102 protein-coding genes, 1 other RNA gene, 2 pseudogenes and 1 other annotated feature (1 of these 106 only partly in view) are annotated in these 115,343 nt (G+C 56.9%); of the genes and pseudogenes, 45 read left to right on the forward strand and 60 right to left on the reverse strand.

Annotated features, from left to right (window positions below):
* Positions 1–206: 206 nt before the first annotated feature.
* Positions 207–1,868 carry a bifunctional UDP-sugar hydrolase/5'-nucleotidase UshA gene (gene ushA / locus RTX96_RS12275; RefSeq protein WP_312671154.1) on the reverse strand — a complete coding sequence of 554 codons (1,662 nt, stop codon included), beginning with the start codon at positions 1,866–1,868 and terminating at the stop codon, positions 207–209.
* A 176-nt stretch (positions 1,869–2,044) separates the two neighbouring features.
* On the opposite strand from ushA, the gene RTX96_RS12280 reads away from it, so the two are divergent.
* From RTX96_RS12280 to mmuM, 4 genes are all read left to right on the forward strand, one after another.
* Entirely contained in the window at positions 2,045–3,265 is a 1,221-nt protein-coding gene (locus tag RTX96_RS12280; protein WP_312671156.1) for an MFS transporter, read from the forward strand.
* A gap of 231 nt (positions 3,266–3,496) precedes the next feature.
* A complete protein-coding gene (ybaL, locus tag RTX96_RS12285; protein WP_103821496.1) occupies positions 3,497–5,173 on the forward strand; it encodes a YbaL family putative K(+) efflux transporter in 1,677 nt (558 codons plus the stop codon).
* 106 nt (positions 5,174–5,279) lie between these two features.
* Complete coding sequence (gene mmuP, locus RTX96_RS12290; protein WP_312671161.1) at positions 5,280–6,680, forward strand: S-methylmethionine permease; 1,401 nt, start codon at positions 5,280–5,282, stop codon at positions 6,678–6,680.
* Entirely contained in the window at positions 6,667–7,623 is a 957-nt protein-coding gene (gene mmuM, locus RTX96_RS12295; protein ID WP_312671163.1) for a homocysteine S-methyltransferase, read from the forward strand. Before mmuP ends, mmuM begins: the two co-directional genes overlap by 14 nt.
* A 55-nt stretch (positions 7,624–7,678) precedes the next feature.
* On the opposite strand, the gene RTX96_RS12300 is transcribed toward mmuM, so the two are convergent.
* Both RTX96_RS12300 and RTX96_RS12305 read right to left on the reverse strand, forming a co-directional pair.
* Positions 7,679–8,536, reverse strand: coding sequence for a manganese catalase family protein (locus RTX96_RS12300; RefSeq protein ID WP_103821499.1), 858 nt, complete (start codon positions 8,534–8,536; stop codon positions 7,679–7,681).
* A gap of 205 nt (positions 8,537–8,741) precedes the next feature.
* Entirely contained in the window at positions 8,742–9,215 is a 474-nt protein-coding gene (locus RTX96_RS12305) for a winged helix-turn-helix transcriptional regulator (protein ID WP_103821500.1), read from the reverse strand.
* Positions 9,216–9,345: 130 nt separating this feature from the next.
* Here RTX96_RS12305 and RTX96_RS12310 point away from each other — a divergent pair, with 130 nt between their 5' ends.
* On the forward strand, positions 9,346–10,581 hold the full coding sequence (locus RTX96_RS12310; RefSeq protein ID WP_312671167.1) for an MFS transporter: 1,236 nt from the start codon (positions 9,346–9,348) through the stop codon (positions 10,579–10,581).
* Positions 10,582–10,833: 252 nt separating this feature from the next.
* On the forward strand, positions 10,834–12,051 hold the full coding sequence (locus RTX96_RS12315; RefSeq protein WP_103821502.1) for a hypothetical protein: 1,218 nt from the start codon (positions 10,834–10,836) through the stop codon (positions 12,049–12,051).
* 50 nt (positions 12,052–12,101) lie between these two features.
* Here RTX96_RS12315 and RTX96_RS12320 read toward each other — a convergent pair whose 3' ends face one another.
* The gene (locus tag RTX96_RS12320; RefSeq protein ID WP_103821503.1) at positions 12,102–13,001 is read right to left on the reverse strand and encodes an alpha/beta fold hydrolase; all 900 of its coding nucleotides are present in this window, start codon (positions 12,999–13,001) and stop codon (positions 12,102–12,104) included.
* A 389-nt stretch (positions 13,002–13,390) separates the two neighbouring features.
* Here RTX96_RS12320 and RTX96_RS12325 point away from each other — a divergent pair, with 389 nt between their 5' ends.
* Positions 13,391–13,672 (forward strand): biofilm development regulator YmgB/AriR family protein, encoded by a 282-nt coding sequence (locus RTX96_RS12325; protein WP_103821504.1) that lies wholly within the window; start codon positions 13,391–13,393, stop codon positions 13,670–13,672.
* 42 nt (positions 13,673–13,714) lie between these two features.
* Here RTX96_RS12325 and RTX96_RS12330 read toward each other — a convergent pair whose 3' ends face one another.
* The 15 genes and pseudogenes from RTX96_RS12330 to RTX96_RS12400 all read right to left on the reverse strand — a co-directional run bounded on the left by RTX96_RS12330 (position 13,715) and on the right by RTX96_RS12400 (position 27,348).
* On the reverse strand, positions 13,715–14,746 hold the full coding sequence (locus tag RTX96_RS12330; RefSeq protein ID WP_103821505.1) for a methionine synthase: 1,032 nt from the start codon (positions 14,744–14,746) through the stop codon (positions 13,715–13,717).
* Positions 14,747–14,773: 27 nt separating this feature from the next.
* A complete protein-coding gene (locus RTX96_RS12335; protein ID WP_312671170.1) occupies positions 14,774–15,757 on the reverse strand; it encodes a DUF1852 domain-containing protein in 984 nt (327 codons plus the stop codon).
* 129 nt (positions 15,758–15,886) lie between these two features.
* Positions 15,887–16,216: pseudogene (mdtI, locus tag RTX96_RS12340) on the reverse strand (multidrug/spermidine efflux SMR transporter subunit MdtI).
* On the reverse strand, positions 16,203–16,553 hold the full coding sequence (gene mdtJ / locus RTX96_RS12345; RefSeq protein WP_103821507.1) for a multidrug/spermidine efflux SMR transporter subunit MdtJ: 351 nt from the start codon (positions 16,551–16,553) through the stop codon (positions 16,203–16,205). The pseudogene mdtI and the gene mdtJ overlap by 14 nt, the downstream one beginning before the upstream one ends.
* A gap of 391 nt (positions 16,554–16,944) precedes the next feature.
* A complete protein-coding gene (locus tag RTX96_RS12350) occupies positions 16,945–18,249 on the reverse strand; it encodes an inosine/guanosine kinase (protein ID WP_312671172.1) in 1,305 nt (434 codons plus the stop codon).
* A 64-nt stretch (positions 18,250–18,313) separates the two neighbouring features.
* Complete coding sequence (gene hemH / locus RTX96_RS12355) at positions 18,314–19,276, reverse strand: ferrochelatase (protein WP_103821509.1); 963 nt, start codon at positions 19,274–19,276, stop codon at positions 18,314–18,316.
* 178 nt (positions 19,277–19,454) lie between these two features.
* On the reverse strand, positions 19,455–20,099 hold the full coding sequence (adk, locus tag RTX96_RS12360; RefSeq protein WP_103821510.1) for an adenylate kinase: 645 nt from the start codon (positions 20,097–20,099) through the stop codon (positions 19,455–19,457).
* Between the two features lie 201 nt (positions 20,100–20,300).
* Positions 20,301–22,175: a molecular chaperone HtpG gene (gene htpG, locus RTX96_RS12365; RefSeq protein ID WP_312671178.1), complete on the reverse strand. Its 1,875-nt coding sequence runs from the start codon at positions 22,173–22,175 to the stop codon at positions 20,301–20,303.
* Between the two features lie 98 nt (positions 22,176–22,273).
* Positions 22,274–22,882, reverse strand: a complete 609-nt coding sequence (recR, locus tag RTX96_RS12370) for a recombination mediator RecR (RefSeq protein ID WP_144814305.1) — start codon at positions 22,880–22,882, stop codon at positions 22,274–22,276.
* A 101-nt stretch (positions 22,883–22,983) separates the two neighbouring features.
* On the reverse strand, positions 22,984–23,343 hold the full coding sequence (locus RTX96_RS12375; RefSeq protein ID WP_312671180.1) for a transcriptional regulator: 360 nt from the start codon (positions 23,341–23,343) through the stop codon (positions 22,984–22,986).
* A gap of 5 nt (positions 23,344–23,348) precedes the next feature.
* On the reverse strand, positions 23,349–23,651 hold the full coding sequence (locus tag RTX96_RS12380) for a type II toxin-antitoxin system HigB family toxin (protein ID WP_312671182.1): 303 nt from the start codon (positions 23,649–23,651) through the stop codon (positions 23,349–23,351).
* Positions 23,652–23,860: 209 nt separating this feature from the next.
* Positions 23,861–24,193 (reverse strand): YbaB/EbfC family nucleoid-associated protein, encoded by a 333-nt coding sequence (locus tag RTX96_RS12385; RefSeq protein ID WP_042391656.1) that lies wholly within the window; start codon positions 24,191–24,193, stop codon positions 23,861–23,863.
* Positions 24,194–24,246: 53 nt separating this feature from the next.
* Positions 24,247–26,175, reverse strand: a complete 1,929-nt coding sequence (dnaX, locus tag RTX96_RS12390) for a DNA polymerase III subunit gamma/tau (RefSeq protein ID WP_312671184.1) — start codon at positions 26,173–26,175, stop codon at positions 24,247–24,249.
* Positions 24,850–24,914 (reverse strand) — a sequence feature (DnaX frameshifting element). It overlaps the preceding gene by 65 nt.
* 94 nt (positions 26,176–26,269) lie before the next feature.
* Positions 26,270–26,821, reverse strand: a complete 552-nt coding sequence (gene apt / locus RTX96_RS12395; RefSeq protein WP_103821514.1) for an adenine phosphoribosyltransferase — start codon at positions 26,819–26,821, stop codon at positions 26,270–26,272.
* A 149-nt stretch (positions 26,822–26,970) separates the two neighbouring features.
* Positions 26,971–27,348, reverse strand: a complete 378-nt coding sequence (locus RTX96_RS12400; RefSeq protein WP_103821515.1) for a DUF454 family protein — start codon at positions 27,346–27,348, stop codon at positions 26,971–26,973.
* A 67-nt stretch (positions 27,349–27,415) separates the two neighbouring features.
* On the opposite strand from RTX96_RS12400, the gene priC reads away from it, so the two are divergent.
* Both priC and rsmS read left to right on the forward strand, forming a co-directional pair.
* Positions 27,416–27,943 (forward strand): primosomal replication protein N'', encoded by a 528-nt coding sequence (gene priC / locus RTX96_RS12405; protein WP_103821516.1) that lies wholly within the window; start codon positions 27,416–27,418, stop codon positions 27,941–27,943.
* A 19-nt stretch (positions 27,944–27,962) separates the two neighbouring features.
* Positions 27,963–28,121, forward strand: a complete 159-nt coding sequence (rsmS, locus tag RTX96_RS12410) for a pleiotropic regulatory protein RsmS (protein ID WP_312671187.1) — start codon at positions 27,963–27,965, stop codon at positions 28,119–28,121.
* Between the two features lie 6 nt (positions 28,122–28,127).
* Here rsmS and mscK read toward each other — a convergent pair whose 3' ends face one another.
* The gene (mscK, locus tag RTX96_RS12415; protein ID WP_312671189.1) at positions 28,128–31,478 is read right to left on the reverse strand and encodes a mechanosensitive channel MscK; all 3,351 of its coding nucleotides are present in this window, start codon (positions 31,476–31,478) and stop codon (positions 28,128–28,130) included.
* A 133-nt stretch (positions 31,479–31,611) separates the two neighbouring features.
* Positions 31,612–32,265, reverse strand: coding sequence for a multidrug efflux transporter transcriptional repressor AcrR (gene acrR / locus RTX96_RS12420; RefSeq protein WP_103821518.1), 654 nt, complete (start codon positions 32,263–32,265; stop codon positions 31,612–31,614).
* Between the two features lie 142 nt (positions 32,266–32,407).
* On the opposite strand from acrR, the gene acrA reads away from it, so the two are divergent.
* The 11 genes and pseudogenes from acrA to RTX96_RS12475 all read left to right on the forward strand — a co-directional run bounded on the left by acrA (position 32,408) and on the right by RTX96_RS12475 (position 44,856).
* Complete coding sequence (gene acrA, locus RTX96_RS12425; RefSeq protein ID WP_103821519.1) at positions 32,408–33,613, forward strand: multidrug efflux RND transporter periplasmic adaptor subunit AcrA; 1,206 nt, start codon at positions 32,408–32,410, stop codon at positions 33,611–33,613.
* Positions 33,614–33,635: 22 nt separating this feature from the next.
* Positions 33,636–36,785: a multidrug efflux RND transporter permease subunit AcrB gene (acrB, locus tag RTX96_RS12430; RefSeq protein ID WP_312671191.1), complete on the forward strand. Its 3,150-nt coding sequence runs from the start codon at positions 33,636–33,638 to the stop codon at positions 36,783–36,785.
* Between the two features lie 435 nt (positions 36,786–37,220).
* Positions 37,221–37,587, forward strand: a pseudogene (gene tomB / locus RTX96_RS12435) (Hha toxicity modulator TomB).
* Between the two features lie 27 nt (positions 37,588–37,614).
* Complete coding sequence (locus RTX96_RS12440; protein WP_042391642.1) at positions 37,615–37,833, forward strand: HHA domain-containing protein; 219 nt, start codon at positions 37,615–37,617, stop codon at positions 37,831–37,833.
* 180 nt (positions 37,834–38,013) lie between these two features.
* Positions 38,014–38,580, forward strand: a complete 567-nt coding sequence (gene maa, locus RTX96_RS12445; protein ID WP_103821521.1) for a maltose O-acetyltransferase — start codon at positions 38,014–38,016, stop codon at positions 38,578–38,580.
* 103 nt (positions 38,581–38,683) lie between these two features.
* A complete protein-coding gene (locus RTX96_RS12450; protein ID WP_103821522.1) occupies positions 38,684–39,178 on the forward strand; it encodes a YlaC family protein in 495 nt (164 codons plus the stop codon).
* A gap of 636 nt (positions 39,179–39,814) precedes the next feature.
* The gene (locus tag RTX96_RS12455; protein WP_312671195.1) at positions 39,815–40,843 is read left to right on the forward strand and encodes an isopenicillin N synthase family oxygenase; all 1,029 of its coding nucleotides are present in this window, start codon (positions 39,815–39,817) and stop codon (positions 40,841–40,843) included.
* 36 nt (positions 40,844–40,879) lie between these two features.
* Entirely contained in the window at positions 40,880–41,686 is an 807-nt protein-coding gene (locus RTX96_RS12460) for a MetQ/NlpA family ABC transporter substrate-binding protein (RefSeq protein WP_312268747.1), read from the forward strand.
* Positions 41,683–42,471, forward strand: coding sequence for an ATP-binding cassette domain-containing protein (locus RTX96_RS12465; RefSeq protein WP_312671197.1), 789 nt, complete (start codon positions 41,683–41,685; stop codon positions 42,469–42,471). Before RTX96_RS12460 ends, RTX96_RS12465 begins: the two co-directional genes overlap by 4 nt.
* Positions 42,468–43,127, forward strand: coding sequence for a methionine ABC transporter permease (locus tag RTX96_RS12470; protein ID WP_312671315.1), 660 nt, complete (start codon positions 42,468–42,470; stop codon positions 43,125–43,127). The genes RTX96_RS12465 and RTX96_RS12470 overlap by 4 nt, the downstream gene beginning before the upstream one ends.
* 148 nt (positions 43,128–43,275) lie before the next feature.
* A complete protein-coding gene (locus RTX96_RS12475; protein WP_312671316.1) occupies positions 43,276–44,856 on the forward strand; it encodes an EAL domain-containing protein in 1,581 nt (526 codons plus the stop codon).
* Here the strand turns inward: RTX96_RS12475 and RTX96_RS12480 are convergent.
* The 3 genes from RTX96_RS12480 to RTX96_RS12490 all read right to left on the reverse strand — a co-directional run bounded on the left by RTX96_RS12480 (position 44,837) and on the right by RTX96_RS12490 (position 49,705).
* Positions 44,837–47,911, reverse strand: a complete 3,075-nt coding sequence (locus tag RTX96_RS12480) for a beta-galactosidase (RefSeq protein ID WP_312671199.1) — start codon at positions 47,909–47,911, stop codon at positions 44,837–44,839. The two genes, RTX96_RS12475 and RTX96_RS12480, sit on opposite strands and share 20 nt — an antisense overlap.
* Before the next feature lie 118 nt (positions 47,912–48,029).
* Positions 48,030–49,016 carry a LacI family DNA-binding transcriptional regulator gene (locus RTX96_RS12485; RefSeq protein ID WP_312671201.1) on the reverse strand — a complete coding sequence of 329 codons (987 nt, stop codon included), beginning with the start codon at positions 49,014–49,016 and terminating at the stop codon, positions 48,030–48,032.
* Positions 49,017–49,090: 74 nt separating this feature from the next.
* Positions 49,091–49,705, reverse strand: coding sequence for a YczE/YyaS/YitT family protein (locus tag RTX96_RS12490; RefSeq protein ID WP_103821528.1), 615 nt, complete (start codon positions 49,703–49,705; stop codon positions 49,091–49,093).
* An 87-nt stretch (positions 49,706–49,792) separates the two neighbouring features.
* Between RTX96_RS12490 and RTX96_RS12495 the strand changes: the two genes are divergently transcribed.
* The gene (locus RTX96_RS12495) at positions 49,793–51,220 is read left to right on the forward strand and encodes a PLP-dependent aminotransferase family protein (protein ID WP_312671203.1); all 1,428 of its coding nucleotides are present in this window, start codon (positions 49,793–49,795) and stop codon (positions 51,218–51,220) included.
* A 34-nt stretch (positions 51,221–51,254) separates the two neighbouring features.
* Here RTX96_RS12495 and RTX96_RS12500 read toward each other — a convergent pair whose 3' ends face one another.
* From RTX96_RS12500 to ffs, 3 genes are all read right to left on the reverse strand, one after another.
* Positions 51,255–51,467: a hypothetical protein gene (locus RTX96_RS12500; protein ID WP_042391626.1), complete on the reverse strand. Its 213-nt coding sequence runs from the start codon at positions 51,465–51,467 to the stop codon at positions 51,255–51,257.
* On the reverse strand, positions 51,464–51,712 hold the full coding sequence (locus tag RTX96_RS12505; protein WP_103821530.1) for a hypothetical protein: 249 nt from the start codon (positions 51,710–51,712) through the stop codon (positions 51,464–51,466). The genes RTX96_RS12500 and RTX96_RS12505 overlap by 4 nt, the downstream gene beginning before the upstream one ends.
* 277 nt (positions 51,713–51,989) lie before the next feature.
* Positions 51,990–52,086, reverse strand: an RNA gene (gene ffs / locus RTX96_RS12510) — signal recognition particle sRNA small type.
* Positions 52,087–52,251: 165 nt separating this feature from the next.
* Between ffs and RTX96_RS12515 the strand changes: the two genes are divergently transcribed.
* Positions 52,252–52,563: an MGMT family protein gene (locus RTX96_RS12515; protein WP_103821531.1), complete on the forward strand. Its 312-nt coding sequence runs from the start codon at positions 52,252–52,254 to the stop codon at positions 52,561–52,563.
* A gap of 100 nt (positions 52,564–52,663) precedes the next feature.
* Here the strand turns inward: RTX96_RS12515 and RTX96_RS12520 are convergent, their stop codons facing one another.
* Positions 52,664–53,233 carry a YbaY family lipoprotein gene (locus RTX96_RS12520; protein WP_103821532.1) on the reverse strand — a complete coding sequence of 190 codons (570 nt, stop codon included), beginning with the start codon at positions 53,231–53,233 and terminating at the stop codon, positions 52,664–52,666.
* 222 nt (positions 53,234–53,455) lie between these two features.
* On the opposite strand from RTX96_RS12520, the gene tesB reads away from it, so the two are divergent.
* Positions 53,456–54,319, forward strand: coding sequence for an acyl-CoA thioesterase II (gene tesB, locus RTX96_RS12525; protein WP_103821533.1), 864 nt, complete (start codon positions 53,456–53,458; stop codon positions 54,317–54,319).
* A 49-nt stretch (positions 54,320–54,368) separates the two neighbouring features.
* Here tesB and amtB read toward each other — a convergent pair whose 3' ends face one another.
* From amtB to RTX96_RS12550, 5 genes are all read right to left on the reverse strand, one after another.
* A complete protein-coding gene (gene amtB, locus RTX96_RS12530; RefSeq protein ID WP_312671207.1) occupies positions 54,369–55,655 on the reverse strand; it encodes an ammonium transporter AmtB in 1,287 nt (428 codons plus the stop codon).
* A gap of 31 nt (positions 55,656–55,686) precedes the next feature.
* Positions 55,687–56,025 (reverse strand): P-II family nitrogen regulator, encoded by a 339-nt coding sequence (glnK, locus tag RTX96_RS12535; protein ID WP_002891893.1) that lies wholly within the window; start codon positions 56,023–56,025, stop codon positions 55,687–55,689.
* 254 nt (positions 56,026–56,279) lie between these two features.
* Positions 56,280–58,058, reverse strand: a complete 1,779-nt coding sequence (locus RTX96_RS12540; protein ID WP_312671214.1) for a SmdB family multidrug efflux ABC transporter permease/ATP-binding protein — start codon at positions 58,056–58,058, stop codon at positions 56,280–56,282.
* Entirely contained in the window at positions 58,051–59,814 is a 1,764-nt protein-coding gene (locus RTX96_RS12545; protein ID WP_312671216.1) for a SmdA family multidrug ABC transporter permease/ATP-binding protein, read from the reverse strand. The genes RTX96_RS12540 and RTX96_RS12545 overlap by 8 nt, the downstream gene beginning before the upstream one ends.
* A gap of 53 nt (positions 59,815–59,867) precedes the next feature.
* Positions 59,868–60,326 (reverse strand): Lrp/AsnC family transcriptional regulator, encoded by a 459-nt coding sequence (locus RTX96_RS12550; RefSeq protein WP_103821537.1) that lies wholly within the window; start codon positions 60,324–60,326, stop codon positions 59,868–59,870.
* Between the two features lie 118 nt (positions 60,327–60,444).
* On the opposite strand from RTX96_RS12550, the gene RTX96_RS12555 reads away from it, so the two are divergent.
* Both RTX96_RS12555 and queC read left to right on the forward strand, forming a co-directional pair.
* Entirely contained in the window at positions 60,445–61,491 is a 1,047-nt protein-coding gene (locus RTX96_RS12555; protein WP_312671218.1) for a PLP-dependent cysteine synthase family protein, read from the forward strand.
* 77 nt (positions 61,492–61,568) lie between these two features.
* Positions 61,569–62,264: a 7-cyano-7-deazaguanine synthase QueC gene (gene queC / locus RTX96_RS12560; protein WP_312671220.1), complete on the forward strand. Its 696-nt coding sequence runs from the start codon at positions 61,569–61,571 to the stop codon at positions 62,262–62,264.
* A 99-nt stretch (positions 62,265–62,363) separates the two neighbouring features.
* Here the strand turns inward: queC and RTX96_RS12565 are convergent, their stop codons facing one another.
* The 9 genes from RTX96_RS12565 to bolA form a co-directional block, all read right to left on the reverse strand.
* The gene (locus tag RTX96_RS12565) at positions 62,364–62,762 is read right to left on the reverse strand and encodes a YbgC/FadM family acyl-CoA thioesterase (protein WP_312671222.1); all 399 of its coding nucleotides are present in this window, start codon (positions 62,760–62,762) and stop codon (positions 62,364–62,366) included.
* A 98-nt stretch (positions 62,763–62,860) separates the two neighbouring features.
* Positions 62,861–63,244, reverse strand: coding sequence for a helix-hairpin-helix domain-containing protein (locus tag RTX96_RS12570; RefSeq protein WP_312671224.1), 384 nt, complete (start codon positions 63,242–63,244; stop codon positions 62,861–62,863).
* A gap of 150 nt (positions 63,245–63,394) precedes the next feature.
* Positions 63,395–65,269 carry a peptidylprolyl isomerase gene (gene ppiD / locus RTX96_RS12575; RefSeq protein WP_103821542.1) on the reverse strand — a complete coding sequence of 625 codons (1,875 nt, stop codon included), beginning with the start codon at positions 65,267–65,269 and terminating at the stop codon, positions 63,395–63,397.
* Positions 65,270–65,472: 203 nt separating this feature from the next.
* A complete protein-coding gene (hupB, locus tag RTX96_RS12580; RefSeq protein ID WP_042391603.1) occupies positions 65,473–65,745 on the reverse strand; it encodes a nucleoid-associated protein HU-beta in 273 nt (90 codons plus the stop codon).
* Positions 65,746–65,955: 210 nt separating this feature from the next.
* The gene (gene lon, locus RTX96_RS12585) at positions 65,956–68,310 is read right to left on the reverse strand and encodes an endopeptidase La (RefSeq protein ID WP_103821543.1); all 2,355 of its coding nucleotides are present in this window, start codon (positions 68,308–68,310) and stop codon (positions 65,956–65,958) included.
* Positions 68,311–68,495: 185 nt separating this feature from the next.
* Entirely contained in the window at positions 68,496–69,770 is a 1,275-nt protein-coding gene (gene clpX, locus RTX96_RS12590; RefSeq protein WP_042391601.1) for an ATP-dependent protease ATP-binding subunit ClpX, read from the reverse strand.
* 125 nt (positions 69,771–69,895) lie between these two features.
* On the reverse strand, positions 69,896–70,519 hold the full coding sequence (gene clpP, locus RTX96_RS12595; protein WP_042391600.1) for an ATP-dependent Clp endopeptidase proteolytic subunit ClpP: 624 nt from the start codon (positions 70,517–70,519) through the stop codon (positions 69,896–69,898).
* Positions 70,520–70,804: 285 nt separating this feature from the next.
* Positions 70,805–72,103, reverse strand: coding sequence for a trigger factor (tig, locus tag RTX96_RS12600; protein WP_103821544.1), 1,299 nt, complete (start codon positions 72,101–72,103; stop codon positions 70,805–70,807).
* A gap of 349 nt (positions 72,104–72,452) precedes the next feature.
* Positions 72,453–72,770 carry a transcriptional regulator BolA gene (gene bolA, locus RTX96_RS12605; protein WP_042391598.1) on the reverse strand — a complete coding sequence of 106 codons (318 nt, stop codon included), beginning with the start codon at positions 72,768–72,770 and terminating at the stop codon, positions 72,453–72,455.
* A gap of 304 nt (positions 72,771–73,074) precedes the next feature.
* On the opposite strand from bolA, the gene RTX96_RS12610 reads away from it, so the two are divergent.
* From RTX96_RS12610 to RTX96_RS12645, 8 genes are all read left to right on the forward strand, one after another.
* Positions 73,075–73,653: a lipoprotein gene (locus RTX96_RS12610; protein ID WP_103821545.1), complete on the forward strand. Its 579-nt coding sequence runs from the start codon at positions 73,075–73,077 to the stop codon at positions 73,651–73,653.
* Between the two features lie 43 nt (positions 73,654–73,696).
* Positions 73,697–75,175 (forward strand): muropeptide MFS transporter AmpG, encoded by a 1,479-nt coding sequence (gene ampG / locus RTX96_RS12615; RefSeq protein WP_312671228.1) that lies wholly within the window; start codon positions 73,697–73,699, stop codon positions 75,173–75,175.
* 458 nt (positions 75,176–75,633) lie between these two features.
* The gene (cyoA, locus tag RTX96_RS12620; RefSeq protein WP_103821547.1) at positions 75,634–76,581 is read left to right on the forward strand and encodes a cytochrome o ubiquinol oxidase subunit II; all 948 of its coding nucleotides are present in this window, start codon (positions 75,634–75,636) and stop codon (positions 76,579–76,581) included.
* Between the two features lie 19 nt (positions 76,582–76,600).
* A complete protein-coding gene (gene cyoB, locus RTX96_RS12625) occupies positions 76,601–78,592 on the forward strand; it encodes a cytochrome o ubiquinol oxidase subunit I (protein ID WP_103821548.1) in 1,992 nt (663 codons plus the stop codon).
* Positions 78,582–79,196 (forward strand): cytochrome o ubiquinol oxidase subunit III, encoded by a 615-nt coding sequence (locus tag RTX96_RS12630; protein ID WP_103821549.1) that lies wholly within the window; start codon positions 78,582–78,584, stop codon positions 79,194–79,196. Before cyoB ends, RTX96_RS12630 begins: the two co-directional genes overlap by 11 nt.
* Entirely contained in the window at positions 79,196–79,525 is a 330-nt protein-coding gene (locus RTX96_RS12635; protein ID WP_103821550.1) for a cytochrome o ubiquinol oxidase subunit IV, read from the forward strand. The genes RTX96_RS12630 and RTX96_RS12635 overlap by 1 nt, the downstream gene beginning before the upstream one ends.
* A gap of 11 nt (positions 79,526–79,536) precedes the next feature.
* Positions 79,537–80,427 carry a heme o synthase gene (gene cyoE / locus RTX96_RS12640; RefSeq protein WP_103821551.1) on the forward strand — a complete coding sequence of 297 codons (891 nt, stop codon included), beginning with the start codon at positions 79,537–79,539 and terminating at the stop codon, positions 80,425–80,427.
* Positions 80,428–80,587: 160 nt separating this feature from the next.
* Complete coding sequence (locus RTX96_RS12645; protein WP_312671231.1) at positions 80,588–81,949, forward strand: MFS transporter; 1,362 nt, start codon at positions 80,588–80,590, stop codon at positions 81,947–81,949.
* An 872-nt stretch (positions 81,950–82,821) separates the two neighbouring features.
* On the opposite strand, the gene RTX96_RS12650 is transcribed toward RTX96_RS12645, so the two are convergent.
* A complete protein-coding gene (locus RTX96_RS12650; protein WP_103821639.1) occupies positions 82,822–83,313 on the reverse strand; it encodes a YajQ family cyclic di-GMP-binding protein in 492 nt (163 codons plus the stop codon).
* A gap of 125 nt (positions 83,314–83,438) precedes the next feature.
* On the opposite strand from RTX96_RS12650, the gene panE reads away from it, so the two are divergent.
* Both panE and yajL read left to right on the forward strand, forming a co-directional pair.
* Positions 83,439–84,350: a 2-dehydropantoate 2-reductase gene (panE, locus tag RTX96_RS12655; protein WP_312671234.1), complete on the forward strand. Its 912-nt coding sequence runs from the start codon at positions 83,439–83,441 to the stop codon at positions 84,348–84,350.
* A complete protein-coding gene (yajL, locus tag RTX96_RS12660) occupies positions 84,313–84,906 on the forward strand; it encodes a protein deglycase YajL (protein WP_103821637.1) in 594 nt (197 codons plus the stop codon). The genes panE and yajL overlap by 38 nt, the downstream gene beginning before the upstream one ends.
* A gap of 89 nt (positions 84,907–84,995) precedes the next feature.
* On the opposite strand, the gene thiI is transcribed toward yajL, so the two are convergent.
* The gene (thiI, locus tag RTX96_RS12665; RefSeq protein WP_312671237.1) at positions 84,996–86,444 is read right to left on the reverse strand and encodes a tRNA uracil 4-sulfurtransferase ThiI; all 1,449 of its coding nucleotides are present in this window, start codon (positions 86,442–86,444) and stop codon (positions 84,996–84,998) included.
* A gap of 204 nt (positions 86,445–86,648) precedes the next feature.
* Between thiI and xseB the strand changes: the two genes are divergently transcribed.
* The 4 genes from xseB to RTX96_RS12685 all read left to right on the forward strand — a co-directional run bounded on the left by xseB (position 86,649) and on the right by RTX96_RS12685 (position 90,708).
* On the forward strand, positions 86,649–86,891 hold the full coding sequence (gene xseB / locus RTX96_RS12670; RefSeq protein WP_103821635.1) for an exodeoxyribonuclease VII small subunit: 243 nt from the start codon (positions 86,649–86,651) through the stop codon (positions 86,889–86,891).
* A gap of 1 nt (position 86,892) precedes the next feature.
* Positions 86,893–87,792 (forward strand): (2E,6E)-farnesyl diphosphate synthase, encoded by a 900-nt coding sequence (gene ispA, locus RTX96_RS12675; RefSeq protein WP_312671239.1) that lies wholly within the window; start codon positions 86,893–86,895, stop codon positions 87,790–87,792.
* A gap of 17 nt (positions 87,793–87,809) precedes the next feature.
* Positions 87,810–89,672, forward strand: a complete 1,863-nt coding sequence (dxs, locus tag RTX96_RS12680; RefSeq protein ID WP_103821633.1) for a 1-deoxy-D-xylulose-5-phosphate synthase — start codon at positions 87,810–87,812, stop codon at positions 89,670–89,672.
* Positions 89,673–89,733: 61 nt separating this feature from the next.
* Positions 89,734–90,708 (forward strand): aldo/keto reductase, encoded by a 975-nt coding sequence (locus tag RTX96_RS12685; RefSeq protein ID WP_312268727.1) that lies wholly within the window; start codon positions 89,734–89,736, stop codon positions 90,706–90,708.
* Between the two features lie 66 nt (positions 90,709–90,774).
* Here the strand turns inward: RTX96_RS12685 and pgpA are convergent, their stop codons facing one another.
* The 6 genes from pgpA to nrdR all read right to left on the reverse strand — a co-directional run bounded on the left by pgpA (position 90,775) and on the right by nrdR (position 94,901).
* A complete protein-coding gene (gene pgpA, locus RTX96_RS12690) occupies positions 90,775–91,290 on the reverse strand; it encodes a phosphatidylglycerophosphatase A (RefSeq protein ID WP_042391580.1) in 516 nt (171 codons plus the stop codon).
* Positions 91,268–92,245, reverse strand: coding sequence for a thiamine-phosphate kinase (gene thiL / locus RTX96_RS12695; RefSeq protein WP_312671242.1), 978 nt, complete (start codon positions 92,243–92,245; stop codon positions 91,268–91,270). Before thiL ends, pgpA begins: the two co-directional genes overlap by 23 nt.
* Before the next feature lie 76 nt (positions 92,246–92,321).
* Positions 92,322–92,741, reverse strand: a complete 420-nt coding sequence (nusB, locus tag RTX96_RS12700; protein ID WP_042391578.1) for a transcription antitermination factor NusB — start codon at positions 92,739–92,741, stop codon at positions 92,322–92,324.
* Between the two features lie 19 nt (positions 92,742–92,760).
* Positions 92,761–93,231 (reverse strand): 6,7-dimethyl-8-ribityllumazine synthase, encoded by a 471-nt coding sequence (gene ribE, locus RTX96_RS12705; protein WP_042391577.1) that lies wholly within the window; start codon positions 93,229–93,231, stop codon positions 92,761–92,763.
* An 88-nt stretch (positions 93,232–93,319) separates the two neighbouring features.
* Positions 93,320–94,447, reverse strand: a complete 1,128-nt coding sequence (gene ribD, locus RTX96_RS12710) for a bifunctional diaminohydroxyphosphoribosylaminopyrimidine deaminase/5-amino-6-(5-phosphoribosylamino)uracil reductase RibD (RefSeq protein WP_103821629.1) — start codon at positions 94,445–94,447, stop codon at positions 93,320–93,322.
* A gap of 4 nt (positions 94,448–94,451) precedes the next feature.
* Positions 94,452–94,901 carry a transcriptional regulator NrdR gene (gene nrdR / locus RTX96_RS12715; protein WP_103821628.1) on the reverse strand — a complete coding sequence of 150 codons (450 nt, stop codon included), beginning with the start codon at positions 94,899–94,901 and terminating at the stop codon, positions 94,452–94,454.
* A gap of 154 nt (positions 94,902–95,055) precedes the next feature.
* Here nrdR and RTX96_RS12720 point away from each other — a divergent pair, with 154 nt between their 5' ends.
* Entirely contained in the window at positions 95,056–95,598 is a 543-nt protein-coding gene (locus RTX96_RS12720) for a DUF3251 domain-containing protein (RefSeq protein ID WP_312671245.1), read from the forward strand.
* 299 nt (positions 95,599–95,897) lie between these two features.
* Positions 95,898–96,782 (forward strand): nucleoside-specific channel-forming protein Tsx, encoded by an 885-nt coding sequence (locus RTX96_RS12725; protein WP_042391574.1) that lies wholly within the window; start codon positions 95,898–95,900, stop codon positions 96,780–96,782.
* Between the two features lie 114 nt (positions 96,783–96,896).
* Here the strand turns inward: RTX96_RS12725 and secF are convergent, their stop codons facing one another.
* From secF to queA, 5 genes are read right to left on the reverse strand one after another with little or no spacing between them, the layout of a single operon-like run.
* The gene (secF, locus tag RTX96_RS12730; RefSeq protein WP_103821625.1) at positions 96,897–97,868 is read right to left on the reverse strand and encodes a protein translocase subunit SecF; all 972 of its coding nucleotides are present in this window, start codon (positions 97,866–97,868) and stop codon (positions 96,897–96,899) included.
* Positions 97,869–97,878: 10 nt separating this feature from the next.
* A complete protein-coding gene (gene secD / locus RTX96_RS12735) occupies positions 97,879–99,726 on the reverse strand; it encodes a protein translocase subunit SecD (protein WP_312671251.1) in 1,848 nt (615 codons plus the stop codon).
* Between the two features lie 27 nt (positions 99,727–99,753).
* A complete protein-coding gene (gene yajC / locus RTX96_RS12740; RefSeq protein ID WP_103821623.1) occupies positions 99,754–100,095 on the reverse strand; it encodes a preprotein translocase subunit YajC in 342 nt (113 codons plus the stop codon).
* A gap of 21 nt (positions 100,096–100,116) precedes the next feature.
* Positions 100,117–101,244 carry a tRNA guanosine(34) transglycosylase Tgt gene (gene tgt / locus RTX96_RS12745; protein ID WP_103821622.1) on the reverse strand — a complete coding sequence of 376 codons (1,128 nt, stop codon included), beginning with the start codon at positions 101,242–101,244 and terminating at the stop codon, positions 100,117–100,119.
* Positions 101,245–101,297: 53 nt separating this feature from the next.
* Positions 101,298–102,368, reverse strand: coding sequence for a tRNA preQ1(34) S-adenosylmethionine ribosyltransferase-isomerase QueA (queA, locus tag RTX96_RS12750; protein WP_312671254.1), 1,071 nt, complete (start codon positions 102,366–102,368; stop codon positions 101,298–101,300).
* A gap of 93 nt (positions 102,369–102,461) precedes the next feature.
* Here queA and acpH point away from each other — a divergent pair, with 93 nt between their 5' ends.
* Together acpH and RTX96_RS12760 are read left to right on the forward strand one after the other, a co-directional pair.
* Positions 102,462–103,043 carry an ACP phosphodiesterase gene (gene acpH, locus RTX96_RS12755; RefSeq protein WP_312268723.1) on the forward strand — a complete coding sequence of 194 codons (582 nt, stop codon included), beginning with the start codon at positions 102,462–102,464 and terminating at the stop codon, positions 103,041–103,043.
* A 76-nt stretch (positions 103,044–103,119) separates the two neighbouring features.
* A complete protein-coding gene (locus tag RTX96_RS12760; protein ID WP_103821619.1) occupies positions 103,120–103,722 on the forward strand; it encodes a peroxiredoxin C in 603 nt (200 codons plus the stop codon).
* A gap of 195 nt (positions 103,723–103,917) precedes the next feature.
* On the opposite strand, the gene malZ is transcribed toward RTX96_RS12760, so the two are convergent.
* From malZ to phoB, 5 genes are all read right to left on the reverse strand, one after another.
* Positions 103,918–105,735, reverse strand: a complete 1,818-nt coding sequence (gene malZ, locus RTX96_RS12765) for a maltodextrin glucosidase (protein ID WP_312671256.1) — start codon at positions 105,733–105,735, stop codon at positions 103,918–103,920.
* Between the two features lie 55 nt (positions 105,736–105,790).
* Positions 105,791–107,149 carry a proline-specific permease ProY gene (gene proY / locus RTX96_RS12770; RefSeq protein WP_103821617.1) on the reverse strand — a complete coding sequence of 453 codons (1,359 nt, stop codon included), beginning with the start codon at positions 107,147–107,149 and terminating at the stop codon, positions 105,791–105,793.
* 72 nt (positions 107,150–107,221) lie between these two features.
* Entirely contained in the window at positions 107,222–108,541 is a 1,320-nt protein-coding gene (gene brnQ / locus RTX96_RS12775; protein WP_103821616.1) for a branched-chain amino acid transporter carrier protein BrnQ, read from the reverse strand.
* Positions 108,542–108,948: 407 nt separating this feature from the next.
* Complete coding sequence (phoR, locus tag RTX96_RS12780; protein ID WP_312671259.1) at positions 108,949–110,244, reverse strand: phosphate regulon sensor histidine kinase PhoR; 1,296 nt, start codon at positions 110,242–110,244, stop codon at positions 108,949–108,951.
* Between the two features lie 21 nt (positions 110,245–110,265).
* Entirely contained in the window at positions 110,266–110,955 is a 690-nt protein-coding gene (gene phoB, locus RTX96_RS12785) for a phosphate response regulator transcription factor PhoB (RefSeq protein WP_042391560.1), read from the reverse strand.
* A 190-nt stretch (positions 110,956–111,145) separates the two neighbouring features.
* Here phoB and sbcD point away from each other — a divergent pair, with 190 nt between their 5' ends.
* Both sbcD and sbcC read left to right on the forward strand, forming a co-directional pair.
* Entirely contained in the window at positions 111,146–112,348 is a 1,203-nt protein-coding gene (gene sbcD / locus RTX96_RS12790; protein ID WP_312671261.1) for an exonuclease subunit SbcD, read from the forward strand.
* Positions 112,345–115,343, forward strand: partial view of an exonuclease subunit SbcC gene (gene sbcC / locus RTX96_RS12795; protein WP_312671263.1) — the 5' portion only. 139 nt of this gene lie beyond the right edge of the window; the window shows 2,999 of its 3,138 coding nt (coding positions 1–2,999); its start codon is at positions 112,345–112,347; its stop codon lies beyond the right edge, outside the window. Before sbcD ends, sbcC begins: the two co-directional genes overlap by 4 nt.

A 115,343-nucleotide genomic window follows, 5' to 3' on the forward strand; every position in this document is an offset into this window, starting at 1 on the left:
GGCGTTCAACATCTTACAAACGCCTGATGGCGGCTAACGCCTTATCAGGCCTACAAAGTGCACACCCAGATATTTGTGCCGTAATTAACGTTACTGCCAGTCGTTGTAGGCCGGATAAGGCGCGCTAGCGTCGCCATCCGGCGTTCAACATCTTACAAACGCCTGATGGCGGCTAACGCCTTATCAGGCCTACAGAGAGCACAGCGTTACTGCCAGCTCACCTCGCCCTGCGGCTCAAGGGTTGCGGCATCCAGCGGTGAATTCTGCTGGATGTACTGCTTCAGCACCTCGGCATCGATAAAGCCGGTATTAACGTAGCCCGGCTTATCGTCGAGACGCGGGTAGCCATCACCGCCGGTGGCGTTAAAGCTGAGCGTCGCCATACGGTAGGTTTTAGCGGGATCCACCGGTTCGCCGCCGATCTTCAGATCGTTAAGCTTGCCGTTCGCCATCGTAAAGCTGACGTGGCTAAACTGCGGATAGGCCCCGGAGTTAGGCTTCATCTGTGCCACGGCGGTCAGGTAGTCCACCACCTCTTTCCCGGTCATGTCGGCATAGACCACGACGTTGCCGAACGGCTGCACCTTCAGCACGTCTTTGTAGGTAATATCCCCCGCAGGAATACTGTCGCGGATCCCGCCTCCGCTCATCACCGCAAAGTTAGCCCCGGTACGCGCCATCTGGGCGGCGAGGATCAGATGTCCGAGATTGGTCTGAACAAAGCGCACCTTACTACGATCGCCCTCAAGAGGCGCATTGACCGAGCCAATTTTCACCGTCAGCTGGGCTTTACCCTTGTTCTGGAATGGCGTCAACAGAGAGAGCATCTGGGCGTTTTCTGGAATTTCCGGCGCATAGAGCACACGCTCGCTCTCCCCATTGTCGTAGACAATCTTTTTCTTCAGGTTGACAGGGATAAGCTGATAGTGCACCAGCTTCATCTCGCCGTTACGGAACTCAAAGTCAGCGCGGCCAACGTACTTACCCCACTCGTGAGCCTGCACGATCCAGATACCGTTCTGCCGGTCCGGCGCACAGGGGGTGCCCGGCACGTAATTCACCTGTTTTTTATTCTCCGAGGCCATGCAGACCGGATCCTGCGAGTGACCGCCCACGATCATCGCCAGCGACCCCGCAGGCAGGCTGCGTGCCATTTCGACATCGCCCGGCGCGTTAGAGCCGTGCTCGCCGTTGTCGTAGTGGCCCATATGGGTGGTGGCGATCAGGAAGTCCGGGCGCTCTTTTTCGTCGAGGTTATTCAGCTCCTGAATGACTAGCTTCGCCTCGTCGGCGGGCTTGCGGAACTCAATGTCGGTGAAGAACTCCGGATTACCAATTTTGGCGGTATCGTCGGTCGTCAGGCCGATCACGCCGATTTTCAGATCCTGACGCTTGAAGATAGCCCAGGGTTTAAAGAGGCGCTCGCCGGTGCTCTTCTGGTAGATATTGGCCGACAGGAAGGGAAACTTAGCCCACTTCTCCTGCTGGCGCAGCACCGCCATCGGATTATCAAACTCGTGGTTGCCTACCGCCATCGCGTCATAGCCGATCAGGTTCATGCCGCGGAAGTCCGGCTCGGCGTCCAGCAGATCGGACTCCGGCACGCCGGTGTTGATATCGCCGCCGGAGAGCACCAGCACGCTGCCTCCTTCGGCTGCTACCTCTTTGCGAACGTTATCCACCAGCGTCTTCTGCGCCGCCAGACCGTACTCCCGGTCGTCGCTGCGCCAGAAGTGGCCGTGGTGATCGTTGGTATGCAGGATGGTAATTTTATAGGTTTTATCTTTTTCGTAGGCCTGGGCAGGCAGGCTGGTGAGCCCCCACGCGGCGAGAAGCGCCAGCGCAACGCCCTGCTTTAACATCTTCATTTCTCTCTCCCTGATGACATAACACACGCAAAAGTAGCGCGGGGACAGAGAATAAACAAATAGGATTTTATGTCTGCGACTTCCCTCAAAGAGTCGTCACGGGTATCTTAGGCTGCTAATAATCAGGAAACATTAAGAACTCCTGCACTCCAATTAAAGACAAAAAGTGACATTTTATGGCAATCAATCAACCCGCCGACGCGCTTTCGGGCGCTAACGCGTCGCCGGCGCAGGGGCGCACGGCATTTGGCATTCTGGGGGCTATCAGCCTCTCGCATCTGCTTAACGACATGCTGCAGTCGCTGATCCTCGCGCTCTATCCCCTGCTGCAGGCCGACTTCTCGCTGAGCTTTGTGCAGATCGGCATGATCACGCTTACCTTCCAGCTGGCCTCCTCCGTGTTCCAGCCGGTAGTGGGCTACTATACGGATAAGCATCCAATGCCGTGGTCGCTGCCCATCGGCATGTGCTTTACCCTCTGCGGCCTGGTGCTATTAGCGCTAGCAGGCAGCTTCCACATGGTGCTGCTGGCGGCCGCGCTGGTGGGAACCGGCTCCTCTGTGTTCCACCCGGAGTCCTCCCGTGTGGCACGCATGGCTTCCGGCGGTCGTCATGGCCTGGCTCAGTCTATCTTCCAGGTGGGTGGCAACTTCGGTAGCGCTCTCGGGCCGCTGCTGGCGGCGCTGATCATCGCCCCGTATGGCAAAGGAAACGTGGGCTGGTTTGTGCTGGCCGCGCTGCTGGCTATTGTGGTGCTGGCGCAGGTTAGCCGCTGGTACGCCGCCCAGCATCGGGTCAATAAAGGACGCAAAGCCGTTCCCGAGCGCAGCCCGCTGCCGCGAAACAAAGTGATCCTGGCAGTGAGTATCCTGTTAATGCTGATTTTCTCGAAATATTTCTATATGGCGAGTATTAGCAGCTATTACACATTTTATTTAATGGAAAAATTCCATTTATCGGTACAAAACGCTCAGTTTCATCTGTTTGCGTTTCTGCTGGCCGTTGCGGCAGGTACCGTGATTGGCGGGCCGGTTGGGGATAAAATTGGGCGTAAATATGTTATTTGGGGCTCTATCCTCGGCGTTGCTCCCTTTACGCTAGTTTTACCTTACGCTTCTCTCTACTGGACCGGGGTTTTAACCGCGATCATTGGTTTTATTCTGGCCTCGGCCTTTTCCGCCATTCTGGTCTATGCCCAGGAGCTGCTGCCGGGGCGTATTGGCATGGTTTCAGGCCTCTTTTTCGGCTTCGCGTTTGGCATGGGCGGGCTTGGCGCAGCCGTGCTGGGGCTGGTTGCCGACCATACTAATATATTCGTAGTCTATAAAATCTGTGCTTTTCTGCCGCTTTTAGGGATGTTAACTATATTCCTGCCCGATAATCGTCATAAAGCCTGATTCCAGGGCGGCCAAAGGCAAACTTTGGCCGCCTCCATAGCCCATGCCATAACACTTATAAGACATTCACTGCGCTAATCCCCTCTCAACCGCTTTTTTTGTTCCAGAGCGTGCTTTTCTTCAATATTCAACAATTATTCATCAACATAATGATTAAAATTGTCATAGACTGTAACTCGGGCTTCTGGTTTTTTAGCCAGAAATGGATCCACTACCGCGAAAGGAGACGGAATGCATCACGCCACACCGCTTATCACCACCATTGTGGGCGGCCTTGTGCTCGCCTTTATCCTCGGCATGATTGCCAATAAGCTGCGTATTTCTCCCCTGGTGGGTTACCTGTTAGCGGGCGTGCTCTCCGGTCCTTTTACTCCCGGCTTCGTGGCCGACACCAAGCTGGCTCCCGAGCTGGCGGAGCTGGGAGTGATCCTGCTGATGTTTGGCGTAGGTCTCCACTTTTCACTGAAGGATTTGATGGCGGTAAAGTCCATCGCCATTCCCGGCGCTATCGCACAGATTGCTGTTGCGACGCTGCTGGGTATGGCGCTCTCCGCCATGATGGACTGGTCACTGATGACCGGTCTGGTCTTTGGCCTCTGTCTCTCCACTGCCAGTACCGTGGTGCTGCTGCGCGCGCTTGAGGAGCGGCAGCTTATTGACAGCCAGCGCGGGCAGATTGCTATTGGCTGGCTGATTGTAGAAGATCTGGTCATGGTGTTAACGCTGGTCCTGCTGCCCGCCGTTGCCGGCATGATTGAAAAGGGCAACGTTGGACTGGCGACGCTGTCGCTGGATATGGGCATCACCATCGGCAAGGTGGTGGCCTTTATCGCCATCATGATGCTGGTCGGTCGCCGTCTCGTCCCCTGGATCATGGCCCGCAGCGCGGCCACCGGTTCGCGGGAGCTGTTTACCCTCTCGGTGCTGGCTCTGGCGCTGGGCATCGCTTTTGGTGCGGTCGAGCTGTTTGATGTCTCCTTTGCTCTCGGTGCCTTCTTTGCCGGTATGGTGCTGAACGAGTCCGAATTGAGCCATCGCGCCGCGCACGATACCCTGCCCCTGCGCGACGCCTTTGCGGTCCTCTTCTTTGTCTCCGTTGGAATGCTGTTCGATCCGAAAATCCTGATCGATGAGCCGCTGGCCGTTGCCGGTACGCTGGCGATCATTATCTTTGGTAAATCTATTGCTGCCTTCTTCCTGGTGCGCATGTTTGGCCATTCGCCGCGTACGGCGTTAACCATTGCCGCCAGCCTGGCACAGATTGGTGAGTTTGCCTTTATCCTGGCGGGCCTCGGTATGGCGCTGGATCTCCTGCCGCAGACCGGGCAGAACCTGGTTCTTGCGGGCGCGATCCTCTCGATTATGCTCAACCCGATCCTCTTTACCCTGCTGGAGAAGTACCTCGACAAGACCGAAACCCTCGAGGAGCAGACGCTGGAAGAGGCGACCGAAGAGGAGAAGCAGATCCCGGTGGATATCTGCAACCACGCCCTGCTGGTGGGTTTTGGCCGCGTAGGCAGCCTGCTGGGTGAGAAGCTGATGGCGCAGGGCATTCCGCTGGTGGTGATCGAAACCTCACGTACCCGGGTGGATGAGCTCCGCGAGCGCGGTATTCGTGCGGTGCTGGGCAACGCGGCCAACGAAGAGATCATGAACCTGGCGCACCTCGACTGCGCCCGCTGGCTGCTGCTGACCATTCCTAACGGCTACGAGGCCGGTGAAGTGGTGGCGACCGCCCGGCAGAAGTGCCCGAACATTGAGATTATCGCCCGGGCGCACTATGACGACGAGGTAGACTACATCACCGAGCGTGGCGCGAATCAGGTGGTGATGGGTGAACGTGAGATAGCCAACACCATGCTGACGCTGATTGAGAAGCGCCCGGTTGAAGAGGCGGTCACTGGATAAACCGTCGCCCCGGCGGGTCATGCACTGCTGCTGGCATTTTGTTAACAATCAGGATATAAAGACCCTTCAAACGGACATTTAGACATCCATACGTTTAGAAGGTGATATGCACACGCAGCAAGAGAACGGGCAGCTTAAGCGCACCATGAAAACCCGCCATTTGATTATGCTTTCATTGGGTGGCGTAATTGGCACAGGGTTATTTTTTAATACGGGATACATCATCTCTACGACAGGCGCAGCGGGAACGCTGCTGGCTTATCTGATTGGGGCGCTGGTTGTCTGGCTGGTGATGCAGTGTCTTGGCGAGCTTTCCGTGGCGATGCCGGTAACCGGTGCTTTTCATGTCTACGCGGCGCGCTATATTGGTCCGGCAACAGGATATACCGTGGCATGGCTCTACTGGCTCACCTGGACAGTCGCGTTGGGGTCAAGTTTTACCGCCGCCGGGTTCTGTATGCAGTACTGGTTCCCGCATATTCCCGTCTGGATATGGAGTGCCCTGTTTTGCATAGTGATTTTTTCCCTTAACGCAATTTCAACGCGCTTTTTTGCCGAAGGTGAGTTCTGGTTTTCACTTATAAAAGTCGCGACCATTATCGTTTTCATTATCTTAGGCTGCGGGGCGATTTTCGGTTTTATCCCTATGGAGGATGGCTCACCTGCACCGGGGCTGACCAACCTCACCAGTGGGGGCTGGTTCCCACACGGCGGCTTGCCCATTCTGATGACGATGGTCGCGGTTAATTTTGCCTTCTCTGGTACTGAGCTTATCGGTATCGCGGCAGGCGAAACGGAAAATCCACACCACGCCATTCCAATAGCAATCCGCGCCACTATCGCCCGGCTGATCATCTTTTTTATCGGGACCGTTTTTGTTCTGGCGGCGCTTATTCCGATGCAGGTGGCCGGCGTCGAGAAGAGCCCATTTGTGCTGGTCTTTGAAAAAATGGGTATTCCCTATGCGGCGGATATTTTTAACTTCGTTATCCTTACCGCTATTCTCTCAGCGGCGAATTCCGGACTCTATGCATCGGGCCGCATGCTGTGGTCGCTGTCTAATGAAAAAACCTTGCCGGGCTGTTTTGCCCGCGTCAATAAGAATGGCGTGCCGCTGGTCGCGCTGACTGTCTCTATGCTGGGTGGCCTGCTGGCGCTGCTGTCCAGCGTGATCGCACCTGACACCGTATTCGTTGCCCTCAGCGCCATCTCTGGTTTTGCCGTCGTGGCCGTATGGCTCAGTATCTGCGCGGCACACTTTATCTTTCGTCGTCGGCATCTGCAGGCGGGTAAGCCGCTGCACGATCTCAAATACAGGGCACCCTGGTATCCGCTGGTGCCCGTGCTGGGATTCGTGCTGTGTCTGCTGGCCTGCGTCGGCCTTGCGTTCGACCCGGATCAGCGCATTGCGCTTTACTGTGGTCTGCCTTTTGTTGCCTTTTGCTATGGCACCTATTTTCTCACTCATAAAACAAACTCGACGGAGGCTGACTATGCCGCAGATTAATCCCCTTACCGCGCTGCTTAAAAGCCACGCCTTTATTGTCCTCGATGGCGCTCTGGCCACCGAGCTGGAAGCGCGCGGATGCAACCTTGCCGATAATCTCTGGTCCGCCAAAGTACTCATGGAAAATCCACAGCTCATTCGGGATGTGCATCTGGACTACTTCCGCGCGGGCGCACAGGTAACGATTACCGCCAGTTACCAGGCCACGCCTGCTGGCTTCGCGGCTCGCGGGCTGACCGAGTCGCAATCGAGATCGCTTATTGCGCACAGCGTGGCGCTGGCGCAGGAGGCGCGTGAAATTTACCATGCAGAAAACACCAGCGTGGGTTCGCTGCTTGTGGCTGGCTCTGTCGGGCCTTACGGTGCGTATCTGGCCGATGGCGCTGAGTATCGCGGTGACTACGTGCGCAGCGCCGAAGAGTTTCAGGCGTTTCATCGTCCGCGGATTGAAGCGTTGCTGAATGCAGGCGCTGATCTGCTGGCCTGTGAAACCCTTCCCTCGTTTGCAGAGATAGAGGCACTGGCAGACCTGCTGTTGGATTATCCGCAGGCGCAGGCGTGGTTCTCATTTACCTTACGTGACGAGAGCCACTTGAGTGACGGCACGCCTCTCGCTCAGGTCGTGGAGACGCTGGCAAACTACTCGCAGATCGTTGCGCTGGGGATTAACTGTATTGCGCTGGAGAAAACGACCGCAGCGCTAAAACATCTGCATAGCCTGACTGCGCTACCGCTGGTTGTCTATCCTAACTCCGGTGAAACCTACGACGCGACCACAAAAGAGTGGCATGCGCACGGCGACTCATGCGCATCCTTGGTGGGATATTTGCCGCAGTGGTTAGAGGCCGGCGCGAGACTCATTGGCGGATGCTGCCGGACTAGCCCAAAGGATATCGCAGCGCTGAGTGAGAAGCGCCCGGTAGAAAAGGCGATCGCGGGATAAGCCGTCGCCCCGGTAGGTCATGCACCGCCGGGGCGTTTTTTTGCAGGAGTAGCATCTAGAACGTGCCACTCACCGGTGGGACCGTGCCGTCGATCTGCTCTTTCTGCGCACCGGATCCGGGACGGGCAGCACCCAGAACAGGCTCTTCACCTAGAATGTCCGGCTGCTCTTTCGCCGTAAACTGTCCGCGTCCATCATAAGCCGGGCCTTCGCTCCAGCGCCCTTTCGGCAGTGGTTTATCGAGAGAGGTATTCAGGCAGTAATACGCGTGCTCATGTGCCTCATTTTCCTGAGGGAAGCTGTTGGGAATAGGCAGCGACGCACTGAGTCCCCCCATATCTTCAATGACTGCCATCCACTGCTGCTGGTGCATGGTATCGCGAGCAATAAGGAACGAAAGAAAATCTTTCATTCCCCTATCTTCAGTAAGATTGTACAGACGGGTGGCCAGCACGCGGCCGGTTGCCTCTGCGGCAACGTTCGATATCATGTCGGCTGCAGCGTTACCGGATGCATAGACGTGGCTCATATCAAAGGGTACGCCGTTAGCATTGACCGGCAGCGCGGCCAGCCCGGAAGAGAGAATATGACGTGGGTTCATGCCCCCCAGAATAGCGTTAACCACCGGATCTTTGGCTGACGCCTCCTGATAGGAGAGCGGTGCGCCTTCAAGGTTCAGGGCAACGGCATACCCTAGCATTTCAATATGGCCCAGCTCTTCTGTGGCGGTTGAAATGAGCAGATCCCTAATTCGCGCATCGCCCCGAGCGCCCATTGCCTGGAAGAAGTATTGCATTGCCACGCGGATCTCTCCCTCCACGCCACCAATCGCCTGTTGGAGCAGCATGGCAAATTCCGGGTCTGGTTTTTCTACGCGTACGGGGAACTGCATTTTGGATGAGTGATGAAACATGACTTTCTCCTCTGGATGTAGACATCTTCTGGAGTAAAAAGCCTGGTTGAAGAAGCCAGATAAAGAAAGCGAAACGAGAAGCATTTACATTGAAATGGCGTGTTTGTGAAACGCTCTTAGATGCGCAGCCAGGGCAGAGATCGCCTAAGCAATGGCGATGGCAACGCCACCCGTTACCTGCGTGATAAGTTTCGGTTCAGTCCCTTTAAAACGCCTCAGGGATCTTACCGCCTGCTATCACGCGCTGACGATGGCAGTCGGCTGGCTGCAGTTTTTTCCCTTCGGATGAATACACCTCCAGCGGCTGAATGGGCTGGCCATTGGCGTTATCCAGCAAGAGAGAGTGCGCCTCACCTTCGTCAAACATATAGCGTTCCCCCCACTGCCGCATCGCCACCACAATAGGAAAAATAGAGCGTCCCTTTTCGGTAAGAACATACTCCCTGTATGCGCTGCCGTCTGAGGCCGGGCAGATCTCGAACACGCCAAGATCAACCAGCTGTTTCAGGCGGGACGCGAGAATATTTTTGGCAAGTCCCAGGTTCTTTTGAAACTCGCTGAACCTGCGTACGTCGTCAAATGCTTCCCTGATGATCATCAGACACCAGCGTTCCCCAATCGACTCTAACGTTCTGGCGACCGGACATTCGCTGGTTCGAAGGGATTCCTGTTTTGCCATCTCTGTTCTCTCAGCTTGCCTGTTAACAGATGCCAGTATAAGGGCGGCTTAAAGCGGTTGCAAAAAAAAACCACCGATGCTATTTCTATTTGCATGAGGTTTTAAAAAGAAACCAGATTGCGAGGATGAAATGACCTGTAAGGCAGAGTTGAATTCTGATGCTGCGCTGGCGGCACCTGCTGTTGATGCCCCGGCGCTCAAACCCTGGATAACATTTTTATTCTCCCTGACCTGTGGGCTGGCGGTGGCGAATGTCTATTCAGCCCAGCCGTTGCTTGAATCCATCTCCCTCAGCCTAAAGGTTCCTGCTGGTATGATCGGCAGCGTGGTTACTGCAACTCAGGTTGGTTATGCCAGCGGGTTGATTTTCCTCGTTCCACTGGGCGATCGCGTTAACCGAAAAACGCTGGTCGTCACGCTGCTATTACTTTCAATGCTGGCTTTGATCGTGGCAGGGTTATCACCCAATTTTGTCACCCTGCTGTGCGCAATGCTTTTTATTGGTTTGATGGCGGTTGTGGTGCAACTTGTGGTTGCCTGGGCCGCAATATTGGCGGCGCCCCAGCGACGTGGAAAGGTTGTAGGCACGGTGACAAGCGGCATCGTTTTGGGGATCCTGCTGGCCCGCTTTATCTCTGGCAGCATCGCCGATATTGCTGGCTGGCGGGCCGTTTACCTTACCGCTGCCTTTTTGATGTTGCTCATCGCCTGCATCGTAGCGAAAGGCGTGCCCGCTACTCTACCCCAGGCACGACAGCCCACCTATTTCTCTCTACTTACATCAGCTTTTCGCCTGTTTATCACTGAACCGCCACTGCGAAAAGGGGGTATTTTTGCACTTCTTATTTTTACAGCCTTCAGCATGTTGTGGACCACCGTAGTTATGCCGCTCAGTAGCCTGTCGCTATCACATACTCAGATAGGCATGTTTGGTTTGGCAGGTATTGCCGGCGCGCTGGCGGCAGCGAAAGCAGGTTCATGGGCGGATCGGGGCTGGGGAGACCGCGCGACCGGGCTAGCTCTTGCGTTGCTAACGTTCTCATGGCTTCCCATCGCTCATACCGAAACATCACTGGTGTGGCTCGTTGTCGGTATCATCATGCTGGACTTTGCCGTGCAAACCGTTCACGTAATAAGCCAGAGCACCCTCATCGCGGCCAGACCAGAGGCCGCAAGCCGGTTGGTTGGCGTGTATATGTGTTTTTACTCAATAGGCAGTGCAATAGGGGCGATTGTTGCCACTCAGCTTTACGCTCGCTTTGGATGGCAGACAGTCTGCCTGGCTGGCGCAGCCGTCAGCGTCTGTGCTTTTCTCATCTGGTTAGGATTAATCACAGCACGAAACGAAGCAGTGGAAGCAGGATAGTGCCTGTGTACGATATACAGAAAAGAGGCCTCACGGCATCGGCATAATAAATCCTTGCTATCACCGCTGCCATTATAATCGGTGGAGCTGGCATTTACCTACCATTTCTCATAGTTAATACAAATAATACAATGATTATAATTTTATCATAGCGTATAGTCGGGAAAATTTTTTTAATTTGCTTCTGCATTTAATCGCGCCATATATAAAATGTTTCTGTTCATTCATGGGCAGAATTTAAGGAAAGGGATAATGAAATTTAAGCTAGCGTTACTGTGTGCTGCAACAATGGCACTCTCAGGCTGCAATAAAAACGATATCGATTGCGGTGATACATCAGTCCAGAACGATCTTAATAACAGACTGCTCGCCGCCATCGCCTTAGAGAGTGGTATTGGGGAAAGCAACGCGCAATTGCAGAAACACCTAAGAATTTCGCTTAAGGACTTCGCACAGGACGACGAAAAAGCCACGAAAACGGCAGCGCAGTGTACCGCAAATTTAACAATTACCGATGTATATGAGTCGGGTAAAGCGATGACGGGCCCAGTGCATTATGAGCTGTTTAAAAACGCTGATAATAAAATAGAGCTTGATGCGGACTCGGTACGCAGTGGACTTGATTTATCAAAGCTGAAGGTTATTAAGATCGACGAGACGGACGAACAGAAACAGTGGCGGCAAACGCAAGAAAAAGAAAAAGCGGAGCAAGCTCGCCAGCAAGAAGAGAAAAAAGCGGCTGAAGAAGCTCAAAAAGCAGAGTTAGAAAAGCAAGTTATGGCCGCTAAGGCAGCTGCTGATAGCGATTTCAAACCTGTGACAAACGATCAGCTGATGCTTATTTTTTTAGCAAACTCCGGGCGTAACGTTACGGATGATGAGAAATTAGGTCTACTCAGCGATCGTTGGAATGCTGAAAATGATCCGTTTAAACGCAATGATATGAAGCAAGAAGAATTAGCACAGGCAAACGAGAAACTAGCATCATTTAAAGATATTAAATTTATCAAAGTCAGTAAGATGCTGTCCCGCCTTAATAATCGACAGGAAGCGGTAAAAAAAGAGATCGTTACGGGTGCCTATCTTGGAATTCGCAAACCTGAAGCGTATGATTTTGCCAAGAAAAACTTTCCGATCGATGTTACTGGCTGCGGTGATTCGCTCAAGTATGGTCCAAAAGAGATCTACAGCACTCGTCAAAATGTGAAAGTCATGCTTGAGAAAAGCGCTATTCAGTGCAATATCACGCCAGCGAATGAAGATGAGGCCAGAAGCATGTCCAGCATCCTCTCTAACATTCCGGATAATGTGTTTAGTGCCGAGGGCACCGCATATTTAATGATTAACGGCTATAACCCAGACGCGGTTACGATCAATACCACATTAATTCGGGAAGATGTCGCAATTTACCGTTATCAGGTCGATGCGCTGAACGACAAAGCACCTGTATTGAAAGCGACCTTAAAATAACCAGCACACTCTATTAGCGCCTGCAGATGGCTATGCAGGCGCTAATATAATTAATCGGTTCTATCTATCTGATCCAACCTGCCGGTTGATGTACTCAACCACAAGAACTGCTGGAGTTCAGCTGTCACCTCTTCTGGCGCCTCTTCAGCCATATGGTGGCCGCTGCCTATCGCTTTGCCGCGGACATCCGGTGCCCAGCCTCTCCAGATACCGACTATGTCGCCATATATATCTTCCAGATCGTCATATTTCGACCATAAGCAGAGAGTCGGACACCTAATCCTCCGTCCTAGCTGGCGGTCCTGAAGCTCATGCGCTTTATCTATTGATAAACCAGCCCGGTAGTCTTCGATCATCCCATGTACCGTTTGCGGATCGTGTATGGCTCGCCTGAATTCAATATACTCTTCATCGCCCATTGTTTCCGGCTGTCCCCCATACCATTTGTCGGGATCGGCCAGAATTGCGCGCTCGGGTTTTTCTGGTTGCGCAAAGAAGAACCAGTGATACCACTGTCTGGCAAATTTCTCGTTACAGCGGTTGAGTGCTTCAAGTATTGGGATGCAATCCAGTACGGCGAGATGGGTGATCCGCTGTGGGTAGTCAAGGGCAGCCCGGTAGGCGGTGTAACTTCCTCTGTCGTGTCCAACCACGGCGAACTGGTCGAAACCCAGCTGACTCATCAATTCAATACAATCTTTTGCCTTCGCTCTTTTAGAAGAGCCAGCATGATTGGGCTGGTCGGCAGGTTTAGATGAGCGGCCAAAACCACGCAAATCAGGACATACCACGGTAAATGATTTGGCAAGTGCGGGCGCCACTTTTGACCAGGTTGCGTGGGTTCGAGGATGTCCGTGCAACAGCAAAACAGGAGGCCCGCTTCCGCCGTAGCGTACGTTCAGCTCTGCTTCTGAAACGCATACTGTTGTGTGCGTGAATCCCTCAAACATAGCTTTTCCCCACCTGTTGTTTAGTAAAACTATAGCGGCGGTGCATCAGATCGATGTTCACTCTGCATCGATAGCATAGATTTTAAACAAAATGTAAAGAGTTCACGGCCAGCCAGCAAAGGTGTTAAGATGGTGATGTCTGGTGATCGTCCAGGCCACATCCTCTAGCAGTTTTGCTGCCCTCGAATCGATGCGGGGTGCACCTCATCTCCAATGAGCTGATTAAGCAGCTCCCACATGTTTCCATCTCGTCTAATGCGGCGCGCTCGATAGCGCTTGTGTGCGATAGTTCGCAAGGATTTATCACGGCATTGGCCCCACAGATATCAAATTTGAGCAGCCCTATTCGAGGACGAATGGCCCGCTTGCCAATGCAGTAAAGGCACATCATGAATAAAATAACCTCTGAAAACGTCGAGGGTACAACTATTTCTCACATCGTTGTCGAAGCGGCTCACAGCGACTCAGCGATTGTTTTGCAGCCAGTATATGCCAGCCCGGAAGAAGCTATCGGCGCAATATCAACAGAGTTGTTGAAGTCGGGTAAGAGACTGACATTCAAAGAGATCCAGCTGGTACTGGTGGTAAGAATGAAGCTGGCGTCTGGCGAAGTTCAGCAGAGGATTTTGCGCGAGGCGCTGATGCTGGTCACGAACAGGACACTATTTTAACCCTGGTCGCTCTGACCAGGGCATCTTCTCGTAGCGGCGACGTTATTTACCCAGCAGCTCTCTGCGAACAATCTCAGCCCCAGCGCTTAGCGCATTGAGCTTGCCTCTGGCCACCCGGCGTGACAGCGGGGTCATGCCGCAGTTGGTGCAGGGATAGAGCTTGTCGGCATCGACAAACTGCAGCGCTTTGCGCAGCGTATCGGCAACCTCTTCCGGTGTCTCAATGGCATTGGTTGCCACATCAATGGCCCCAAGCATCACTTTTTTGCCGCGAATAAGCTCAATGAGCTCCATTGGCACGTGAGAGTGTTGACACTCCAGAGAGATAATATCGATGTTAGATTTTTGCAGCTTGGGGAAGATCTCTTCATATTGACGCCACTCGGACCCCAGCGTCTTTTTCCAGTCGGTATTGGCTTTGATACCGTAGCCATAGCAGATATGCACGGCCGTTTCACACTGCAGCCCTTCAATCGCTCTTTCTAACGTCGCAATCCCCCAGTCGTTTACCTCATCAAAAAAGACGTTAAACGCGGGCTCATCAAACTGAATAATATCGACCCCGGCAGCCTCCAGCTCTTTCGCTTCCTGATTAAGAATTTTGGCAAATTCCCAGGCCAGCTTTTCGCGGCTCTTATAGTGACCATCGTAGAGGGTGTCGATCATCGTCATCGGCCCCGGTAAGGCCCATTTGATTGGCCGATCGGTTTGCTGACGTAAGAATTTGGCATCCTCAACGAACACCGGCTTTTGACGACTCACCTCCCCCACGACGGACGGTACGCTGGCGTCATAGCGGTCGCGAATTTTAACGATCTCACGCTTCTCAAAATCAACGCCGCTAAGGTGCTCAATAAACGTTGTGACAAAGTGCTGTCGGGTTTGCTCGCCGTCGCTGACGATATCAATCCCCGCCTGCTCTTGCTCTTGCAGCCCCAACCGTAGCGCATCCTGTTTGCCCTCAATCAGCTCATCACCCTGCAATTTCCAGGGCGACCACAGGGTCTCAGGTTGTGCAAGCCAGGCCGGTTTGGGTAAGCTGCCCGCGGTGGACGTCGGTAATAATTTTTTCATAGCAGGTGACCTTATTTTTTTAGTTAATCAAAGAACGGAATGAGCAGACCATTGTTCAAGAAGGGTTTGATAAGGTTTGATAAAATGTTCTTCGGTAAACCTTCCCTGCTCAATAGCCAACCTGCTGCGTTCTTCTCGATCATAAACAATTTGCGTTAACGAATAGTCCTGGTAATTGAGGCTGGGCTGATAGATTTTTCCTGCGGCAGAATTAGCATTGTAAATTTCAGGCCGGTAGATCTTCTGGAATGTCTCCATCGTGCTGATGGTGCTGATAAGTTCAAGATCGCTGTAGTCGCGCAGTAGATCGCCAGCAAAATAGAATGCCAGCGGTGCAACGCTACCCAGCGGCATGAAATAGCGCACCCGCAGTCCCATTTTGGCAAAATAGCGATCCGTCAGGGACGCGTTATCCTGCTGATATTCGATACCCAATACGGGATGCTGATTACCCGTCCGGTGATAGACATTTTTACTAGATACACTCAGACAGATTACAGGGGCTTTGCTGAACTTCTCTTTATAGCTGTCTGAGGCAACGAAACGCTTAAATATGTTGCCGTGCAGATTGCCAAAGTTATCCGGCGTGCCAAATTGAGGTTGGTTTTTATTATACTCTGACAACAATACGCTAAAGTCATAGTCCCGAACGTAAGAGGAGAAGTTATTGCCAACAATACCCTCAATGCGCTCGTTAGTTTTACGATCGACAATATTGGTTTTCAACACCTCAATCACTGGAAACGCATCGCTCTTGCCTTCGGCAGCAATATTCATCTCGACGGAGATGATTTCCAGCTCAACCGCGTAGCGATCGCCTTTAGGGTTATCCCAATGCGCCAGCGAATTGAACCGATTGTCAATCATCGTTAAGGCATTGCGCAAGTTCTGCTGACGTTTCTCACCTCTCGCTAAATTAGCAAAGTTGGTGGTGATACGCGTGCTCTGCGAGGGATTATAATTCTCGTCGAAGCAGAGGCTCTTCACGTTAAATGTAATCGCTTTATTCATCGTAATCTGTATGATCAAGTGTTAATAACATGATCACTTTATGCCTGAGTCACTGCGTGAGTAAAAGTGATTTAATTTCATTCAACATGAAGAACCTTCATGATCGTGCTGCAAGCCTGATCATTTTCCTCACGCAAGCTTGATAAGCACCACGCCTGTTGTCAGCAGGGCCACGCCCAGCCAGCCAGTTCTGTTCAGACGCTGACCAAATAGCACCCAACCTGCAGCAACGGTGGCGATCAGGCCAAAGCTACCCCACAGCGTTTAGGCTACTGACAGATCGATACCCTTTACCGCCTGGGACAGGGCACTAAATGCCGCCAGCACGGCGACAAGAGATAGCACGCCATGTATCGGCCGACGAAAGCCGTTGGAATATTTAAGGAAAATATTGGCAACAATCTCCAGACCAATAGCGAGGAATAACCAGGCAATATGCACTGCATTAAACGTAGTCATGCTGCTGCTCCTTACGCGCTATCGTGCCAGATTTGATCAGCGCCACGCCTGTGACCAGAGTGAGTAAGCCCGCAATTTTCATCGCCGATAGGGTTTCATCGAACAGCATTACGCTGAACAGAGTAATAAACAGAATACCAAGGCCTTCCCAGAGGGCATAGGCGACGCCCAGAGCGATCCGTTTTACGGCAAATGATAAAAAAATATACGACAGCGCGATCATCGCCAGCATAAAAATGAAACCCGCCTTGTCATCATTGACGCTGGCCCATTTCATCGACAGCGTGCCGGTTATTTCAGCCGCGATAGCCAGAACTAATAAGATCCAATAGCGCATAATCTCTCTCCTAATGAGAAATAGGTATCCGCCACGCAAAAATAAGCGTGCTAGCAGAGTTAAATGAAATTGTGAGTAAAGGAGAGAGCGGAACTATAGCGCAGAGCGCCAGTGCTGGTCGCAGATCGAACAGTGGGATAGTGGGTAAAGACAGGAGCGAATAATCATTGCGAGTGCGAACATCTTGTTCATAATTTTACAACTTATCCACGTTGTTGCTTTTCCTCAGTGTGGATGAAAAATTGTCCTCGGTAGTTAAACAGGTCCCTATTCTGGCATAATCCCATTTTATTTATCGGGTTTTTTTCATTTCTTTACGTTGGCTCAAAATAGGACGTGCGGATGGTATTGCTGAATTTTAGCCCGCCGCTGGCGGGCTAGTAATTAACGATTAACGCTCCCAGTAGGCCTCTTCCAGGCTATCTTCCCGCTCCGGCAGGCCGCGCGTCAGGCGCGGCGAGTGCTGGTTCAGTACCTGGTAGCTGACGCGGTTAGCATATTTACACACCTGAGCCAGCGACGAGTAGGTCAGCCAGGTGTAGTTATGCTTGCTGGAGTTGGGCACGTTAGTGCGGTGGAAATTATTGGCCGTAATATCATGCAGCAGTGCGGCCAGCGCACCATCGCCCGCGCCGTTGGTGTTCATGATCTTCTCCGGCCCGCCCATGTACGGCGCAATGTGGGAGAAGATGCGCAGCGGCTGCTGGCAATCCTGATGACGCATCGCCCGGCTAAACTCATACTGGTTAAACTCGGCGATGGCTCCCGGCAGCAGCGGATGCTGGGTTTTACGCTTCGCCGACTCCTCGGTAAAGCCTGCCATGTACAGCCCCACCGGACCGGCGGTGCAGAGCACCAGGTCAACCCAGTCCAGCGCCTTATCGCAGGCCAGCAGCGGATCGCTCAGCCCGGTCAGCGCCTCGGCCTCCTCCTCGTTCATCGCCAGGATAGAGACGTTCTCTTTGAGGAAGTCGCGCCACCACGCCGGGTTATCGGCAATCACATATTTGGTACCGAGGGTTAGCACTACCGGCACATTGTGCTTTTTGGCGTACTCTACCGCCTTCATGGTCGCCTCACGCATCGGCTCGCCCGGCTTGCAGCGTACCAGATAGGAGGAGAGCACCAGCGCGGAGGCCCCGGCAATGACCGCCTCGGGAATGCTCTCCGGACGCAGCTGGTTCATATAGCCAGGGCTTATAGCAAAGGTGCGCTCACCCGCCTCGCCGATCAGCGTAAAGCAGCGGCCAATCGGGCCATCAACGCCCTGCAGATAGTTAAGATCGGTACGGCTGGAGGTGTTGCACAGGTAGCGGTAGGCGTAGCTGCCGATCTCTACGTTGCTGCACATGACGCCCAGCAGCACCGAGCGGTCATCTGCCAGAACGGAGTAGTTGTGCATGGTGTTGCCGATGGTGCCGCCGGCAAACTGATGGGTGATAAGGTTATCGCGGACCAGCTCTTTGTAGAGCGCATCGGCGGCCTCGTCGCTGATAATTAGCGAGTGCCCGGCGCTGAGGGCATAGCGCTCGATAAACGCATCGTCCACCTTCGCTTCAATATCCACCAGCGTCTGATCGATGCCGACCACCCATGAGGCGCTGGCATCGCTCTCCGGCTGGATCTGCTGCAACAGCGGATCGCGGGCGTTAACGGGGAAATAGTGTTTGGATTTGCGTTTACCGGGAAATTTCATTCGCGTTTATTATGAATAACCAATTGGGCCGGGAATGGTAGCACACTCCCGGCACCGGGCGCGATTAGCGGTAGGGGGCCGTCAGGTCCAGCATCATGTCGATATGATCGGCGGAATCATTAAGCGCAGGAATATATTCATATTTCTCGCCGCCCGCTTCAAGGAAAAATTCCCGGTTCTGGACCGCGATCTCCTCCAGGGTCTCCAGGCAGTCGGCGGAAAAGCCCGGACAGATCACCTGAATGTGCTTCACGCCCTTCTCGCCGAGCATCTTCAGCGTCTCGTCGGTGTAAGGCGTCAGCCACGGCTCGCGACCAAAGCGTGACTGGAAGGTCATCATTACCTTCTCCGGCGGCACGCCGAGGGCGGAGACCAGCTCGCGGGTAGTGTCGCGGCAGCGCTGGGGATAGACGTCACCCTCTTCCGCATAGCGCTGGGGAATGCCGTGATAGGAGAGCAGGAGCAGGTCCGGCTCGCCGTGACGGGCAAAGGAGGCGCGCACGCTGTTCGCCAGCGCGTCGATGTACGACGGGTTGTCGGCATAGTCACGGATCAATGAGATACCGGGAATGCTGCGCTTACGTTGCAGAATGCGTCCCAGCTCGTCCCAGACGGCAGCCACGGTCGAGCAGGAGTACTGCGGGTAGAGCGGCAGAACCACAATGTGCTCTACGTCCTGGGAGATCAGCTCATCTACCGCGCTCTCCAGCGAGGGCGAGCCGTAGCTCATCCCCAGTGCCACCGGCACGTCAGCCAGCCGGGCCGCCAGCGCCCGCTGCTGGCGGCGGCTGTAGACCATCAGCGGCGAGCCCTCCTCCATCCACACGGAGTGATAGAGCTTGGCCACACGCGGAGAACGAATCGGCAGGATCACGCCGCGCAGCAGTGGCCACCACAGCAGACGCGGGGTATCCACTACGCGCCGATCGCTTAAAAACTGGCGGAGATAGCGTTTTACCGCTGCGGGTGTGGGGGCATCGGGGGTGCCCAGATTCGCCAGCAGGATGCCGGTTTTAGCCTGACTCATTCGTGCCTCGTCTTCATTTAAGTCTGAGAAATGTATCTGTGAGAATTGTAACTGAAACGGGCGTAAACGAAACCCATTGCTGCGAAAGGGAAAAGCTTGGGGAGAGAGGGAAGATGAACATCCCCGGCGCAGGCACCGGGGAGAGCAGGCTTAGCTGAGAGGCCTTAACCGAGAGACCTTAACCAAGAATGGTTTCCAGCTCGGCGCGAACGGCGCTGACGGCCTGGGTGCCATCAACCTTCGCGTATTTGGTGTTACCAGCTTCAGCTTCTTTCTGATAGTAGCCGATCAGCGGCGCAGTCAGCTGATGGTACTCCACCAGGCGCTTACGCACGGTCTCTTCCTGATCGTCTTTACGGGTGCTCAGCGCTTCGCCGGTCACGTCGTCTTTACCTTCCACCTTCGGCGGATTGTACTTAATGTGGTAGACGCGGCCAGAGGCGGCGTGCACGCGACGGCCCACGATGCGATCGACGATCAGATCGTCCGGCACATCGAACTCCAGCACGTAATCAACGTTGATACCGGCTTCCTTCATTGCGTCAGCCTGAGGGATCGTGCGCGGGAAACCGTCCAGCAGGAAGCCGTTACGGCAATCTTCCTGGGCGATACGCTCTTTTACCAGCGCGATAACCAGCTCGTCAGTCACCAGCTTGCCAGCATCCATGATGTCTTTAGCTTGTTTGCCCAGCTCGCTGCCGGATTTAACCGCGGCGCGCAGCATGTCACCGGTGGAGATCTGCGGAATACCGTATTTCTCCATGATGAACTGAGCCTGAGTGCCTTTACCTGCGCCCGGAGCGCCGAGCAAAATGATACGCATTGCGTAATTCCTCTACGTTTTGAATTTTTATACCCAGATAAGTGATGACAGGTATACAACGTTGTTTGAAGCGAAAACCATACCACTAAAGTCAGTATCACCACAAGGAAGCGAGGCTTATGCAGGCGGGTTCGGCGGGAAGTTGAGCAGCTGAATCGTTCCCTCCTACCAGGGGGTAAGAGGGAACGGTGCGAAGAGAGGTTAAGAAACCAGCAGCTGGTTCATGCGGCGGATGAACTGGTTAGGATCTTCCAGCGTGCCGCGCTCGGCAAACAGGGCCTGATCCAGCAGCAGTTCGATCCACGCGTTGAACTGCGCTTCGTCCTGAATATCGGCGGTGCGCTTCACCAGAACGTGGTCCGGGTTAAGTTCGAAGATGTACTTCACGTCTGGCACGGCCTGGCCCGCAGCGGCAAACAGCTTCGCCATCTGGGTGCTCATCTCGTCGTTGTCGGTGGTGACAATCGCCGGCGTATCGGTCAGGCGGTGGGTAAAGCGCACCTCTTTCACGCGGTCACCCAGCAGGGTTTTCACGCGCTCAACGAACGGCTCCAGGGCCTTCTCGGCCTCTTTCGCGCTCTCGTCTACCTCGTCGTTCAGCTTCTCCAGCGACTCATCGGCTTTTGCCACCGACTGGAAGGATTTGCCGTCGAACTCGGTGAGATAGCTCATCATCCACTCATCGATGCGATCGGAGAGCAGCAGCACTTCGATACCTTTCTTACGCAGCAGCTCCAGGTGCGGGCTGCTCTTCGCAGCGGCGTAGCTGTCGGCGGTGATGTAGTAGATCTTCTCCTGGCCCTCTTTCATGCGCGAGACATAGTCCGCCAGCGCTACCGTCTGCTCGGCAGAGTCGGTATGGGTCGAGGCAAAGCGCAGCAGTTTGGCAATCGCCTCCAGGTTCGCGCTATCTTCCGCCGGACCCTCTTTCAGCACCAGGCCGAACTGTTTCCAGAAGCCCTGGTACTTCTCGGCATCATCTTTTGCCAGCTTCTCAAGCATCTGCAGCGCACGTTTGGTCAGGGCGCTACGCAGGTTGCGAGTGACGGAGCTGTCCTGCAGAATTTCACGGGAGACGTTCAGCGGCAGATCGTTGGAATCAATCAGGCCACGTACAAAACGCAGGTAGTTCGGCATGAACTGCTCGGCCTCGTCCATGATGAATACGCGCTGAACGTAGAGCTTCAGGCCGTGCTTGTGGTCGCGGTTCCACATATCCCACGGCGCCTGGGCCGGGATGTAGAGCAGGCTGGTATACTCCTGCTTACCCTCTACGCGATTGTGGCTCCAGGCCAGCGGATCGGTGAAGTCGTGGGCGATATGCTTGTAGAACTCTTTATATTCGTCGTCGCTGATTTCGGACTTGCTGCGCGTCCAGAGCGCCTGGGCCTTGTTGATCTTCTCCCAGCTGATGACGGTTTCGCCATCCTGCTCGTCGTGCTTCTCGATCTCTACCGGCAGTGCGATATGGTCGGAGTATTTGCTGATGATCGAGCGCACGCGCCAGTCGTTGAGGAAGTCATCTTCGCCTTCGCGCAGGTGCAGGGTGATTTCGGTCCCGCGATCCTCTTTGGTGATATCGGCAACGGTGTAGTCGCCCTCGCCTGCGGATTCCCAGAACACGCCGTTCTCTGCGCTGTCGCCCGCCGCACGGGTGCGCACGGTGACCTTATCGGCAACGATAAACGCCGAGTAGAAGCCGACGCCGAACTGGCCGATCAGCTGGCTATCTTTTGCCTGGTCGGAGCCCATCGACTGGAGAAAGGCTTTGGTACCGGATTTAGCAATGGTACCCAGATGGTCAATGACCTCGTCACGGTTCATACCAATACCGTTGTCGGCAATGGTCAGGGTACGCTTCTCTTTATCAAAGGAGACGCGCACGCGTAGCTCACCGTCACCCTCGTACAGCTCGGGTTTTGACAACGCACGGAAACGCAGCTTGTCTGCCGCATCCGAGGCGTTAGAGATAAGCTCACGCAGGAAAATCTCTTTGTTGGAGTAGAGAGAATGGATCATCAGATGCAGAAGCTGTTTTACTTCTGACTGGAAGCCGCGTGTTTCTTGTCCTTTCATCGAAAAAATACCTCAACAATGCCATTTGGTGTTGAGGGGAAAATGGGGCCAGGACTACAGGATTTCAAGCGGGGGCAGAAAAAATGCCCCCGTTTTTTTCACGAAATGCGGATCTTATGGCGTCCGGCCAGCGAGTGGGAGAGCGTAGTGCCATCGACCATCTCCAGCTCGCCGCCAACCGGCACACCGTGGGCGATGCGGCTGGCGTCTACGCCATACTGACCGCACAGCTCGGCGATATAGTTGGCGGTCGCCTCCCCTTCCACCGTGGGGTTGGTGGCGAGGATAACCTCTTTCAACTTCTCACGCTCCAGGCGCTGCTCCAGCCGATCGAGGCCGATATCGTTCGGGCCGATACCATCGAGCGGCGACAGGTGCCCCATCAGCACGAAGTAGCGGCCAGAGAACTGCCCGGTCTGCTCAATGGCGTAGATGTCCGCAGGACTCTCTACCACGCAGATCTGACCGTTTTCCTGGCGACGCGGGTTCGAGCAGATGTTACACACCTCCTGCTCGGTGAAGGTACGGCAGTCGGCACAGTGGCCAATCTCCGACATCGCCCGCGTCAGGGCCTGGGCAAGGCGCATCCCGCCGCTGCGATCGCGCTGCAGAAGCGTAAAGGCCATGCGCTGCGCCGATTTCGGGCCAACGCCCGGCAGGCAGCGCAGGGCTTCCATAAGCTGCGTCAGCAGCGGACTGGTCTGCATCAGAACGGCCCTTTACAGTTTTTAAATTTATACATATCAACCACTTAATTTAATTCATTCAACATCGGATTTAATGGGAGCCTAACTAGTAATATCGAAGCTTACTGACCCACAAGGCTTTCGAGAGGAATACCAAATTGAGCATGAAGCTTTCTAATCATAGGCAACGTTAGATTACGTTTACGATTAAGAATTTCATAAACGCGATTAGATTTACCTATTGCAGACTCCAGATCGCCAACGCTTAACCCCTGCTGTTCCATTCTGAATTTAATCGCTTCAACAGGATCAGGCGGATCGATAGGGTAATGTTTCTTCTCATACTCTTCTATAAGAAGGCACATAACTTCAAAAAAATCCCCTTCTGGTGTATTCATCAAGGGTTCGTCATCAAACATGGGTGCGACAGCTTTTAAAGCAGCTTCGTAATCCTGTTCGTTTTTGATGAGTTTAATTTGCATCTTACTTACCCCCGTTCAACGCTTTCAGCATCAATGGCATCGTACTCTTTATGCGTTCCGATAAACTTTACATATACCCACCCACGCAGATAGGCAATGGAAACGATTAAACGATAATCGTTTCCTTTAATGTTAAAAACTACCCGCCTATTTTTAAGAATACTTGCGTTTCTGTACTGAGCCTTGATATCAGCTGGCGTTTTCCATTCAGCCTGCAAAACTTCATCATGCCACGCTTTGAGCGACTGCTCTGAATCAGGATGTTCCGTCCAAAATTCCTTTAGCGTTTTAACGGATATGATTTTCATAGCACCACTTTAGTCCCATCATGGGACCTTAGCAAATATTATCCCATCATGGGACTAAGGAAACAACAGAAATGAGTGGAGGTAGGGTAGTTAAAACTGACTGATTTTGATTCACTTATGATACGCTACGCTCACCCTTAAGACCTGCCTTGCTGGCGAGAACTTTCAGAGTTCACGTAGCGCTAATATGAGCTAGCTGCGCGTCTGCATCAGAACGGCATCTTAAAGCCCGGCGGCAGCTGCATACCGGAGGAGACGCCTGCCATCTTCTCTTTCTGAGTCTCTTCGATACGGCGCGCCGCATCGTTGAAGGCCGCTGCAACGAGATCTTCCAGCATATCTTTGTCGTCTTCCAACAGGCTTGGGTCGATCTCCACGCGACGGCAGTTATGCGCGCCGTTGATGGTGACCTTCACCAGACCGGCACCGGATTCACCGGTCACTTCCAGCTTCGCAATCTCTTCCTGCATCTGCTGCATCTTTTCTTGCATCTGCTGGGCCTGTTTCATCAGGTTACCCAGACCGCCTTTACCACCAAACATAGGCTTCTCTCTTCATTCACGTTAAAAATGACAACCGTAAGTCAAACTTACGATCAAATAGGGCGAATGCTCTCTTCGTCCAGATCCGCATCGAAAAAGCGTTGCAGGGTCTGGATGTTGCTATCCGCAATAATCGACTCGCGCGCCTGCGCAAGCATCTCTTCGTAAATCGCCTGACGCCACTCCAGCGGAGTGCGCATCGCGGGATTATCATCTTCAATGATAGACACTTCAACCGCCGAACCGTGCAGCGTGTTAAGTGCCTCACCTAAAACTTTTAGCGTCCCAGCCGAATTAAGGTGCCGCTGGGTGGTGCGCAGGTGCAGGCAGATACGGCTCCCCTCCTGCTCTTTCCATGCGTTAAGCGCCACCTGTTCAACCAGTTTAGGCAGGCTGAGCCGACTCACCTCTGCCGCCCACGGATCGCGGGCTATAGCCTCTTCGGCCAGCTTTTGCGCCAGCTCCGGCGTGCGCTCATGCTCAAGGGCTTTTTTCAGCGCCTTCGGCGTGGCGACCACTTCCTTCACCTCTTCGGTGACCAGGGTGGTCTTCCAGCGGTAGGCCTCTTTCTTTACCGGCGCTTGCTCCTGGACAGCGGCGGCCGGGCGCGTCTGGATGCGTTCGGTGACCGATGCCAGCCGCTCAAGCGCAGCGTTATTCACCGGCCGCGTGCGGGTTGCCGCTGCCGGTTCACTCTTTTTTGCTTTGGTCGCTCCCTGGGCACGCTGCAGCTGACTGCGGGCGGCCAGCACCTGGCTGGTGGTGTCCGGCAGCGGCGCATCGCTACGCGGCGGCGCAGCGGGGGGCGATGGCGGTACCTGCTCCGGCGTCAGCACTGCCGTCGGGGCAACAGGAGAGAAGTCCTGGGCCGGCACGCTCGGCTCCGGCAGCGGCAGACGCGGATGGAACGCCAGCGCTCGCAGCAGCGTCATCTCGATGCCCATCCGCCTGTCCGGCGCAAACGGCAGCTCTTTGCGGCCAATCAGCATCGTCTGGTAGTAGAGCTGGACGTCGCCCGGCGGCACGGTGCGCGCCAGCTCGCGCAGGCGCTGCTCAATAGCGGCCATATCGCTGCCAAGCGCGGAGGGCGAAAGCTGTACCATCGCGATGCGGTGCAGCAGGGTCTGCATCTCAACCAGCAGCGCCTCCCACTCCACGCCGCGGGCGGCCGCTTCGTTGACCAGCGACATGACGCGTTCGCCGTTGGCCTCCACCAGCGCCTCAATCAGCGACAGCGCCTGGTCGTCATCCAGCGTGCCGAGCATCTGGCTTACCGCCTGGGCAGTGAGCTGCCCGTCGCCGCTGGCAATCGCCTGATCGGTCAGGCTGAGGGCGTCGCGCAGGCTGCCGTCGGCGGCGCGGGCCAGCAGCTGCAGGGCGCGCGGCTCGTGGTGGATCTTCTCTTCGTCGAGAATATGCTCAAGCTGCTGGCGGATCTGATCCACGTCCAGCGCCTTGAGATGAAACTGCAGGCAGCGGGAGAGGATCGTCACCGGCAGCTTCTGCGGATCGGTAGTCGCCAGCAGGAACTTGACGTGCGCCGGTGGCTCTTCAAGGGTCTTCAGCAGGGCGTTAAAGCTGTGGCGCGACAGCATATGCACTTCGTCTATCAGGTAGACTTTGAAGCGGCCACGGGCCGGCGCGTACTGGACGTTATCCAGCAGGTCGCGGGTATCTTCAACCTTGGTACGCGAGGCGGCGTCAATCTCAATCAGATCGACAAAGCGCCCCTGCTCGATTTCGCGGCAGTTGTCGCACACGCCGCACGGCGTCGCAGTGATGCCGGTCTCGCAGTTCAGCCCCTTCGCCAGCAAACGGGCAATAGAGGTCTTTCCGACGCCGCGGGTGCCGGAAAAGAGATACGCATGGTGAATGCGTCCTAACGATAAGCCGTTCGCCAGTGCAGTCAGCACATGCTCCTGACCGACGACGTCAGCAAAAGTTTGTGGTCGCCACTTACGGGCTAAGACCTGATAACTCATGGGCAGGCTCTGGAACGCTGGAAGGTGGATATACGAGGGGCAATGCTACCACAGCCTCGCCCTAACAGCGAGACTGTGTACTGACGGATGGCGATCAGTGGCCCGGGAACGGGACCAGGCTGTAACAGGTGATACCCTGCTTCGCGAGACGCTCTTCGCCGCCGATATCAAACAGATTGATAATAAAGGCAGCGTCAGTCACTTCCCCACCCAGGCGGCGGATCAGCTTAACGGTGGCTTCGATGGTGCCGCCGGTGGCCAGCAGATCGTCTACCACCAGCACTTTATCACCCGGCTTGATGGCATCAACGTGGATCTCTAGCTGGTCGGTGCCGTACTCCAGCTCATAGCTCTCGGCGATGGTTTCGCGCGGCAGCTTACGCGGCTTACGCACCGGCACAAAGCCAACGCCCAGCGCCAGGGCTACCGGTGCGCCAAACAGGAAGCCACGGGCTTCAGTACCCACTACTTTGGTAATGCCTGCGTCTTTGAAACGCGCGACCAGCAGTTCAATGCTAAGAGCATACGCTTTCGGATCTTCCAGCAAACTGGTGACATCCCGGAACAGGATCCCCGGTTTCGGATAGTCCTGAATGCTTTTAATGCTGTCTTTTAAATACTCAAGCTGCTGCGCAGTTGCTGTCATGGATTTTTGCCTGCTAGAAACGGTCATACTCACTGCACGCCTTGCGGGTTAATGTAACTATTGTTTAACATTTAACCAAACGTGCCCGTGCTCGAAAACGGTCGAATGTACTGGCAGAACGGGACAAATGCAATAAGCTTGAGTGCGCTTCACTGCTTTTGTTGCTTTTCAGCCACCACCGGGATGCGCCACATAAATATCAGCAGGCAGGCGAGGATGGCCAGCAGCAGAAAACGTACCCACATCAGCTTAACCAACCAGAGTGAAATCGCGAACGTCACCAGGATAACCGCGATGGCCCGGGGCTTAGCGCCGGGAGGCATCGCACGGTACTGCTGCCAGTGACGAAGGTAGCCGCCAAACCAGGAGCGATAGAGCAGCCAGGCGTGAAACCGCGGCGAGGAGCGGGCAAAGCACCAGGCGGCTAACAGAATAAAGGGGGTTGTGGGCAGTACCGGCAGCACCACGCCGAGCGTGCCGAGCGCAACCGCCAGCCAGCCGATGATAATTAACAGAGTACGTTGCATAATAGGATCGTTATCGGGCTTTTTGGCTAATGTAGCATAGGCCCGATGAATAATAGGGGAGAGATTGTTGAAAACGGCTTGGCTTTTAGATTCACTGGAGAAACAGCTCGCCTCCCTGCGCGAGCGCGCCGCGCCGCTGGCGCACCACGCTACGGTCAGCGCACGCTTTGATCGCCACCTGTTTCAGACCCGCAGCACATTAATGCGCGCCTGCCTGGATGAGGCTGACCACAATCTCGCCGCGCTGCGCCACGCGGTGGAGGCCGGACGGCTGCCGCAGGTGGCCTGGCTGGCAGAACACCTCTCGTCACAGCTTGCGGCTATTACCCGGGAAACGGCCACCTGGTCACTACGGGAGTGGGACAGTGCCTCGCCGGGGGTGACTAAGTGGCAGCGCAAGCGGCTACAGCATCAGCAGTACGAGCGTCGCCTGCAGGAGATGAAACGGGCGCGCGAGCTGCTGCTCGCCAGAGCCACCGGTTTTGAAGAGCAGCAAAATCTACAGCGTGAGGTCGTGGCGCTTGAAGGGAGGCTGGCACGCTGTCGTAATGCGCTATCACGGATTGAGAACGTACTGGCCCGGTTAACCCGCTAGTGAATAAACAGGAGTGAATATGTCGCTGGAAAATGCGCCGGAAGAGGTCAAGCTGGCGGTAGATCTGATTATGCTGCTGGAGGAGCACGCTATTGCGCCGGAGACGGTGCTGAAGGCGCTGGAGATAGTAAAGCGGGACTTTGAGAAAAAAGTCCCGCTGAAGGATACGCGCTCTTAAACCCTGTCAGGCGATAGCAGGCGCGCTATTGTCGTCGTTCAGGTCGCGTTTTACCTCGGTCAGCTCCTCACCTTTGGCATTGCGCAGGTGCACTTCCAGCTGATTGAACGCAATGTCGATACCGTTCTCGCGGCACAGCCGGTCGATAGTGCGGTTCAGCTCATCCACGGTGTAGCTGCGATCCCGCAGCTCGCGTACGTAGAGGCGCAGCTCGTGATCCAGCGTGCTCGGGCCAAAGGTCGTAAAGAAAACCGCCGGTTCCGGATCGTGCATGACCTTCGGATGATCCATCGCCGCCTTCAACAGTACCGCTTTTACCTTATCGAGATCCGAACCATAGGCTACCCCAAGACGCACCACCACGCGGGTAATGGTATCGGAGAGCGACCAGTTGATCAGCCGCTCGGTCACAAAGGCCTTATTTGGGATGATCACCTCTTTACGGTCAAAGTCGGTAATGGTCGTGGCACGAATGCGGATCTTGTTAACCGTACCGGAGAAGGTGCCGATGGTCACCGTATCGCCGATACGCACCGGGCGCTCAAACAGGATGATAATACCGGCGACGAAGTTACCGAAAATCTCCTGTAGGCCAAAACCGAGACCAACCGACAGCGCGGCCGCCAGCCACTGCAGCTTGTCCCACGATACGCCCAGCGAACCGAATACCGTCATCGCCCCGGCGGCGATAATCACATAGTTGAGAATGGTGGTAATGGCGTAGGAAGCCCCCTGGCGCATCTTCAGGCGCGAGAGCACCAGCACCTCCAGCAGCCCCGGCAGGTTGCGGATCAGCGCCCAGGCTACCGTCGCCGCGATGAGCGCAAACAGCAGGCTGCCCATCGTGACGCTTTTCACTACGCTGGCGCCCGCCTCCATGCCGTTGTAGTGCCAGAGCGTAATGCTGTCGAGATAGGCGAATACGGTAATTAGATCGGACCAGATGGCCCAGAACACCACACCAAACAGCGCCACCATCACCAGCATAGTAATACGCAGCGTCTGCTGGTTGACCTGCTCAAGGGCGATGGTCGGCTCCTCCTGCGGCTCTGCACCCTCTGCCCCCTCCTTCACCAGGTTCTGCCGACGGGCCAGCGCACGACGGTAGGCGATACGCCGCGCCGCCACGCTCAGGCCGCGCAGGACTGTCTGGTAGAGCAGGTTCCAGATAATCACCAGGTAGACGGTCTCAATCCAGCGACCGGAGAGGCGCAGCGTGGTGTAGAAGTAGCCGGTGGCGGTCAGGACCATCAGCGCCAGCGGCACGATGGAGAGAACGGTCACGGTCAGCAGCCGCAGGGCATGGGACTCCTTATCGCGCCAGCTGTCGCGGCACATCGGCCACACCAGCGCACTAATCACCATCAGGTTCAGGAAGATCACAATCTGCCCGGTGACGTCGTCCATCAGATGCAGCGGCGACAGCTCGGAGACCACCGACCAGAAGTGCAGCGGCAGCAGCGCCAGGCTGACGCGGACAATCTGTCGACGCCAGTGGCTGGTGAGCTGCGGCGGCATCGAGAAGTGAGTCACCGCGACGCCGTCTTTCTCCAGTACCTTCCAGCACAGGCCGAATACCAGCCAGAAGAGCGCCAGCTTTTTACTGAACGCCCACAGCAGCTCGCTAATGTTAAGCTGCATGGTGAGCAGGATCAGACCCGCGGCCAGGATCAGCAGGCAGACCGGCAGAGCGCGGATCAGGTCGATGAGGATCGCCTTCGGCGTATGCCCCTGGCTATCGTTACGCAGTTGCCCCACCTCATCCGCCAATCTGGCCTGGTACCGTTTCAGCCAGCCCAGACGCCAGCGGATCAGGCCCGCGATCAGCAGCAGCGGCAGCCCGGCCAGAAACGCAATGGCCACCGCAGGCCAGGCTTTCTCCCAGTTAACGGTGATCTTCGTCGTGCGGAACTGCTCTTTGACCGCCTGCGGGAAGGCTTTAATCCACTCCCAGTCCATCGGCTTGTTGCTGTTTACCCAGAAAATCTGCTGGGTCAACACCTCTTGTAAGCTGGTAGAGACGCTCATCAACTGCTGCTGGTTAACCTGCAGGTTAATCGCCATCATCAGCTGGTTGCCAAGCTGTTTATTGAGCTGGTCGAGCAGCTCACGGCGCATATCGACGACCTGCAGCAGCGCGTCATGCACCTCGTCGTTCACCTCGCTCTTATGCTCCTCCTCCAGCTTGCCGACGAAGGCGTCGCTCTGGAACAGGGCATCGCGCTGCTGGTTAATCTCAAACTGCTCAAGACGCAGATCGGCGATGCGGTTGGTCATATCCTCCAGCTCATCGGCGGAGGGCAGCGTCTGCTGCTGTTGGTAGAGGATGCGCGACAGCAGCAGGCTCCCCTTGAGTACCGAGATCTGCTCTTTGATATTGCGCTCGGACTGCAGGGCGCGATCGAGCCAGTTCTTAACTTTGATATTCTGCTGAACCAGCGCGTTGCCTTTTTCCGTGGCGTCGATCAGCCGCTGGCTGAGCTGGTGGTTGAGATCCAGCTCCTGTTTCACCAGCGGATTAGCCTGGATACGCGCGGTCTCATCCGGCGTGACGGCCTCCTGGGCGGTTTTTTCCGTCAGCGTCAGGCGCTTGTTGTTGACCGCCTCCTGCAGGAGCTGGAGCTGATGCTCCAGACGGTTACTGTTAGCCGTCACATAGTCGCGCTGTTTTTGCAGGGTATCCTGCAGGGTGGTATTGCCCTCAAGGCTTTTACGCTGCTGATCTATCTCGGCATTCAGCAGTGCCTGCTGGGCCAGCAACAGCGTCTGCTGAGTCGGACGCAGCGCGCCCTCCCCCGCCCCGGTGCCGTTCAGGCTGTTACGTATCTGCTGAAGCTGCTGCGAGGCCGTGTACATAGCGTTCTGCACCCGTTCCGGCTGAGTTTGCAGCGCCACCAGCTGGCTGTTGTAGGTAGCCAGATCGTTCTGCGCAGTCTGGAGATCGTCCAGCAGCTGTGAGACCCGCGACTCTAGCTGACGCAGCGAGAGCGTCGCCAGGGTTTTGCGCGTTTCCTCATCGTTGTCTTTATCGCTCAGCGCATTGAGCCCGTCCGTAGCTTCGCGCATTTTATCCGGCGCCTGGGCAACCTTCTGACGAAGCTGGGCTGACTCCTGCTTGACCCGCTCGAGCTTGTCGAGGGTATCCAGGGTTTGCGTCAGATCGTCAATGACGAGCTTATCCTGCGGGGTGTGATCTTTTTGCTTATTTAGCGCATCAAGCTGGCTTTGCACCTCTGCGCGAGCGGGCAGATCGGTACTGGCGCGGGCATGCGAAGCCGTCGAAAACAGGCCTGCGACAAACACCAGCACTAAGGCAAAAGCGGATAGCGGATTTTGCGAGCGTATGGAGTGCAGCATAATTTTTAGATGAATGGTTTCTTTACAGGAAAGCGGGCCGGGACTGACCACGCGCAGAGAATATCACGCCCGTCTGGGACAACATAGCAATGCGCATAGCCTCCAGGATATTTCCTGGACTTATGAATAAAAATCAGGCACGGAGTGCGTCAGGCTTTGCCCGCATGGTTGGGCAGAGCTGGAACATCTCCAACAGGATAGCAACGTAGTCACGAGCTTCCTTTTTAAGATCAAACGTTTGTGGTGAAAAGAGCCAATTTTCCATAATGCCGGAGATATAGCTGCGCATCAAAATGGCCGCTCGACGTGTAAGCAGATTCGCAGGCAACATTTTTGCTTTAATGCAGTGGCTGAGGGTCTGTTCAATACGATCGTAACTTTCGAGGCATAAATTACGCTGAGCCTGTTGCACTATGGCCATTTCGCCGACAAACTCACACTTGTGGAAAATGATTTCCATCATTAAGCGGCGACGCTCTTCGATAACCGTTGCTTCAAGGATATAGACCAGTATTTCGCGCAAAACCGAGAGTGGATCATCAGGGAATTTTGCCTGATACTCAAGCTCGAGATCGCCAATACTGGACTCTGACAGCTCCCAAATTTCACCGAATAAATCTGATTTATTTTTGAAGTGCCAATAAATTGCGCCACGCGTTACCCCCGCCGCCTGCGCAATGTCTGCCAGAGACGTTTTGGAGACGCCATGCGCTGAAAAGAGCCGCATCGCGACGTCTAAAATATGCTGACGCGTCTCAAGGGCCTGTTGTTTGGTTTTTCGTGCCATATGTTGGTGATTTTATGGGAGTCAGATTTACATACATTTATGAATGTATGTACCATAGCATGACGATAATATAAACGCAGCAATGGGTTTGTGGGCGTTTGATCCACTGATCAATTTGAAATCGGACACTCGAGGTTTACCTATGAACAAAAACAGAGGACTTACCCCTCTGGCGGCCGTTCTGATGCTTTCGGGCAGCTTAGCGCTAACAGGATGTGATGATAAACCGGCTCAACAAGGAGCGCAGCAAGCGCCCGAAGTTGGGATTGTGACACTCAAATCCGCACCTCTGCAGATGACCACCGAACTGCCGGGCCGCACCAGCGCCTATCGCGTGGCTGAAGTCAGACCCCAGGTTAGCGGCATCATTTTGAAACGTAACTTCACCGAGGGCAGCGACGTTGAAGCGGGTGTCTCGCTTTATCAAATCGATCCAGCCACTTACCAGGCCTCCTATGAGAGCGCAAAAGGCGATTTAGCGCGCGCCCAGGCCGCGGCAAACATTGCCCAGGTGACCCTCAAGCGCTACCAGAGCCTGATTGGCACGAAATATATCAGTCAGCAGGATTTCGATAACGCCCAGGCGGAAGCGCAGCAGGCTAACGCCTCGGTCGTAGCCGCCAAAGCCGCCGTCGAAACCGCCCGTATTAACCTGGCCTATACCAAGGTGACCTCCCCGATCAGCGGGCGTATTGGTAAGTCGTCGGTAACCGAAGGCGCGCTGGTGCAGACCGGCCAGACCACTGCCCTGGCAACCGTGCAGCAGCTCGATCCGATCTATGTGGATGTCACCCAGTCCAGCAATGATTACCTGCGCCTGAAGCAGGAGCTGGAGAAAGGGACCCTCAAGCAGGAGAACGGCAAAGCAAAAGTTGAGCTGCTCACCAACGACGGTGCAACCTTCCCACAGACCGGTACGCTGGAGTTCTCTGATGTCACCGTGGATCAAACCACTGGCTCCATCACCCTGCGCGCTATCGTTCCTAACCCGGATCAGACGCTGCTGCCGGGCATGTTCGTTCGCGCCCGTCTGGAAGAGGGCCTGAACCCGAACGCGCTGCTGGTTCCTCAGCAGGGTATCACCCGTACGCCGCGCGGTGAGGCTTCCGCAATGGTCGTAGGCGAAGGCGATAAGGTTGAAGTCCGTCAGGTACAGACCTCGCAGGCGATCGGCGATAAGTGGCTGGTTACCGGCGGTCTGAAAGATGGCGATCGCGTCATCATCACCGGTCTGCAGAAAGTGCGGCCGGGCGCGCAGGTCAAAGTACAGGAAGTAAATCCCGATCAGGCTTCTGACAAGAAAGAGCAAGCTGCAGCTGGCGCCCAGTCAGAACAAACGAAGTCTTAACTTAAACAGGAGCCGTTAAGACATGTCTAAGTTTTTTATCGATCGCCCCATTTTTGCATGGGTTATCGCGATCATTATCATGCTGGCGGGGGCGCTATCGATCCTCAACTTGCCGGTGGCGCAATATCCTTCGATTGCGCCACCCGCAGTGACGGTCTCAGCAACCTACCCTGGCGCAGATGCGAAAACGGTGCAGGATACCGTGACGCAGGTCATCGAACAGAACATGAACGGTATCGATGGCCTGCTTTACATGTCCTCTACCAGCGACTCGTCCGGCTCGGTGCAGATCACGCTGACCTTTAACTCCGGTACCGATGCGGACATCGCGCAGGTTCAGGTGCAGAACAAACTGCAGCTGGCCATGCCGCTGCTGCCGCAGGAAGTACAGCAGCAGGGTGTCAGCGTTGAGAAGTCATCCAGCAGCTTCCTGATGGTGCTGGGGATGATCAACACCGATGGCTCAATGACTCAGGAAGATATCGCTGACTACGTGGGCGCAACGGTGAAAGATCCGGTTAGCCGTACCGCGGGCGTCGGTGACGTACAGCTGTTTGGTGCCCAGTATGCGATGCGTATCTGGATGGATCCGAACAAGCTGAACAACTTCCAGCTCACGCCGGTCGATGTCATCAACGCCATTAAAGCGCAGAACGCCCAGGTAGCAGCAGGCCAGCTCGGCGGCACGCCGCCGGTGAAAGGCCAGCAGCTGAACGCCTCGATTATCGCTCAGACCCGACTCACCTCGACGGAAGAGTTTGGTAAGATCCTGCTGAAGGTAAACACCGATGGCTCCCAGGTTCGCCTGCGTGATGTGGCAGAGATTGAGCTGGGCGGTGAGAACTATGACGTTATCGCCAAGTACAACGGTCAGCCAGCGTCTGGTCTGGGGATCAAACTGGCGACCGGCGCGAATGCGCTGGATACCGCCAATGCCGTACGCGCGACCATTGAGTCCCTGAAACCGACCTTCCCGGCGGGCCTGAAGGTAGTCTATCCGTATGACACCACCCCGTTCGTTAAGATCTCTATTAACGAAGTGGTGAAAACGCTGGTCGAAGCGATCGTGCTGGTGTTCCTGGTCATGTACCTGTTCCTGCAAAACTTCCGTGCAACGCTGATCCCAACGATTGCCGTTCCGGTGGTACTGCTGGGTACCTTCGCCATTCTTGCCGCCTTTGGCTTCTCGATAAACACCCTCACCATGTTTGGTATGGTGCTGGCAATCGGCCTGTTGGTGGATGACGCCATCGTGGTGGTAGAGAACGTCGAACGTGTTATGGCTGAAGAGGGGCTCTCTCCCAAAGAGGCCACGCGGAAATCGATGGGGCAGATTCAGGGCGCGCTGGTCGGTATTGCCCTGGTCCTGTCGGCGGTATTTATCCCGATGGCCTTCTTCGGCGGCTCTACCGGTGCGATCTATCGCCAGTTCTCGATTACTATCGTTTCGGCGATGGTGCTGTCGGTGATTGTGGCGCTGATCCTGACGCCGGCCCTCTGTGCCACCATGCTGAAGCCGATCGCTAAAGGCGACCACGGCGAAGGCAAAAAAGGCTTCTTCGGCTGGTTTAACCGCATGTTCGATAAGAGCACGCACCACTACACCGACAGCGTAGGCAATATTCTGCGCAGCACCGGTCGTTATCTGCTGCTCTATATCGTCATCGTGGCGGGCATGGCGTTCCTGTTTGTCCGTCTGCCAAGCTCGTTCCTGCCAGATGAAGACCAGGGCGTCTTCTTAACTATGGCTCAGCTGCCTGCAGGGGCAACGCAGGAGCGTACGCAGAAGGTGCTTGATGAGGTCACTGACTACTACCTGAACGAAGAAAAAGCCAACGTAAACTCTGTGTTTAGCGTTAACGGCTTCGGCTTCTCGGGTCGTGGCCAGAACACCGGTATCGCCTTCGTCTCCCTGAAAAATTGGGAAGAGCGTGCGGGGGAAGAGAACAAGGTTCCAGCCATTACTGGCCGCGCCAGCGCACGCTTCTCTCAGATTAAAGATGCGATGGTCTTCGCCTTTAACCTGCCGGCAATCGTTGAGCTGGGTACGGCAACCGGCTTCGACTTCCAGCTGATTGACCAGGGTAACCTCGGCCATGACAAGCTGATGCAGGCGCGTAACCAGCTGCTCGGCGAAGTGGCCAAGCACCCTGATCTGCTGGTGGGTGTCCGTCCTAACGGCCTGGAAGATACGCCGCAGTTCAAGATCGATATCGATCAGGAGAAAGCGCAGGCGCTGGGTGTATCCATTAGTGATATTAATACCACGCTGGGTACGGCCTGGGGTGGTAGCTACGTAAACGACTTCATCGACCGTGGTCGCGTGAAGAAGGTCTACGTGATGTCACAGGCCAAGTACCGTATGCTGCCAAGCGATATCAATAACTGGTACGTGCGCGGCAGCGATGGTCAGATGGTGCCGTTCTCGGCGTTCTCCTCGTCCCACTGGGAGTATGGTTCTCCGCGTCTGGAGCGCTATAACGGTCTGCCGTCGATGGAGATCCTTGGTGAAGCCGGATCGGGCAAGAGTACCGGTGAAGCGATGGATATGATGGAGCAGCTGGCGGGCACGCTGCCTGCGGGCGTAGGCTACGACTGGACGGGCATGTCCTACCAGGAACGTCTCTCTGGTAACCAGGCCCCTGCCCTGTACGCCATCTCATTGATCGTGGTCTTCCTCTGTCTGGCGGCGCTGTATGAGAGCTGGTCCATTCCGTTCTCGGTTATGCTGGTTGTTCCCCTGGGGGTTATCGGTGCTCTGCTGGCGGCGACGTTCCGCGGGCTGGGTAACGACGTTTACTTCCAGGTGGGCCTGCTCACCACCATTGGCCTGTCGGCGAAGAACGCGATACTGATCGTTGAATTCGCCAAGGACCTGATGGAGAAAGAGGGCAAGGGGCTGATCGAAGCGACGTTAGAGGCGGTTCGTATGCGTCTGCGTCCTATCCTGATGACCTCGCTGGCCTTTATCCTCGGCGTTATGCCGCTGGTTATCAGCACCGGCGCAGGCTCCGGCGCGCAGAACGCAGTAGGTACCGGCGTTATGGGCGGGATGGTTACCGCAACCGTGCTAGCCGTCTTCTTTGTGCCGGTGTTCTTCGTGGTGGTTCGCCGCCGCTTTAGCCGCAAATCTGAGGATGTCGAGCACAGCCATCCGGTTGAGCATCACTAATCACTCTGACTTGTAGAGAGTAGTGAAGAAAAGGCCGCGCAAGCGGCCTTTTTCATTATTTGTCTGAAAATCATCATGACGGCTTATTGTCTATTGCGTTATTTTCTGTAACAAATATAAGTCGCATAATTCTTAAGGCATAAGGGATTATCTTAAGATGTGAAGATATTCTTAATTAATAGCAAAGACATCCTGGCGTAAGAATATTCTTAGTAAATTACATTCAGACAGGTATGGCTCACCCCTTTGACCGAGAGAAAAACGAAAGCAAAAGATGATAATTGTAATTTTTCGTAATCGCTCCAGGAAATCTTTTTCAGAGTGACTTATAGTTAAATTGAGGCGCGAGAGCAGCTTACACGCCGACCTCAAGGAGGTATCCATCCCGAAACGGTGTTCCATGTGAAAAAAAAGCCACTTAGAAGGGGATACGTTATGGACGAATACTCGCCAAAAAGGCATGATGTCGCGCAACTGAAATTTCTTTGCGAAACGTTGTACCATGATTGCCTGTCTAACCTTGAAGAGAGTCATCATGGCTGGGTTAACGACCCCACGTCGGCAATCAATTTGCAGTTAAACGAGCTGATTGAGCATATTGCGACCTTCGCACTTAATTATAAAATTAAGTATAATGAAGATAATAAACTGATCGCCCAGATTGACGAATACCTGGACGACACATTTATGCTGTTCAGCAGCTATGGCATTAGCACAGAAGACTTGCAGAAATGGCGCAAATCCGGCAATCGCCTGTTTCGTTAATGTGAGCAAGGCTAACCCTGTTAGTCTGTCCTGTTAAAACTATTACAAATACATAGGTGAATTTATGTCTGATAAACCATTAACCAAAGTAGATTATTTGATGCGCCTACGGCGCTGTCAGACAATTGACACGCTTGAGAGAGTCATTGAGAAAAATAAATACGAACTGTCTGACAATGAGCTGACGGTTTTTTATTCCGCTGCCGATCATCGTCTGGCTGAACTGACCATGAATAAACTTTACGACAAAATCCCCTCCTCCGTGTGGAAGTTTGTTCGCTAGTCAGCGCACGGTTTCATAACGATTTCTTGCTGCCTTGATCAGATGTGTTTTGGTAGGTTTCAGCGACGGGTTTTTGTCTCAAAACTAATGTGATCTCAATCACATACTTAACTCAACGCGATACTCTTTCAGGCTATCTCCCTCCAGGATGTTCCTGTTACGTTTAACAGCGAGATAGCCATGAGTACAGAAAAGCAGAAAATGATTGCCGGGCAACTCTACCGATCTGGCGATGAAACATTACGGGCAGATCGCCTGCGTGCCAGGGAGCTGCTGCATCGGTATAACCACTCCGGCCCTGCTGAAAAGAGCGAACGGCGCGGCCTGCTTGCCGAGCTGCTCGGTAACAGCGGCAATGCCTATATCGAGCCGAGCTTCCGCTGCGACTATGGCTACAACATTTTCCTCGGCAACGATTTTTACGCCAATTTTGACTGCGTAATGCTGGACGTCTGTCCAATCCATATTGGCGATAACTGCATGTTCGCCCCGGGTGTGCATATCTATACTGCTACCCATCCGCTTGATGCCACCGAACGCAACAGCGGGTTAGAGTTTGGCGCACCCGTGACCATTGGCAATAACGTCTGGATCGGTGGCCGAGCCGTGATAAACCCGGGCGTGACCATTGGCAACAACGTCGTTATTGGCTCCGGAAGCGTGGTAATCCGCGATATTCCTGACGACGTGGTGGTCGCAGGGAATCCCGCGCGGATTATTAAAAAGCTGCCGTCGGCCTCGGCATAACTGTTATGCTTTTTTGTCGCCAGGCTGTTACTTTTTTCTTATCAGTGCGGATCGTAAAATAGGCTGTTTCACCTGCGTTTTGTCCGATCCCCAAAGGTAAAAAATGACAGAAATAGAGCGACTGCTTACCCAAACTATCAATGAGCTAAATATTCGCGAGAAGCGTGACAACCGGCCACGCTTTAGCATTAGCTTTATCCGCAACCATCCCTGGCTGTTTATCGGCATGTACGTTGGCTGGTTTGCTACCCTGGCGGTGATGCTCCAGTCCGAAACGCTGGCGGGCTCCGTCTGGCTACTGGTGGTGCTGTTTGCCCTGCTGAACGGCTTCTTCTTTTTCGATGTCTATCCGCGCTACCGCTATGAGGATATCGACGTGCTCGACTTCCGCGTCTGCTATAACGGCGAGTGGTACAACACGCGCATGGTGCCGCCTGAGCTGATCGATGCCATCATGCAGTCGCCTCAGGTAGAAGCGGCGCAGAAGAGCCAGCTGCAGCAGATGGTACAGAAAAAAGGCGAGCTTTCGTTCTATGACATCTACTCCCTGACCAAGCCCAAAACCGGGCCGCACGCCCAGCCGCAGGTTGCTTCCTGAGTCAGTTGACAAGGCCAAAAAAAGTATTAGATTTAAGGTAACAGCGTTGCTTAGTGAGAATGCTGTTAGGCAGTAAGATGTACTTAATGAATGCGATAAAGGCCACGAAGTATTGTTGTATGGGAGAGTCGGCGTAGCGTAAATCAGTTGCAAGCCTACCCGATGACGCTTTAAGGCCACGTAGTCAGTATCTACAATCGCAGGGTGTGAACGAAATCGCGATGATGTAAGGCTCTGTTTTAATGTTGTATGGGTTGTGAGTTAAAACGTCACGTTTTAAATCGCAATGGCAGTAAGGCCACGCATCAAAGAGTTGATATCGCGAAGGGTGTGTACTTGAGTACCGAGGTGAAGAACCTTAAACGTGTACATTTAAAGCAGTATCATAAGTAGTATCATGTAGTTAAGTTCCTTAATGTTAAACGCAATATCAGTAGTACCCTAAGAGCCCTGGCTTCTCAAGTCAGGGCTCTTATCATTTTGGTCCGCCGCACGTCCGCCTCCCCACCTCATCTGCCTTATGCTTTTTTCGCAAAAGCACGTGATCCAGCCCGGTCATAAATTAGAAAAGAAGGTTATTGGTTGAATATATGGCTTTAAGGCACTCTGCCAGAAAGCCACTATGAGGAGCCAGCCATGACCGCTACCCGCCTGCCCATTCTTGACCTGTCGCACTTTTCCGACCCTGTCGATCGTCCCGCCTTTCTGGAGCAGCTGCGCCATGCCGCGCGGGATATCGGCTTCTTCTATCTGGTGAATCACGGCGTAGACGATGAGCTGCAGCGCGCCGTCCAGCAGGAGGCTCGCCGCTTCTTTGCGCTCTCCGACACTGAGAAGCAGCAGGTGGCGATGATCCACTCCCCCCATTTTCGCGGCTATAACCGGGCGGCCTCTGAGCTGACACGCGGCCAGCCGGACTGGCGAGAGCAGTTTGATATTGGCGCTGAGCGTCCGGCCCTGAACGTGGCCGGGGACGATCCGCGCTGGCGGCGTTTACAGGGACCAAACCTGTGGCCTGAGGCGCAGCCGACGCTGAAGCCTGCCCTCCTCGCCTGGCAGAGAGCGATGACCAGCATGGCCCTCAACCTGCTGCGCGCGTTCGCCCAGGCGCTGGATCTGCCTGCAGACGCCTTTGATGGACTGTATGGCGATAAGCCAAACGAGCATATCAAGCTGATCCGCTATCCCGGCCAGCCAGCAACGGAGAGCCAGCAGGGCGTCGGGGCGCACAAGGATTCGGGTTTCCTCAGCTTCCTGCTGCAGGATGAGCAGAGAGGTTTACAGGTAGAGGTTGCACCGGGCCGCTGGCTGGATGCCGCCCCGCTGGCCGGGAGCTTCGTGGTAAATATCGGTGAGCTGCTGGAGCTGGCCACCAATGGCTATCTGCGTGCCACGGTTCACCGCGTCGTCTCCCCCCCAGCCGGTCAGGAGCGGCTGTCGATCGCCTTCTTCCTCGGCGCGCAGCTGGACGCGGTGGTGCCGGTCTATGCCCTGCCCGCGCAGCTGGCGCAGGAGGCACAGGGACCCGAGAGCGATCCGCAAAATCCGCTGCTGCGCGACGTGGGCTGGAACTACCTGAAAGGACGGTTGCGCTCCCATCCGGACGTGGCCGAGCGTTACTACCGCGATGTACTGCGCGAGCGCAGTGAACAGCTGATTGCCTGATTAAACCCACTGACATAACGATAAAGGATAAAAATCATGAAACCTGCAGCAATTAAACTGGCCGGTCTGGCACTCTCTCTCTCTCTGGCCTGGGGTTCCGCCCATGCACAAGCATTGCGCATCGCGGCCGACGCCGTGCCGCACGCGGAAATCCTTAACTACATCAAAACGTTTGATCCAAAGCTGGATATTAAGGTGGTAGAGCTGACCAGCGGCGTCAACGCCAACGAGCTGCTGGCTAACGGCGACGTCGATGCCAACTATTTTCAGCACGTTCCGTATCTAAAAGATCAGGAGAAGGCGCTGGGCAAAACCTTTGCCGTGGCGGCAACGGTGCATATTGAGCCGTTGGGTATCTACTCCCGCAAGTATAAAGATCTCAAATCGATCCCTGACAACGCCACGGTGGCGGTTCCGAACAATACCACCAACCTGAGCCGCTCGCTCTTCCTGCTGCAAAGCCAGGGGCTGATTAAGCTCAACGCGAAGTTTACCGATCCGGCTACCACCCTCGCCACGCCGAAGGACATCGCTGAGAATCCGAAGCACATTAAAATTCTCGAGATCGAGTCCCCGCAGATCCCACGCTCGCTGGACGACGTCGATCTGGCGGTGATCAACGGCAACTACGCGCTGGAGGCTGGCCTGACACCGGCTAAGGATGCGCTGGGGCTGGAGAGCGCCGAGCACAATCCCTACGCCAATATTCTGGTAACCAACCCGGCGCTGGCCAACGATCCGCGCATCAAGGAGCTGGCGAAAGATCTCACTTCGCCGCAGGTAGCCGACTTTATCCGTAAAAACTACAACGGCTCGGTTATTCCGGTCGCGCCACAGTCATGATTACGATTGAAGGGCTGAGTAAAACCTATGCCGGAGCAGGCCGACCGGCGCTGAACGACATCTCGTTAACCGTTCCCGAAGGTGCCATCTACGGCATTCTCGGGCGCAGCGGCGCGGGTAAAAGCACGCTGATCCGCTGCCTGAACCTGCTGGAGCGGCCTACACGGGGCCGCATCCTGGTCAACGGGCGCGATATTACCGGTTTCGACAAAGCCGCGCTGCGGGCGCACCGTCTGCAAACCGGCATGATTTTTCAGCACTTCAATCTGCTGCATGCCCGCAGCGTAGCGGACAACGTAGCCGTACCGCTGGAGATCGCTGGCGTGGCCAAAGCGCAGCGCCGAACGCGGGTCGAGGAGCTATTGCACCTGGTGGGGCTGAGCGACAAGGCGCAGGCCTTCCCCTCTCAGCTCTCCGGCGGGCAGAAGCAGCGCGTCGGTATCGCCCGGGCGCTGGCGGCGCGCCCGCAGGTGCTGCTCTGCGATGAAGCCACCAGCGCGCTGGATCCCGAGACGACGCAGTCGGTGCTCAGCCTGCTGGCAGACATTAATCGTCAGCTGGGTCTGACAATTGTGCTGATCACTCACCAGCTGGAGGTGGTGAAAAGCCTCTGCGATCATGCGGCGCTACTGGAAAACGGGGAGCTGATTGAGAGCGGAAAGATTGCCGATCTGCTGGTCACGCCGTGGTCGCGCCTGCGCCAGGCGCTGCTGCCCGATCCCCAGGCGGAGCGCCTCTTCCTGGAACGACATGGCTTTAACGGGAGGCCGCTATGCGTAGCATGAACTGGGACGAACTGTGGCCGATGCTGCTAAACGGTACGCTGGAGACCGTCTACATGGTGGCGCTGGCCGGCTTTTTCACCGTACTGATTGGCCTGCCTATCGGCGTTTTACTCTATATCTCGCGGGCAAACGGCCTGCTGCCGATGCCTAAAACCAACGCCGTGCTGGGGGCCATTATCAACCTTGGCCGCTCGCTGCCGTTTATCGTACTGCTGATAGCGCTGATCCCCTTTACCCGACTGCTGATCGGCACCACGCTGGGCAGCACCGCCGCTGTGGTGCCCATTACCATCGGCGCGTTCCCCTTCTTCGCCCGACTGACGGAGAACGCGCTGGATGAAGTCGACTCTGGCCGCATCGAAGCCATTCTGTCGATGGGGGGCAGCGTCTGGCACGTTATCGCTAAAGCGCTGCTGCCGGAGGCGCTACCGACCCTGCTGGCGGGGATCACCCTCACCGTAGTGATGCTGATTGGCTTTTCGTCAATGGCTGGCGTCATAGGCGGCGGCGGGCTGGGGGATCTCGCTATTCGCTACGGCTACCAGCGCTTTAATGATCAGGTGATGGTGGGCACGGTAGTCATTTTAGTGGCGCTGGTTCAGGGGGTGCAGATGACCGGCGATCGGCTGGTTCGCCGCCTGGCCCACCGCCGCTAGTCCAGTATCGATTTTTTGGGTGAAACGTTCTTTAAATCAAAGTATTTTGGTGTGAAAAAGCTGAAAATTGCAGCACACGGTAGCCTCTCCACTCCTGATACCTGCTTACAGTTTTCATTGCTCTCAACCAAAAAAGGAACGTTTCATGCTGACCAATCGAAGACTGGTGAGTATTGTTACTGGCGTGCTGATCCTGGTTATGCTGATCCCGGTTGGATTAAGTATCTGGCTTGCGCGTCGCCATGCGCAGGAGACCTTCACAAAGGAGCTGGATGCTTACTCCACACGGGTCATGATGCATACCCAGAAGGTGATCCAGCAAGCCAAACGCGCGCTTAATGAGATCGATACCTTTACCGGCACGCCCTGTAGCCCCGCACATCTGCTGGCAATGCGCAGAGTCGCCTTCTCTTATTACTATGTGCAGGAGACAATTTACGTTGATCACCTGAAGCCCCGCTGCTCCTCGCTGGAAAACAGTAGCGACAACGCCCTGTTACCTGCGGCAGAGCGGCTTACCCCGGATGGCTACCGGGCCTGGCTTACCACCCAGAACGATATCGGCCTCAAGCGGGTTATGGCTGCGCTGGGCAGCGATAGCCACATTGTTATGATCGATCCCCAGTCGTTTATTGACGTGCTTCCCTTTGGCGAATGGCCTGTTGATATCGCCCTGGTTAGCATGGCGACGAACCGCTTGATTGCCAGCAACGGCGCATTCAATCCCGCCATCTGGCAGCTGGCACAGCACTCCTCAGCCACCCGTTTTCAACAGGCGGGGGTACTGTACGATGTGCAACGCTTTCCTGAGATGGGGTTAGCCCTTATCGCTGGCGCTCCCCTCGGCCCGCTGAAAAAAAGACTGCATCAACAGCTGCTGATTTGGCTCCCGCTGGGCCTGCTCATGAGCCTGGGGACCCTGTTTCTCTTGCTGAACGTGCTGCGCCGCCTACAGTCACCTCACTACCGTATGCTGGACGCCATTCACGCTCGCGAAATCGAAGTCTATTATCAGCCGATTGTTGCCTTGGGCAGCGGAAAAGTGGTCGGCGCCGAGGCGCTAGCCCGCTGGCCGCAGCACGATGGCCGCTACGTCTCACCCGATATCTTTATTCCGCTGGCAGAGCAGTCTGGCCTGATGCCGCAGCTCACCACGCTGATCGTTGAGACAGTATTTAACGATCTGGGGGCGTGGCTACAGCGTCACCCAGAGCAGCACATCTCGATCAATCTCGATCCCGGCGATCTGGTGTCGAAAAGTCTACATATCCAGCTCAGCACGCTGCTGACCCGCTGGCAGCTCAGCGCCTCACAGATTGCCCTTGAGATCACCGAGCGCGGCTTTGCCGATCCTAACGTCAGCTCGCCAGCCATTGCCGACCTGCGCCGCGCCGGGCATGCCATCTATATTGACGACTTCGGGACGGGGTATTCCAGCCTGAGCTATCTGCAAAATCTGGAGGCCGATATCCTGAAGATCGACAAATCCTTCGTTGACGCACTGGAGTATAAAATCGTCACGCCGCACATTATCGAGATGGCAAAAGAGCTAGGGCTGGCGATGGTCGCAGAGGGTGTCGAAACCGAAGGCCAACTGGAGTGGCTACGCAATCACGGGGTGCAGTTCGCCCAGGGCTGGTTCTACAGCAAGGCGCTGCCGAAAGAGGCGTTTATGGCATGGGCCGAAGAGAACCTCCGGCCCGGCAAGATTACGCCTGACGCCAGCTGAAGGCGTAGCGCATCCGCTCCTCAGCCAGAATAAACTCCGGCGATACGCTCGGACTCCACGAGTCGTCGCCGCCCACGCCCATATGAAACGCGTCGAGGTTAAGCCAGCAGCCCTCCTCTTCGCGCAGCAGATGATGATGGGTCGTTTCATGGAGCTGACGCTGGCCGTAGCGGCTCAGGGAGAAATGAAAACGCCCGCTAAGCCGATGCGCGCCATACTCCAGCAGACCTGTATCGCAGCGCAGGCCATTATCGCTGGGGAAGATATAGGGCGTATGCAGCGCGCTCAGCGGCAGCGTCCAGCGCCCCTGGCTTGCTGACAATCTGCGGTCTGGATAGTTCTCATGCGGCCCCAGCCCCAGCCAGCTGACAGACTCCTCCACCGCAGCCAGCTGGCAGCAGAGGCCTACCCTTGCAGGCGGCGGCGCGTCAGTAGCGATCTGCACCTCAACCTCGCCGTGCAGCACGCCGTGGCTGTCGATACGCCAGCGCTTATCGCTGATAAACAGCACCTTATCCTCATGCTCCCAGGCGTGTCGGGTAGTGATGAGCACCTCGCCGATGAGCTCCTGCGCCGCGCAGTGCAGCAGACGTGGCGTCATAGCGTACATGCCCGCTGCCTTCCAGCGTTCAACCCATGCGTTGGGATCGATACGCGTCACCTCGCTAATGCCGATATCGTTATCAAGCGGTGCGCGGGTGAACTGATCCCGTATCGGCGTCAGCAGCGTCGGCGTCTCGCCGCACCACCACTGCTCCAGATCGCCGCTGAGGCGCGAGAAGTGCCAACGCCGATCCTGCCAGCTAACGCTAAATGCCTCGTCGCTGATTGCCAGCGTTGCGCCTGGCCCCGCCTTCTGCTGCGGGGTTATCGCCAGCGGCGCAGGCAGCCGCCACTGATCCCACGCGCAGCGGTGGTTATCCGGCGACCATGCGGTAGCCCGCGTCTGGTAAACCTCGACGTTAAGCCACACCTCCCCCGGTACGGCTGACAGCGCCGGGGCCTCAATCTCCAGACGCTGCACGCCCTGGGGCTGGATCGTTAGCCGCTGCTCGCCTTCGGCCAGCACCTCGCCGTCGCGGGCAATCTGCCAGCGCAGCACCTCGTTATCCGCCTCGCGGAAGAGATATTCGCTGTGGATCTCAACCACCAGCGGCGCAGTGCTAAGCAGGCGGAACTGGAAAAACTGCTGCGCGCGCTGGGCCTCATAGAGAGCTGGATGCGGGGTACGATCAGGGAAGACCAGCCCGTTCATGCAGAACTGGCGATCGTTCGGGGTATCGCCAAAATCGCCGCCGTAGGCCCAGAAGGCGTTACCGTTTTCATCACGCTTCGTCAACGCCTGGTCGACCCAGTCCCAGACAAAGCCGCCCTGCAGACGAGGGTTTTCGCGAAACGCCTGCCAGTATTTGGCAAAGCCGCCGAAGCTGTTGCCCATTGCATGGGCATATTCGCAGAGGATCAGCGGGCGCGTCTCATCCGGCAGGGCAATCCACTTCTTAATCGACCACTTCGGCACGGCAGGGAAAGGCTGGTCCATATCCACGCGGGCATACATCGGGCAGACAATATCGGTCGCCGCCGTGTTCGCCCCGCCGCCCTCGTACTGCACCGGGCGGGTGGGATCGCTGGACTTCACCCAGCGGTAGAGCGCGTCATGGCTCGCGCCGTGGCCGGACTCGTTCCCCAGCGACCAGATAATGATGGAGGGATGGTTACGGTCGCGCTGTACCATGCGGGTGACGCGCTCGCTCATCGCCGGTAGCCACTGCGGATCGTCCGCCAGACGGCTCATCGGCACCATGCCGTGGGTCTCAATATTGGCTTCATCGACCACGTACAGGCCGTAGCGATCGCACAGCCGGTACCAGAGAGGATGGTTCGGGTAGTGGGAGCAGCGTACGGCGTTAAAGTTATGCTGTTTCATCAGCTCGATATCCCGGCGCATGGTGGCCTCATCTACCGCCTGGCCGCTCTCCGGGTGGTGCTCATGACGGTTAACCCCGCGGATCAGCAGCGCCTTACCGTTGACCTTCAGCTGGCCGTGGCTAATCTCCACCTTACGCACGCCAACGTCGCAGGCTTCGGCTTCCAGCACTCTGCCCTGCGCATCCAGGAGTGCGACGGTCAGCCGATAGAGATGCGGCGTCTCGGCGCTCCAGAGATCGGGCTTATCAACAGAGAGATCGACACTCAGCCGCTCTGCCCATGCGCCGCGCTCGTCCACAATCGCGCTGCCGGGACGCTGCTCCGCACAGGCGATCTGCTCTTCGCCGCGCCACAGGGCAACGGCCACCCGGCAGTCGGCAAACTCACCGGCAAGCTGTACGGTGGTGCTTATCCGGGCATGGTTAAAATCTGCATTGAGCGCGGTCTCGACCTGGAAGTTGCTGATATGCGTTGCGGGTTTATGCAGCAGTACCACGTCGCGGAAAATACCGCTCATGCGCCACATATCCTGATCTTCCAGATAGCTGCCGTCGCACCAGCGCAGCACCATCACCGCCAGCCGGTTAGCACCGGGCCGCAGCACCGCGCTGAGGTCGAACTCCGCAGGCAGACGACTATCCTGCGAGTAGCCAATCCACTCTCCGTTGCACCAGAGATAGAAGGCTGAATTGACCCCTTCAAAGATAATTCGCGTCTGGCCGCTCGCCAGCCACGCCGCATCCACATTAAACGTCAGCGAGTAGCAGCCGGTGGGGTTCTCCGTCGGTACAAAGGGCGGCGTAACCGGGATCGGGTAGGTAACGTTGGTGTAAATCGGGGTATCAAAACCCTGCATCTGCCAGTTGGAGGGCACCGGCATAGCAACGGCGCTTGCGCTGTCCTCTTCTATCCACGACGCCGGTACCGCCTCCGGGGCGGTGTAGAAGCTAAACTGCCACTCGCCGTTGAGCAGCCGCCATGCGGGAGAATCGTTCTCCTGGACCGCCCCGGCGACATCACGCCAGCTGCGCAGGGGAACGTGCATTGGCAGGCGGTTCCAGTGGGTTACAACCGGATTTTCCCAGTCGCGGCGGGCAAGCAGGGTGTTCAGTGTAGCAGCGGACATGTCGACCTCATGATTTTTGCGAAGCGCTCACAATTTTCTGTACGATGCCCGTGCGAGGGAAAAAGGTAAAGGATCGCCATCGCCAGAAGCGGGGTCGATCACAAAAGCGAAGGGGTTTTCAGGCCGAGCTGCGGATCACCAGCGTCACCGGCAGCAGCGTCTGGCTTAGCGCATCGTCAGCGGGAGGCTGAAGCAGCCAGTCCACGCTGCGCTGCCCCGCCTCCTTAAAGGCCTGACGTATCGTCGTCAGCGGCGGCGTATACCACGCACTGTCGGCGGTATCGTCATAGCCCACAACCGAGATCTGTCCGGGTATGGCGAGGCCCCTTTCCGCACAGGCGCGCAGCACGCCGAGCGCCATCTGATCGTTCGCCACCAGAATGGCCTCGGGCAGCGGCGGTGAGTCCAGCAGCCGCTGCGCTTGTTCGTAGCCCGAGGCCGCGCTCCAGTCGCCGTGCACGCTGGCCGCCGGAGTGACGTTGGCGTGTGTCAGCGTCGCCAGCCAGCCTGCAAGACGCGCCCTCGCCGACACCGAGCTCGGTGGTCCGCCGAGCAGGGCAATGCGGCGATGGCCAAGCGTCAACAGGTGCTCCGCCCCCAGCCTTGCCCCTTCGGCGGCATCAAAGACCAGGCTATTGACCTTCGCCGTCGGGCTGACGTCGAGAAACAGCGTTGGCGTCGGGTGCGCCAGCGCCGCCAGCTCTTCGGCCTGGTCATCCTCCAGCGGCAGGTTGATCAGCAGCCCGGTGACCCGCTGAGCCAGCAGCTCCTGTAACGCCAGCAGGCAGGCCGCCTGGGTCGCCTGCTCGGGCATGGCGATGATTGTTCCCGCACCGGCCTGCGCGGCGCGGTTTTTCACCGCCGAGGCGATCTGGGACGGTGCATGGAGAGCCAGATCGCTGGTGAGTAGCCCAAGAGTACGGCTACGCTTGCCCGCCAGCTGCTGCGCCCCCCGGTTGGGAACGTAGTTCAGCTCGCGCATGGCAAAGAGCACTTTCTCGCGGGTACGCGCTGAGACATGCTCCGCCTGATTCATGACGCGGGAGACGGTTTGGTAGGAGACGCCCGCGTAACGGGCGACATCATAAAGCGTAATGGATTTCATGGTGTTACCCTGGCAGCTGGCGTGCCACCAGTGTAACCCAAACCGCTTACCGTTGCTGTGAGCGCTTCGCGGATTTACAGCGTGCTCTCCTGCGGCTGAGTGACCGGCGCAATACGGGACGGCTGGCGAAACCACGGCAGACAGAGCTGGATCAGCGGGCCAATCGCCAGCGCGTAAAGTACGGTCCCTACGCCAAAGGTGCCGCCCATCGCGCAGCCCAGCAGCAGGACGCTCACCTCAATGGCGGTACGCACGCCGCGCACCGACCAGCCTGTGCGGGCGTTGATGCCGGTCATCAGGCCATCGCGTGGACCCGCGCCAAACCCGGCGCCGATATACATCCCGGTTGCCAGCGCGTTGACTACCACGGCAGCAGCCAGCAGCAGGCTCCGAGCAAGCAGCGACGTCAGGGGGGGCATCAGCGCCAGCGCAGCGTCCGCCGCCAGCCCAATCACCACAACGTTACTGATGGTGCCCAGTCCCGGACGCTGGCGCAGAGGGATCCACAGCAGCAGCACCAGTGCGCCCACGGCGATCATCACGAGGCCAATATTGAGCGAAAGGAGCTGTGCCACGCCGAGATGAAACACGTTCCACGGATCGGCTCCCAGATCCGCCCGAACAAACATGGCGGTAGAGACGCCGTAGAACGTCAGGCCGATATAGAGTTGCAGAAGTCGCCGCAGCATAGTTCACCTCATTCAATCAAAGAGAGTGACATCTTCTCTCTTACTGGCATTATCATTAATGACCAGTTTTGAAAAAGTGGACTGCCTATGTCATCACGTCGATTTGGAAGCCAGTCGCTGGTACGCCTGCTGGGCCAGTGGCAACATACCCCGTCACGCACGCCGCTCTGGCAGCAGCTCACCCAGGCGCTGCGGATGCTGATCCTCGACGGTCGGCTGGCGCTGGAGACCCGCCTGCCGGGCGAGCGCGAGCTGGCTGCCGCCCTCGGTATCAGCCGCACCACCGTGGCCGGCGCGCTGGCGCAGCTGCGGGACGAGGGGTTTCTCTTCAGCCGCCACGGCAGCGGCTCCGTTGTGATGCTGCCCGAAAGCAGCCGTACGGTGCCTACCCGCACAAATGCAGGCAGTGCCCTGGATCTCTCTACCGCTTCGCTGGGGGCCAGCCCCGAGATCCATCAGGCTTATCAGCAGGCGCTGCTCGCCATGCCGCAGCACTTTGCCTCCACCGGCTACGATCAGCAGGGGCTGCTGGCGTTACGCGAAGCGATCGCCGCCCGCTACGACGCACGTGGCCTGCCAACCCGTCCTGATGAAATTATGATTGTTAACGGCGCGCTCAGCGGGTTTGCGCTGATCCTGCGTCTGCTGACCGGGCCTGGCGATCGGGTAGTGGTGGATCACCCAACCTATCCGCTGGCGATAGCAGCGATTGAGGGCGCATCCTGCCGCCCGGTTGGCGTCGCACTGCCGCAGCAGGGCTGGGATAGCGACGGGCTGGCGGCAACAATCGGTCAGACCTCGCCGAGGCTCGCCTACCTGATGCCAGACTTTCATAATCCCACCGGCCGCTGCATGGACGCCGCAACCCGGCAAACCGTAGCGGAGATTGCCGCCCGCACGCGCACCACGCTGGTAGTGGATGAAACCATGAGCGACCTCTGGTACGACGCGCCGCCCCCTCCCCCGCTGGCTGCTTTCAGCCCGGATGCGTCGGTAATTTCACTGGGATCTGCTGCGAAAAGCTTCTGGGGTGGGCTACGGCTGGGCTGGATCCGCGCCCCGGCCCGTACCGTCGCCTCGCTGGTGCAGATGCGCGACACCATCGACCTGGGTACCCCAGTGCTTGAGCAGCTTGCTGCCCGCTGGCTAATTGAAAATGGGGAAACCTTTTTGCCCGCCCGCCGACGGATGCTTGCTGCACGCCGGGACCACTGCTTGCGTTTGATGGAGACGTTTTTTCCGCAGTGGCAGACGCAGCTTCCGCAGGGGGGCCTCTCTTTCTGGGTGGAGCTGCCGGACGCGCTGGCAACGCGATTTGCTACCGGTGCGGAGAGCAGGGGCATTCATTTGGGGGCAGGAACGCGCTTTGGTCTGGCAGGGGCGTTTGAACGCTATATCCGGATGCCGTTTACCCAGCCGGAAGGGATCCTGCAGGAGGCATTCATCGCCTTACAGCCAATATGGTCTTCATTAATTAACCAGCCGCCGATTATACGGCACCGGAAATATATTTAATGTGACAGCGATCGGTTTACCGATCGCAATATGGTTACTGCCGAGGAATAGGAAAACCTTTCAGCGCAATAATAAAACGCTCGCCCTGTTTTTTTATTTTTGCGCCTGCATCACACCACTCTGATGCAATACGAAAAAACTCATCGGTTCCGACGTTCCAATTCAGACGAACCTGTTTTACGTAGCCGGAGCGCAGCTGCTCGCAGGCTTCAGCATAGTTGCTGGCGGTTGACTGTAGCGGTTTCATTTTTTCTTCTTCAGCAGTTTGCGTAACGCTTTGATCTCTTTAACACTCAGTGCCGATGCGTTCTCTTCTTCCGTATGCTGACTGTCGATGTCTTCCTCTGAGACGGCATCGCCATGAGACTCAAAGGCCAGCACGAGGAGCTTTTCAGTTGCCGTGCTTAAGTTCTCATTATTCGCCTCTGCATACTGGCGAAGTTTCTCTTTTACTGCTTCGTCAATTTTTACGTTTAACACTGCGCTGACCATGAGTATCCCTTTCGGTATAAATGAGACGAGTAATTAATACACTAGCTTTATCCGTTGATCCAGAAATAGTTTTACTGGAACGCTGTCGATCACATTACTGTAATAATACTGTGGCAGGAATATATGACATAAAAATGACAATACGATTTCAGTTTAATGACAAATAGATGTCAGGCAATACGACAGAGGCGTGATTTTAGGCAGGGATAAAAGCGCTTTAACTAAAGTAATGGGTAGAGAAGCGAGTGACATATCGAAAGGCAGAAATGGGTGGGGGCCCTGCCAGCTACATCCCGGCACACACGTCATCTGCTCTGGCTGCTTCCTTCCGGATCTGACCTGGTAAACAGAGTAGCGTTGCGGGAGAACCAACAGGGCCCCCATTGAGAGCGTTGTTAACCAACGCGCGGACGCATTATCACTGTACGGCCCGGCAATTGCAAGCCGCGGCCTGCCGGATGCTGGTTTATTGCGCAGCCACCTCTTCACAGGCTCGCACGCGCTGATTATGCTGGTGGGATACTCTTCAGGAAACCGCTATGGCTGACAACGACTCTTTCCCCCAGCGGGTATGGCAAATCGTCGCCGCTATCCCGCCCGGCTCGGTCACGACCTACGGCGAGGTGGCGCGGCTGGCAGGTTCACCCCGTGCGGCACGCCAGGTGGGCGGCGTCCTCAGACGTCTGCCGGAGGGCAGCACGCTGCCGTGGCATCGGGTGGTGAATCGTCAGGGGCAGATCTCCCTCACCGGACCGGACCTGCAGCGCCAGCGCCAGGCCCTGCTCGCCGACGGCGTTCAGGTATCAGGCAGCGGACAGATAGATTTAACGCGGTATCGCTGGATTTGGTAGGCTGGGCAAGCGTTAGCGCCGCCCGGCATAGTCAGCAGGCAAAAAAATACCGGTCAGCGTTAACTGACCGGTACTGTTTTCCCGAGACGCGCTTTAAGCGTTACAGCTGCGTCGGTGCAGGGGTCGCCGAAGAGGGGTTAACCTGCGTTGGCGAGGTAGACGGTACGGTGGTAGCTGCCCCACCGCTCTGCTGCATCGGCAGCGCCGTCTGCTGTACCGGCACCAGGGTCAGGTCAATGCGGGTACCGCCCTGATTAACCGCTGGTTTGATGCCATCAGTAATAAACACCAGTTTGTTATCAACCGTGATCGCTGCGCTCAGCAGAATACGCGCGTCTGGCTGCACCAGCGCCGGGTCAAACGGCAGTTCATAGCTGAACGGGGCCTGTTTACCTTCGGTACGAACGGCACGCTGGGCGATGACCTTAGACGGCACGTCGGCCTGTGAGGCGTCGGCCAGGGTAACGGTCAATACGGCATCCGGCGGCAGAGCCACCTTCTGACGGATCCAGATGGTACCGGAGACGTTAGGCTGTTTAATCACAGACTGCGTTGAGGCGATGGAGGTATTTGGGTTTGGTGCGGGCGTCTGGATATCTGCGCTTTTATCGGCACAGGCAGCCAGAGAAACGGCAACCGCTAAACCACTTAACATGTGCACGAGTTTCATTGAGTTCTCCTTATCTTCAATGCACCAGCAGGTATGACGCCCGCCAGAATTAGTGGTTAATACTTAAATCATATCGAACGCCAGTAAGTGTGGCACACATCACTGATTTTTGCCTGGAAACAGCCGTGTATTCAGATTTTTGCACCCATCGGACCACTTGCATTTCTGAGTTATACTCTGCCTGTATCCGCCCCGGTCGCTTTTATTTTATTGAGGACACCTATGAGTCAAGCGCTGAATAATCTGCTGACGTTGCTTAATCTGGAAAAAATTGAAGAGGGTCTGTTTCGCGGTCAAAGCGAGGATTTGGGCCTGCGTCAGGTCTTTGGCGGCCAGGTTGTTGGTCAGGCGCTCTATGCCGCAAAAGAGACCGTCCCGGAAGATCGTCTCGTTCACTCTTTCCATAGCTATTTTTTACGCCCCGGCGATAGCCAGAAGCCGATTATCTATGACGTTGAGGTGCTGCGCGACGGCAATAGCTTTAGCGCCCGCCGGGTTGCCGCCATTCAGAACGGTAAACCCATTTTCTATATGACGGCGTCGTTCCAGGCGCCTGAGCCGGGTTATGAGCATCAGAAAACGATGCCTGCCGCCCCTGCTCCGGATAATCTGCCGTCGGAGACGGACATTGCCCGCTCGCTGGCGCACCTCCTGCCGCCGCAGGTAAAAGAGAAGTTTCTCTGCGAGAAGCCGCTGGAGATCCGCCCGGTTGAGTTCCATAACCCGATGAAGGGGCACGTGGCTGAGCCGACCCGTCAGGTGTGGATCCGCGCCAACGGCACAATGCCAGCGGATTTCCGCACGCATCAGTATCTGCTGGGCTATGCCTCTGACTTTAACTTCCTGCCGGTGGCGCTCCAGCCGCACGGCGTCGGTTTCCTCGAGCGAGGCATGCAGGTTGCCACTATCGATCACTCGATGTGGTTCCACCGTCCGTTCGATATGAACGAGTGGCTGCTCTATAGCGTGGAGAGCACCTCCGCCTCCAGCGCGCGCGGGTTTGTACGCGGCGAGTTCTATACCCAGGATGGCGTGCTGGTGGCGTCCAGCGTGCAGGAAGGGGTGATGCGCAACCGCAACGAATAAACAAAAAAACCTCCCGCAGGCGGGAGGTTTTCCAGAGATCTAAATCAGATTACGCGTTGTAAGCGTTCTCGCCGTGGCTGTTCACATCCAGGCCTTCGCGCTCCTGCTCTTCCGGTACGCGCAGACCGACAATCATGTCCGCCAGCTTGTAACCGATGAAGGCAACGACGCCCGACCAGACGATAGTGATAGCGATACTTTCCAGCTGGACCAGCACCTGATGTCCCATCGTCACGCCTTCCGCGTAGCCGACGCCGCCCAGAGAGGAAGAAGCAAACACGGCGGTCAGGATACAGCCTACGATACCACAGACGCCATGCACACCGAACACATCGCACGGGTCGTCAACGCGCAGCCAGCGTTTCAGCATAGTCACGCCCCACAGGCCGGCCAGGCCTGCCACGATACCGACAATCAGCGAGCCGCCGACACCGATGTAGCCGCAGGCTGGCGTCACGGCAACCAGGCCCGCAATCGCACCGGAACATGCGCCCAGCAGCGACGGCTTACCGCGCGTTGCCCACTCGCCGAATACCCAAGCGAGAATAGCGCCTGCGGTAGCAACAACGGTGTTAACGAATGCCAGCGCAGCGATTTCGTTGGCGGCACTGGCTGAGCCAGCGTTGAAGCCAAACCAGCCAACATAGAGGATCGCCGTACCCATAAAGACCATCGGCAGGTTGTGCGGTTTAAATGCCTCTTTGCCGAAACCAACGCGTTTGCCAATCAGGTAAGCACCCACCAGGCCCGCAATCGCGGCGTTGATGTGAACCACCGTGCCGCCAGCAAAGTCCAGCGCGCCGTGGGAAGCCAGCAAGCCGCCGCCCCAGACCATGTGCGCAATCGGAACGTAGGAGAGCGTCATCCACACCACCACGAAGATCAGCACCGCGGAGAAGCGGATACGCTCGGCCAGCGCACCGACGATCAGGCCGACGGTAATGCAGGCGAACGACCCCTGGAACGCAACGTGAATATACTGGTAGAAGCTGCCCATTACGGCGGTCAGCTCGATGTTTTTCAGCATCGCCCAGTTGAAATCACCGAAGAAATTGTTGCCCGTGCCGAACGCCAGCGAGTAGCCGTAAACCACCCACAGCACGCACACCAGCGCAAAAGTTACGGTGACCTGGGTCAGCATTGAGAGAACGTTTTTGCCACGGATCAGGCCGCCATAGAACAGCGCGATCCCTGGAATGGTCATAAACAGCACCAGCGCGGTGCAGATCATCATAAAGGCGTTATCGGCTTTGTCGGCCACGGCCGGAGCCGCCATCGCCAGACCCGGTAACGTTGCCAGTGCGGCCATCGCCGTTTTTAAGGTTAATTTATTCATTTTTCCCATCCCAATCACTGTGTGTCTGACGTTACAGTGCCGCTTCGTCGGCTTCGCCGGTACGAATGCGGATAACGCGTTGCAGTTCGGCAACGAAAATTTTGCCGTCGCCAATTTTTCCGGTGTAGGCCGCTTTGCTAATGACATCAATCACTTCATCAAGCTGATCGTCAGCAATGGCCACGTCAATCTTCACCTTTGGCAGGAAGTTAACGCTGTATTCTGCCCCGCGGTAGAGTTCAGCATGGCCCTTCTGACGGCCAAAGCCTTTCACTTCGGTAACGGTCAGGCCCTGAATACCAATAGACGACAGCGCTTCACGGACGTCCTCAAGTTTAAATGGCTTAATGACCACGGTAACCAGCTTCATAAATCCCCCTCAGTCGAAAATCGGTAATGGCCGCAGCTAACACGCAGTGAATATTGCAATCGCTATGCCAAAATCGAAAAAAAGGAAAAATTCAGCGGCTTAAGGCGTCAGAACGGGTAGGAGCGTTTCATAGAAAAGTGTGACGGGGATTCAGATTGTTCCTGGGAAGTAAAAACGCACCATGCCAGTGCATGGTGCGCAAGGTTGTTGCACCAACAGGCGATCCTGTCAGTAGTTTGCCTGATTATGGTGCATCAGGCGATTAGCGACTCTTCTTGCGCGCTGGCGGCGAGCTCTTCGCCCGCCAGCTGCAGCTGATACATCTGCCAGTAGCGCCCTTCGGCGGCCAGCAACTCCTGATGATTGCCGCGTTCGACCGCCTGGCCGCGATGCAGAACCAGAATGGTGTCGGCCTCGACGATAGTAGAGAGGCGGTGGGCAATCACCACCAGCGTTGTATGCTGACGTACCGCCGCTAACGCCTGCTGAATGGCCTGCTCGGTGCCGGAGTCAATATTGGCGGTAGCCTCGTCAAGGATCAGGATCTGCGGGGTGGCCACCAGCACACGGGCCAGCGCCAGCAGCTGCTTCTGCCCCACCGACAGGTTATTCCCCTGCTCTCCCAGGCTGGTATAGATACCGTCGGACATTCCCCGGGCCAGCTCTGCCAGCTGAACGGTCTCCAGCGCCTCCCAGACCTGGGCTTCATTGATATCCCGCCCCAGGGTGACGTTGGCAAAGAAGGAGTCCGCCAGCACCACTGGATCCTGCTGGACCATCGCCACACCCTGGCGCAGCACGCCGTGACTGAGGGTTGAGAGCGGCCGACCGTCAAGGCGGATCTCCCCTTTCGTCAGCGGATAGTAGCCCATCAGCAGGCTTGCGAGGGTGCTCTTGCCGCTGCCGGTGTGGCCCACCAGCGCAATAAAGCTGCGCGGCGGCACGGCGAGGTCGATATCCTGGAGCACAAGGTTGTCGTCGCGGTAGGCGAATGAGAGGTTCTCAATGTCGATAGCGCCGCTGGCCAACGGACGCTCGTCGTCGCCGTAGGTCTGGCGCGGCCGGTCCATCAGCTCAAATACGCGTTCTCCTGCAACCACCGCCTGCTGCAGCATGGACTGCTGAGTGGTCAGTTCAATCAAGGGTTCGTTAAGACGGCCCAGATAGCTGATAAAGGCGTAAAGCACACCCACCTCAATGGTCCCCACCGAGGTAAAGCCAAAGAGCATTAGCAGACCGCAAAGCACCAGCGCCGAGAAAAGGCTCAGCAGCGGGCGCAGCAGAAAGCCGTCGAGCCGCAGAGTTTGCATCCGCGCGGAGTAGTGGGAGCGGCTGGCCTCGCCCATCCGCTCGCCAAAGCGCGCCTGCTGACGAAACTGCTGGATCACGTTCATACCGTTGATCACTTCGTTAAAGCCGTCGTTGATATCCGCCAGGTAGGTGCGGACGCGACGCACGATGGGCGTGCTGTAGCGCTGGTAGAGCGCCATCACACACAGCACCGCCGGGAAGATAGCCAGCGCCACCAGCGCCATGCGCCAGTCGAGGCTGAACATCGCCACCAGCATCGCGCCCACCAGCGCCGCGCTGCGCAGCACCGTGGAGACCACCATCACATAGAGATCGCGGATCACTTCGGTATCGTTGGTGACGCGGGAGATAAGCTGCCCTACCGGCTGGGTGTCAAAGGCGTTCAGCGGCTGGCGCAGCGCGGCGTCCATCACATCGGTACGCAGCTGCTGTACCACGCCGACGGCAGCCTCGTTAAACAGCAGCGACTGGGCATAGTGCAGCCCGGCGGCCAGGAGCTGTAGTCCAATGTAGGCCACCGCCAGCCCCACCAGCAGGCCAAGCGGCAGATAGCTTTTTGCCACCATATTATCGATAAAATAGCTGATCAGCGCCGGGCCGGCGACCTCAGCCGCCGCCGCTACCCACAGCATGACCACCGCTCTGGTGAGCGGCTTTTTCCACGGTTTACCGTAGGCTAACAGGCGTTTTAGCGTCGGCCAAAGCTGTCCAAAACTACGCATCAGCACTCTCCTTCTCTTCGTCATCCAGCGCGGCTTCCAGCTGCTGGTAGCGGTGCATATCGCGATACCAGCCCGGCTGATGGGCTAAGGTTTCGTGCTGCCCACGCTGAACAATGTGCCCATGCTGCATCACCAGGATCTCGCTCGCTTCGGCGAGCGCCGAGAGCCGGTGTGCGCTAATAATTACCGTCCGCCCTTCGCCCCACTGGCGCAGGTTATGCAGGATCTGATGCTCGGTGCGGCCATCCACCGCCGACAGAGCATCGTCAAGGATCAGGATCTCGGCGTTGAGCAGCAGCGCCCGGGCAATGGAAATACGCTGCTTCTGCCCGCCGGAGAGCATGACTCCGCGCTCGCCCACCTCGGTATCGTACCCCTGCGGCAGGCGCAGGATATCCTCATGGACGCTGGCTAATCGCGCGACGTGCTCAATCTCCTGCTGGGTCGCGCCGGGATGGCCGAGGGCGATATTATTGCCTACGGTGTCCGAGAAGAGGAACGGCGTCTGATTGACCACCGCCAGCCGCCCGCGCCAGGCGTCCAGCTTCAGGTTTGGCAGAGGGCGATCGTGAAAGCGGATCTCCCCCTGGGTAACGTCAAAGTGGCGCTGGATCAGCGACAGCAGCGTGCTCTTCCCCGCCCCGGTCGGCCCGCAGATGCCCAGCATCTGTCCCGGCGTCAGCGTAAAGCCGACGTTCTCCAGCGTCGGGTGCGGCGCCTGCGGATAACGAAACTCGCGGATCGCCACGTTCAGGTTACCGCGCCCTTCCGGCAGCGGCTCGCTGCCGTCATCCACCACCGGCGCTTCCGCCAGCATGTCACGGATGCGGCTGTAAGCGGCGCTACCGCGCTCGACGATATTAAACATCCAGGCGAGGGCCAGCATCGGCCAGATCATCAGTCCCAGGTACATGGTAAAGCTGGTGAGTTCGCCCAGCGTCAGGCTGCCGTTAACCACCATCCAGCTACCGCCGCCGATGGCCAACAGGTTTGCCATGCCGATGGCGATATAGATTGTTGGATCGAAACGGGCATCAACCCGCGCAACCTTCATATTTTTCCTGCCGGTATCGGCAGCGTCTTCGGCAAACAGTCCCGACTGACGATCCTCCAGGCCAAAGGCTTTGATCATACGGATGCTGGTCAGGCTCTCCTGGGTACGATCGTTAAGAGATGAGAACGCCGCCTGCGCCAGCTTGAATCGATTATGCAGCTGATCGCCGTAGCGTTTGATCACCAGCGCCATAATCGGCATCGGCAGCAGCGCCAGCAGGGTAAGCTGCCAGCTGATCTGGGTCGACATGACGATCAGCACCACGCAGCCCATCACCAGCGAATCCACCAGGGTCAGTACCCCCTCGCCTGCGGCAAAGACCACGCGATCGACGTCGTTAGTGGCCCGGGCCATCAAGTCACCGGTGCGATGGCGCAGGTAAAACTCCGGATGCTGACGGCTGAGCTGGCGGTAGAAGTCTTCCCGCAGCTCGACGGCTAACTGGTAAGACGCGCCAAACAGCAGCACGCGCCAGACGTAGCGCAGCAGGTAAATGACCACCGCCACCAGCACCAGCAAGCCGACCCACATCATCACATCCTGCGGACGATAGCGGCCCTGGGTTACGCCGTCGACCACGTATCCCACGACTTTCGGTGAGATCAGCTGCAGAAGAGCAATGATGATGAGCAGGGCTACGGCACCGAGATAGCGTCGCCACTCCCGGCGAAAGTACCAGCCTAGTTGAGCAAATAATCGCACGCGGTTATATCCTGAAGGTCTTAATTCGGCCCCTGACGCCGGGGCCAGAAGCGTTATTCAATGGGTAACTCTGTCGTATATTTTATCTGTTCCATCGCAAAACTCGATGTCACATCGGACAAGCCTGGCACGCTATTGACCAGACGTTTGTAAAAATCGTCGTAGCGCTTCATATCGGCGACCTGAACGCGCATTAAGTAGTCATATTCACCGGCCATGCGCCAGAAGCCCAGCACCTCCGGCATGGCGGTGACGACGCTGACAAACTGATGATACCACTCGCTGCAGTGCTGCTGGGTTTTGATGAGCATAAAGGCCGTCAGGCCGAGGCCCAGCTTTTCGGCATCCAGCAGCGCCACGCGCGCCAGCAGGATCCCTTCATCCTCCAGCCGCTTGAGCCGCTTCCAGCAGGGGGTAGTCGTCAGATTAACGGCATCGGCTAACGCCTGCAAAGAGAGAGTACTGTCTCGTTGCAGCAGAGTAAGCAGCTTTTTATCAATTTTATCTAGCATTAGCGGCCTCCTGGAGAAATTTTTTCTCTCCTGATTCTATTTCAAAGGCAGAATGGCAACAATTTTTTAAGCACATTCCGTTAAGCTAGGCACAAATTGACAAACAGGATCGCCCCGGATGAATAACGCCTGGATCAACTACGCCATCAGTGAAATTAATGCCGATGCTCAGCGCTCGGCGGATACACATCTGATTCGCCTTCCCCTGCCCGCCTTTCCGGGGATCTTTATCTACCTGAAAGATGAGAGCACGCACCCGACCGGCAGTCTGAAGCATCGCCTGGCACGCTCGCTGTTCCTCTACGGGCTGTGCAACGGCTGGATCCGCGAAGGCACGCCAATTATCGAGGCCTCCTCCGGCTCGACGGCGGTGTCAGAGGCCTGGTTTGCCCGACTGCTGGGGCTGCCCTTTATTGCAGTGATGCCCACCTGCACCGCCAGGCGTAAAATCGAGCAGATCGCCTTTTACGGCGGCCGCTGTCACTTCGTTGAGAGCGCCTGCGAGATCTACGCGGCTTCAGAGACGCTGGCGCAGGAGCTCCGCGGTCACTATATGGATCAGTTCACCTACGCTGAACGCGCCACCGACTGGCGCGGCAACAACAATATCGCCGACAGCATCTATCGCCAGATGCGCCATGAACCGCACCCGATCCCTGCCCATATCGTGATGAGCGCCGGAACCGGCGGCACCTCGGCAACCATCGGGCGCTATATTCGTTATCAGGGACACGACACCCGGCTCACGGTAGTCGATCCGCAAAACTCCGTCTTCCTTGACTACTGGCAGCAGCGGGATGCAGGCCTTCGCAGCCCGGTCGGGAGTAAAATCGAGGGCATTGGCCGCCCCCGCGTGGAGCCGTCGTTCATTCCAGATGTGGTAGACGAGATGATCCGCGTCCCGGATGCCGCCAGCGTCGCTACCGCCCACTGGCTGGAGACCCAGCTGGGACGCAAAGTTGGGGCCTCCACCGGCACAAACATGTGGGGCGCGTTGCAGCTTGCCGCCCGAATGCGTGACGAGGGGCGTACCGGATCGATTGTTACCCTGCTGTGCGACAGCGGCGAGCGCTATCTCGACACCTACTACAACCCGGAGTGGGTCAAGGCCACTATAGGCGATACCGCCCCCTGGGCCGCAGAGATTGCCCGTCTGCTGCAATAGCAAATGGATACTGGTCGTACCCGCCGCCAGGCGCTACCATAGCGGCTTTATTGCTAGTGAAACTGTCAGGAAAATCTATGAAACGTGCCGTTGTCGTCTTTAGCGGAGGCCAGGACTCCACCACCTGTCTGGTACAGGCTCTGCATCACTATGATGAAGTCCACTGCGTCACCTTCGATTACGGCCAGCGTCACCGCGCCGAGATTGACGTTGCGCGCGAGCTGGCGCTGAAGCTGGGCGCGCGGGCGCATAAGGTGCTGGACGTCACCCTGCTTAACGAGCTGGCGGTCAGCAGCCTGACGCGCGACAGCATCCCGGTGCCGGACTACGAGCCGGACGCCAGCGGTATCCCCAACACCTTCGTGCCGGGCCGCAACATTCTGTTTTTGACCCTTGCGGCTATCTACGCCTATCAGGTACAGGCCGAAGCGGTGATCACCGGTGTCTGCGAGACCGACTTCTCCGGCTACCCGGACTGCCGCGACGAGTTTGTGAAGGCGCTGAACCATGCGGTGAGCCTTGGCATGGCAAAAGATATTCGCTTCGAGACGCCGCTTATGTGGCTCGATAAGGCGGAAACCTGGGCGCTGGCCGACTACTGGCAGAAGCTGGAGCTGGTGCGCGAGGAGACCCTGACCTGCTACAACGGTATCAAGGGCGACGGCTGCGGCCAGTGCGCCGCCTGTAACCTGCGCGCCAACGGCCTCAATCACTACCTGGCTGAGAAGCCTGCGGTGATAGCGGCAATGAAGCGGAAAACAGGGTTGCAGTAAGCTTGGTTAACGCCGGGTGGCGGCTTCGCCTTACCCGGCCTACGGTGGCACAGTGCGGTTTGTAGGCCCGGTAAGCGTAGCGCAACCGGGCGTGAGAGCTTACTCCATCATCATCTCCAGCTTCTCCCGTAGCTCCCCTTCCAGCGCCAGCGATTTTTTTGTGCGCAGATCGATGCAGACGAAGGTGATCAGCGCATCGGCCACCCCCTCCCCCTCTGGCGTCAGCGTCACCACCTGACTCAGCACGCCGCTTTTGCCGTTAAGCTGCTGTATGCTGCTGGTGATGGTTAGCAGATCCCCTAGTACCGCCGGACGGCGATAGTTGATGTTGATATTAACCACGATAAACGCGATGTGGTTGGCCGTCATCCAACGAAAACCTTCGCTGCTCTCCAGCCCCTCCCAACGCGCCTCCTCCAGAAACTCCAGGTAGCGGGCATTGTTTACATGCTGGTACACGTCGATATGGTAACCGCGAACTTTAATCTGAGTCTGCATAGCGCAATAGCCTTTTTTCTTATGTGATGTAGGATCGGAGGTCATAACTGGTATGACCTCTTTAGCATGGCAAAAAATGGCTACGACGCAAGCAAAAATTACAGGGTTAAACGATCCAGGTTACGCTCCACCAACGAGGCGCCCATCCCCGGCACCTGCTGCAGATCGTCCAGCGTCTTAAATGGCCCATACTCGTCGCGGTAGCTGACAATCGCCTGCGCTTTCTTCAGCCCTACGCCGTTCATCGCCTGAGCCAGCTCCTCCGCCGACGCCGCGTTGATGCTTACCCGGGTCGGCTCCTCATCGCCCTTCGCCGCCTGGGGCGTTTTCGCTTTAGCCGCAGGCGCAGCGGCGGTGGATTTACCCTGTACCGTCTGTGCCTGAGGGGATTTTACCGGTGCGTCAGCGGCAAGCGCTCGCTGGCTCAGGGCGGCACAGGTCAGTGCCAGGGTCATCACCGCTATTTTGACTCCACGTTTCATGCTGTTTTCTCCTTGTGTGTTGACTGCCCCTGCACGATAAACAGCGCGGGAATACGAGACAAACGGCAGATTGCAGAAATGGAAAAGGCCGCGAAAGCGGCCTTTGATTGTTGCAGAGCATTGCAAAAGTCTGCGAGACGCCCTGAGGAATTACTGCTGCGGATCGACGATGTCGCCCGTTTTGATTTTCGCTTCTTTACGCAGGTTGCTCATCAGCGCTTCGAAAGAGATCTGGGCGTTGTTCTGGGTGATCCCCTGAACCATCGCCTTTTTCTGCGCATCAGGCATGGTGCCCGCTTTCACTTCGTCCAGCGCCAGCAGCACTACGTTGCCCTGCATATCGTTGGCAACACCGTAAACCGGCTTATCCTTCGCCGGCAGAGCCAGCGTAAAGGCCGCCTGGCTCAGCGGATCCTGGCCGGTACGCGACAGCGTCTTAGGCTCGCCAAAGCTCAGGCCTGCGGCTTTCAGTGCCTCGTCGCCTTTGCCTGCTTTCAGCTCAGCCAGCAGCTTATCGGCATTCAGCTTCGCCTGCTGCTCAGCTTTGTTGTGCTTAACAATATCGCTGACCTGGGCTTTTACTTCTTCCAGCGGCTTCACGGCTTCGGCTTTATGCTCGCTCACGCGCAGCACGAACGCCCGATCGCCATCGACCGTAATAATGTCGGAGTTATTGCCCGGCGTACCGTTTTCACCCACCAGCGCGCCGCCGAAGATAGCGTCAGCAACCGGTTTGAAGTTAAGCTCCTGCGGCAGGTTATCGCGACCAAACCAGCCGGTCTCAACCGCTTTCACGCCAGCCGCCTGCTCAGCGCCCGCCAGCGACTCGTTGTCGTTGCTCGCGGCATCGCTCACTTTCTGCTGCAGAGCGTAGTAAGCATCAAGACCTTTCTCCTGCTTCACCTTCGCCGCCAGCTCGTCACGCACGTCGTTAAACGGCTTGACCTGGGCAGGCTGAACGTCGTCAAGGCGCGCCACCAGGAAGCCAACGGAGGATTTAATTACGCCGGAGAGCTGGCCTTTCTCTTTCAGACCGGCCTTTTTCAGCTCCTCCGGGGTGGTAGCGTCTTCCAGCCAGCCCATGTCGCCGCCGTTACGGGCAGAGATAATGTCTGCGGATTTCTCTTTCGCCAGGGTGGCGAAATCAGCACCTTTGCTTAACTGATCCAGCACCGCTTTCGCTTCGTCTTCGGTTTTAGTCTGGATCACGCTGTAACGATTACGCTGCGGCTGAGTGAACTGATCCTGATGCTGATCGTAGTAGGCCTGGATCTCTTCATCGCTGGCATTCTGCTGCATGCTGGCAGCATCCAGCTTGATGTAGCTAACACGGAACTGCTCCGGCGCGATAAAGCTGTTTTTGTTCTGCTCGTAGTAGCTGGCGATCTCCTGATCGGAGGCGGTCTGCTGCTGGGCCAGAGCGTTAACGTCGATGGTTGCGGTACGCACCAGACGCTGCTGCGCGACCAGCGCGGCCAGCTCGTCGGTTTCACCTTTCAGCATAAAGTCGGTACCGGCAACGGCGTTGATCAGCTGCTGGGAGGTAAGCTGGTTACGCAGGGCCTGAGCATACTGATCGGCGGTCATCCCCATCTGATTGACCAGCGCGTTGTAGCGTGCGTTGTCAAATTTGCCATTGTTCTGGAAAGCCTGAGTAGAGAAGATCGCTCTCTTTACCTGTTCGTCGCTGATGCCGAGGCCCAGATGGTGGGCATACTGGTCCAGCAGCGCTTCATCAATCAGACGGCTCAGCACCTGCTGGCGCATGCTCTTCATGTAGGCTTCGTTGCCGGCCAGCTCGGAGAACTGCTCACCCAGCTGCTGCTGCATGCGGTTACGTTCCGCCGCCACGGCATTTTCGAACTGGCTGCGGCCAATCTCCTGGCCATTAACTTTTGCGGCATAATTATTGTTACCGCCAATCAGGTAGTTACCCACGCCAGTCAGAATGAATGACACGATAATCAAACCCAGAATGATCTTGAGCACGACGTGGTTGGCCGCCGCGCGTAAATTGTCCATCATGGTGTAACAACACTCCGCTGTAGGTGACTGTCTGTCTCACGCAGCGCCGTTAATCCTGAGCCGCTGCGCGTAAAGCCGTATTGTGACAAGAAACCGGGGCCGTTGTCAGCCCGCAGACCCGATTAATTCCGGCATCGCAAATAAAAAAGGCACATCTGGTGATGCGCCCTTGTACTTTGTCACAATCCTGAGAGGGATCGCTATCAGTTTACCGCGTCTTTCAGCGCTTTACCTGCGCGGAAACCCGGAACTTTAGCGGCAGCGATGGTGATCTCTTTGCCGGTTTGCGGGTTGCGACCAGTACGGGCAGCACGCTCTTTAACAGCAAAAGTACCAAAACCTACCAGCGCAACTTCGTCCCCGGCTTGCAGAGATTCAGTAACAGAAGCAATTAAAGCATCTAACGCACGTCCAGCCGCAGCTTTAGAGATATCAGCCCCTGCAGCAATTTTGTCTATCAGTTGAGATTTATTCACTCTTCTCTTCCTCTCTTTATAATTTATATCGCACCTTAATCCATCGAAGTGCGACCGCGCAGCAGTTATATCAGGCCTGTCATGCCCTTACAACACCCGTTGTTGATGATACAGCAAACCAGCCATCTAAATTAGCTATACAAAAAAAGGCTGGCAAGCCCGAAATGCGCTGCCAGCCTTGTTTTTATCGACGCTCTTTGCGCGAGGTCACTATTTTGCGCTAACGACCTGCATGCCTGAAGGCTCGTTTTGTAGGGCCAGGGTCAGCACTTCCTCAATGCGTTTCACCGGGTGAATGTCGAGGTCGGCAATCACGTTCTCCGGGATCTCTTCGAGGTCACGCTTGTTCTCGTACGGGATCAGCACGGTTTTAATCCCACCACGGTGCGCTGCCAGCAGCTTCTCTTTCAGGCCGCCAATCGGCAGCACCTGACCGCGCAGGGTGATCTCACCGGTCATCGCCACATCGGCGCGCACCGGGTTGCCGGTCAGACAGGAGACCAGCGCCGTACACATCGCAATACCGGCGCTCGGGCCATCTTTCGGCGTCGCCCCTTCCGGAACGTGAACGTGGATATCGCGTTTTTCGTAGAAGTCGCCGTTAATGCCCAGCTTCTCTGCGCGCGCGCGTACCACGGTCAGCGCTGCCTGGATGGACTCCTGCATCACCTCACCCAGCGAGCCGGTGTAGGTCAGCTTGCCTTTACCCGGCACGCAGGCGGTTTCGATGGTCAGCAGATCGCCGCCCACTTCCGTCCACGCCAGGCCGGTCACCTGACCCACGCGGTTTTCATCATCCGCACGACCGTAGTCGAAGCGCTGAACGCCCAGATACTCGTTGAGGTTGTCACCGTTGATGGTGATCTGCTTCAGCGACGGATCGAGCAGCAGCTGTTTCACCGCCTTACGGCACAGTTTGGAGATTTCACGCTCCAGGCTACGCACGCCCGCTTCACGGGTGTAGTAGCGAATAATGCCGACAATGGCGCTATCGTCAACCGTAATCTCACCGTTTTTCAGAGCGTTACGCTCAATCTGCTTCGGCAGCAGGTGGCGTTTGGCGATATTCAGCTTCTCATCTTCGGTATAGCCCGACAGACGGATCACTTCCATACGGTCCAGCAGCGGCGCAGGAATGTTCATCGAGTTTGAGGTCGCAACGAACATCACGTCGCTGAGATCGTAGTCGACCTCAAGGTAGTGATCGCTGAAGGCGACGTTCTGCTCGGGATCGAGCACTTCCAGCAGGGCTGAAGCCGGATCGCCGCGCATATCCGAGGACATCTTGTCGATCTCATCCAGCAGGAACAGCGGGTTTTTCACCCCTACTTTTGCCATCTTCTGGATCAGTTTGCCCGGCATGGAGCCGATATAGGTCCGGCGGTGACCGCGGATCTCCGCTTCGTCACGCACGCCGCCCAGCGCCATACGGATGTATTTACGTCCGGTGGCTTTGGCAATGGACTGCCCCAGAGAGGTTTTACCTACCCCCGGCGGTCCCACCAGGCAGAGGATCGGCCCCTTCAGCTTGTTAACCCGGCTCTGAACCGCAAGGTACTCAAGGATGCGATCTTTAACACGTTCCAGACCGTAGTGATCGGTATCCAGAATCTCCTGCGCCTGACGCAGATCTTTCTTGACCTTGCTGCGGGCGTTCCACGGCACCTGGATCATCCACTCGATGTAGCCACGCACCACGGTCGCTTCTGCTGACATCGGAGACATCATCTTCAGCTTCTGCAGCTCGGCTTCGGCTTTCTCTTTTGCCTCTTTCGGCATTTTTGCCGCATCGATCTTACGCTTCAGCGCTTCGTTTTCGTCCGGCGCATCGTCCATCTCGCCCAGCTCTTTCTGGATGGCTTTCATCTGCTCATTCAGATAGTACTCGCGCTGGGATTTCTCCATCTGCTTCTTGACGCGGTTACGGATGCGCTTCTCAACCTGTAACAGGTCGATCTCCGACTCCATCATCGCCATCAGATACTCCAGACGTTCATTTACGTCGGACATCTCAAGCACGGACTGCTTATCCGCCAGCTTCAGCGGCATATGGGCGCCGATGGTGTCAGCCAGACGTGCTGGATCGTCAATGCTATTGAGCGAGGTCAGCACTTCCGGTGGAATTTTTTTGTTGAGCTTGATGTAGCCTTCAAACTGGCCGATGGCGGTGCGAACCAGCACCTCCTGCTCACGCTCGTCAATGGCGGGCGATTCCAGATACTCGGCTTTTGCAGAGAAGAAGTCGCCGTCATCAGACAGGGTGCTGATGCGCGCACGCTGCAGGCCTTCGACCAGTACTTTAACCGTACCGTCCGGCAGCTTCAGCATCTGCAGAATAGAGGCCACGGTTCCGACGGTGAACAGATCGTTAACACCCGGCTCATCCGTGGACGCCTCTTTCTGCGCCACCAGCATGATTTTTTTATCCTGGTCCATGGCCGCTTCGAGACAACGAATCGATTTTTCCCGCCCTACGAATAAGGGGATGACCATGTGCGGATAAACCACCACATCGCGCAACGGCAATACGGGGATTTCAATGCGTTCAGAACGCTCAGAAGTCATAGAGCTCTCTCTTAAGTTTAATGTCCGCCTGGTAACCCGGCCGCAGGCCTGTGCGTCATGCGACCGTTAACATGTAAATCAGTATATGGGGATGTTTCCCTTACATTCAACGTCGGGAGTACGGAAAAATAAAAGGGGAGATTAAATCCCCCCTTTTTGGTTAACCGCTTGTATGGATAGGTTAATTATTCGCCAGAAGCCTGCTGCGCTTCCGGTTTACCATAAATCAGCAGGGGTTTGGTTTGACCCGCGATAACCGCTTCGTCAATCACCACTTTTTCCACATCTTCCATTGAAGGCAGATCGTACATGGTATCCAGCAGGGCCGCTTCTACGATGGAACGCAGGCCACGCGCGCCGGTTTTACGGGCGTTCGCTTTCTTCGCAATGGCGTCCAGCGCTTCGTCGCGGAACTCAAGATCCACGCCTTCCAGATTAAACAGCGCCTGATACTGCTTGGTCAGGGCGTTTTTCGGCTCTTTCAGGATCTGAATCAGCGCTTCTTCGCTCAGCTCGTTGAGCGTCGCGACCACCGGCAGACGGCCAATGAACTCAGGGATCAGACCGAACTTGATCAGATCTTCGGGTTCCACCTGCGCCAGCAGTTCGCCCTCTTTCGCCTTCTCGGACTTGCCTTTCACCGTTGCGCCAAAGCCAATACCGGAGCCGGTCTCCACGCGATGGGAGATCACCTTATCCAGGCCAGCAAAGGCCCCGCCGCAGATAAAGAGGATTTTTGAGGTATCAACCTGCAAAAACTCCTGCTGCGGATGCTTACGTCCACCCTGCGGCGGTACGGCAGCCACGGTCCCTTCGATCAGCTTCAGCAGCGCCTGCTGAACGCCTTCACCCGAGACGTCACGGGTAATCGACGGGTTATCGGACTTGCGGGAAATTTTATCGATTTCGTCAATATAGACGATGCCGCGCTGCGCTTTCTGTACGTCATAGTCGCACTTCTGCAGCAGTTTCTGGATGATGTTTTCCACATCCTCGCCCACGTAGCCTGCTTCGGTCAGCGTGGTAGCATCAGCCATAGTAAACGGCACATCGAGCAGGCGTGCCAGCGTTTCTGCCAGCAGCGTTTTACCGGAGCCGGTCGGCCCGATCAGCAGGATGTTACTTTTACCTAGCTCAACGCCGTTGCTGCTGTCACCGTTACGCAGACGTTTGTAGTGGTTGTAAACCGCGACGGCCAGCACTTTCTTGGCCTGCTCCTGGCCGATAACATAGTCGTCCAGGTGATGGCGGATTTCATGCGGCGTCGGCAGCGCACTACGTTCACGATGCGGTGCAACTTCTTTAATCTCTTCGCGAATGATGTCGTTACACAGATCGACACACTCGTCGCAGATATACACGGACGGCCCGGCAATCAGCTTACGCACTTCATGCTGGCTTTTGCCGCAAAAAGAGCAGTACAACAGTTTGCCCGAACCATCTTTGCGTTTATCTGTCATGAGTCAAAACCTCTTTTCTGTTTTTTGTGCCGCACACGACGACGCAAATGCCACTCCAGGCGCAAGACGCGATACAGCGTCGTGCCGCTCTCAATGATTATAGCGGTACTCGTCCGGCCTGGGCATTAATTACGATGGGTCAAGATTGAGTCAACCAGCCCGTACTCTACCGCTTCGGCAGCGGAGAGGAAGCGGTCACGCTCGGTATCGCGCTCAATCTGCTCTAATGATTGACCCGTGTGGTGTGCCATAAGTTCATTCATGCGCCCCTTCACTTTCAAAATTTCACGCGCATGGATCTCGATATCCGTTGCCTGGCCCTGATAGCCACCCAGCGGCTGGTGGATCATCACGCGTGAGTTTGGCAGACAGAAGCGTTTGCCTTTAGCGCCTGCGGTCAGCAGGAATGCGCCCATTGACGCCGCCTGACCCATACAGATGGTGCTCACGTCAGGCTTGATAAACTGCATGGTGTCATAGATAGACATCCCGGCGGTAATCACCCCGCCTGGGGAGTTAATATACAGGTAAATATCTTTTTCCGGGTTTTCTGCTTCCAGAAACAGCATCTGCGCCACGATCAGGTTTGCCATATGGTCTTCGACCTGGCCAGTCATGAAAATGACGCGCTCTTTAAGAAGACGAGAGTAGATATCGAATGAGCGCTCACCGCGTGAAGTCTGCTCAATAACCATTGGCACCAGGGCCATATGGGGTGCAAAGTTATCTCGTTCGCCGCTGTATGACATGTCCGTCTCCTGGATAAATATTAATAAACCTGCTGTCCCGATTCTACTTGACTCTGACTGGTCTGACTACGACCACCTTGGACGGATCTGCAGCAAGCGTTACTCTTGATAGTCTCCCTGTTATGGGGATGGCATCATCTTAATTCAAGCATAACAATCTTTTGGCGTAACGCTAACACTGAAACGTGCTTTTAGCACTCTTCCGATCGCTGCGGATTGTTAAAAAAAAACCCGCCACCAGCAGGTGACGGGCTTTCGCTTCCGCATAAAGGCGGGAAACGTGACTTACGCTTGCTGGTTCATCAGCTCGTTGAAGGAAGTGGCTTTTTCAGTCACTTTCGCTTTCGCCAGAACGGCTTCTACAGCCTGCTCTTCCAGCGCAACGTTGCGCATGTTGTCCATCAGCTCTTTGTTCTTGCTGTAGAACTCAACCACTTCTTTCGGATCTTCGTAAGCAGAAGCCATCTCTTCGATCAGCTCGTTCACGCGTGCTTCGTCCGCTTTCAGCTCGTGGGTACGGATCACTTCGCCCAGCAGCAGACCAACAACAACGCGGCGTTTCGCCTGCTCTTCGAACAGCTCACGCGGCAGCTCCAGGGCCTGCTTCTCGTTGCCGCCGAAGCGCTGTGCAGCCTGGCGGCGCAGCACGTCGATTTCGCTGTCGATCAGGGCAGCCGGCACGTCGATTTCGTTCGCTTTTACCAGACCGTCGATCGCCTGGGTTTTAACACGGTTACGCACCGCGCCTTTCAGCTCGCGATCCATATTTTTACGTACTTCAGCGCGCAGGCCGTCGATGGAACCATCTTCAACGCCAAAACGTTTGATGAACTCTTCGGTCAGCTCCGGCAGCTCGCGCTCTTCAACTTTTTTCAGGTTGATGACGAACTTGGCTGCTTTACCTTTCAGGTTCTCAGCGTGGTACTCTTCCGGGAAGGTCACGTCGATGGTGAACTCTTCACCCGCTTTGTGGCCTTTGATGCCGTCTTCGAAGCCTGGGATCATACGACCCTGGCCCATAGCCAGCACGAAGTCAGTGGCTTTGCCGCCTTCGAACTCTTCGCCGTCAACGGAACCGGTAAAGTCTACGGTCACGCGATCTTCTGCATCAGCCGCGCCGTCTTTGTCTTTCCAGGTCGCCTGCTGCTTGCGCAGGGTGTCCAGCATGCCGTCAACGTCAGCATCGGTCACTTCAACGATCGGTTTTTCAACTTCGATGCCTTCCAGACCGGTCAGTTCAACCTGCGGGTAAACTTCGAAATCCACGGAGTAGGTGAAGTCTTCACCCAGTTTGTATTCGCCCGGTACATAGGTCGGTGCGCCGGCCGGATTGATTTTTTCCTGAATGATCGCATCAATGAAGTTGCGGCTCATCAGTTCACCCAGCACGTCCTGGCGTACGGATGCGCCATAACGCTGAGCAACAACGGTCATCGGTACTTTGCCTTTACGGAAGCCGTCAATGCGAACTTTTTTCGCTACGTTGACCAGCTCGCTTTTTACAGCGGTCTCGATGCTGTCAGCAGCGATAGTGATCGTTACACGGCGGCCAAGGCCCTGAGTGGTCTCAACTGAAACTTGCATCTTGTTACCTCAAAAAATCAGAGTGCTCGGTCAACTCTATCCGCAGGCCACGTCAGGTGGCTGCGTAGAACCGGGATGCTCTCTTGAATCAGATACACATTCCCTGTCACCAGAATCATCCCGAAGGCGTTCAAAAAATAGGACGCAGCATTATAGCGGCATCACTTTTGTGAGTCGAGAACGGTTATTGCACGCTGCTGCGGCCTTTTTCACAATTCACGGCTAATTTTTGTCTGAGTTTTGGCCTTATCGAACAAAACTCAGACAAAACAAAACGGCCCGCAGGCCGTTTTCACATATTCTGTACGCAACATACTGGAAAAGTTCTCGCTGTTGCAAACCTCATTTATTATGCAATGGTGCCTGCACCTCGACAGGGCGGCGACGCGAAGAGGGTATCCTGCAGCCCTTCCCACTCTTTCAGGGTATAGGTATGCAGGGCCAGCGCGTGTACCGTCGTAGCAAGTTCAGACGTTAGCGTACTGTAGATCATGCGATGGCGGTTAAGGAAACGTTCGCCTGCGAAGCGATCGCTTACCAGCACCACCTTAAAATGGCTTTCAGAACCGGCCGGAACATTGTGACGGTAGCTCTCATCAACAACTTCGAGGAACGCGGGTTCAAACGTTGCCCTTAATTTTGATTCTATTTGTTCGCGTATCATCATGAAAAGACTCCTCAGACAGCGTTCAGATGTAACCCATCCCTTTAAATATTAGCCGCTTTTACCGCTTCCATAACAAGAAAACAACAAATATTTAGCGTTCGTCTCGTTTTATCATTCAAAGGCATGAACCCACCGTGAAAATTCTCATTCAGGCCTCTTTTACAGGCGGCTAAAGTCGATTTGTGAGCACAAAATGCACAAGACGATGAATTTACATGCATTGCCGGGTTGCCCCGGCCGTTGGCAATGTTATGATGGCGCGAATTACCCCTTTATAAGCTTAAGATTCACAGAGATCTCTTATATGTTAAAAAAAGTGCTTTTCCCGCTGGTCGCTCTCTTTATGCTGGCTGGCTGTGCTACGCCCCCTACTACCATTGATGTCTCACCAAAAATTACCCTGCCGCAGCAGGATCCCAGCTTGATGGGCGTCACCGTGAGCATTAACGGTGCCGATCAGCGTCAGGATCAGGCGCTGGCGAAAGTGACCCGCGACAACCAGCTGGTGACCCTGACCGCCTCCCGCGACCTGCGTTTCCTGCTGCAGGAAGTGCTTGAGAAACAGATGACCGCTCGCGGCTACATGATTGGCCCGAACGGCGCGGTGAATCTGCAGATCATCGTTAACCAGCTCTATGCTGATGTCTCCCAGGGTAACGTGCGCTACAACATTGCCACCAAAGCCGATATCGCTATCATCGCTACCGCCCCGAACGGTAACAAGATGACCAAAAACTACCGTGCGAACTACTCGGTTGAAGGTGCACTGCAGGCGTCGAATAAAAACATCGCCGACAGCGTTAACAGCGTCCTGACCGATACCATCGCTGATATGTCTCAGGACACCAGCATCCACGACTTCATCAAGCAGAACGCGCGTTAATTCTGCCTGCTGACCCGGTTTGCGCCGGGTCAGCCCGCCTCCTATGTCCAGCCGCTATCTACGTATTTTCCAGCAGCCTAAATCAGCCATTCTGCTGATCCTGGGTTTTGCCTCTGGCCTGCCCCTCGCCCTCACTTCCGGTACGCTTCAGGCGTGGATGACGGTCGAAAACATCGACCTGAAGACCATTGGCTTCTTCTCGCTGGTCGGCCAGGCCTACGTCTTTAAGTTTTTATGGTCGCCGCTGATGGACCGCTATACGCCGCCGCTCTTTGGCCGTCGTCGCGGCTGGCTGCTGACCACCCAGATCCTGCTGCTGGTCGCCATTGCGGGAATGGGCTTCCTTGAGCCGACTACGCAGCTGCGCTGGATGGCCGGGCTGGCGGTTATCATCGCCTTCTGCTCTGCCTCGCAGGATATTGTTTTCGATGCCTGGAAGACGGACGTGCTGCCCGCCGAAGAGCGTGGCGCCGGGGCGGCCATCAGCGTACTGGGTTACCGCCTCGGCATGCTGGTCTCCGGTGGGCTGGCGCTGTGGCTGGCGGACCGCTGGCTGGGCTGGCAGGGAATGTACTGGCTGATGGCGGCGCTGATGCTGCCGTGCATTATTGCTACCCTTCTCGCCCCCGAGCCGGACGATGCCGTGCCGGTACCGAAATCGCTGGAGCAGGCGGTGGTCGCGCCGCTGCGTGACTTCTTTGGGCGCAACAACGCCTGGCTGATCCTGCTGCTTATCGTCCTTTATAAGCTCGGCGACGCTTTCGCCATGAGCCTGACCACCACCTTTTTGATCCGCGGCGTGGGCTTTGACGCAGGCGACGTCGGCGTGGTGAATAAGACGCTGGGACTGATTGCGACCATCCTTGGGGCGCTATACGGTGGCGTGCTGATGCAGCGCCTGTCGCTGTTCCGTGCCCTGTTGATTTTTGGCATCCTGCAGGGAGCCTCTAACGCGGGCTACTGGCTGCTGTCGGTAACGGATAAGCATCTCTATAGTATGGCGGCGGCGGTTTTCTTTGAGAACCTGTGCGGTGGGATGGGGACGGCAGCGTTCGTTGCCCTGCTGATGACACTGTGCAACAAGTCATTTTCCGCCACTCAGTTCGCCTTGCTCTCTGCGCTGTCTGCCATCGGGCGGGTCTACGTTGGCCCCATCGCCGGCTGGTTTGTCGAGAGCTGGGGCTGGCCCACGTTTTATCTCTTCTCCGTCATCGCCGCGGTGCCAGGGCTGATCCTGCTGCTGGTATGTAAAGAGACGCTGGCCTATACCCAGCGTACCGACGGCTTTCTTCCCCGCAGCCGCTACGCTGGCGCCTACCGGCTGGCGCTACGCATGCTGGCCACAGGCTGCCTGCTGCTGGCGGCCTGGCTGGGCGTCATTACGCTAAACGCCCTCGGTCTGACCACATGGCATTTTGCCGTACTGCTGTTAGAGAGCGGCGCGCTGCTGGCCGTAGGCGGTATCCTTTACGGTGGGCTGCTGGACTACCTCTCTCTGCGCCAAACCGCGCAGCAAAAATAACCTTTTAGTTACTGCAGGTAATAATCGCGGAAAATAATTAAAGGATTTAATTTCAGGATATATTTGTTTAATTCTGGCTTCATCTCTCTTTTTGTTTAATTATTTTGTGCGGTATACATTTACGACTACGCTTTAATGATTCAGCATGGTTATCAAATTAAGCTTCGCGCAATGTTTGATAATTGCTGAATTAATGTTAACTAAATGTTCACAAAATGGATTGGTTATACCATTTCACCTGGTCTATAAGTATTAGGCCCGGTTTTGGTTATAACCTTGGGGCCGAACGCGGCGATTGTGAGATTTTACAGATTGTTGCCTTCTGTGTGACATACGCGGCAGAACCCAGTAACACCCTACTGACAGCGCGCCATGCATGTTTACAGTAATGTAACCTTCCCGTAAAATGCCCGCACACTTTAAACGCCACCAGACCCCCGTGGAATTGAGGTCGTTAAATGAGACTCAGGAAATACAATAAAATTTTGGGAATGTTGTCATTAATCACAGGCGCGGCGTTACTGAGCGGCTGTGATTCTGCACTTCTCGATCCCAAAGGACAGATCGGACTGGAACAGCGTTCATTGATACTGACGGCTCTTGGGCTGATGTTGATTGTCGTGATCCCCGCTATCGTGATGGCTATCGGTTTTGCCTGGAAGTACCGGGCGACGAACAAGGAAGCCAAATACAGCCCCAACTGGTCGCACTCGAACAAAGTTGAAGCTGTGGTTTGGACGATTCCCATCCTTATCATCATTTTCCTTGCGGTACTGACATGGAAAACCACGCACTCGCTCGAACCAGGCCGTCCGCTGGATCACGATGCGAAGCCGGTCACCATCGAAGTCATTGCAATGGACTGGAAGTGGTTCTTTATTTACCCGGAGCAGGGCATCGCAACGGTCAATGAGATTGCGTTCCCGGCAAATACGCCTGTGGAATTCAAAATCACCTCGAACTCGGTGATGAACTCCTTCTTTATTCCGCGACTGGGTAGCCAGATCTACGCGATGGCCGGGATGCAGACCAAGCTGCACCTTATCGCCAACGAAGCTGGTACCTATGATGGTATTTCTGCTAACTACAGTGGTGCTGGTTTCTCCGGCATGAAGTTCAAAGCAATCGCAACGCCGGATGCCGCGACCTTCGACCAGTGGGTGGCGAAAGCGAAGCAGTCGTCAAAAGTCATGAATGACATGGACGCGTACAACCTGCTGGCAAAACCAAGCGAATACAATAAAGTCGAATACTTCTCCAGTGTTAAACCCAATCTGTTTGTTGATGTTATCAACAAATTTATGGGACCTGGGAAGAGCATGGACGTGACTCAGGCTGAAGGCGAACAGAACTCGCATGAAGGCATGGAAGGCATGAACATGAATCACGCGGAAACCTCTCACTAAGGGGCCGAGGAATAATACGATGTTCGGAAAACTTACACTGGATGCAGTGCCGTACCATGAGCCGATTATCATGGTTACGGTGGCAGCAATTCTCGTCGGGGGACTGGCGTTAGTTGCAGCAATCACTTACTTCGGTAAGTGGTCATATCTGTGGAACGAGTGGCTCACCTCCGTGGACCACAAACGCCTGGGGATTATGTATATCCTCGTTGCTATCGTGATGCTGGTGCGTGGCTTTGCTGACGCCATCATGATGCGTACCCAGCAGCTGCTCGTCTCGTCGGGCGAAGCCGGGTTCCTACCGCCGCACCACTACGACCAGATCTTTACCGCCCACGGCGTTATCATGATCTTCTTCGTAGCGATGCCGTTCGTGGTAGGCCTGATGAACCTTGTCGTGCCGCTGCAAATCGGCGCCCGTGACGTTGCCTTCCCCTTCCTGAACAACCTGAGCTTCTGGTTCACCGTTGTCGGCGTGGTGCTGGTTAACATCTCGCTGGGCGTGGGCGAATTTGCTCAGACCGGCTGGGTGGCTTATCCACCGCTCTCGGGCATTGAGTACAGTCCCGGCGTGGGCGTTGACTACTGGATCTGGAGTCTCCAGCTCTCCGGTATTGGTACAACCCTGACCGGTATTAACTTCTTTGTGACCATTCTGCGCATGCGTGCCCCTGGCATGACCATGTTCAAAATGCCGGTATTTACCTGGGCGTCACTCTGTACTAACGTGCTGATTATCGTCTCGTTCCCTATCCTGACGGTAACCATCGCACTGCTGACGCTTGACCGTTATCTGGGCACCCATTTCTTTACCAACGATATGGGCGGCAACATGATGATGTACATCAACCTGATTTGGGCCTGGGGCCATCCGGAAGTGTACATTCTTGTTCTGCCAGTGTTCGGCGTGTTCTCAGAAGTTGTTGCAACGTTCTCTAAAAAGCGTCTGTTTGGCTACACCTCCCTGGTATGGGCTACCATCGCGATTACCGTTCTGTCGTTTATCGTATGGCTGCACCACTTCTTTACTATGGGCAGCGGCGCGAACGTTAACGCCTTCTTCGGTATCACCACGATGATTATCGCCATCCCGACCGGGGTGAAGATCTTCAACTGGCTGTTTACCATGTACCAGGGCCGTATCGTGTTCCACTCTGCGATGCTGTGGAGCATCGGCTTCATCATCACCTTCTCTATCGGTGGGATGACCGGGGTACTGCTGGCGGTGCCGGGCGCGGACTTTGTTCTGCATAACAGCCTGTTCCTGATTGCGCACTTCCATAACGTTATCATCGGTGGTGTAGTGTTCGGTTGCTTCGCGGGCCTGACCTACTGGTGGCCGAAAGCCTTTGGTTACACCATGAACGAGACCTGGGGCAAACGCGCCTTCTGGTTCTGGATCATCGGCTTCTTCGTGACCTTTATGCCGCTGTACGCTATGGGCTTCATGGGTATGACCCGTCGTGTAAGCCAGAACATCGATCCGATGTTCCAGCCGCTGATGATTGTGGCTGAAATCGGTGCGCTGCTGATTGCGCTCGGTATCTTCTCTATCATCATGCAGATCTACACCTCTGTGCGCGATCGTGACCAGAACCGCGATCTGACGGGTGACCCGTGGGGTGCGCGTACGCTGGAGTGGTCAACCTCTTCTCCGCCGCCGTTCTATAACTTTGCCGTCGTGCCGCACATTCATGAGCGTGATGCATTCTGGGAAATGAAAGACAAAGGCGAAGCGTACATTCAGCCTACGCACTATGAAGAGATTCATATGCCGAAAAACAGCGGCGCGGGTGTGATTATCTCTGCTTTCAGCCTTATCTTCGGCTTTGCCATGATCTGGCATATCTGGTGGATGGCGATCCTCGGCTTTGCCGGCATGATCGTGACCTGGATTGTGAAAAGCTTCGATGAGGACGTGGATTACTACGTACCGGTTGCCACCGTTGAAAAACTGGAAAACCAGCACTTCGACGAAATTAGCAAGGCAGGACTGAAAAATGTCAACTGAGACTCTAACTCACGCTAACGCTCATGCCCACGAGCATGAGCATCACGATACAGGGTCGAACAAAGTGTTCGGCTTCTGGATCTACCTGATGAGCGACTGCATTCTCTTTGCATGTCTGTTTGCTACCTATGCCGTTCTGGTGAACGGCACTGCAGGTGGTCCGAGCGGGAAGGATATTTTCGAACTGCCGTTTGTGCTGGTTGAAACTGCCCTGCTGCTCTTCAGCTCCATCACCTACGGCATGGCGATTATCGCCATGAACAACGGTCGTCAAAGCCAGGTGATCTCCTGGCTGGCGCTGACCTTCTTGTTCGGTGCGGGCTTTATCGGGATGGAGCTCTATGAGTTCCATCACCTGATTGCTGAGGGCTTCGGTCCGGATCGCAGCGGCTTCCTGTCAGGCTTCTTTGCGCTGGTAGGGACCCACGGTCTGCACGTGACCTCTGGTCTGGTGTGGATGGCGATCCTGATGTTCCAGGTTACCCGTCGCGGGCTGACCAGCACTAACCGCACCCGTCTGATGTGCCTGAGCATGTTCTGGCACTTCCTGGATGTGGTCTGGATCTGTGTGTTCTCTGTAGTTTACCTGATGGGGGCGATGTAATGAGTCATTCTACCGATCATAGCGGCGCCGCTCATGGCAGCGTAAAAACCTACATGACAGGATTTATCCTGTCGATCATCCTGACGGCCATTCCGTTCTGGATGGTGATGAACGGCTCCGCCTCGCACGGCACCATTCTTGGCGTCGTGCTGGTGACGGCGGTAGTACAGATTCTGGTTCACCTGGTGTGCTTCCTGCACATGAACACCTCTTCTGAAGAGCGTTGGAACCTGGTGGCCTTTGTCTTTACCGTGCTGATCATCGCCATTCTGGTGGTAGGCTCAATCTGGATTATGTGGAACCTGAATTACAACATGATGGTTCACTAAGAGCGGCGAGTATGATGTTTAAGCAATACCTGCAAGTAACGAAACCAGGCATCATTTTCGGCAACCTGATCTCCGTGATCGGGGGGTTCCTGCTGGCCTCCAAGGGCAGCATTGACTATCCCCTCTTCGCCTATACGTTGATCGGTGTGTCGCTGGTGGTGGCATCGGGTTGTGTATTTAACAACTACATCGACCGTGACATTGACCGTAAAATGGAGCGTACGAAGAACCGGGTGCTGGTCAAAGGCCTGATTTCCCCGAAAATTTCGCTGGTGTACGCCACCTTGTTGGGTATTGCTGGCTTTATGCTGCTGTGGTTTGGTGCTAACCCGCTGGCCTGCTGGCTAGGGGTGATGGGGTTCGTGGTGTATGTGGGCGTCTACAGCCTGTATATGAAACGCCACTCCGTCTACGGCACGCTGATTGGCTCTCTCTCCGGCGCTGCGCCGCCGGTGATTGGCTACTGCGCGGTAACCGGTGATTTCGACAGCGGTGCGCTGATCCTGCTGGCTATTTTTAGCCTGTGGCAAATGCCGCACTCCTACGCCATCGCGATTTTCCGCTTTAAGGATTATCAGGCGGCGAACATCCCGGTACTGCCGGTGGTGAAAGGGATCTCGGTCGCGAAAAACCACATTACGCTCTATATCATCGCCTTTGCCGTGGCGACCCTGATGCTCTCCCTGGGCGGCTACGCTGGATACAAATATCTGGTGGTGGCGGCTGCGGTTAGCGTTTGGTGGCTGGGTATGGCGCTGAAGGGTTATAAGGTCGAAGACGATCGCGTATGGGCACGTAAGCTGTTCGTGTTCTCCATCGTCGCGATCACCTCCCTTTCGGTGATGATGTCCGTGGATTTTATGGTCCCGGACTCGCATAACCTGTTGACCTACGTCTGGTAATTTAAAAAAGATGTTACAAAAAGGGTGCTACGGCGCCCTTTTTTATTTATTAAATCAATAACTCATTGATGTACTATATTCCGCGCTTTGCGCATCACGGGATAACCCGCCCCGCCCTCCCCTGCACTATACTGTGTCCGGTTTTTTGATTGAGGTAGTAATGAACGACTATAAAATGACGCCGGGCGAGCTACGCGCCACCTGGGGTTTAGGGACAGTATTCTCGCTGCGTATGCTCGGCATGTTTATGGTCCTGCCCGTTCTGACCACCTATGGCATGGCGCTACAGGGGGCCAGCGAAGCGCTGATCGGCTTTGCTATTGGCATTTATGGCCTGGCGCAGGCGGTATTCCAGATCCCTTTCGGCCTGCTGTCGGATCGCATTGGCCGTAAGCCGCTGATCGTCGGCGGGCTGGTGATTTTTGTCATTGGCAGCGTGATTGCCGCCCTCTCAGATTCGATCTGGGGCATTATTCTTGGCCGCGCCCTGCAGGGCTCCGGCGCCATTGCCGCCGCGGTCATGGCCCTGCTCTCTGACTTAACCCGCGAGCAGAACCGCACCAAGGCGATGGCCTTTATCGGCGTTAGCTTCGGCATTACCTTTGCCATTGCGATGGTGCTAGGCCCCATCATTACCCATCGGCTGGGGCTGCACGCCCTATTCTGGATGATTGCTGGCCTGGCGACGGCGGGCATTATTCTGACGCTGTGGGTTGTTCCGGACAGTAAAAATCACGTGCTGAATCGTGAGTCGGGGATGGTTAAAGGCTGCTTTAGTAAAGTGATTGCCAGCCCGCCGCTGCTGAAGCTCAACTTCGGCATCATGTGCCTGCATATCCTGCTGATGTCCACCTTTGTTGCTCTGCCAGGCCAGATGGAGGCCGCAGGCTTCCCGGCGGCGGAACACTGGAAAATCTATCTGGTGACGATGCTTATCTCTTTTGTCAGCGTGGTGCCGTTTATTATCTACGCCGAAGTGAAGCGCCATATGAAGCGGGTATTTATCTTCTGCGTCATCGTCCTGCTGATTGCTGAGATTGTGCTCTGGGGCGCCGGGCCGCACTTCTGGGAGCTGGTGGCTGGCGTCCAGCTCTTTTTCCTGGCCTTCAACCTGATGGAGGCCCTCCTCCCCTCGCTGATCAGCAAAGAGGCACCCGCAGGCTATAAAGGCACGGCGATGGGGATCTACTCCACCAGCCAGTTTATCGGCGTCGCCATTGGCGGCTCGCTGGGGGGCTGGGTTGACGGCCTGTTCGACTCCCAGACGGTCTTCCTGGCAGGCGCGCTGCTCGCCACCGTATGGCTGCTGGTCGCCAGCACCATGCAGGAGCCGCCCTACGTCAGCAGCCTGCGCGTGGAGATCCCGGATGACGTGGTGATTACCGATACGCTTAAGCAGCAGCTGGAGAGCAAAGCGGGCGTCAGCGAGGTGCTGATCGTCCCGGAAGAGCGCAGCGCCTACGTGAAAATCGACAGCAAAGTGACAAATCGTTTTGAGGTTGAACAGGCGCTTAGAGCCTAAAAAAGACTCAGATAACCAGCAATTTTGCCAATTAAGCTGTGGAAGAAAGGAATATGCGGATTTAACGCATGTGTTCCGTTCACCTCATGCAAGCAGAATATATAACGTGCGTCACACGTGAACGGGATAAGGGGGCCACCGCGGCCCCCTTATCGATCCCCGCGGCCCCGCGGGGAAACCGGTGCTTCGCACTGCGCTCACCTCCCGTCCGGCTGACCGACGGCCGGCTCGACTCGACATTACTCGTCCCATCCATGGGACTCGCCCCTTCAGGGCCAACGCAAAGCGTTGTTCAAAATCGCTCCGGGCGATTTTGTCGTGTCTCGTTTCGCCTCTGGCCGCCCTCCCTGGCGTCCAGTCCTTGTCATCCGGTCTCCGGTTCGCCGGTTTCAGCGGGGACTCAACACCTCGCTGCGGGACCGTACTCCACAGCAACAAAGAAATCGCTGTGGGCTCGGTATTAAAGCGAGGTGTTGGGTCCGGCTGAAAATCGCCGAGGCGTTCACTTCTGGCCGGGGCAGCCCGCATGGATGCGGGCTGAGGGCGTGCCTTACAGGGATGTTACCTCACGCCCGACCCGGTAGCCGGAAGGGATAAGTCGAGGACAAAATTGCCGGGAGCAATTTTGGACAGCGCTTGCGCTGGCCCCGAAGGAGTGAGCCCCAGGGATGGGGCGAATAATCCGCAAAGCGGCGATTTTCCCTGCCGGGAGCCCGGGTCGCCAGGGTGGCGGCGGCGAGCCACCCTGGCACGTTCACGGGTGCAGAATTTTCAGATAAGCACAAGATTAGAAGTGAACGGAAACCAAGCCAGACCCGCATATTGTTCATATTTTTTCGATAAAAAAATGCCCGGATAACCGGGCATTTTTATTAATCGCGGAAGTTTTTGAACTGGAACGGCTGCCCCAGATCCCCGCCGCGCACCAGCGCCATCACCGACTGCAGATCGTCGCGGGATTTACCGGTGACACGGATCTCCTCCCCCTGAATCTGCGCCTGCACTTTCAGCTTGCTGTCTTTGATAAGCTTAACAATCTTTTTCTGCACCGCGCTCTCAATTCCCTGCTTCAGCTTGGCTTCCACAAACCAGGTTTTACCGCTGTGCACAAACTCTTCCGGCACATCAAGCGAGGTTCCTTCAATGCCGCGCTTCAGCAGCTTGGCGCGCAGGATATCCAGCAGCTGATTGACCTGAAAGTCAGATTCGCTCAGTACCTTGATGGTCTTATTGGCATCGTTCAGCTCAAACGATGCCTCTACGCCACGAAAATCGAAACGTGACTCAACTTCACGGCTGGCGTTGTCTACGCCGTTACGTACTTCCTGAAGGTCAACTTCAGAAACAATATCGAAAGATGGCATCTTTTCTTCTCCTTTCACTTTTGTTGCGATGCATAATACCCGCAACAGGACATAACGAGAAGCTTAGCCGACGGCGCTATACTTAACGCATCGCCACCTGGCGCTGTTGCAGGTGAGGAGGAACAATGAAAATAACCGTGCTTGGATGCGGAGCATTAGGGCAACTGTGGCTTGCCGCGCTGTGTAAGCGTGGCCATGAGGTGCAGGGTTGGCTGCGGGTGCCCCAGCCCTACTGCAGCGTCAACGTGATTGCCGAAGACGGCAGCGTGTTCAACGAATCCCTGACGGCGAACGATCCCGATTTTTTGGCCCAGAGCGATCTGCTGCTGGTCACGCTTAAGGCGTGGCAGGTCTCCGATGCGGTAAAAAGCCTGGCCTCTCTGTTGCCCGCTACCACGCCGATACTGCTCATTCATAACGGCATGGGCACGGTGGAGGAGTTGAAAGCGATCCCCCACCCGCTGCTGATGGGCATTACTACCCACGCCGCCCGCCGGGACGGCAATATTATTATTCACGTTGCCAGCGGTACGACCCATATCGGCCCCGCCCGGCAGCAGGACGGCGACTACAGCTACCTGGCGGACTCCTTGCAGGAGGTCTTACCGGACGTGGCCTGGCATAACACCATCCGCCCGCAGCTGTGGCGTAAGCTGGCGGTTAACTGTGTGATTAACCCGCTCACCGCCCTGTGGAACTGCCCAAACGGCGAGCTGCTGGCGCATCCGGAGCTGACCGAGGCCATCTGTAATGAGGTGGCGGTAGTCATGGAGCGCGAAGGTCACCACACCTCGGCGGATGACCTGCTTTATTACGTTAATCAGGTGATTAATAATACAGCGGAAAATATCTCATCCATGCTGCAGGACGTCCGTGCCCAGCGCCGTACCGAAGCGGATTACATCACCGGTTATCTGCTCCGCCGCGCTCGCGCCCACGGTATCGCAGTGCCGGAAAATACCCGGCTCTATGAACAGATTAAACGTAAGGAGAGTGAGTATGAGCGCATCGGCACTGATATGCCTCGCCCCTGGTAGCGAAGAGACTGAAGCGGTCACCACCATCGACCTGCTGGTCCGCGGCGGCATTAAGGTCACCACCGCCAGCGTGGCCAGCGACGGCAATCTAACCGTGACCTGCTCCCGCGGCGTCAAGCTGCTGGCTGACGCCCCGCTGGTAGAGGTTGCCGACGGCGACTATGACGTGATTGTTCTGCCCGGCGGCGTTAAGGGTGCGGAGTGCTTTCGTGATAGTCCCCTGCTGGTCGAGACGGTAAAGCAGTTCCACCGTTCGGGGCGGATCGTGGCGGCCATCTGCGCGGCGGCAGGGATCGTGCTGGTCCCGCACGCTATCTTCCCTATCGGCAATATGACCGGTTTTCCGGCGCTGAAGGATCGTATCCCCGAAGAGCAGTGGCAGGATAAGCGCGTGGTCTGGGATCCCCGGGTGAATCTGCTTACCAGCCAGGGTCCGGGAACGTCAATCGATTTTGCGCTGAAGATTATCGACCTCTTGGTCGGGCGCGAGAAGGCGCATGAGGTAGCGTCCCAGCTGGTAATGGCGGCGGGGATCTATAACTTTTACGAAGCGTAGGAAATAAAACGCCGGGTGGCAGCTTCGCCTGACCCGGCCTACATCATGCACTATGTAGGCCCGGCAAGCCTGCGCCGCCGGGCGTTCTCTTATGGGCGATAGACCTTCACGTTGGTGAAGCCCTGCTCATGCAGGTAGAGCGCCTGCAGACGGCTCATCACCCCACGCTCGCACCACAGCAGCCAGGTTTTGCTCTGATCGAGATCGCCAAATTTGCTGCTCAGCTTGTAGAACGGCAGCGTCACTACGTCGACGCCCTCCACCGCCAGCGGCTTGCTCTCCTGATCGTCCGGAGAGCGGATATCCAGCACGACATCGTTCGGCCCAAAGCCGGTCACGGTCTCTACCTCAACCACTTCCTGCTCGGTCTGCTGAGCGATCTCGCGGATGTCGACGTTAGTCGCCTCTTCCACCACCCGATCGAGGATCGCAAAATCGAAGTTCTGCTCTTCGGCTTCGATCTTGGCCTTCACCGCTTTTACCGTCGGGCTTTTAGAGATCACCCCGCAGTACTCCGGCATGGTGCGGGAGAAGTCTTCCGTGCCGATCGCCCGCGCCACGTCGATAATGTGCTCTTTATCGTGGGAGATCAGCGGGCGCAGGATCAGCGTATCGGAGACGTTGTCGATCAGGCGCAGGTTGGTCAAGGTCTGGCTGGAGACCTGGCCCAGCGCTTCACCGGTAACCAGGGCCTGCACGCCGTAGCGCTCGGCGACCTTCGAGGCCGCACGCACCATCATGCGCTTCAGCACGACACCCATCTGGCCGTCGTCTACTTTTTCCAGGATCTCGCCGACGACCGGCTCAAAGTTAATCGCCACAAAGCGTACGCGGTGCGAGCTGCCGAAGCGGTTCCACAGGTAGTGGGCTACCTGACGCACGCCAATCTCATGAGCTGCGCCACCGAGATTAAAGAAGCAGTAGTGTACGCGGCAGCCGCGGCGCATCAGCATATAGCTGGAGACGCTGGAGTCAAAGCCACCGGAGATTAGCGACAGGACATCCTCCTGGGTACCGATAGGGAAACCACCGATGCCTTCAGAACGGTTGGTTACCAGCAGCAGGCGATCGTCTTCAATCTCCAGATGGACCGTGAAATCCGGGTGGGTCAATTTTACGCGAGCGCTCTCAATATGCTGATTCAGACCGCCACCGACATAGCGTTCTACCTCAATAGAGCTAAAATCATGTTTACCGCGACGTTTCACGCGCACGCAGAAGGTTTTACCCTCCAGCTGCTCGCGATACTGCGCCAGCGCCTTCTCGAAAATGTCGTGCAGAGAGGTATAAGGGACATCTTCTACCTCCAGAATATGGTGGATACCCGGAATACGGGTCAGCGCATCGCGGATAGCAGGACGCAGGGTCTCGTCTTTCGTGCGAACTTCCACGTGGTCCCAGTGACGAACAACTTTAATCTCTTCGTCATGGTACTTCAGAACGTTACGAATGTTTCCGGTTAAAATTTTAATAAAGCGCAAACGCACGGATTGGCTTTTGATGGTGATTTCCGGGAACAATTTAATGATAAACTTCATGGCGGCAAAGGTTCTTTGGCAAGTCGCATAGTGGACTTGTGGGGGATTAATACAGCAGCCCCTAACCGTGGCTGCATCCAGGCGCGCAAGTATACCACCATCGCGGTCGACCTTGCACACCACATGACCATTGCGCGTTATTTAATACGCGGCACGACTTCGCTACCATAGCGCAGATGAATAAAACGAGAGTCAGACATCCTTATGGCAAAGAAAAACGACGCACCGGCCAGCTTTGAAACGGCACTTACCGAGCTGGAACAGATAGTGACCCGCCTTGAGAGCGGCGATCTGCCTCTTGAAGAGGCACTGAGCGAATTCGAACGCGGCGTGCAGCTGGCACGCCAGGGACAGACGAAGTTACAGCAGGCAGAGCAGCGCGTGCAGATCCTGCTCTCAGAACAGGACGAGGCCCCGCTCACTCCCTTTACCCCGGACGCCGAGTAAGATGGATTTTACAGCGCAATTAGAGACCTGCGTCGAACAGGCCAATGCCGCACTGCGACGTTTCATCACCCCCCTGCCCTTTCAGAACACTCCTCTGGTTGAGGCCATGAACTATGGCGCACTATTAGGCGGCAAACGCCTGCGACCGTTTCTGGTCTATGCGACAGGCAGCATGTTTGGCGTCAGCGCACACACGCTGGATGCGCCCGCCGCCGCCGTGGAGTGCATTCATGCCTACTCCCTGATCCATGACGATCTGCCGGCAATGGACAATGACGATCTGCGTCGGGGTCAGCCGACCTGCCATATTAAATACGGTGAGGCGAGCGCCATTCTGGCTGGGGATGCCCTGCAGACGCTGGCATTCTCTATCCTTGCCGATGCGCCGATGCCGGAAGTTACCGATCGCGATCGGCTGGCGATGGTGGCCGAGCTGGCGCAGGCCAGCGGCGTTGCAGGCATGTGCGGCGGACAGGCGCTGGATATGGAAGCCGAAGGCAAACAGGTTCAGCTTGCCGAGCTGGAGCGTATCCACCGGCATAAAACCGGGGCGCTGATCCGCGCGGCGGTGCGCATGGGCGCATTAAGCGCAGGCGAGAGAGGACGTAAGGTGCTGCCCATTCTCGATCGCTACGCCGAATCTATCGGTCTGGCATTCCAGGTACAGGATGACATTCTGGATGTGGTGGGTGATACTGCAACTCTCGGCAAACGTCAGGGGGCCGATCAGCAGCTTGGTAAAAGCACCTATCCTGCCCTGCTGGGCCTTGAGCAAGCCCGCACGAAAGCCCGTGACCTGATTGACGACGCCCGCAGCGCGTTAGCGCAGCTGGCCGCCTACTCTCTGGACACCTCGACCCTGGAAGCGCTGGCCGACTTTATAATTCAGCGTGATAAATAAACAACAATGAGTCTCTGATGAGTTTTGATACTGCCAAATACCCGACCCTGGCGCTGGTTAACGCCACTCAGGATCTGCGCCTGCTGCCCAAAGAGAGCCTGCCAAAGCTTTGCGACGAGCTGCGCCGCTATCTTCTCGACAGCGTGAGCCGCTCCAGCGGCCACTTCGCCTCCGGGCTTGGCACGGTTGAGCTGACCGTGGCGCTGCACTATGTCTACAATACGCCGTTCGATCAGCTTATCTGGGACGTCGGCCATCAGGCTTATCCACACAAAATCCTGACCGGCCGCCGGGATCGCATCGATACCATCCGGCAGAAAGGCGGCCTGCACCCCTTCCCGTGGCGCGGCGAGAGCGAATATGACGTGCTGAGCGTCGGCCACTCATCGACCTCAATCAGCGCCGGAATCGGCATTGCAGTGGCGGCGGAGAAAGAGGGCAAACAGCGCCGTACCGTCTGCGTGATTGGCGACGGGGCGATCACCGCTGGCATGGCCTTCGAAGCGATGAACCACGCCGGTGATATCAGGCCGGATATGCTGGTGATCCTCAACGACAACGAGATGTCGATTTCCGAGAACGTCGGCGCGCTCAACAATCACCTGGCGCAGCTGCTTTCGGGTAAGCTCTACTCGACCCTGCGCGAGGGCGGAAAGCGGGTCTTCTCCAATGTGCCGCCGATCAAAGAGCTCCTGAAGCGCACCGAAGAGCATATTAAGGGCATGGTTGTACCCGGCACCCTGTTTGAAGAGCTGGGCTTTAACTACATCGGGCCTGTCGACGGTCATGACGTGCTGGGCCTGGTTACCACGCTGAAGAACATGCGTGACCTGAAGGGTCCGCAGTTCCTGCACATCATGACCAAAAAAGGGCGCGGCTACGAGCCAGCCGAAAAAGATCCGATCACCTTCCACGCCGTACCGAAATTCGATCCGGCCAAAGGTACGCTGCCAAAAAGCAGCGGCGGCATGCCCTCCTACTCAAAAATCTTTGGCGACTGGCTGTGCGAGACGGCGGCGAAGGACAACAAGCTGATGGCCGTGACCCCCGCGATGCGCGAAGGTTCCGGCATGGTAGAGTTCTCCCGCAAGTATCCGCAGCAGTACTTTGACGTGGCGATTGCCGAGCAGCACGCGGTGACCTTTGCCGCCGGGCTGGCGATCGGCGGCTATAAGCCGGTGGTGGCGATCTACTCTACCTTCCTGCAACGCGCTTACGATCAGGTGATCCACGACGTCGCGATCCAGAAGCTGCCGGTGCTGTTTGCTATCGACCGGGCGGGGATTGTCGGCGCGGATGGGCAGACACATCAGGGGGCATTTGATATCTCCTTCCTGCGCTGCGTGCCGGAGATGGTGATCATGACCCCAAGCGATGAGAACGAGTGTCGCCAGATGCTCTACACCGGCTATCACTACAGCGAAGGCCCGAGCGCCGTACGCTATCCGCGCGGTAACGCCGTGGGCGTGACGCTTGAGCCGCTGGCCGCGCTGCCTATCGGAAAAGGCGTGGTGAAACGCCAGGGTGAAGCGATCGCGATCCTCAACTTCGGCACCCTGCTGCCGGAGGCGGAACAAGCGGCCGAGACGCTGAACGCCACGCTGGTGGATATGCGTTTTGTGAAGCCTCTCGACGAGGCGCTGATCCTTGAGCTGGCTGCGACCCATGCGTCGCTGGTCACTCTGGAAGAGAACGCTATTATCGGCGGCGCCGGCAGCGGCGTGAACGAGGTGCTGATGGCTAACCGCAAACCGGTTCCGGTTCTCAACCTCGGCCTGCCGGACTACTTTATTCCGCAGGGCACGCAGGAGGAGGCGCGCATCGAGCTGGGTCTCGACGCCGCCGGTATCACCGCAAAAATTCAGACCTGGCTGGCCTGAGCCTCCGGTTCCGCTCCTGCTATGCTTAAGGGTACTCGTACCCTTATGCAGGAGTGGAACCATGCAATACAACACGTTAGGAACAACGGATCTTAAGGTTTCCCGTCTTTGTCTTGGCTGTATGACCTTTGGCGAACCGGACCGGGGCAATCATGCCTGGACCCTGCCAGAAGAGAGCAGCCGTCTCATCATCAAGCACGCCCTTGAGGGCGGCATCAACTTTTTCGACACCGCAAACAGCTACTCCGACGGCAGCAGCGAAGAGATTGTGGGCCGGGCGCTGAAGGATTTCGCCCGCCGCGAAGAGGTCGTCGTCGCCACCAAGGTCTATCACCAGGTGGGCGATCTGCCGGAAGGGCTTTCCCGCCCGCAGATCCTGCGCTCGATTGACGACAGCCTGCGCCGCCTCGGCATGGAGTATGTTGACCTGCTACAGATCCACCGCTGGGACTATAACACCCCGATCGAAGAGACGCTGGAGGCGCTGGATGAGGTAGTGAAGGCCGGTAAGGCGCGCTACATCGGCGCATCATCTATGCACGCCTCGCAGTTCGCTCAGGCGCTGGCGCTTCAGGATCAAAACGGCTGGGCGCGCTTCGTGACCATGCAGAACCACTACAATCTCATCTACCGTGAGGAAGAGCGCGAGATGCTGCCGCTCTGCTACCGGGAAGGCGTCGCGGTGATCCCGTGGAGTCCGCTGGCGCGCGGTCGTCTGACCCGCCCGTGGGGGGAAACCACTGCTCGCTCGGTGTCGGATGAATTTGGTAAAACGCTCTATAACGAAAGCGACGCCGGGGACGCGCAGATTGCCGAGCGGCTGGCGGGGATCGCGGAAGAGACCGGCGCAACCCGGGCGCAGGTAGCCATTGCCTGGCTGCTGAGCAAGCCCGGCGTGGCCGCACCGATTATCGGTGCCTCGCGGGAAGAGCAGCTTGAGGAGCTGATCCAGGCGGTAGAGTTAACCCTGACGCCAGAGCAGATTGCCGAGCTGGAGACGCCCTACAAGCAGCATCCAGTTGTCGGATTCAAATAGGTTCGGTTGATCTGGAACACCCAGGCCGGATAAGGCGTTACCGCCGCCATCCGGCATTTTACGAGGCTAAAGGATACCAATGGGCCAGTGATGGCCAATCAGATAGAGGATCCCCGCCGCCACGATCCCAGCAACAATATCATCGACGATGATACCCATCCCACCGTGTACGTTGCGGTCAAACCAGCGGATCGGCCAGGGTTTCCACATATCAAAGATGCGAAACAGCACAAACCCGGCGGCTACCCACTGCCAGTCGTTGGTGGGGAGCGCCATCAGGGTGATCCACATCCCGATAAACTCATCCCAGACAATGCTGCCGTGATCGTGTACGCCCATATCTTTTGCCGTCTGGTGACACAGGTAGACGCCAATACAGATAGAGAGCATGACCACCATCGAGTAGAGCTGCCACGGCAGGAAGGTCATCAGATACCAGAACGGGATCGCCGCCAGGGAGCCCATCGTTCCTGGCACCACCGGGCTCAGGCCACTGCCAAACCCGGTGGCCAACAGGTGCCACGGATTGCGCAAATTCAGGCGGCTTTTAGCGATATCTTTAGTGCGCGGCAAAATGGTCATATCCTTTCCAGTCAAAAGTCACTGCCCTGCCCTCGCGGGTAAAGCTGATGCCGTCAACATCGGCGCTCATCTGCCCGATGCAGGTATAGGGAGTGCCCAGCTGACCAATCGCCACCTCCAGCGCACCGCGGTTAAGCTCGGGCACGGTGAAGCAGAGTTCGTAATCTTCGCCGCCGCCCAGTGCCCAGCGCAGGGCCTGATCCGGATCCACATGGCGACGCAGCGCGTCCGAGTACGGCAGCGCATCTACGTCGATAATCGCTCCACACTCGCTGGCCTGCAAAATGTGCCCCAGGTCGGAGATCAGCCCGTCGGAGAGATCGATAGCTGAGTTAGCCAGATCGCGCAGCGCCTGGCCATGTAAAATACGCGGCGTCGGGCGCAGATGGCGTTTGATCAGCCAGTCGGCGTCTTTGGGATCGTTTACCTGCAAACGATCCTGAAGGATCGCCAGCCCGGCGGCGCTGTCGCCCGGCGTGCCGGTGACGTAGATCCAATCTCCCGGTTTCGCGCCAGAGCGTTTCAGCGCCCGGCCCACGGGAACGTAGCCGTGAATACCCAGCGTCATAGAGAGCGGCCCACGGGTCGTGTCGCCACCGATCAGCTGCATATCGTAGTAGCTAAGCTGTTCAAACAGGCTGTCGCTAAACGCTTTCAGCCAGGGTTCGTCGACCTCTGGCAGGGTCAGCGCCAGGGTCAGCCACGCCGGGTCAGCCCCCATCGCCGCCAGATCGCTTAGGTTTACCGCCAGCGCTTTATAAGCCAGGTCGGCAGGATCGATATCCGGGAGAAAATGAATGCCCGATACCAGCGTATCGGTACTGATTGCCAGCGTCTGTTTTTCCGGAACGTTCAGCAGCGCGCAGTCATCGCCGATGCCGGTTTCGACATCCAGACGCGCACGTCTGACACGGTTAAAGTAACGGGCAATAAGGGAGAATTCGCCGCATGCCATACGCTATGCCTCAGCAGAAGAAAAAAGTAAGGCCGGGGCGAAGCGGCAACTGCGCTCCGCCGTACCGGCCTTGAGATTACTTTTTGTGGGGGCGGATCGCGGGTGCGGCTTTATCCAGCACGCCATTCACAAACTTGTGGCTGTCCTCTGCGCCAAACGTCTTCGCCAGCTCAATGGCTTCGTTGATGGCAACCTTGTACGGCACGTCATCACGTTTGGAGAGTTCGAACAGCGCGATACGCAGTACCGCTTTCTCAACCTGGCCCAGCTCTTCAAGCAGGCGGGACAGATAAGGCTTCATCAGGCCGTCGAGATATGCGCTGTTAGTCGCCACCCCGGACAGCAGCTCGCGGAAGTAAGCGATGTCTACGTCTTTGACATCCTGTTCCGCCAGGAACTGGTATTCAACATCGGCGATGTCGTTCTGGGACAACTGCCAGGAGTAAAGCGCCTGAACGGCACACTCACGGGCGCGGCGACGAGCAGCAGGTTTCACGGAATTCCCCTTACAAAAATCAGCCTTGGATGGCTTTCAATACATTAATCATTTCAAGCGCGGTCAGTGCTGCTTCAGCACCCTTGTTACCCGCTTTCGTGCCAGCGCGTTCGATGGCTTGTTCAATACTTTCAGTGGTGAGCACACCAAAGGCTACCGGAATGGCGCTCTCCTGGGCAACGTGCGCCAGGCCGTTGCTTGCGCCGCCCGCCACGTATTCGAAGTGTGCCGTACCGCCACGGATCACCGTGCCGAGCGCAATAATCGCATCGTATTTACCGGCTTTTGCCAGCGCGCCCGCCGCCAGAGGCAGCTCATAAGCACCTGGAACCCAAACAACGGTGATGTTTTCATCTTTAACCTGGCCGATACGCTTCAGGGCGTCGATAGCGCCTTCCAGCAGGCTGTCGTTGATGAAGTTGTTGAAACGCGCAATGGTGATGGCGACGCGAGCGTCCGGGGCAGCAACAGTAGCTTCAATAATGTTCATAAACTTACCTTAGGGTTCTCATATAGCCCCCGCAGGGGGGCGGATTTTATCATACTATTTTACGCACTGCTTCCCTTTTACGAGCGCACTACGCGGGGATCAGATGCAGGCACAGATCCGGGCCTACCTGACGTATTTCAGTGAATTTTAGCGCCGGTGCGGCCGCCAGGCTCTCAAGCCCAGGCAGAACGCAAAGGCCACGCGCCTCGCTGCCTAACAGCTTCGGCGCCAGATAGACAATCAGCTCGTCCACCAGCCCGGCCTGCAGCAGCGCGCCGGCCATCTGCGCGCCCGCCTCTACCCAGATGCTGTTAATCTGCTCGCGTCCCAGCAGCATCATCAGCGAAACCAGATCGAGATGGCCGTTATGCTCTGGAACCAAAATAGAGCGTACCCCGTCCGGCCACTGGCGCTCGTCGGCACGGGTGCGGGCAAACCAGGTTTCCCCTGGCTGCTGAACAAGACGGTGCGTCGGCGTCACGCGATTCTGGCTGTCGACCACGATGCGCACCGGCTGGCGCACATCCGCCTGAGAGTAGCGCGCCTGGGTATCGGCACCTAATTCATCCCAGCGTACGGTCAGAGCCGGATCGTCCGCCAGCACCGTGGCGCTGCTGGTTAATATCGCGTGGCTCTGGGCGCGCAGGCGCTGAACGTCCCGGCGCGCCTCGGGCGAGGTGATCCACTGGCTTTCGCCGTTTGCCATCGCCGTGCGTCCGTCCAGCGACGCGCCAAGCTTAAGCTGGATCCAGGGAAAACCGGTACGCATGCGCTTGAGAAAGCCGCGGTTAAGCCGCTCCGCCTCGCTCATCATCAGGCCGTGGCTGACCTCGATCCCCTCCTGAGAGAGACGATATAGCCCCCGGCCCGCGACCTGCGGGTTGGGATCCTGCATCGCTGCGACGACGCGGGCAACGCCAGCGTTAATTAATGCTTCACAGCAGGGTGGCGTCCGGCCATGATGGCTGCACGGCTCCAGCGTCACATAGGCGGTGGCTCCCCGGGCGCGATCTCCCGCCATGCGCAGGGCATGCACCTCCGCATGCGGCTCCCCGGCGCGGAAGTGAAACCCCTCCCCGACGATTTCGCCATTTTTTACAATAACGCAGCCCACATTGGGATTAGGATGGGTGGTGTAACGTCCGCGCTGCGCCAGCTTCAGCGCACGAGCCATGTAGAGCTCGTCCTGCTTGTTGTCCTGCTTGTCGTCCAGCATGGGCCTAGTCCTGTAAGCGGGCGATCTCTTCGCCAAATTCGCGGATATCTTCAAAGCTGCGGTAGACGGAGGCAAAGCGGATATAGGCCACTTTATCGAGCTTCTTAAGCTGCTCCATGACCAGGTTGCCAATCATCTTGCTGGGGATCTCACGTTCACCGGTGGCCCGCAGCTGAGATTTAATATGGTTGAGGGCCATTTCAACGTCATCGGCGCTGACCGGGCGTTTTTCCAGTGCCTTAAGCATGCCGCTGCGTAGTTTGTCTTCGTTAAACGGTTCACGGACCTCGTTGCTCTTCACCACGCGCGGCATCACCAGCTCCGCCACTTCGAAGGTCGTGAAGCGCTCGTTGCACACCAGACACTGGCGACGACGGCGAACGGAGGAGCCTTCGCCCACCAGGCGAGAGTCAATTACTTTGGTATCCACGGCGAAACAGAATGGGCAATGCATACGGCGTCCTGAAGATAATATTAACTGAAATCTATTTTAACCCGATATGCCGCCACAACAAAGGCATCAGCACTTTTGGGATAAAGGATCGATGTCAAGCGCGGCGGAACGATCTACCCTTACAGGCAATAACACGTTTAAGGAAACCGCTACCATGACAAGCCGTTATCTGAAGCTCGCCCTGCTGGGGAGCCTGTTTACCCTTAGCGCCTGCGCCCAGCAGAGCGAGGTTCGCCAGCTGCACCAGAGCGTGAGCACGCTCAATAAAGAGATGAGCAAGCTCAACCATGAGACGGTGAAGATCACCCAGCAGAACAGCCTGAACGCCAAATCTGAGAGCGGTGTCTATCTGCTGCCCGGCGCCAATACCCCGGCGCGGCTGAACAGTCAGCTCGGCATGCTGCGCATGTCAATGAAAGATATTGCTCCTAACGCCGGCGGAACGCGCCTGACGCTGCTCATTCAGGGTGAGTCGAATACGCCGCTACCCGCCTTTAGCGGCACGGTTGAGTGGGGGCAAATTCAGGGTACCACGGAGAACCCGCAGGAAGTTAACGTCCAGAACCAGCTGATTAGCGCCCCGGCCAGCACGCTTGCGCCGAGCGACGTCAGCGTTCCGCTGCAGCTCAACGGCATCACCCCCGAACAGCTTGGTTTTATCCGCATTCACGATATTCAGCCAGCCAATATGCAATAAGGTCACACTCGGTTACTTTCTGTAAGGGCGCAGCGCCGCCCTTCGCCTAATCTTCCTCTTTTAACTTTCCCCTCTTCAAACCTCAAATATTGGCAATGCCGCAGATTGCCAGTACAATCGCCCCGTTTTATCTACGCAAACGTGAACGCAATCGATTACGTATATGATGGATCTGTGAAACAACACATATTTTTGTGAGCAAGGAAACTTATAATAGGCCCGCAGAAAGTCGAAACATTTTGAAAAGCATCAACAGCATTCTTTCGATCCCGTCAGGGACTTCAATCAGTGGCATAAATATGAAAAAAACTTTACTCGTCGCCGGTGCGGCACTTGCGCTCTCCTCCACCTTCGCCGTGAATGCGGCCGAAACCAGCAACAGCGAGTTCGTCTCCGACTGGTGGCATCAGAGCGTTAACGTGGTAGGCAGCTACCACACCCGTTTCGGGCCGACTATTCGTAACGATACCTACCTGGAGTACGAAGCGTTCGCCAAAAAGGATTGGTTTGACTTCTATGGCTACATGGATGCGCCGGTCTTCTTCGGTGGCAACAGCACTGCGCAGGGTATCTGGAACCACGGCTCCCCGCTGTTTATGGAGATTGAACCTCGCTTCTCTATCGACAAGCTGACCGGCACCAGCCTGGCGTTTGGTCCGTTCAAAGAGTGGTATTTCGCGAATAACTACATCTACGACATGGGCCGCAACAAAGCGGGCCGTCAGAGCACCTGGTACATGGGTCTGGGTACAGACATCGATACCGGCCTGCCGATGAGCCTCTCCCTGAACGTCTATGCTAAGTACCAGTGGCAGAACTACGAAGCCGCGAACGAGAACGAGTGGGATGGCTACCGCTTCAAGGTGAAATACTTTGTGCCGATTACCCAGCTGTGGGGCGGCCAGCTGAGCTATATCGGCTTCACTAACTTTGACTGGGGTTCCGAGCTGGGCGACAAAGATTTCCGCGATCTGAACGGCATGCAGGCGCGTACCAACGACTCTATCGCCTCCAGCCACATTCTGGCCCTGAACTACGATCACTGGCACTACTCGGTGGTCGCGCGTTACTGGCACAACGGCGGCCAGTGGAATGACGATGCCAGCCTGAACTTCGGCAGCGGCAACTTCAACGTCCGCTCTACCGGCTGGGGTGGTTACCTGGTGGCAGGTTACAACTTCTAAGCTTGCGGGGCCTACAAAAGCACGAAACGTAGGCCGGATAAGCGCAGCGCCACCCGGCGTCAGACATAAAAAAAGCCAGCGTAATTGCTGGCTTTTTTATTGGCGAAGAGCCGGTTACGGCAGGATTGACGGCTGATCCGCCCCCTCTTTCTCCACCTTCTGCTGCAGCAGATGCTCACGTCTCATCCCGAGCTTCAGCGCCAGCGCAGAGGCCACGTAGATAGACGATGCTGTACCGATGGAAACACCGATCAGCATGGTCAGCGAGAAGCCCTGCAGCATTGCGCCACCGAAGAGGTAGAGCATCAGGATAACCACTAAGGTGGTGCCTGAGGTGATCAAGGTACGGTGCAGCGTCTGGGTCAGCGACACGTTAAAGATCTCGTAAGGCGTCCCGCGACGAATTTTGCGGAAGTTCTCACGAATACGGTCGGAAACCACGATGCTGTCGTTAAGCGAGTAGCCGATAACGGACATCAGCGATGCCACGATGGTCAGGTCGATCTCGATATGGAACAGCGACAGCACGCCCATCGTGATGATCACGTCGTGCGCCAGCGCGATAACCACCCCCGCCGCCAGACGCCACTCGAAGCGGAAGCCGACGTAAACCAGGATAGAGATCAGCGCTACCAGCAGCGCCATCGCACCGTTCTGTGCCAGATCGGCACCGACGCTTGGCCCCACGAACTCGATGCGTTTTACCGCCGCGTTCTGGCTGGTGGCCTCGTTAATCACGCTCACCACTTTGCTGCCCAGCGCCTGGCCACCGGTTGCCCCTTCGGCAGGCGGCATACGCACCATGATGTCACGGCTGCTGCCAAAGTTCTGCAGCAGCGGATCCTCAAAACCGGCTTTCTGCAGCGCGTCACGCATCATGTCCATATCGGCCGGTTTTTCCAGCGAGATTTCAATGACCGTACCGCCGGTGAAGTCGAGACCCCAGTTAAAGCCGCGCACGCCGATAATGATAATCGACAGGATCAGCAGAAACCCGGAGATGCCGAAAGCCCAGTAATCCCAGCGCATAAAGTCATAGACTTTACGCCCGTGGTTCAATTGTTCAACAGTATATTCCTGTGCCACAACGCACTCCTCAGATAGACAGCTTGTTGATGCGTTTGCCGCCGTACAACAGGTTTACGATGGCACGCGTACCGACGATGGCGGTAAACATTGACGTCGCCACACCGATACCGGTAGTAATCGCAAAGCCTTTAATTGCCCCGGTGCCTACGGCATACAGGATGATGACCTTGATAAGCGTCGTGACGTTGGCGTCAAAGATGGAGCTAAACGCGCCTTTATAACCTTCGTCGATTGCCTGCTGTACCGAGCGGCCGTTGCTCAACTCTTCTTTGATACGTTCGTTAATCAGGACGTTCGCATCCACCGCTACCGCAAGGGTTAAGACGATCCCCGCAATGCCCGGCATGGTCAGGGTGGCCCCCGGCAGCAGAGACATCACGCCAACGATCAGCACCAGGTTAGCGATGAGCGCCGAGGTCGCGATCAGGCCGAACTTCTTATAGAAGAAGACCATGAAGATGATGGAGGCAGCGAGGCCCGCCAGACAGGCTTCCAGACCCTGCTGAATGTTCTGCATCCCAAGGGTTGGGCCGATGGTACGCTCTTCAACAATCTGGATCGGGGCAATCAGCGCGCCCGCACGCAGCAGCAGCGAGAGCTGACGCGCTTCGTTCGGGTTGTTGATGCCGGTAATACGGAAGCTGTTGCCAAGGCGAGACTGGATGTTGGCGATGTTAATCACCTCTTCCTGTTTCACCAGCACGGCGCGGCCGTTGGCATCTTTCTTACCGCTGTCTTTGTACTCCACGAACAGGGTCGCCATCGGCTTGCCGATATTGTCCTTGGTGAAGTTAGACATGATGTTACCACCGGCGCTGTCGAGCGAGATGTTAACCTGCGGCTGGTTGTACTCATCCTGGCTGGAGGTGGAGTCGGTGATGTGATCCCCGGTCAGAATAACGCGTTTGTACAGCACAACCGGCTGCCCTTCGCGCATCTGCTTCACTTCCGAGTCGCCCGGCACGCGGCCTGAGGCGGCAGCAGAGCTGTCGACGTTGGTGTTGACCAGACGGAACTCAAGCGTTGCGGTCGCGCCCAGAATCTCTTTCGCGCGTGCGGTGTCCTGAATACCCGGCAGCTCGACGACGATACGGTCAGCGCCCTGGCGCTGCACCAGCGGCTCAGCGACGCCCAGCTGGTTAACACGGTTGCGCAGAATGTTGATGTTCTGCTGCACCGCGTACTCGCGGGCTTCGCTCAGACGCGCATCGGTCATCACCGCACGCAGCGCGTTGTCGCCCTGGGTGTTGATAACCAGATCGCGGTGGCGCGGGGTCAGATAAGAGATGGCGCTGTCACGTGCCGCGCTGTCGCGGAACACGATGCTCATGCCGTAGTTATCTTCTTTACGCACGTTAGTGTAGGCAATGCCCTTCTCGCGCAGATCGCTGCGCAGGCTGTCCATGTTCTGCTCCTGGAGCTTGCCCAGCGCGGTGTCCATATCCACTTCCATCAGGAAGTGCACGCCGCCACGCAGGTCGAGGCCGAGCTTCATCGGCTCCGCTTTCAGCATGGAGAGCCAGCGCGGGGTAGCCGGAGCAAGGTTCAGCGCCACAACGTACTTATCGCCCAATACGCTCATCATCGCCTCGCGGGCGCGCAGCTGCGTATCGGTGGAGTCAAAGCGGGCAAGGATAGCGCCCTCTTCCAGTGCCACAGACTTAGCGGTGATTTTTTGTTCTTGTAAAGTGTTCTGGACCTGGATCAGCGTTTGCTCACTGGCGGCGACGCCGCGCGCGCCAGTGATTTGAACAGCCGGATCCTCACCATAGAGGTTGGGAAGTGCGTAAAGCAGGCCGACGACAATGACGACGACCAGCATAATGTACTTCCACAAAGGATAACGGTTTAACACGGCAGTTCCCTTTGGGAAAACAGTAAATTACAGCGCCTTCATGGTGCCTTTCGGCAGAACGGCAGCTACGAAGTCACGTTTGATAACCACTTCAGTGGTGTCGTTCAGCGCGATAGCAATGTAGCCAGTTTCCGCTACTTTGGTTACGCGGCCAACCAGACCACCGTTAGTCAGCACTTCATCACCCTTGGCGATGGAGTCCATCAGCTTCTTGTGCTCTTTAGTGCGTTTCTGCTGCGGACGGAGGATCATGAAGTAGAAGATCAGACCGAACACCACCAGCATCAGGATCAGAGACATCGGGCTACTCTGGCCAGCTGCACCTACCGGTGCATCTGCTGCTACAGCATCAGAAATAAAAAAGCTCATTTAAATTCCCTCATTATTAAATTAATCAACGTTCAAAGGTGGAACCGGTCGTCCCTGACGTTGGTAGAAATCGGTCACGAAGCTCTCTAATTTACCCTCTTCGATAGCCTTACGTAAACCAGCCATTAAGCGCTGATAGTGACGCAGGTTATGAATAGTATTGAGGCGCGCGCCCAATATTTCGTTGCAACGATCCAGATGATGCAAGTAAGCACGTGAATAATTGCGACACGTATAGCAATCACACTCCGGATCCAGCGGCGATGTGTCGCTTTTGTGCTTCGCATTACGGATTTTTACGACGCCTTCAGTCACGAACAGATGACCGTTACGCGCGTTACGCGTTGGCATGACGCAGTCGAACATATCGATGCCGCGACGCACGCCCTCGACCAGATCTTCCGGTTTCCCTACGCCCATCAGGTAACGTGGTTTATCCGCCGGGATCTGCGGGCAGACATGCTCCAGGATGCGGTGCATATCTTCCTTCGGCTCACCGACAGCCAAACCGCCGACAGCGTAGCCATCAAAGCCAATCTCTACCAGACCCTTGACTGAGATATCGCGTAAATCTTCGTAAACGCTGCCCTGAATAATCCCGAACAGCGCGTTTTTGTTGCCCAGCGAGTCGAAACGATCGCGGCTGCGCTGCGCCCAGCGCAGGGACATCTCCATTGAGCGCTTGGCGTAGTCCCAGTCGGCGGGGTACGGCGTACACTCGTCGAAGATCATCACGATGTCGGATCCGAGATCGTACTGGATCTCCATTGATTTTTCCGGATCGAGGAAGATCGGATCGCCATTGATCGGGTTCCGGAAGTGCACCCCCGCTTCGGTGATTTTACGGATATCGCCGAGGCTGAAGACCTGGAAGCCGCCGGAGTCGGTAAGAATCGGGCCTTTCCACTGCATAAAGTCGTGCAGATCGCCGTGCAGCTTCATGATCTCCTGGCCAGGACGCAGCCAGAGGTGGAAGGTGTTACCGAGGATGATCTGCGCGCCGGTGGCTTCCACCTCTTCCGGGGTCATCCCTTTTACCGTCCCGTAGGTGCCCACGGGCATAAAAGCAGGCGTTTCCACTACGCCACGATCGAACACCAGGCGGCCGCGACGCGCGCGACCGTCGGTGGTATCAAGTTCAAATTTCACTTAACTCTCCAGCATCAGAAAAACAGTCTGACGTTTAAACCGGTGTCGCGGACTTATTCCCCGACACGCTCATGAATAGCGGAAGGATTGTACGTGATAAACATCGCATCGCCGTAGCTAAAAAAGCGATATTTCTCTTCTACGGCAGCATGATAGGCGTTCATGGTGTGCTGATACCCCGCAAACGCCGATACCAGCATAATAAGCGTCGACTCCGGCAGGTGGAAATTCGTCACCAGCGCGTCGATCACCTTGTACTGGTAGCCCGGGTAGATAAAGATCTGCGTATCGCCAAAGAAGGGTTCGATGAGATCGCTCTTCGCCGCCTGGGCCGCGCTCTCCAGCGATCGCACGGAGGTGGTGCCTACCGCTATCACCCGGTTACCGCGCGCTTTTGCGGCCAGCACGGCGTCAACCACCTCCTGCGGCACCTCGGCATACTCGGAGTGCATGATGTGGTCTTCAATGCTGTCGACGCGTACCGGCTGGAAGGTACCTGCCCCCACGTGGAGGGTCACGAAGGCCTGCTCAATGCCCTTTTCGCGCAGCGCAGCGAGCAGCGGCTCGTCAAAGTGCAGGCCCGCCGTTGGCGCGGCAACCGCACCCGGCTTTTCACTGTAAACGGTCTGGTACAGCTCGCGGTCCGCTTCCTCGTCCGGACGGTCGATATAGGGCGGCAGCGGCATATGGCCGATGGCGTTGAGGATATCCAGCACCGGGCGCGCATCGTTAAACTCCACCTCAAACAGCGCATCGTGACGCGCCACCATCGTGGCCTGGATGCTCTCATCGTCGCCCAGCAACAGCTCCGCACCCGGCTTCGGCGCCTTAGAGGCGCGAATATGTGCCAGAATACGTTTATCATCGAGCATACGTTCGACCAGTACTTCAATCTTGCCGCCGCTGGCTTTACGGCCAAACAGGCGTGCCGGGATGACGCGGGTATTGTTAAACACCAGCAGATCGCCCGGGTTGAGCTTATCGAGCAGATCGGTGAAAGTACCATGCGTCAGCGCCCCCGTCGGCCCGTCAAGCGACAGCAAACGACAGCTGCTACGCTCAGGCTGCGGATAGTGGGCAATCAGGGATTCAGGTAGTTCAAAGGAAAAATCGGCAACACGCATGACGCTAACTCAAGACATAATTAAGAGGCGGGTAGTCTAGTGCCGGGGCGTGCTCCCTGCAACCGTTACCCGCCTGTGGATAAAGAATAGACGATGAATTTTCTTGCTCATTTACATTTGGCGCATCTTGCCCAAAGCTCGCTCTCTGGTAATTTGCTCGCCGATTTTGTGCGCGGCAACCCGGACGGCACCTACCCTGACGAGGTCGTAGAGGGTATTCGTATGCACCGGCGCGTGGATGCCCTGACCGACGCTTTGCCGGAGGTGCGTGAGGCCAAAGCCTGGTTCCGCCCGGAGACCCGCCGCGTCGCGCCCATTACGCTGGACGTGATGTGGGATCACTTCCTCTCGCGCCACTGGGCGCAGATCTCTCCTGACCAGCCGCTGCCTGCGTTTGTCCGTTACGCCCGCGCCCAGGTGGCCACCATTCTGCCGGAATCGCCGCCGCCTTTCGTCAACCTCAATAACTATCTGTGGTCGGAAAACTGGCTGGAGCGCTACCGCGAGATGGCGTTTATTCAGCAGGTGCTGAACGGCATGGCTAACCGCCGTCCCCGCCTCGACGCCCTGCGCGACTCCTGGCACGATCTGGACGCCCACTACCCGGCGCTGGAGACGCTGTTCTGGCAGTTCTATCCGCGCATGATGGATCAGGCGCAAAATAAGCAGCTTTAAGCATTGCGTTCTCTTTTCGCCCTCCTATACTGGCCGCGTTGCGCTAAATAACCTCATTATTAAAAGGAGATTTAATATGGTTCTGGTCACGCGTCCGGCCCCGGACTTTACCGCCGCAGCGGTCTTAGGCAGCGGTGAGATCGTTGAGAAGTTTAACTTCAAACAGCACACCGCAGGCAAAGCCACGGTTCTCTTCTTCTGGCCGATGGACTTCACCTTCGTCTGCCCATCAGAGCTGATCGCCTTCGATAAACGCTACGAAGAGTTTCAGCAGCGCGGCGTCGAAGTGGTCGGCGTCTCGTTTGACTCTGAATTTGTCCACAACGCCTGGCGTAATACCCCGGTGGAGAAAGGCGGCATCGGGCCGGTGAAGTATGCGATGGTAGCGGATATCAAACGCGAAGTGCAGAAAGCCTACGGCATTGAGCATCCGGACGAGGGCGTGGCCCTGCGCGGCTCTTTCCTGATCGACAAAGCGGGCATCGTGCGCCATCAGGTGGTGAACGATCTACCTTTAGGCCGTAACGTCGACGAAATGCTGCGCATGGTTGATGCGCTGCAGTTCCACGAAGAGCATGGCGAAGTGTGTCCGGCCCAGTGGGAAAAAGGTAAAGAGGGCATGAACGCCTCTCCGGACGGCGTCGCGAAGTTCCTCAGCGAACATCTGACAAACCTGTAGTTTTTAACGCCGGGCGGCACTGCGTTTGCCCGGCCTACACAGGCACGTTGCAAGGTGTAGGCCCGGTAAGCGTAGCGCCACCGGGCGTTATCATGCTGACGCGATCGTGCCGGGCGGCACTGCGTTTGCCCGGCCTACGCAGGCACGTTGCAAGGTGTAGGCCCGGTAAGCGTAACGCCACCGGGCGTTATCACCTTAATTTCCCAGCCAGACCGAGGCAGAGACCGCCGGCAGGTGCAGGGTATCCGCCATAATCTCCCCCTTCCCCTCTTTGATCTGCCACTGCTTCACCTCCATCAGCGGCGAGGCGGCCAGCGTGACGTCAGCTGCCGCTCCCCGGTTGATCGCCACCAGCAGCCGCTGCTGCTGATAGACCCGCATAAAGACAAAAATGTCCCCTTCGGCGTGGATCACCTGACAGCCGCCGTAGCGCAGCGCTTTAGTTTTATGCCTGAGTTTTGCCATGCGCTGATAGAGCGCCTGCAGGGTGAGATCCTGGCGTTCTTTATCCCACGGGAAGGTCTTGCGGCAGAAGGGATCGTTGTTGCCGTCCAGCCCCACCTCATCCCCGTAGTAGATGCACGGCACACCCGGCCAGGTAAAGAGCCAGACGACGCCCAACGGCATGCGATCCACCTCTTTGCCCAGCAGGGAGATAAAGCGGGCGGTGTCGTGGCTGTCGAGCTGGTTAAACATGCGCAGCTGCTGCTGGTGTGACAGGCCGGCGCGGTAGTTGTTCATCCACGCGGCGCAGGTCTGCGCATCGATATGCTGCGGATCGTAGGAGATATCAGTGTTAGCCAGAAAGCCCCACACCGGCACGGTAAAGCCCCGGTAGTTCATGGCGGCGTCTTCGGCATCGGCCTGCAGCCACTGGCGGGCGTCGCCAAAGTGCTCTCCGACAATATAGGCCTCTGGATTTGTCTCCTTCGCCGCCTGGCTGATGCCGGTGACGTGCAGGAGATTGTTGCGCGCCCCGCCCGCCTCTCCCAGCATATGCACCACGTCCAGCCGCCAGCCGTCCATGCTCCACGGCGCCTTCAGCCAGTGGCGCACAATGCTGTCCTCGCCCCGGTAGATCTCTTCCACCAGAGAGGGATCCTGATAGTCCAGCTTCGGCAGGCTCGGATAGCCCAGCCAGTCCAGCGCCCGCCCCTCCTCGGAGAAGCTATACCACGACCGCCAGGGCGACGCAGGGTTATGGCACGCCCCGGTGGTGCCGCGATTGTGGCGGTCAAACCAGGCGTGGGAGTCGCCGCTGTGGTTGAAGACGCCGTCCAGCAGCAGACGGAAACCCTCCCGGCGGGTGTTCTCTCGCAGACGCAGCAGCGCGCCATCGCCGCCAAACTGCGGATCGACGTGGCGATAGTCTTCGGTATCGTACTTATGCACGCTCGGGGCGGTAAAGACCGGATTCAGGTAGAGCGCGGTGACGCCCAGCTTTTTCAGGTACGGCAGCTTTTCGCTGATGCCGTCGAGATCCCCACCGTAGAAGGTCGAGCCGCCAGCGTGGGCGGTAACCGGATCGTCCCAGCTGCGCAGCTCAATATTCTGCCCGGCGGCGTGATGATAGTAGAGGTTGTCCTGGCTGGCCTCGCGCGGCAGGCTGCGGGCAAAGCGGTCGATGAAAATCTGATAGAAGACCTGATCGGCCACCCACTGCGGCCCGCTATCCGGTGCGTCGACGGCGAACTGCTCCAGCCGGGCAGGCGGAAAGCGGCTAAAGCCCTGCGGGGTAAACCAGATCTGCCGGTCATCCCACAGCAGCTTAAAGCTGTAGCGGCGACGAGGCTGCCCGTTGGTTAAGTCGATCTCTGCCCGCCAGGCCGTGACGCCAGGCTTTGGCGCACTGCGCAGCGGATGCATGCGGATCGAGGTCTCTTCGTTATCATGCTCTGCCCGCAGGGTTACCCGCAGCGGCAGCGCGTCTCCGGTCAGCCACAGGACAATCTGCAGCTTATCTTTGTTCTGTTTTACAAACGGTGCGACCGGAAGATGCCAGGCATTCAGCATAACTGCTCTCCTTTAGGTTAACCCTGCCAGAGAACAGTATGCGATGTGCGGTGGTTTACGCCACTGCTTTTCGACGTTTAAACATCCAGCCCACCAGCAGCAGGGCAATCCATGCAAAGCCGACGTAGAGCGAGATGCGGGTCTCGGGGTGGTAGCCAATCAGGGCGATGATAAAGGCGAGGAACAGCACGCCGACAACCGTTGTCGGCACCCCGCCCGGGACCTTGAACTTCAGCGCCTTGACCTCGTCCGGCGACAGACGACGGCGGAACGCGATCTGCGACAGCAGGATCATAATCCATACCCAGACCGTGGCGAAGGTGGCCAGGGAGGCGATCACCAGGAAGATATTCTCCGGCATGATGTAGTTCAGCCAGGCGGCAAACAGCAGCGCCACGGTCATCACCAGCACCGTCACCCACGGGATCCCCCGGCGAGAGGTTTTAGCGAACATCTGCGGGGCGCTGCCCTGCTCCGCCATGCCGTGCAGCATACGCCCGACGCCAAACACGTCGCTGTTGATTGCCGAGAGCGAGGCGGTCAGCACCACAAAGTTAAGGATGCTGGCGGCAAAGGTGATCCCGAGATGCTGGAAAGTCAGCACGAACGGGCTGCCCTGGGTCCCCACCTGGTTCCACGGGTAGATCGACATGATGACAAACAGGGTGCCCACATAGAACACCAGAATACGCAGCGGGACAGAGTTGATGGCGCGCGGAATCGACTTCTCCGGCTCCTTGGCTTCACCGGCGGTGATGCCGATAATCTCAATGCCGCCGTAGGCAAACATCACCATCTGCAGGGCCATCACCGTGCCGAGCCAGCCGTTGCTGAAGAAGCCGCCGTTGCTCCACAGGTTGTGGATGCCGGTGGGCTGTCCGCCGTTGCCGATGCCCCAGATAATGATGCCGAAACCGGCGGCGATCATGATGATGATGGTAGCGACTTTGAAAAACGAGAACCAGAACTCCAGCTCGCCGAAGACCCGGACGCTCATCAGGTTGACGGCGCAAATGATCATCACCACGCTCAGGACCCAGATCCAGTGCGGTACCGTCGGGAACCAGACACCCATATAGATCCCGAAGGCGGTGACGTCGGCGATGGCGACGATCAGAATTTCAAAGCAGTAGGTCCAGCCGGTGATATAGCCCGCCAGCGGCCCGAGGTTCTCCTGGGCGTAGCGCGAAAACGAGCTGGCCGATGGGTTATGCACCGACATCTCGCCCAGGGCGCGCATAATAATGTAGGCCGCCGCGCCGCCAATAATATAGGCCAGCAGCACGCTGGGACCAGCCATCTTGATCGCGTCCGCCGAGCCATAAAACAGCCCGGTACCAATCGCCGAGCCTAGCGCCATAAAGCGGATGTGCCGGGTGCTTAATCCCCGCTTTAGCTTGTTCGTACTTTCCATCGTTTCCACTGCCGTTTAAAAATAAAAAAACCACGGGATTGTAAGCCCCGTGGTTAAAGACGCAACCGTAGATTAATGTGCGTTGGAAGTTACCTGACGTCCCGCCACGCGATCCCAGCAGATTGCCAGCACCGCCATCACTACGGTCGGCATCAACCATGCCAGACCCTGCTCCGCCAGCGGCAGACGCGTCGTCCAGGCCGGTAAGATACCGCCAAACGCCGACGCCTTGATACCGTCCAGCACGCCAAACACCAGGCTAACAAACATGGCTGGCGCAATCACGCGGGATGAATTATGCCACCAGTTGCGGGTAAAGCTTAATACAACCAGTGCGATACAGGGCGGATAGATCGCCGTCAGCACCGGAATAGAGAGCTGGATAAGATGGCTCAGGCCGAGGTTCGAGACCACCATTGAGAAGCCGCCGAGGATAAACACCAGCGTGCGGTAAGAGAGCGGCACGTACTGGGCGAAGAACTCGGCGCAGGCGCAGGTCAGGCCCACGGCTGTCACCAGGCACGCCAGGAAGATCAGTACCGCCAGCATCATACTGCCTGCGCCACCAAAGGTGTGCTGAACATAGGCGTGCAGGATAGCCGCGCCGTTGGCCGACTGATCGACCAGCGAAGCGCTGTCGGAGCCGAGGCGGAACAGGGCCAGATAGAGCAGGGTCAGGCCTACGCCTGCCATCACGCCAGCCAGCACGGTGTAACGGGTCAGCAGGCGCGCATCGCTCACGCCGCGAGAGCGGGCCGCGTTGACGATCACAATACCAAACACCATTGCGCCCAGGGTATCCATCGTCAGGTAGCCGTTCACGAAACCGTTGGAGAACGAGGCGTGCTCGTAGGCATCCATCGCGTGGCTGATCGGGCCAGCCGGCCAGACGATAGCGGCAACCGAGAGCACCACCAGCGCGACGATCTTCATCGGCGCCAGGAAATTACCCACCGTATCCAGCAGCTTGCCGGGATAGAGGGAGACCAGAATAACGATGGCAAAGTAGACCAGGCTGTAGATAAACAGCGGCATCGCGCCGTCACCGGTCAGCGGGGCGATGCCCACTTCGAACGACACGGTAGCGGTACGCGGGGTCGCAAACAGCGGACCTACGGCCAGGTAGCAGACGGTAGCCAGCAGCACGCCGGCCACTTTGCCGATTGGCGCGCTGAGGCTATCCACACCGCCACCCACTTTCGCCAGGGCGATAACCGTTAGCACCGGCAGACCAACCGCGGTGATCAGGAAACCAAAGGCCGCCGTCCAGACGTGTTCACCCGCCTGTAAGCCGACCATTGGCGGAAAAATGATGTTACCCGCGCCGACGAACAGCGCGAATGTCATAAAGCCCAGAGCAACGATGTCTCGTGGTTTTAAACGATGGGTCATATGTATTAACTGCCTGTGGATGTGGTGTTGAACGTGTTGACTTTTTCGCCAGTCCCTACGGGACAATACAGCGGTAATATCATTAGATTCCAGCGGGATATGCTTCCCACCCGGCGTGGCGAAGAATAGTTTTTCGATTTACCACGCAAATCCAGCCTGTCTGTCATCGACAGGGGCGCAATTTAAACGCTTATAACGTTTAAAGGCAAGATGGGATCGCAAAACCAGATGGTTATCGTAGACCAGCGTGAATAACCAGCATAAAACGCTAATTATAAGAAAAACACATGGCTAAACATGCGAACAAAAAAGCAGCAACCGCAGAAAAGCAGGCGCTGTGCTGAATGGTGCAAAGCTAACAGGCCGCATTTTGCGGCCTGTGGAAAGTTATACTGACAGCAACAGCGCTACTCACTGGATTTGGCAATGAGCCTTTCCGGCAGCGTGAAGCTAAATCGGGTGCCTTTGCCCGGCTCGCTGGTGATTTCCAGACGGCTGTCGTGGTGGTTGACCGCATGCTTAACGATCGCCAGCCCTAACCCGCTGCCGCCCGTCTGGCGGGATCGTGCCTTATCGACGCGGTAGAAACGCTCGGTGAGGCGTGGAATATGCTCGGCGGCGATGCCCGGCCCGTTATCCTCAACGCTGAACTCTACGCCGCTCGCGACCCGCTGCCAGCTGACGATAATATGCGTTGCGGGCGGGGTATGGTTTACCGCGTTATAGACCAGGTTAGAGATAGCACTGCGCATCTGCTCATCGCTGCCCAGCACCTTCAGGGAATTATCGACATGAAACTCAATGGTCTGCCGCTGCTGGCTCAGGGTCTGCGCTTCACGCTCAACAACCCGCAGCATCATCGGCACATCAATGACCTCATTCGGGGTATGAATCGGCGAGGCCTCAATTTTTGACAGGGTGAGCAGCTGTTTTACCAGGCCCTCCATGCGGGATGTCTGCTCACGCATCGTGTGCAGCGCCTTTTCCCGCGTCGCGCCGGACAGGGTCTGCTCCTGCATCATCTCCAGGTAGCCCTGCAGTACCGTCAGCGGCGTACGCAGCTCATGGCTGACGTTGGCAAAGAAGTTGCGTCGTGCCCCCTCCAGCTGGTGCATCTGGGTCACGTCGCGAGCGACCATCAGCAGCTGTTGCTCGCTGTAGGGCATGACGCGGATCTCCAGGTGACGGCCGTTGTTCAGCACGAGGTTGAGCGGTTTTGCGAAGGCCTGCTGCTTGAGGTACTGGGTGAACTCGGGGTAGCGCAGCAGGTTAAGGATATTTTGGCCGTTATCGTCCGGCCAGCGCAGCCCCAGCAGCTGCTGAGCAAGGCCGTTACACCAGAAGATCACCCCCTCTTCGGTGGTGAGCACCACCGCATCCGGCAGCGACTCTGCCCCGCTGCGAAAGCGTTTGATCAGGCTGCCCAGCTCGCGGCGGCGCTTTTTATTACGCAGCTGCATCTGGTGCAGGCCGTAGAGCAGCGGCTCCCAGCTGCCGTGCCCGGGAGGCGGCGTCATGCTGCGGTCAACCCACAGCCACCAGGAGAGCTGAAGCAGATTCCAGAAGTGCCAGATCAGTAATCCGGTAACCGAGGCCAGCAGAAACCACGGCAGATAGCCAAACATTGCGCCAAGCACCAGCGCCGGGATACAGCTTAAAAACAGCTCTAAGACCAGCCTTTTCCATGACAGCCGTTCCAGCACGCGTCACACTCCAGTCAATGATTAGAAACGAGTCGAAAAACGGTAACCCGTGCCGCGAACGGTCTGCACCATACGATCGTGACCGCTCAGCTCCAGCGCTTTACGCAGGCGACGAATATGCACGTCCACCGTGCGGTCCTCAACGTAGACGTTGGTTCCCCAGACGTGGTTCAGCAGCTGCTCGCGGCTGTAGACGCGCTCCGGATGGGTCATAAAGAAGTGTAGGAGCTTAAACTCCGTCGGCCCCATGTCGAGCGGGTTCTCGCCGGTCATGACCCGGTGAGAGGTGGGATCAAGGCTCAGGCCCTGCATCTCAATCACCTCTTCTACCGCCATCGGCGAAATACGGCGCATCACGGCTTTAATACGCGCCACCAGCTCCTTCGGCGAGAAGGGTTTGGTGATGTAATCGTCCGCGCCGGTCTCCAGACCGCGGACGCGATCTTCCTCTTCGCCGCGCGCGGTGAGCATCATAACAGGAATGTCCCGGGTCATGTTTTCACGTTTCAGGTGCTTGATAAACTGAATCCCCGAGCCGCCGGGCAGCATCCAGTCGAGCAGGATGAGATCGGGCCACGGCTCGTTGAGCTGATTCACCGCACTGTCATAATCTTCCGCTTCAACAGGCTGAAAGCCGTTTTGCTCGAGTACGAAGCAGACCATCTCCCGAATGGGGGCCTCATCCTCTACGACCAGAATACGTCTCGCCATGATTTGCCCTATATAGTTGTAATCAATATGTTGCGTCGCATTATGCGTCAGATTTATGACAGATTTATGAAAAGCGTGAAGGCAGTATGAACCTGAAAGCGTGCAGATGACACCCGGAAGACGATCGTCGCTTTCCCGCTGTGCCTAAACGTTTATAATCCGCCTTACGCTTTTTTGCCACGGAATAGATATGCGCATCCTTCACACCTCGGACTGGCACCTCGGCCAAAACTTTTACAGCAAGAGCCGGGCCGCTGAGCATGCCGCCTTTCTTGACTGGCTGCTGGAGACAGCGCAGGCCCAGCAGGTCGATGCGATTATCGTTGCTGGCGATATCTTTGATACCGGTGCGCCCCCCAGCTATGCTCGCGAGCTCTACTACCGCTTTGTGGTTCAACTCCAGCAGACCGGCTGTCACCTGGTGGTACTGGCAGGCAACCACGATTCGGTCGCTACCCTGAACGAATCGCGGGAGATCCTGGCCTTTCTGCATACCACCGTTGTAGCGGCAGCGGGCTGTGCGCCGTTCATGCTTAACCATCGCGACGGCACGCCGGGCGCGGTTTTCTGCCCGGTGCCGTTTTTACGTCCGCGCGACATCGTTACCAGCCAGGCGGGGCTCTCCGGCAGCGAGAAGCAGCAGCATCTGCTGGCGGCGATCACCGACTACTACCATCAGCAGTACCAGCAGGCCTGCGCCCTGCGCGGCGAGGCGACGCTGCCGATTATCGCCAGCGGCCACCTGACCACCGTCGGCGCCAGCAAAAGCGACGCGGTGCGCGACATCTACATTGGTACCCTGGACGCCTTCCCGGCGCAAAATTTTCCGCCGGTGGACTACATCGCCCTCGGGCACATCCACCGTCCGCAGGTGATTGGCGGTCAGGATCATATCCGCTACTGCGGATCGCCCATTGCCCTTAGCTTCGACGAAACCGGCAAGGCGAAAAGCGTTAATCTGGTGACCTTCACCGACGGCAGGCTGGCGGACATTACGCCCCTCACCGTGCCGGTCACCCAGCAGCTGGCGGTGATCAAAGGCGATCTTGCCGCCATTGGCCAGCAGCTTGCGCAGTGGCGCGAGACTCCCGCATCGCCGCCGGTATGGCTCGATATCGAAATCACCACCGACGACTGGCTGACGGACATGCAGCGCCGTATTCAGGCGATGACCGAGGATCTGCCGGTCGAGGTGCTGCTGGTACGCCGCAGCCGTGAGCAGCGTCAGCGAATGATGGCGGGCGAGCTGCGGGAAACCCTCAGCGAGCTGCGCGTGGAGGAGGTATTCGAGCGCCGACTGGCGCTTGAGGAGCCGGACGAGGCGCAGGGCCAGCGGGTCCGCACCCTCTTTAGCGCCACCGTCGACGAGCTGACCCAGGAGCAAGACGCATGAAAATTCTTACCCTGCGCCTGAAGAACATCAACTCCCTGAAGGGGGAGTGGAAGATCGACTTTACCGCCGAGCCGTTTGCCAGCAACGGCCTGTTTGCCATTACCGGGCCTACCGGCGCGGGAAAAACCACCCTGTTGGATGCCATCTGCCTGGCGCTCTACCACGAGACGCCGCGCCTGAGTAACGTGTCGCAGTCGCAGAATGACCTGATGACCCGCGACACCGCCGAGTGCCTGGCGGAGGTGGAGTTTGAGGTAAAAGGCGTAGCCTACCGCGCCTTCTGGAGTCAGAACCGCGCCCGCAGCCAGGCCGGGGGTAATCTTCAGGTCCCTCGCGTCGAGCTGGCGCTCTGCGCCGACGGCAAAATTCTCGCCGACAAGGTGAAAGACAAGCTGGAGCTGACCGCCACCCTCACCGGGCTGGACTACGGCCGCTTCACCCGCTCGATGCTGCTCTCCCAGGGGCAGTTTGCCGCCTTCCTGAACGCCAAACCGAAAGAGCGAGCCGAGCTGCTGGAGGAGCTGACCGGCACCGAGATCTACGGTCAGATCTCGGCGAGGGTATTTGAAAAACACAAGGCGGCGCGCAGCGAGCTGGAGCAGCGTCAGGCCCAGGCCGAAGGCATTCAGCTGCTGAGCGCCGAGCAGGCCCAGACGCTGAATGAAAGTTTGCAGGTGCTTACTGACCAGGAGCAGACGCTGGTCGCTACCCAGCAGCGCGAACAGGCCCTGCTTCACTGGCTGACGCGCGGCCAGGAACTCAATGCCGAAGCCGTTCGGGCGCAGACGACGCTGACGACCGCCCAGCAGGCGCTGGAGAGCGCTCGCCCGCAGCTGGCGGCGCTGGAACAGGCCCGCCCCGCCCAGCAGCTGCGGCCGGTGTGGCAGAGTTTACAGGAGCAGATCCGCACCCACGGCCAGACCCAGCGTCAGGCAGAAGAAGTGAATACTCGCTTACAGCAGCTGCTAGGCAAGCGCAGCCGCATTCGCGCTACCGCCGACGCGCAGATAAGCACGCTACGGCAGGAGCAGAACACGCTGGCCGACTGGTTAGTTGCTCACGACAGCTGGCGGCTGTGGCAGAGCGAGCTGACCGGCTGGCGAGCCAACTTTGCTCAGCAGGCCGAGGAGAGAAAGCATGCCCTGGCGCTCAGCACACGCCGGGAGAAGCTGCAGCAGCAGCTGACACTCCTCAATGCGCCAGCGCTGGATCTGAGCGCCGAGGCGTTGCAGCAGGCGATAGCCGATCTTGCTCAACAGCGCCCGCTGCGCCAGCGCCTGAACGTGCTGCATGCCAGCTTCGCCCCTCTTCAGCAGCGTATCAAGCAGCTGCAAAAAACGCTCGCCGAGAGCGGCGCGGAGCAGGCAGCGCTCAACGAGATCCTGACCGAGCGGCGTCAGGCGTATAAAGAGAAGAACGCGCTGCTGGCCGAGGTGAAGACCATCTGCGATCTGGAGAAGCGGATCAAGGGCCTGGAAGCCGAGCGCGAGCGCCTGCGGGTCGGCGAGCCCTGCCCGCTCTGCGGCTCGACCGCCCATCCGGCTGTCGCGGCGTACCAGGCGATTACCGTAGATGCCAATCAGGCGCGGCGCGATGCTCTGGAGCGCGAGGTCAAGCAGCTGGCGGAGAGCGGCGCAGCCCTGCGGGGCCAGCTGGAAGCGCTGGTGAAGCAGAGCGAAAAAGATCGCCTTGCCGCCGAAGCCGAAGCGCAGAACGATTTGGCGCTACGCCAGCAGTGGCGTGAGCTGTGTACCGCGCTCGGTATCACGCTGACGCCCGAGGATGACGTCAGCGGCTGGCTACAGGCTGAGGAGACCCGCGAGCAGCAGCTCTACCGGTTCAGCCAGCGGCTGGCGCTGGAGGAGCAGCTCAACGAGCTTCAGCAGCAGGCGGCGCACGTCCAGAAGACCATCGACTCCCGCCGCCAGGCGTTGGCGGAGAGTCTGGCCCAGCTCGGTCTGACGCCGCCCGCAGAAGAGGAAGAGGCGACCTGGTTTACCGCCCGGGAGGAGGAGTCCCGCCGCTGGCAGCAGAACCAAACCCACGCCGCCACGCTACAGGAGCGCATAGCCCAGATCCAGCCGCTGCTGGAGACGCTTCCTGCCGATGAACCGGCTGAGGGAGCGCCCGTCAGCCTCGACGGCTGGCAGCAGGTGCATCACGACTGCGTCTCTCTCCACGGCCAGGCTCAAACGCTCCAGCAGCAGCTGGCTCTGGAGGCCGGGCGCGTAGCGCAGCAGCAGGCGCAGTTTGACGCCGAGCTGGCCCAGAGCCCCTTCCCTGACCAGCAGGCATTTCTCGCCGCTCTACTTGAAGATGGCGAACGCCAGCGTCTTGAGCAGCTCCAGCAGTCGCTGGAGAGCCAGCTACAGCAGAGCCTGGCCCTGTTGACCCAGGCCCAGGCGGCGCTGGCGACGCATCAGGCCCAGCCCCCTGCCGGGCTGAGCGAAGAGGCCAGCGTTGAGCAGACGCGCGACGTGCTAAATGCGCTGGCGCAGCAGCTGCGCGAGAACACCACCCGGCAGGGGGAGATCCGCCAGCAGCTCCGGCAGGATGCCGAAAGCCGTCAGCGCCAGCAGGCGCTGCTGCAGGAGATCGAGGAGGCCACCCGCCAGCTGGCGGACTGGAGCTACCTGAACGGGCTGATTGGCTCCAAAGAGGGGGATAAGTTCCGCAAATTCGCCCAGGGGCTGACGCTGGATAACCTGGTTTGGCTGGCGAACAATCAGCTCACTCGTCTGCACGGTCGCTATCTGCTGAAACGTAAAGCGAGCGAAGCGCTGGAGCTGGAGGTGGTCGATACCTGGCAGGCGGACGCGGTACGCGATACGCGCACGCTTTCCGGCGGGGAGAGCTTCCTTGTTAGCCTGGCGCTGGCGCTGGCGCTCTCGGATCTGGTGAGCCATAAAACCCGTATCGATTCGCTGTTCCTTGACGAGGGGTTCGGCACGCTGGACAGCGAGACGCTGGATACCGCCCTCGACGCCCTCGACGC

This window comes from Pseudescherichia sp., from assembly GCF_032052675.1.
Lineage (GTDB): Bacteria > Pseudomonadota > Gammaproteobacteria > Enterobacterales > Enterobacteriaceae > Pseudescherichia.

What these genes read in the sequence shown, in the direction of transcription:
- maa (WP_103821521.1), top strand. Translation starts at nt 38,014, where the DNA reads ATGAGTACAGAAAAGCAGAAAATGATTGCCGGGCAACTCTACCGATCT.
- acrB (WP_312671191.1), top strand. Translation starts at nt 33,636, where the DNA reads ATGTCTAAGTTTTTTATCGATCGCCCCATTTTTGCATGGGTTATCGCG.
- acrR (WP_103821518.1), bottom strand. Translation starts at nt 32,265, where the DNA reads ATGGCACGAAAAACCAAACAACAGGCCCTTGAGACGCGTCAGCATATT.
- bolA (WP_042391598.1), bottom strand. Translation starts at nt 72,770, where the DNA reads ATGATGATACGCGAACAAATAGAATCAAAATTAAGGGCAACGTTTGAA.
- mdtJ (WP_103821507.1), bottom strand. Translation starts at nt 16,553, where the DNA reads ATGCGCTATTGGATCTTATTAGTTCTGGCTATCGCGGCTGAAATAACC.
- RTX96_RS12460 (WP_312268747.1), top strand. Translation starts at nt 40,880, where the DNA reads ATGAAACCTGCAGCAATTAAACTGGCCGGTCTGGCACTCTCTCTCTCT.
- xseB (WP_103821635.1), top strand. Translation starts at nt 86,649, where the DNA reads ATGGCAAAGAAAAACGACGCACCGGCCAGCTTTGAAACGGCACTTACC.
- cyoA (WP_103821547.1), top strand. Translation starts at nt 75,634, where the DNA reads ATGAGACTCAGGAAATACAATAAAATTTTGGGAATGTTGTCATTAATC.
- RTX96_RS12610 (WP_103821545.1), top strand. Translation starts at nt 73,075, where the DNA reads ATGTTAAAAAAAGTGCTTTTCCCGCTGGTCGCTCTCTTTATGCTGGCT.
- pgpA (WP_042391580.1), bottom strand. Translation starts at nt 91,290, where the DNA reads ATGACCATTTTGCCGCGCACTAAAGATATCGCTAAAAGCCGCCTGAAT.
- proY (WP_103821617.1), bottom strand. Translation starts at nt 107,149, where the DNA reads ATGGAAAGTACGAACAAGCTAAAGCGGGGATTAAGCACCCGGCACATC.
- dxs (WP_103821633.1), top strand. Translation starts at nt 87,810, where the DNA reads ATGAGTTTTGATACTGCCAAATACCCGACCCTGGCGCTGGTTAACGCC.
- brnQ (WP_103821616.1), bottom strand. Translation starts at nt 108,541, where the DNA reads ATGACCCATCGTTTAAAACCACGAGACATCGTTGCTCTGGGCTTTATG.
- RTX96_RS12630 (WP_103821549.1), top strand. Translation starts at nt 78,582, where the DNA reads ATGTCAACTGAGACTCTAACTCACGCTAACGCTCATGCCCACGAGCAT.
- ispA (WP_312671239.1), top strand. Translation starts at nt 86,893, where the DNA reads ATGGATTTTACAGCGCAATTAGAGACCTGCGTCGAACAGGCCAATGCC.
- RTX96_RS12495 (WP_312671203.1), top strand. Translation starts at nt 49,793, where the DNA reads ATGTCATCACGTCGATTTGGAAGCCAGTCGCTGGTACGCCTGCTGGGC.
- RTX96_RS12470 (WP_312671315.1), top strand. Translation starts at nt 42,468, where the DNA reads ATGAACTGGGACGAACTGTGGCCGATGCTGCTAAACGGTACGCTGGAG.
- RTX96_RS12335 (WP_312671170.1), bottom strand. Translation starts at nt 15,757, where the DNA reads ATGAATAAAGCGATTACATTTAACGTGAAGAGCCTCTGCTTCGACGAG.
- nrdR (WP_103821628.1), bottom strand. Translation starts at nt 94,901, where the DNA reads ATGCATTGCCCATTCTGTTTCGCCGTGGATACCAAAGTAATTGACTCT.
- htpG (WP_312671178.1), bottom strand. Translation starts at nt 22,175, where the DNA reads ATGAAAGGACAAGAAACACGCGGCTTCCAGTCAGAAGTAAAACAGCTT.
- queC (WP_312671220.1), top strand. Translation starts at nt 61,569, where the DNA reads ATGAAACGTGCCGTTGTCGTCTTTAGCGGAGGCCAGGACTCCACCACC.
- ampG (WP_312671228.1), top strand. Translation starts at nt 73,697, where the DNA reads ATGTCCAGCCGCTATCTACGTATTTTCCAGCAGCCTAAATCAGCCATT.
- mscK (WP_312671189.1), bottom strand. Translation starts at nt 31,478, where the DNA reads ATGCTGCACTCCATACGCTCGCAAAATCCGCTATCCGCTTTTGCCTTA.
- ybaL (WP_103821496.1), top strand. Translation starts at nt 3,497, where the DNA reads ATGCATCACGCCACACCGCTTATCACCACCATTGTGGGCGGCCTTGTG.
- RTX96_RS12555 (WP_312671218.1), top strand. Translation starts at nt 60,445, where the DNA reads ATGAATAACGCCTGGATCAACTACGCCATCAGTGAAATTAATGCCGAT.
- RTX96_RS12480 (WP_312671199.1), bottom strand. Translation starts at nt 47,911, where the DNA reads ATGTCCGCTGCTACACTGAACACCCTGCTTGCCCGCCGCGACTGGGAA.
- ribE (WP_042391577.1), bottom strand. Translation starts at nt 93,231, where the DNA reads ATGAACATTATTGAAGCTACTGTTGCTGCCCCGGACGCTCGCGTCGCC.
- RTX96_RS12635 (WP_103821550.1), top strand. Translation starts at nt 79,196, where the DNA reads ATGAGTCATTCTACCGATCATAGCGGCGCCGCTCATGGCAGCGTAAAA.
- RTX96_RS12455 (WP_312671195.1), top strand. Translation starts at nt 39,815, where the DNA reads ATGACCGCTACCCGCCTGCCCATTCTTGACCTGTCGCACTTTTCCGAC.
- dnaX (WP_312671184.1), bottom strand. Translation starts at nt 26,175, where the DNA reads ATGAGTTATCAGGTCTTAGCCCGTAAGTGGCGACCACAAACTTTTGCT.
- RTX96_RS12450 (WP_103821522.1), top strand. Translation starts at nt 38,684, where the DNA reads ATGACAGAAATAGAGCGACTGCTTACCCAAACTATCAATGAGCTAAAT.
- RTX96_RS12375 (WP_312671180.1), bottom strand. Translation starts at nt 23,343, where the DNA reads ATGCAAATTAAACTCATCAAAAACGAACAGGATTACGAAGCTGCTTTA.
- malZ (WP_312671256.1), bottom strand. Translation starts at nt 105,735, where the DNA reads ATGCTGAATGCCTGGCATCTTCCGGTCGCACCGTTTGTAAAACAGAAC.
- RTX96_RS12280 (WP_312671156.1), top strand. Translation starts at nt 2,045, where the DNA reads ATGGCAATCAATCAACCCGCCGACGCGCTTTCGGGCGCTAACGCGTCG.
- RTX96_RS12400 (WP_103821515.1), bottom strand. Translation starts at nt 27,348, where the DNA reads ATGCAACGTACTCTGTTAATTATCATCGGCTGGCTGGCGGTTGCGCTC.
- RTX96_RS12325 (WP_103821504.1), top strand. Translation starts at nt 13,391, where the DNA reads ATGAATAAAATAACCTCTGAAAACGTCGAGGGTACAACTATTTCTCAC.
- ribD (WP_103821629.1), bottom strand. Translation starts at nt 94,447, where the DNA reads ATGCTGGACGACAAGCAGGACAACAAGCAGGACGAGCTCTACATGGCT.
- yajL (WP_103821637.1), top strand. Translation starts at nt 84,313, where the DNA reads ATGAGCGCATCGGCACTGATATGCCTCGCCCCTGGTAGCGAAGAGACT.
- phoB (WP_042391560.1), bottom strand. Translation starts at nt 110,955, where the DNA reads ATGGCGAGACGTATTCTGGTCGTAGAGGATGAGGCCCCCATTCGGGAG.
- RTX96_RS12485 (WP_312671201.1), bottom strand. Translation starts at nt 49,016, where the DNA reads ATGAAATCCATTACGCTTTATGATGTCGCCCGTTACGCGGGCGTCTCC.
- adk (WP_103821510.1), bottom strand. Translation starts at nt 20,099, where the DNA reads ATGCGTATCATTTTGCTCGGCGCTCCGGGCGCAGGTAAAGGCACTCAG.
- RTX96_RS12540 (WP_312671214.1), bottom strand. Translation starts at nt 58,058, where the DNA reads ATGCGTAGTTTTGGACAGCTTTGGCCGACGCTAAAACGCCTGTTAGCC.
- amtB (WP_312671207.1), bottom strand. Translation starts at nt 55,655, where the DNA reads ATGAATAAATTAACCTTAAAAACGGCGATGGCCGCACTGGCAACGTTA.
- RTX96_RS12520 (WP_103821532.1), bottom strand. Translation starts at nt 53,233, where the DNA reads ATGAAACTCGTGCACATGTTAAGTGGTTTAGCGGTTGCCGTTTCTCTG.
- RTX96_RS12645 (WP_312671231.1), top strand. Translation starts at nt 80,588, where the DNA reads ATGAACGACTATAAAATGACGCCGGGCGAGCTACGCGCCACCTGGGGT.
- clpX (WP_042391601.1), bottom strand. Translation starts at nt 69,770, where the DNA reads ATGACAGATAAACGCAAAGATGGTTCGGGCAAACTGTTGTACTGCTCT.
- RTX96_RS12505 (WP_103821530.1), bottom strand. Translation starts at nt 51,712, where the DNA reads ATGGTCAGCGCAGTGTTAAACGTAAAAATTGACGAAGCAGTAAAAGAG.
- RTX96_RS12320 (WP_103821503.1), bottom strand. Translation starts at nt 13,001, where the DNA reads ATGTTTGAGGGATTCACGCACACAACAGTATGCGTTTCAGAAGCAGAG.
- RTX96_RS12565 (WP_312671222.1), bottom strand. Translation starts at nt 62,762, where the DNA reads ATGCAGACTCAGATTAAAGTTCGCGGTTACCATATCGACGTGTACCAG.
- thiI (WP_312671237.1), bottom strand. Translation starts at nt 86,444, where the DNA reads ATGAAGTTTATCATTAAATTGTTCCCGGAAATCACCATCAAAAGCCAA.
- RTX96_RS12315 (WP_103821502.1), top strand. Translation starts at nt 10,834, where the DNA reads ATGAAATTTAAGCTAGCGTTACTGTGTGCTGCAACAATGGCACTCTCA.
- tesB (WP_103821533.1), top strand. Translation starts at nt 53,456, where the DNA reads ATGAGTCAAGCGCTGAATAATCTGCTGACGTTGCTTAATCTGGAAAAA.
- ushA (WP_312671154.1), bottom strand. Translation starts at nt 1,868, where the DNA reads ATGAAGATGTTAAAGCAGGGCGTTGCGCTGGCGCTTCTCGCCGCGTGG.
- lon (WP_103821543.1), bottom strand. Translation starts at nt 68,310, where the DNA reads ATGACTTCTGAGCGTTCTGAACGCATTGAAATCCCCGTATTGCCGTTG.
- RTX96_RS12465 (WP_312671197.1), top strand. Translation starts at nt 41,683, where the DNA reads ATGATTACGATTGAAGGGCTGAGTAAAACCTATGCCGGAGCAGGCCGA.
- RTX96_RS12720 (WP_312671245.1), top strand. Translation starts at nt 95,056, where the DNA reads ATGACAAGCCGTTATCTGAAGCTCGCCCTGCTGGGGAGCCTGTTTACC.
- RTX96_RS12685 (WP_312268727.1), top strand. Translation starts at nt 89,734, where the DNA reads ATGCAATACAACACGTTAGGAACAACGGATCTTAAGGTTTCCCGTCTT.
- acrA (WP_103821519.1), top strand. Translation starts at nt 32,408, where the DNA reads ATGAACAAAAACAGAGGACTTACCCCTCTGGCGGCCGTTCTGATGCTT.
- apt (WP_103821514.1), bottom strand. Translation starts at nt 26,821, where the DNA reads ATGACAGCAACTGCGCAGCAGCTTGAGTATTTAAAAGACAGCATTAAA.
- RTX96_RS12650 (WP_103821639.1), bottom strand. Translation starts at nt 83,313, where the DNA reads ATGCCATCTTTCGATATTGTTTCTGAAGTTGACCTTCAGGAAGTACGT.
- yajC (WP_103821623.1), bottom strand. Translation starts at nt 100,095, where the DNA reads ATGAGCTTTTTTATTTCTGATGCTGTAGCAGCAGATGCACCGGTAGGT.
- RTX96_RS12515 (WP_103821531.1), top strand. Translation starts at nt 52,252, where the DNA reads ATGGCTGACAACGACTCTTTCCCCCAGCGGGTATGGCAAATCGTCGCC.
- rsmS (WP_312671187.1), top strand. Translation starts at nt 27,963, where the DNA reads ATGTCGCTGGAAAATGCGCCGGAAGAGGTCAAGCTGGCGGTAGATCTG.
- RTX96_RS12300 (WP_103821499.1), bottom strand. Translation starts at nt 8,536, where the DNA reads ATGTTTCATCACTCATCCAAAATGCAGTTCCCCGTACGCGTAGAAAAA.
- RTX96_RS12570 (WP_312671224.1), bottom strand. Translation starts at nt 63,244, where the DNA reads ATGAAACGTGGAGTCAAAATAGCGGTGATGACCCTGGCACTGACCTGT.
- RTX96_RS12330 (WP_103821505.1), bottom strand. Translation starts at nt 14,746, where the DNA reads ATGAAAAAATTATTACCGACGTCCACCGCGGGCAGCTTACCCAAACCG.
- glnK (WP_002891893.1), bottom strand. Translation starts at nt 56,025, where the DNA reads ATGAAGCTGGTTACCGTGGTCATTAAGCCATTTAAACTTGAGGACGTC.
- RTX96_RS12760 (WP_103821619.1), top strand. Translation starts at nt 103,120, where the DNA reads ATGGTTCTGGTCACGCGTCCGGCCCCGGACTTTACCGCCGCAGCGGTC.
- cyoB (WP_103821548.1), top strand. Translation starts at nt 76,601, where the DNA reads ATGTTCGGAAAACTTACACTGGATGCAGTGCCGTACCATGAGCCGATT.
- mmuM (WP_312671163.1), top strand. Translation starts at nt 6,667, where the DNA reads ATGCCGCAGATTAATCCCCTTACCGCGCTGCTTAAAAGCCACGCCTTT.
- tig (WP_103821544.1), bottom strand. Translation starts at nt 72,103, where the DNA reads ATGCAAGTTTCAGTTGAGACCACTCAGGGCCTTGGCCGCCGTGTAACG.
- RTX96_RS12385 (WP_042391656.1), bottom strand. Translation starts at nt 24,193, where the DNA reads ATGTTTGGTGGTAAAGGCGGTCTGGGTAACCTGATGAAACAGGCCCAG.
- RTX96_RS12440 (WP_042391642.1), top strand. Translation starts at nt 37,615, where the DNA reads ATGTCTGATAAACCATTAACCAAAGTAGATTATTTGATGCGCCTACGG.
- RTX96_RS12310 (WP_312671167.1), top strand. Translation starts at nt 9,346, where the DNA reads ATGACCTGTAAGGCAGAGTTGAATTCTGATGCTGCGCTGGCGGCACCT.
- RTX96_RS12550 (WP_103821537.1), bottom strand. Translation starts at nt 60,326, where the DNA reads ATGCTAGATAAAATTGATAAAAAGCTGCTTACTCTGCTGCAACGAGAC.
- RTX96_RS12490 (WP_103821528.1), bottom strand. Translation starts at nt 49,705, where the DNA reads ATGCTGCGGCGACTTCTGCAACTCTATATCGGCCTGACGTTCTACGGC.
- mmuP (WP_312671161.1), top strand. Translation starts at nt 5,280, where the DNA reads ATGCACACGCAGCAAGAGAACGGGCAGCTTAAGCGCACCATGAAAACC.
- recR (WP_144814305.1), bottom strand. Translation starts at nt 22,882, where the DNA reads ATGCAGACCAGTCCGCTGCTGACGCAGCTTATGGAAGCCCTGCGCTGC.
- panE (WP_312671234.1), top strand. Translation starts at nt 83,439, where the DNA reads ATGAAAATAACCGTGCTTGGATGCGGAGCATTAGGGCAACTGTGGCTT.
- queA (WP_312671254.1), bottom strand. Translation starts at nt 102,368, where the DNA reads ATGCGTGTTGCCGATTTTTCCTTTGAACTACCTGAATCCCTGATTGCC.
- sbcD (WP_312671261.1), top strand. Translation starts at nt 111,146, where the DNA reads ATGCGCATCCTTCACACCTCGGACTGGCACCTCGGCCAAAACTTTTAC.
- cyoE (WP_103821551.1), top strand. Translation starts at nt 79,537, where the DNA reads ATGATGTTTAAGCAATACCTGCAAGTAACGAAACCAGGCATCATTTTC.
- hemH (WP_103821509.1), bottom strand. Translation starts at nt 19,276, where the DNA reads ATGAGTCAGGCTAAAACCGGCATCCTGCTGGCGAATCTGGGCACCCCC.
- thiL (WP_312671242.1), bottom strand. Translation starts at nt 92,245, where the DNA reads ATGGCATGCGGCGAATTCTCCCTTATTGCCCGTTACTTTAACCGTGTC.
- RTX96_RS12380 (WP_312671182.1), bottom strand. Translation starts at nt 23,651, where the DNA reads ATGAAAATCATATCCGTTAAAACGCTAAAGGAATTTTGGACGGAACAT.
- RTX96_RS12305 (WP_103821500.1), bottom strand. Translation starts at nt 9,215, where the DNA reads ATGGCAAAACAGGAATCCCTTCGAACCAGCGAATGTCCGGTCGCCAGA.
- RTX96_RS12725 (WP_042391574.1), top strand. Translation starts at nt 95,898, where the DNA reads ATGAAAAAAACTTTACTCGTCGCCGGTGCGGCACTTGCGCTCTCCTCC.
- RTX96_RS12500 (WP_042391626.1), bottom strand. Translation starts at nt 51,467, where the DNA reads ATGAAACCGCTACAGTCAACCGCCAGCAACTATGCTGAAGCCTGCGAG.
- clpP (WP_042391600.1), bottom strand. Translation starts at nt 70,519, where the DNA reads ATGTCATACAGCGGCGAACGAGATAACTTTGCACCCCATATGGCCCTG.
- RTX96_RS12350 (WP_312671172.1), bottom strand. Translation starts at nt 18,249, where the DNA reads ATGAAATTTCCCGGTAAACGCAAATCCAAACACTATTTCCCCGTTAAC.
- acpH (WP_312268723.1), top strand. Translation starts at nt 102,462, where the DNA reads ATGAATTTTCTTGCTCATTTACATTTGGCGCATCTTGCCCAAAGCTCG.
- ppiD (WP_103821542.1), bottom strand. Translation starts at nt 65,269, where the DNA reads ATGATGGACAATTTACGCGCGGCGGCCAACCACGTCGTGCTCAAGATC.